Below are 115,343 nucleotides of genomic sequence, written 5' to 3' on the forward strand. Positions count from 1 at the left end.
GCGTCGGTGTCGAGCGTCGTGGAGATCCAGCGATTGACATGCTGTGCCGCTTGACGTTTCCAGTCCTGCGCGGCCGCCGCGACTGCCCGCAAGGCCGGCATCGCCCGCTGCCAGAGCTCCTCCTCGGCGGCGATGTCGCGGTACCCGATCAGCCCGGCCGACGACACCGGGTCGAAGTCGTGATGCTGATCGTTGACCTCGTACCGCGTGCTCCAGAAGACTCGCGCACCGCCGTCGACGATGTTGACGGTCAACGCGGCCAGCGGGCCGGTGATGGTCGGCGGTACGAAGACGCCGTCGGCGACCTCCATGTCCACGCTGCGGGCCAGGCGGGGCAAAATGTCCACCGCGAGTTCACGAGCCATATCGGCGGGGATGTGCACCTGCTCGTGATGGCCCAGTAGTTCGGCCATGGTGCGCCCGGGAACCGGATCGAAGGCACCCAGCCGTAGCACCGAATCGACAACCTGAAACATCCCGTGCGGAGCCGGCATCCCGATCAGCCCGACGCCGTCGGGGTCGCGTTCCTGCCCATCGACGACCAGGGACACCGACATCACCGCACCGCCGCCGCCCTCGGCGGCGAAGTCCAACCGGAGGCGGACGTTCTTGGCCAACTCGACCGCCCGGATACCTGACGCGGAGTCGGCCAGGATCGTGACGCCTGCATCCAGCACGTCGTCGAGCCTGGGCCACAGGGTGGCGGGCATTCCGTTGAGCATCATCGGATCGCCGCCTCGCGGCGCTGAGTAGCGCTCTATCTCCGACACCAGCGCCCGCACCGCCCGGTACTGGTCGCGATCGAACTCGCCCGCGTCGGCGTAGTCCACGAGTCGGCGCCACGTCAACGCCCGGGTGATCCAGGTGCCCCGTTTGCCGAGGGAAAGCGGGCGCACCATCAGCAACGTCCCTGGGCGGTACCGGGTGGGGGCACCGATGGAGAATTCCAGCGCGATCGGTTTGCCGCCCCCGGCGGGGACGGTGACCTCGTCGAGGACCTTGTCGAGCACGTAACGCCAACGCTCCACCGGCGGATCCGCCGTGCCTGAAGGCGCAGCCACGAGCACCAGGGCAACCGCATGTTTGCAGAACGACCCCACGGGGCATGAACACAACGCCCACTCGACGACGGCCCGACTTCCCGGCGACAGCCCGACCTCAAGGACGTAGAGCTCACCATGCGAACCCACACAGCGTCCGCGCAAAACTCGATCGTCGTCATCGAACTCGATGTCCCGGACGCGACCCTCGGCGGCATAGCATTCACCGCGCACGATCGACTGCGCGCCGAAATCGCGAATCAGCTCGTCACGGGCAATGCCGAAGCCGAATCCAGGCCTCATGTGAGCAGGATAAAGGCACCTCCCGACATCTCCGGGTCACACCCCCGACACACCGCGGCTGACGCGCCGCCGACAGATCCTGTGTAGGGTCGAACTGATGTGTGGAGCCGCCGGGGAGGTGCGTCTCGATGGCCGGACACCGGATATTTCCGCGGTGTCGGCCATGGCAGACGCGATGACGCCCAGGGGTCCGGACGCGGCCGGTGTGTGGTCGCAAGGCCGGGTCGCGCTGGGTCATCGTCGCCTGAAAATAATCGATCTGACCGAAGCCGGCGCCCAGCCGATGGTCGATCCCGAACTGGGGTTGACCGTTTGCTGGAACGGCTGCATCTACAACTACCAAGAGCTGCGCCGGGAGCTGTCCGGGCACGGCTACCGGTTCTTCTCGCACAGCGACACCGAGGTGTTGCTCAAGGCCTATCACCATTGGGGTGACCGGTTCGTCGAACACCTGATGGGGATGTTCGCGTTCGCGATCGTCGAGCGTGACACCGGCCGGGTGCTGCTGGGCCGCGACCGGCTGGGCATCAAGCCGCTCTACATCACCGAGGACAACCGCCGGATCCGGTTCGCCTCGTCACTACCGGCGCTGCTGGCCGGCGGCGGCGTCGACACCCGGATCGATCCGATCGCGCTCCACCACTACCTCACCTTCCATTCGGTGGTGCCGCCGCCGTTGACGATCCTGCAGGGCATCAAGAAGGTGCCGCCCGCGTCCGTCGTCGCGATCGAACCCGACGGCAGCCGCCACACCACGGTCTACTGGTCACCGGACTTCACCCGGCACGCCGACCGGGCCGACTGGTCGGAAAAGGATTGGGAGGACGCGGTACTCGAGTCGCTGCGGCGTGCTGTCGAGCGTCGACTGGTAGCCGATGTGCCCGTCGGTTGTCTGCTGTCCGGCGGCGTCGATTCCAGCCTCATCGTCGGACTGCTCGCCGAGGCCGGCCAACACGGGCTGTCCACCTTCTCGATCGGTTTCGAGTCGGTCGGCGGAGTGGCCGGCGACGAGTTCATGTACTCCGACATCATCGCCGAGCACTTCGAGACCGACCACCACCAGATCCGGATCGGCACCGACCGCATGCTGCCCGCCCTCGACGGTGCGATCGGCGCGATGAGCGAGCCGATGGTCAGCCATGACTGTGTGGCCTTCTACCTGCTCAGCCAGGAAGTGTCGCGGCACGTCAAGGTGGTGCAGTCCGGCCAGGGCGCCGACGAGGTGTTCGCCGGTTACCACTGGTACCCGCCGATGGCCGAGCCGGGCGCCGCCGACCTGAACGGTTCCGTGGCCAGCTACCGCGGCGCGTTCTTCGACCGCGACAGCACCGGAGTAGCCGCGCTGATCAGCGAAAGTTACCGCGCGGAGGGCGACCCCAGCGGGGCATTCGTCACCGATCATTTTGCAGCGGCAGGCGCGCAGGGCGGTGTCGATCGGGCCCTGCGTCTGGACACCACCGTGATGTTGGTCGACGACCCCGTCAAGCGGGTCGACAACATGACCATGGCGTGGGGGCTGGAAGGCCGGGTGCCGTTCCTCGATCACGAGCTCGTCGAGTTGGCCGCCACCTGCCCGCCCGGCCTCAAGACCGCGTACGGGGGCAAGGGTGTGCTCAAACAGGCTGCGCGCCGGGTGATCCCGGCAGCTGTCATCGACCGTCCCAAGGGATACTTCCCGGTCCCGGCGCTGACCCACCTCGAAGGGCCGTACCTGGATCTCGTCCGAGACGCGCTGTTTGCGCCAGAAGCCAAGGAGCGCGGCCTGTTTCGTCCCGAGGCCGTCGACCGCCTGTTGGCCGACCCGAACGGCAAGCTGACCCCGTTGCGCGGCAACGAGTTGTGGCAGATCGCGCTGCTCGAGCTGTGGCTGCAGCGCCACGGCGTGACGGGATCCGCGGCGTGACCGCCACCGAGCATGACGCGTCGGCCCCCTCGTCGGTGCCCGATCACACCGAGGCGATCACGCTCGGCCTGCACGACGCCTCACCGCAGCATCTCGTCGACGCCATGGCCAACGATGTGGTGCTAGAACTAGGTTGGGGCCGACTCATTTTCGGGCAAACCTTCGCCGACCCCGAGCAACTTGCCGAGGTACTGCAGCAGGAAGGTCCGGGCCGCCGCGACATCTGCATCTACGCCCGCGAATCGCACGTGCTGGTGGCCCGCTCCCCCGCCGAGTTGTTCATCGACCCGAGCCACACCTACCGGCTGCGGTTCACCGACGAATTGGACGACGCCGAACCGGTCGGGTTCTCCGTGCGCACGCTGCAGACACCGGCCGATGCCGACGCGATGAACCGTGTGTACGTCCGGTGCGGAATGGTCCCCGCCCCCGTCGACGTCATCTGGCACAACCACACCCTGACCCCGGCAGTGGTCTACCTCGTCGCGGTGCGCGACGACGACGGCACGGTGGTGGGAACGGTCACCGGCGTCGATCACAAGCGGTTGTTCGCCGACCCCGAGGACGGGTCAAGCCTATGGAGCCTGGCGGTGGATCCCGCGGCAGGCCTGCCCGGAGTCGGTGACGCGCTGACCCGGACCCTGGCCGGGATCTTCCGCGAGCGAGGCCGGGCCTACCTGGACCTTTCGGTGGCCCATGACAATTCCGCCGCGATCGCGCTGTACGAGAAGCTCGGTTTCCATCGGGTCCCGGTGCTCGCGGTCAAACGCAAGAACGCGATCAACGAGCCGTTGTTCACACATCCGCCGGAGACGGTCGACGATCTGAATCCGTATGCCCGCATCATCGCCGACGAGGCGATGCGCCGCGGCATCCGGGTCGAAGTGCTCGACGCCGGCGCCGGTGAGATGAAGTTGTCGCACGGTGGACGCAGCATCATCACCCGAGAGTCGCTCTCGGAGTTCACCTCTGCGGTGGCCATGGCGCGCTGCGACGACAAACGCCAGACCCGGCGGATCGTTTCCGACGCCGGCATCACGGTACCCAAGGGCCGGCTGGCCACCTTCGGCAACGAGGATCACGACTTCCTGTCCGAGGTCGGCGACGTGGTGGTAAAACCGACCCGCGGCGAGCAGGGCAAGGGCATCACCGTCGGGGTGGACGGCGATGAGGAGTTGGACGCGGCGCTACACCGGGCGCGCGAGCAGTACCCGGAGGTGCTGATCGAACAGCGCGCTGCCGGCGACGATCTTCGCCTGGTGGTGATCGACGGCAAGGTGGTGGCCGCAGCGATCCGCAAGCCCGCCGAGGTGATCGGCACCGGAAGGCACACGGTGCGCGAGCTCATCGAGACACAGTCCCGGCGTCGGGCCGCGGCCACCGGCGGGGAATCGCGCATCCCGATGGACGACGTCACCTTGGGAACAGTTGCCGACGCCGGCTGGTCGCTCGACGATGTGCTACCCGAGGGTGAACGCCTACGGGTCCGGCGGACGGCAAATCTGCATCAGGGCGGGACAATTCACGACGTCACCGCCGAGGTGAACCCCGAGCTGTGCCGGGTGGCGGTGGCCGCGGCCGGCGCGATCGGCATCCCGGTGACCGGGATCGACCTGCTGGTACCCGATGTGACGGGCCGCGAGTATGTCTTCATCGAGGCCAACGAACGTCCCGGGCTGGCCAATCACGAGCCACAGCCCACGGCGGCGGCCTTTGTGGATTTCCTGTTCCCGCAGCAGCCTGGTTTGCCACAAGCCTGGACGCCTTCGGAGGCGGCTGACTGAGCGCCCGCGCGAAGCCGGGCCGCCGCTTTTTCACAGTTGTTGTCACTCCAGCGTGACTCTCGAGGTCGGGCGTCACTCCAGCGTGACTCTGGGCGCTCGTCACCAACTACTGGTGCGCATCACGATCTCGGCTGCCAACTGCGCGGTCGAGTCGCCGGCATTGCGTCGGCCCGGCATCTCCACCAACCGAAAGTCGCCGTAGACATAGCGCTGGCTGGCCTTGGCCACGGCGCGGGCCGCGGGAGTGCTCACCAGCACGGTGGTGTTCATCTCCACTGGAGGGCATTCGTCGTCGCGGATCACGCCCGTGGCGTCGGCGACGCGTGGGTGCCCGCGATCCACCACCACCAGGCCGATGAACTTGTCCAACCGGGTAGCAGCCAGCTCCCAGGCGAGTTCTCCCCCGAGCCGGTCACCGACCAGCAGCGCCCATTTGATGTCGAGCGAATCGAGAATGCCGACCACGGACTTGGCAGTCAGTCGCGGATCAGGTCCGATGATCACTGTGCGCAGGGACGCGGTGTGCAACCGTCGACATATTTGTTCGTAGGCGGCCGGACCATGGTGGCCGGCGCTCAGCACCACCACGGTGGAACCCGTGTCGGGTCCCGAGACGTCGACGGGTGTGGTGAATCCGTCGATCGTCGCGACGGTGGTAAGCATTCGGACAAACTACCGTCCAGTAGCGACGTGCGGGCCGGAATCACCATTGTCCTGACGCCTGCGTCAGCGTGTGTCCAGACGCTGGGCCTGGGCGCCGAAAATGTCCAGAAATGTCTGCGGCAATGCACCTTTGGCGGTAACCGATGGATTCTGCGTCGGGAACGCGATGCCGAAAACCGCCCAGTTACCAACGTTTTCGAACGCGAAGAAGATGCTCTGCTCGCCACCACCCAGGCGCATGGTCTGTTGATAGGCCAGCGCCGATGCGCGCGGTGTGGCCAGCTTGGTGGTGGTCATCGGGATGCCCTGGTCCGACGGATCGAAGTAGGTCGAGAACTGCGCACAGCGCTGCGCGGTGGCCGCCAGGCGGTCCAGTGGCAACGGTGCGGTCATCACGGTCAGCACCACGCGCGCCCCGTCGTAGGCGACGATGTACTGCGCGGCGCTACCGGGACCCCGCTCGGCGGATTCGGCGATCACCCGCGTCAGCCCGTCACTGCATCCGGCCGGAGTGGACAGCATCGGTGGCGGCCCGCCCGATCCACCCGGACCGGCACCGTCCTCGGTCAACCGGTCGAACTGCACGCCGGGCGGGAAGTCGGCGGCTGTCAGCAACACCTTCTCCAGGATGGCGCCCGGCCAGGTGGGCGTCCCGGCGACCACGGATGAGCAGCCGGACACCGTCACCAGGGCGGCCAGCCCGACCAAAACTGCCACCGACCGATGGCGCCGACTCATCTGCCCAGGTTACCGGCGTGGGCCGACGAGCGCAGTGTTCATGGTGGGTCGCGGTGGGGGCCCATCCCGCACCAGGCCCATCACAGCGTCGATGTCGAGATGTGCGGCCAACAGGTCGGCCATGAGGTCCAACTGGGCGTCCCGCCGGCCCTGCACGTCGATGTCATCGGCAACCACGAACCCGTCGCGACCGGCTCCGGCGGCGATCTCGGTGAGCCAGGCACGGCGTACGTAGTCATTGTCGAGCAGGCCGTGCCAGTGAGTGCCGTAGACCATCCCGCAGCGCAGCCCGACGCCGAGCCAGTCATCGGCCGCCGTACGGGTCACCTGCCCATGATGAATCTCGTAGCCCCACAGGGGTTTTTCCCAGTGCCGCAGGGTCTTCTCTGGGGCGAATTCGATGTCGGCGTCGAGCAGACCAAGACCCTCGACGGAGATCGGTCCCGCCGCCCCGTGCTCAACGGCGTCATCGATGCGGCGACACAACATCTGGAACCCACCGCACACCCCGAGCACAGGCCGTCCCTGGGCGGCGTGATCGAGAATGGCCGCGGCCAGACCGCGTTGACGCAGCCACGCCAGGTCGCTGACGGTGGCCTTGCTGCCCGGGATCACCACGAGGTCGACGCCCGACAGGTCGGCGGCATCGGCCACCCAGCGCACCACCACGCCCGGTTCGCAGGCCAGGGCCTCGATGTCGGTCGAGTTGGAGATGCGCGGCAGCCTGACGGCGGCGACCGTGAGCGTCTGCGCCCCGCGAGGTGGTTGCGGTGTGCCCACCAGCCCGCCGGGCCGAACCGACACCGAATCCTCGGTGTCGAGCCAGATTCCGTCATCGAACGGGATCACGCCGTAGGTTGGGCGACCCGTCAGCTCGAGTAGCTGACGCAGTGCGGGCTCGAGGAGGGCCGGGTCGCCGCGGAACTTGTTGACGACGAATCCCGCGATGAGCGCCTGGTCCTCGGGGGCCAGCACGGCGACGGTGCCGTGCAGGTGGGCCAGCAGACCGCCGCGGTCGATATCGCCCACCACGATGACCGGCAGGTCTGCCGCGCGGGCCAGCCCCATGTTGGCCAGGTCGGTGGCGCGCAGGTTGATCTCGGCCGGTGACCCGGCCCCTTCACAGATCACCACGTCGAATTCGGATCTCAGCGAGGCCAATTCGTCGGCGACGACCGTGGCGAGCCGGTCCCGGTGGGTGAAGTAGTCGCCCGCGGCCACGGTTCCGGCCACCTGGCCGCGGACCACCAACTGCGAGGTGCGGTCCCCACCCGGCTTGAGCAGGATGGGATTGAATCGGGTGCTGGGCGCCAGCCCTGCGGCCCTGGCCTGCATGGCCTGAGCGCGGCCGATCTCGCCGCCGTCGACAGTCACGGCCGAGTTGTTCGACATGTTCTGCGCCTTGAACGGCGCCACGGACACACCCGTGCGGGCCAGCAACCGGCACAGACCCGCCACGACCATCGACTTGCCGGCATCGGAGGTCGTGCCGGCGACCAGCAGTGCCCCGCTCACGGTGCGTTGTTCACGGCTGGGTGAGGATCTCGGCGCCGTCCTCGGTGACAACCAGGGTGTGCTCGAACTGTGCGGTCCACTTGCCGTCCTTGGTCACCACGGTCCAGTCGTCGCCCCAGATCTCGTAGTCCAGCGACCCGAGGTTGATCATCGGTTCGATGGTGAAGGTCATGCCCGGTTCGAGCACGGTCTCGACGGCAGGCTGATCGTAGTGCAGCACCACCAGCCCGTTGTGGAACGTCGTGCCGATGCCGTGCCCGGTGAAGTCACGAACAACGTTGTAGCCGAACCTGTTTGCGTAGGCCTCGATCACCCGGCCGACAATCGAGAGGGCACGCCCGGGTTTGACCGCCTTGATGGCGCGCATGGTCGCTTCGTGGGTGCGCTCGACGAGCAGCCGATGTTCCTCGGAGACATCACCGGCCAGAAAGGTGGCATTGGTGTCGCCGTGTACGCCGTCGATGTAGGCGGTTACGTCGATGTTGACGATGTCACCGTCCTCGATCACGGTCGAGTCCGGGATGCCGTGGCAGATCACCTCGTTCAGCGAGGTGCAACAGGATTTGGGAAATGCCTTGTAGCCCAGAGTCGAGGGATAGGCACCGTGATCGATCATGTACTCGTGGGCGATGCGGTCCAGCTCATCGGTGGTGACGCCGGGCGCCACGGCCTTGCCGGCCTCGGCCAGGGCAGCCGCCGCGATCCGTCCCGCGACGCGCATCTTCTCGATCACCTCGGGGGTCTGCACCCAGGGCTCGCTCCCCTCCTGCACGGTCGACTTCCACGCGTACTCCGGTCGCGGGATCGACTTGGGGACCGGCAGGGTCGGTGACTGGACGCCGGGGCGCAAGGCGGTACGAACTGGCATGCGGACAGCTTAATCGTCAGCCCATCGGCGATGCCTGCCGCGGTGACACCGCAGGAGAGCACCCCTCTCGGCAACCGGTAATGGTGTTACCGTACGAGGATGATTGAGGCCCGGCGATGACCGAAACCGCTCATGTGCTGCAACTACTGGACTACCGCGAGGTGGAGTCGACCACCGACCGGCTGGTGCTGGAGATGGACAACCGGCCCGATCTCGCCAATGTCCGCGGCGCCCTGCAAGGCGGGCTGGTGGCCACCCTGATCGACATCGCGGCGGGCATGCTGGCCGGCAATGCCAGCGGTGTGGGCTATGACGTGACGACCGCCGACCTCAACATCCACTTCCTGGCCCCGATCATGGGCACCGCCCGCGCGGAGGCCAAGGTGGTGCGGGCCGGTAAACGGCTCATCGTGACATCTGTCGATGTCACCGACGTCGACCGCGACCGGCTCGCGGCCCGGGCGACGCTGACGTTCGCGGTGCTTGAGCCGCGTTGAGGAGCGCTGCAGATCAGGACCGGCGCAGCGTCAGCTTCCAGTTCCGGCGCGGCCCACGGATATCTACCGAACCGCACACCACCTTGCCGGTGAGGACGATGTGCGGGGTGCCGTCGGCGGGCGCGTCGCGGCGGTGATCGTCGGCGCTGCCCACGATCACCTCGACATCGTCGATCGAGGCGCTGGCGCCCTCGGGCAGCCTGATCTCCAGGGACCCGAATTTCATGTCCAGCTCGATGACCACCATCGGACCGGCAAACCGGGCCCGGGTCAGGTCCAGCTCGACCGAACCCATCCGACGCACCAATGCCAGCCGGGTCGGAACCGTCCATTCACCCTGGCGTTTCAGCGAACCGAGCACACCCCGCAACTCGACACGGTCGGCGGCGGTGGTGACGATCGCCCCTGGCCCGGGCAGGTCCCCCACCAATGCATCAAGGTCTGAATGCAGCCGGGCCAGCGACACCATTGCCGAACGCTCCTCGAACTCGGCGATATCAATCAGGCCGAGCGCAACCGCATTGTGCAACCTGCGCATGGTCCCGTTGCGGTCGGCATCGGAGACCCGCAGCTCCACGGATTGTTCATTGATCCCTGTCATGGCAGGTTCAACGGTACCGCCGTTCAGGCCAGGTAGGCCGGGGGTAGGCCGTCGAACATGGTCTTGCACATCCGCACCGCGTACTCCGAACTGCCGCCGCCCACGATCAGCGCCGCAAATGCCATGTCACCGCGGTAACCGGCGAACCAGGAGTGCGAGCCTCCGATGAACTCGGCCTCACCGGTCTTCCCGCGCACGTCGCCGAGCCCGTTGAGATCCTTGGCCGTGCCGTTGGTCACCACCAGCCGCATCATCGGGCGCAGTCCGTCCACCATCTTGGGGGTGATCGGGGCGCCCGCACCGTCGACCATGGTCTGGCGCCCCTCGATGAGTCGAGGCACCGGCGTCCGGCCCGCCGCGACTGTCGCGGCCGCCAGCGCCATTCCGAACGGGCTCACCAGCACCTTGCCCTGACCGAAACCGTCCTCGGTGCGCTCGGCCAGGTCCACCGTCGGGGGGACCGAGCCGGTCAGCGTGGTGATGCCGTCCACCTGGTAATCGGTGCCGATGCCGTAGCGTGCGGCAGCCTGGGTAAGGCCGCGCGGGGGCATCCGGCTGGCTAGCTCACCGAACGTGGTGTTGCACGAGTTGGCGAACGCTCGCGACATCGGCACCGCGCCCAGGTCGAATGCGTCGTAGTTGGTGACCGTCCGGTGCCCGATGTCCAGGGTGCCCGGGCAACCCAAAAGAGTGTTGGGCGTTGCCATGTCGCGCTCGATGGCCGCCCCGGCGGTGACCATCTTGAAGGTCGATCCGGGCGGGAACTGCCCCATGGTTGCGAGCGGTCCGACGGCGTCGGCGGCCGCGTTCTGAGCGACCGCCAGGATCTCGCCGGTGGACGGTTTGAGTGCGACGATCATCGCCTGCTTGCCCGTGGTGTTGACCGCGTTCTGTGCGGCGTCCTGCACGGCGCGGTCCAAGCTGATGGTGATCGACGGTGCCGGATCGCCTGCTACCTCGTTGAGTACTTCGACGTCGACACCGTTCTGGTTGACGCTGACGACCCGCCAGCCCGGCTGCCCGTCGAGCTGGTCGGCCACTGATTTCTTGACCTCGTTGACGATCGCGGGGGCGAAAGTTTCGTCGGTGGGCAGTATTTCGGGCTGTGGGGTGATGACGACGCCGGGCAGCCGGCCGATGGCGGGCGCGATCCGGTCGTTGTCGGCTTGGCGCAACGTGATCAGGCTCATCGGCTGCGCCGATGAGCTGGCCTGCTCGGCAAGTCGCTGGGGGTCACCCAGGGCAGGGTCGAAGCCGCGCAGTGCGTCGGCGACCGCCCGGGCCGTCGGCATCAGCGCGGAACCGGCTGCCCTGGCATCCAGCCCGTAGGCATAGATGTAGCCGGGCACCAGCACATCGGTACCGCCACGCTCGTTGACCGATGCACGTCGCGGTGCGTCGGCCCGCAACGCGAATGTCTGGTGTTCGCCCAGTTTCGGGTGCAGCCCGGTCGCACTCCAGCGCACTTCCCAGCGGCCCTCCTCGCGGATCAGGTTGAGCTGCCCGTCGTAGGTCCAGGTGCGGTTCTTCGGCAGGTGCCAGGTGTAGCGGTAGGCGACGCTGCCGGTGTCGCCGGTGTACTTCGAACCCAGGATTTGCGCGTCCAGCCCCGTGGCCTGCACACCGTTCCACGCTTCGCTGAGGGCGGTCTTGGCATCGTCGGGCCGGTCGGCCAGCTCCGCGGCGGCGGCGGTGTCACCGGTGGCCAGTGCCGCGAAGAACTGTTCGGCGGCGGACTCGGGACCGTCGGGCCGCGGGGTGCAGGCGCTGAGCGCCGTGGCCCCGAGGACCGCGGTGACCATCAACAAGCCTGCGGTCCGTGTGACTGATGATGTTTGAGTTGCCATTGAGGCTGATGTTAGAAACGTGGACGCCGGTTTCGTCGGAGGCGCACCGATACCGAACCGAGACTGTGGTGAGACCGACCGGTTGTCAGTCCAGCAAAACGGTGGCGAACGTGCCGACCTGATCGAACCCGATGCGCGCGTACGTTGCCCGGGCCACCGTGTTGTAGCTGTTCACGTACAGGCTCGCGATGCGGCCCGAGGCCACCACGGCGGCCGCCAGCGCCGCTGTCCCCGAGATGCCCAGCCCGTGGCCACGCCACTCGGGGTGCACCCACACCCCCTGGATCTGGCCGACCGTGGGCGACTGAGACCCGACCTCGGCCTTGAACACCACCTCGCCGCGCTCGAACCGGGCCCACGCCCGTCCCGCGGCGATCAGGCTGGCAATACGACGCCGGTAACCACTGCCGCCGTCGCCGAGGCGTGGATCGACACCCACCTCGCCGATGAACATGTCGATCGCCGCAACCAGGTAGGTGTCGAGTTCCTCCATGCGCACCGGGCGGACCGCCGGGTCGATCGGACACTCCGGCATCGAATTCAACGCCATCAGAGGCTGCTGCTCGCGGACGTCACGGGCGGTACCCCACACCGATTCCAACCGCCGCCACATCGGCAACACGAGTTCGGCACGGCCGACCACCGACGAGCAGCGCCGCGCGGAGCTCATCGCCTTGTCCGAGAATGCCTTGAGATCTTCGGCATCACCGCGCAGCGGGATCAGATTGGGCCCGGCGTAGCAGAGCGACTGGGTGACACCTCGTCGCGTCCACAGTTCCCCGCCGATCGCGCCGTGTTCGACACCGAACTCTGCGACGCGCGCGGCAACCATGCACGACCCCACCGGGTCCTCGTCGAATACCTGCAGACAGGGGGTGGCGTCACGCACCACGGAAACTCGACGCTCGTCGACGAGTCGAAACAGCGGCGGAGCCGACATTGGCGATTCCCTCTGCTCAACCCAAGGCTGGGTGACCCCGCTCACAGGGTCGCTATCAGCTTACGGTCACCACAGGCGAACCGCTGCCATCATCGGAACCCGCAGCTTCCGCCAGACGCATGGCCTCTTCGATCAGCGTCTCGACGATCTGCGCTTCGGGCACGGTCTTGATGACCTCACCCTTGACGAAGATCTGGCCTTTGCCGTTGCCCGAGGCAACCCCGAGATCGGCCTCACGCGCCTCACCCGGACCGTTGACCACACAGCCCATCACGGCCACCCGCAGCGGGACGTCAAGCCCATCGAGGCCCGCGCTCACCGCGTTGGCCAGCGTGTACACGTCGACCTGCGCCCGACCGCAGGACGGGCAGGACACGATCTCCAGACCACGCGGCCGCAGGTTCAGCGACTCCAGGATCTGGTTGCCGACCTTGACCTCTTCGGCCGGCGGCGCCGACAGGGACACCCGGATGGTGTCGCCGATGCCCTGCGACAGCAATGCGCCGAACGCCACCGCGGACTTGATCGTGCCCTGAAACGCCGGTCCGGCTTCGGTGACACCGAGGTGAAGCGGATAGTCGCACTGGGCGGCCAGCTGGCGGTAGGCCTCGACCATGATCACCGGATCGTTGTGCTTGACGCTGATCTTGATGTCGCCGTAGCCGTGCTCCTCGAACAGCGACGCCTCCCACAGCGCGGATTCGACCAGCGCCTCGGGAGTGGCCTTGCCGTACTTCTGCATCAACCGTGGATCCAGCGAGCCGGCGTTGACGCCGATCCGGATCGGGATGCCCGCGTCACCGGCGGCCTTGGCCACCTCTTTGACCCGGCCGTCGAACTCTTTGATGTTGCCGGGGTTGACGCGCACGGCTGCACAGCCTGCGTCGATCGCAGCAAAGATGTACTTGGGCTGGAAGTGGATGTCGGCGATCACCGGGATCTGGCTGTGCCGGGCGATCTCGGCGAGCGCATCGGCGTCCTCCTGCCGGGGGCAGGCGACCCGCACGATGTCGCAGCCCGACGCCGTCAGCTCGGCAATCTGCTGCAACGTCGAGTTGACGTCGTGCGTCTTGGTGGTGCACATGGACTGGACCGCGATCGGGTGCTCGCTGCCGATGCCGACGTTGCCCACCATGAGCTGACGGGTCTTGCGTCGCGGGGCCAACGTGGGCGCCGGGGGCGCGGGCATTCCCAAACCGATGGACGTCATTTGATGGGGTCTCCTAGTCGAAGATGCTGAGCGGGTTGACCAGGTCGGCGGTCACGGTCAACAACATGTAGCTGACCACCACCAGCAACACCACATAGGTGGCGGGCATGAGTTTGAGGTAGTTGACCGGGCCTGCGGCGACTTTGCCGCGGGCGGCCCGGAACATATTGCGGATCTTCTCGTACGTCGCGACGGCGATGTGGCCGCCGTCGAACGGTAGCAACGGCACCAGGTTGATAGCACCGAGCACAAAGTTCAACTGCGCCAGGAAGAACCAGAACGCCACCCACAGACCGGCCTCGACCGTCTCGCCACCGATGATGCTCGCGCCGACGACGCTGATCGGGGTTTCCTTGTCCCGCTCACCGCCGCCGATCGCCTCCACCAGCGCACCGATCTTGGTCGGGATCTTGGCCAGCGACTTACCGAGCTCGACGGCGAGGTCGCCGGTGAACGAGAACGTCGCGGGCACCGCGGTGATCGCGTTGTACTGCGTCGGCGGCTCACCCCTGGCCTCGCTGACGCCGATCGCGCCGACGGTGGTCGCCTCCGTGGCCTCCGCGCTGGTGAACCGCTTGGTCTGGGTCACGTCGACGACGGTCGTGATGGTCTCACCGCCGCGCTTGAGCTCGACGGTCACCGGACCGTTGAGTTTCCTGATCTCGGTGGCCATCTGCTTGAAATCCGTGACCGGAGTGTCGCCGATCTTGACGATCTCGTCGCCGGCCTGGATGCCGGCCAGCGCCGCCGGGCCGGGCCCGGTGCACTCACCCATCTTGTCGAGGCTCAGTTGTGCTGCCACACAACCAGTTTCACCGACCTTTGCGGTGATGGGCTGATTGATGTTGGGCAGGCCCCACATGATCGCAACCCCGTAGAGGAGCACGAACCCGAGGATGAAGTTCATCGCGGGCCCGGCGAACAACACCGCTACGCGCTTCCACACCTTCTGCTTGTACATCGCATACGGCTGGTCCTCGGGCGCGATCTCGTCCACCGATGTCATGCCGGCGATATCGCAGAAACCACCCAGCGGGATGGCCTTGACGCCGTACTCGGTCTCCCCCAACCGGTTGGGGCGCCGCGTCGACCACAGCGTCGGGCCGAACCCGACGAAATAGCGGCGCACCTTCATCCCGGTGGCGCGCGCCACCCACATGTGCCCGCATTCGTGCAGGGCCACCGATACCAGGATGGCCAGCGCGAACAACGCGATGCCGATAGCGAACATCATTTGGTGACGAGCCCTTTTCTCGTGGATTTCTCCTCAACGTTTTTGTCGATGGCCTGCCGTGCTCGTTCTCTGGCCCACCGCTGCGCGTCGAGTACTTCTTCCACGGTAGCGGGTTCGGCAGCCCACTGGTCAGCAGCGTGCAACACGTCACCGACGGTGTCGACGATCGCCGGGAACGGGATCCGACCCGAAAGGAACGCTTCCGCCGCTTCTTCGTTGGCCGCGTTGTAGACCGCGGTCAGGCAGCCGCCGCGGGTTCCGGCCTGCCGAGCCAGATTCACCGCGGGGAACACCTCGTTGTCCAGCGGCAGAAACTCCCAGGTCGCGGCGGTGGTGAAGTCACAGGCCAGGGCCGCGCCGGCCACCCGCTCCGGCCAGCCCAGCGCCAGCGCGATCGGCAGTTTCATGTCCGGCGGGCTGGCCTGAGCCAATGTCGAGCCGTCGGTGAAAGTGGCCATCGAGTGCACGATCGACTGCGGGTGGACCACGACCTCGATGCGGTCATAGTCGATGCCGAACAGGAGATGGGTTTCGATCAACTCCAGACCCTTGTTGATCAGGGTCGCCGAATTCAGCGTGTTCATCGGGCCCATCGACCAGGTCGGATGCTTGCCGGCCTGCTCGGGGGTGACCGATTCCAGGTCAGCAGCCGACCAGCCGAGGAACGGACCGCCCGACGCGGTGAGCACGATCTTGGCGACCTCGTCGGCGGTGCCGCCGCGCAGGCACTGGGCCATCGCGGAATGTTCGGAATCCACCGGGACGATCTGCCCGGGGGCGGCGGCCTTGAGCACCAGCGGCCCACCGGCCACCAGAGACTCCTTGTTGGCCAGGGCCAGGCGGGCACCGGTGGCCAGGGCGGCCAGCGTGGGCGCCAGCCCCAGCGCCCCGACCAGCGCGTTGAGCACCACATCGGCCTCGGTGTTCTCGACCAGCTGGGTGACCGCGTCGGGCCCGGCATAGGTGACGTCGCCGATCTTCTCGGCCGCGGCCGGGTCGGCCACTGCAATGTTGGTGACGCCGGTCGCTGCGCGCTGGGCCGCGAGCAGGTCGGGGTTACCGCCGCCGGCCGCCAACCCCACGACCTCGAACCGGTCCGGATTGGCCGCGATGACGTCGAGCGCCTGGGTGCCGATGGACCCGGTGCTTCCGAGGATCAGCACGCGCTGTCGCGCTGGGGAATCGCTCACCCGTCCATTGTGCCGCGCTGTGACCGGCGTCCCCTAATGCCTCCGCGCCGACGGGTCGGCGGTGGCCTCGATCTTGAGCACCAGGCCATCGCGGATGGTGAGCACCACGACGGCGAACAATCGGCCTCGGTCGTACGCCAGCAGCACAGGCTCGGCCGCACACACCACCGTCGCCCCCGGTCCGAGGTAGCGGAGCAGGTTTGTCGCGACGTCCCGGCGACCGTGGTTGACCTGACGCAGGGCCGGGTCGGTGAGGACCGTGCCGACACCCCAGACACTCGGGTCGAGTACCAAGGCCAACGCCTCCACGTCGCCGTTGGCGCACGCGGTGATGAACGCGTCGGTGACCTGCCGGTGCTCGTCGGCGCTGACCTCGCCCAGCGTCGGCGCGGCGCCGGCCACCTTCATCCGGGCCCGCCGCGCCAGCTGGCGGCACGTTCCGACCGGGCGTCCCACCGTGTCGGCGACGTCGTCGAACGGGATCCGGAAGATGTCGTGCAATACGAACGCGACGCGTTCCCCTGGACTGAGCCGGGTGAGCACCGCCAGGAGCGCCGAGCCGACCTGGTCGTCGAGCGTGACGCGGTCTGCCGGGTCGGAGCCGGCTGCCGCGGTGGTGTCCAACGCCGCCGAGCCGTCGGGGCGTTCGAATCGGGCCCGCGCGGACCGCAGGACGTCCAGCGACAGCCGACCGGCCACCACGGTCAGCCACGCCCGGACGTCGTCGAGGTGTTCCTGGTCGGTCCGGGCCAACCGAAGAAACGCCTCCTGTGCGACGTCCTCGGCATCGCCGATATCCCCCAGCATCCGGTAAGCGAGGTTGACCAGATATGGGTGATGGTCGCGCCACGCCGCCTCGAGATCGGCAGATCTGTTCATGTGGGTACGACGAATCCGGGGTCCGGAAAGTTACCGGATCTCCGATCCGACTTCCGTTGTAACTTTTTGGACGGCCGCCCCGTCCTTGATCGCATGAACACAATTCTCGTCACGGGCGCAACCGGCAATGTCGGCCGCCCGCTCGTCTCCGAACTCGTCCGCTCCGCGCGGGTGCGCGCTGTCACCCGCAACCCGGAAGCCGCCGGGTTCCCGCCCGGTGTCGAAGCGGTCCGATCTGCTGCCGACGGTATGGCAGGCGCATCGACGGTCTTCCTCAATTCCCGGGCGCTGGGGCAGGAACTGGCCGCCACAGTCGAACTGGCCCGCACCGCCGGGGTGCAACGGCTCGTTGCGTTGTCGGCGATCAACGCCGATGACGACGACTCCAAGCAACCGTCACGGGTGCGCGGTGACCGCAACCGCGAAGTCGAGCAGCTGGCGGTGGCCTCCGGCCTGGAATGGGTCAGCCTGCGCCCCACGGTATTCGCCTCCAACTTCGCCGGCATGTGGTCGGCGCAGATCCGGGCCGGTGATGTGGTGAGCGGACCGTACGCCGGCGCGTCCACGGCGGTGATCATCGACGCCGACATCGCGGCCGTCGCCGCAGTCGCGCTGCTCACCGACGAGCTTGTGGGACAGCGCATCCCGCTGACCGGGTCGCAAGCGCTGACCAACACCGAAATGGTGGCCACCATCGGGCGCGTACTGGACCGGCCCCTGCACTATCGCGAGGTACCCACCGACGTGGTGCGGCAGCGGTTCGTCGACCTGGGATTTCCGGCCGCGTTCGCCGATGCCTACATGGGCCTGTTGGCCGACACGGTCGAACGACCCGCACTGGTCACCCAGGAGGTGGACAAGATTCTCGGTCGGCCGGCCACGCCGTTCGCCGATTGGGTAGCCGACCACGGTGAAGTTTTCGCCAATAGCTGAGGAGGACAAGACATGTCAGAACACGCGACCGAGCCGCGCCCACCGCGCTGGCTCAAGCCGATGAACAAGTTCATGATGGCGGTGCAACGCCTCGGCGTCCCGACCGGGCCGGCGATGGTGCTGACCGTTCCCGGCCGCAAGACGGGCAAACCCCGCAGCACTCCGATGACACCCTTCGACCACGACGGCGGGCTCTACACAGTGGCGGGGTACCCCGGCTCCGACTGGGCGGCCAATGCCCGCGCCGCCCGTACCGGAACACTGACCCGGGGCCGACGCTCACGGACGGTCAAGATCGTCGTACTCACGCCGGACCAGTCGCGTCCGGTGCTACGAGCGTTCGCGGTCAAGGTTCCGGTCGGGGTCGGCTTCGCCAAGCGCAGCGGCCTGGTGGTCGACGGCACTCCCGATGAATTCGAGGCACTGGCAGGGCGTTTGACGGTGTTCCGGTTCGATCCGGCCTAGGAGCCGGCCGCCGACCCGACGGCACGGCGGATCGAGATGTCGCCGGAGCCGGTGCGGGCCTGCAACCTGAATGTCTCGTCGCCGTCGACCGGGCCGTCCGAGGATTGCAACCCGTTGTCGACGGTGCCGGAGTGGGTCTTGAGCTCGAGCCGTGCCGCGGTGCCCTCCGGGATGCCGACTTCGACCTCACCGCTGCCGGTTTGGGCGCTCAGCGCACCGCTGACCGCGGCAGCGACCGTGACAGAACCCGACGCGGTCTGATGCCTGACGTGACCTCGCATCGCCCCGACCGTGAGGCTGCCGCTGGCCGCTTGGAACTTGATGTCCCCGTCGACACGATCGATCGCCGCGTCACCGGACGCTGTGGCGATCCGTGCGTTACCCGCCAGATCGCCGACCGCGATACCTCCGGATGCGGTGTCCGCCTTGAAGTTTCCCGCGACGGACGCCGCCCGCATCGAGCCGCTGGCCGAGGCGAATCGGCAGTCCGAGTAAACGCCCTCCGCGGTGACATCGGCCGACGCCGAGGAAAGGTCGAGGCGGGAGCGCGCGGGCAGGGCGATGTCGACGCGGACCGCTCCCCCGCGTCCCAGTGACAGAACTTTTCTGCCCGCAGTCACCACGAGCGTGCCGTCGTGGAAGTCGATGCGCGCCTGCTCGGCCGCCCGCACGTCGGACGCCCGTTCGGGGTCGCGCGGCGTCACGTCGACGACCGTGTTGTCACGGTCGGTGGCCGCCAGGTGCACCGCACCGGCCACCACCTCGACGACGGCGGTGATGGGATCGGGTGTTTGGAACGTGGTCATCGGTTTCTCCTAGTCGGTCAGGTTCAGCGGACCCAGCCGCTGAAGGTCTTGCCTGCGGATCGGGTCTGGCGACCCGCCCCACCGAGTGCCGACGCGGCAGCACGCACGAGCCAGGCGTTCACCGACACACTGTCGCGGCGGGCAGCGCCCTCCACCCCGGTACGCAGGTTCTCGGGCAGGCGTAGCGACACACGCCAGGTACCGCCGTCGCCGTCGTCGGGAACGTCCACCACGGACGGCGCGGGAACGTCGACCTCGACGGGCTCGACCGTGAACTCGGGGTCACGGCCGTTGAGCCGGACATGGACCGATCCGGGGGCGAGTTCACGGGTGATCTGCTCGGCTGCCTCGGACAGCGCCTCCAGCAGAGCCAGACGCAGCGCGGATTCCAATGGCGCGGTAAGCCGCTGGGCCAATGCCTCGGCCTCGGGCCCTCCCGCCGCCGCGGCCACACCGAGTTCGTGCCGGACACCGTCGACATACGGTTGCAAATCCATGATGTCATGGTGACATCATTTTGATGTCATCACAAGCATCACTGTGATGCTGCTACTAACGCACCTTCGCGATCACCGATTCCGCGAACTGCTCGATGGGACCGCGGAAACGATCGGTGCCCGTAGCATCGTTGGGCATCGACAGCCACGGCGCACACATCACCGCGGTGATGCCGAGGTCCTCGGCCCGCTTGTAGAGATCCGGCGACGGCGGGTCGAGCAGCGCCAGGATGATGTCGAACGGCTCGTGCTCGCGCCCGTATTCTCGGCGCAGTTCGGCCAACCGGCTGGTGTAGTGGGTGGCCTGTTCGAGGGTGTACGCGTAGCCGATCCAGCCGTCGCAGGAGCGGGTCGCACGTCGTAGCGCCGCCTCGGATTCACCGCCACACAGGATCGGCACCGGTGCCGGCGGGTGCGGTTCGATCATCATCTCGGGAACCGAGTAGTAGCGCCCTTCGTAGGACACCCAGCCGCCGCGCCAGATCGCGCGCAGCGCCGGGATCATCTCGTCCAGCCGTTTCCCGCGAGTGTCGAAATCCTGGCCCATGAGCTCGAACTCCTCGCGCATCCAGCCGACCCCGACCCCGAGGGCGACCCGCCCACCGGAGATCACCGCGGCCGTCGCCACCTGCTTTGCCACTTCGAGCAGCGGACGCGCCGGCGCCACGTAGACGGCGTTGGAGAAACGCAGCCGACGGGTGAGCGCCGCCATTGCCCCGATCAGAACCCAGGAGTCCGGCCAAGCCGTCTCCGGCGCCCACGGCGGCTTACCTGTCGACGAATCCGGGTACGGCGAGGACAACTCCCGCGGATAGATCATGTGATCCGAGCAGACCATGCCGTGATAGCCGGCCTCGTCGAGCAACGGCGCCACCGCCAGCGCGTCGGTGGTGTCCATGAATGCCGTACCGCTCCAAAACTGCATCTGAAGACCTTCCGTGTATGTCCGGTGTGTTCACCGGCAGCATGTACACATGCCCACGCTGCTCTGGTTTCGGCGAGACCTGCGCTGTCACGACCATCCCGCCCTGCTGGAGGCCGCACAACACGACGGCGAAGTGATGGCCTGCTACGTGCTCGATCCGCGACTGGAGGCATCCTCGGGTTCCCGTCGCCTCCAGTACCTGTACCGGGCGTTGCGCGACCTGTCCGAGCGCCTCGGCGGAAATCTGCTGGTGACTCGAGGCCGACCCGAACAGCGGATTCCGGCGCTGGCCCGGGCCATCAGCGCCACTTCGGTGCACATCTCGCAGGACTACTCGCCGTTCGGTCGGCGTCGCGACGACACGGTCCAGGCGGCCCTCGGCGAGATCGCCCTGTGCGCAACGGGATCGGGCTACCTGGTGTCGCCCGGCCGGATAACGAAATCCGATGGTGCGCCGTACCAGGTGTTCACGCCGTTCTTCCGCGCCTGGCGCCATCACGGCTGGCGTCCTCCTGCGGATTCCGGGCCCGATTCGGCGCGCTGGATCGACCCTGCGAACATACCTGGCGACTTCGCCGAGCGTGTCGGAATTCCCTCTGCCACAGAGGAACTGATGGTCAATGCGGGCGAGCACGCGGCGATATCGCAGTGGCGGGATTTTGTGGCGCAGGGATTGGCGGACTACCCGACTCAACGCGACCGCCCGGATCTCGACACCACCAGCCGGATGGCGGCCCACCTCAAGTTCGGCACCATCCATCCCCGGAGCATGGTCGCCGACCTCGGCTCCGGCGACGAGGCCTACCTGCGGGAGCTGGCCTTCCGCGATTTCTATGCCGCAGTGCTGCATCACTGGCCCGACAGTGCGTGGCGAAACTGGAACCGCCACTTCGACGCGATCGAAGTGGACGACGACGCGGCGGCCCGGCGGGCGTACGAAGCGTGGAAGGACGGCCGGACGGGTTTTCCGATCGTCGATGCCGGAATGCGTCAGCTGGCCGAGACCGGGTTCATGCACAACCGGGTGCGCATGATCGTGGCCTCGTTCCTCGTCAAAGACCTGCACCTGCCGTGGCAATGGGGGGCGCGCTGGTTTCTCGACCAGCTGATCGACGGCGATCTGGCCAACAACCAACACGGGTGGCAGTGGGCGGCCGGCTGCGGCACCGATGCCGCGCCTTACTTCCGCGTCTTCAATCCGGGCCTGCAGGGCGCGAAGTTCGACCCCGACGGCGCCTACATCCGCCGCTGGATCCCCGAGTTGGCCGATGTCGTCAATGTGCACAAACTCGGTACCGATCGACCGGGGTCGTATCCGGAACCGATCGCCGACCATGCCGAGGAGCGGCTGGAGGCGCTGCGGAGGTACCGCCGCCTGGGTTGACCCCCCAGGGCTGGCGTACGACGCAGTGTCGTATGTCAGAATGTCCGCAAGCCAAGCCTGAAGCCAGTTCGATCCGGAGGAGCAACCGTGGCCAGCACCGAAGTGGAGCGCAACAACGGCGTCGACGTCGAGGAAGTGCCGTCCGCAGCGTGGGGCTGGTCGGATCTGAACATCAAGGTGATCCACCTCGGCGGCATCCTGTCCGCGATCTTCCTGCTGGTCATGATGCACGGCAACCACGTCGGAAAGGTCGAGGACTGGTTCCTCATCACGTTCGCGGCGTTCATCTTCCTGGCTGTGGGGCGCAACATCTGGATGCGTCGCCGCGGCTGGATCCGCTAGCCGCACACCGCGCCTGCCGGCCCTACAACCGGGCCGGCACATCGATCGAGGTATCCACCGGTCGCATCGGGCGAATCAGCCCTTCCTGGGCGAATGACGCCAGCAACTCGCCGTCTTCGGTGTGCACCTGACCGCGGACATACGACATCCCCTGTCCGGCTGCGGTGCTCTCATGGCTGTAGAGCAGCCAGCCGTCCCACTCCACTGTCTCGTGGAAACTGACTGACGCCGACATCACGGCTGTCGATATCGTCTCGTGTGCCTGGGCGGTGCCGACCCCCCGATGCGGTCGCATTGTGGTCGAGATGCCGAGTTGCCCGGTGAAATACGCCAGCAGAGCCTTGGCGAGATCATCACGTTCAGGGATCGGGTCACAACGCAGCCAGGCATAAAGCTCGGGAGGCCCCACCTCGTCGGGACTGTTGACGTCCACCACATCGACCAGACGCAACTCGTGACCGACCATGGCCGGCCCGGCCGGGTGGGCGTCGTCGGGCGTTTCGACGTCGGGCCGCAATGCGTGGTGACAGACCACGTCGGCCGTCGGCACATCGGCCAGGACCGTCACCGTCGCGCACCGCCGTGAATCCTGGTCGACGGCCACTACCGCTGTCGCGGTCGAACGACCCTCGTGCACCACGTTGACGGACAGTTCTACGGTGGAGTCGATCCCGATCGGTCGAGTGAATACCGCATGCGCCGATCGAATCGTCTTGTCCGGGAATCGCTTTGCCACCGCGACGATGGCCTGGCTCAGCGCTTGGGCACCCTTGGCCACCTGCCTGCCGTCGGTTCCGGCCGGTCCCGTGCCCCCGACGAACCGATCCGTCCCGACGGGCGTCACGTCGAACACCTCGAGCAGGCCGGCGACCGAGGCCTGTTCCGACATCAACAACCCGGAACCAGGTCGGCGTCGAGCAGGCCCGCAGACCGCTCGCACCGGAACAGCGTTTCCACCCCGTCTGCCGACCCCGGATCCGCGCCGGCCACGGCCAACGCGTGGGACTTGAAGGCCAGCGCCGCGGCGCTCGGCCGGTACTGCACGGGGTCCATGGCCCCGACGAGGCCACCGGGGCCATGCGCACCGACAAAGACCACGTCGGCCCTGGCGCTGGCGAGCCCGTGGTCGCCGGATTCGAGGCAGGAGGCGCCGATCACCGTCATCGCGACCGAGTCCGCGTCCGCCGGCTGCCACAGCCCGTTCGGGCCAACCGCTTTCAGCCCGAGGATGCGCAACGCACGCTCATCTCCGTCCTCACCGGAGGCCACGCTGACCCGCCAGCCCGCCATCGCCCGGTCGAACAACCACCCGCCGATGCCCGACACCACTTCGGTGACATCTCCTGCCAGCACGTTCAGCTCGTACTGCAGGGCCTTCTCCGAACGCAACCGCGGCCGGGCGAACGGGACCGCGAGCGTATCGGCGCCGCCGCGCACCTCGGACAATTGCGCGGACATTCCTGGCTGTGGCGACATAGGGCATCCAATCCGGGTCCAAGGGCTGATCGGTCGGCACTCTCGACGGGGGTGCTGCGGTAGGGCCCGCCTCACCCAACAGCGTGACATTCTCAAGAGAATCTGTAAAGCTTCTATTTTGAGGCAGCGATCGGCCACACGAATGGCCACCGCTGCGTCGAATAGACGCGCCCGCGTCCAGTAGGTCGGCCAAAATGGAGGTGCTGCAATGAGTCTCGTCGCAGGGCGGGGTCCGTTGAGTACACAACCGGCCGGTTGGTTCACTCCCCCACTCGCTGACGGCACGGTCTACGTCGAACCGCACCCGCGCCGTATCCAAGCTTTCCGCGGCGAAGTCGCCGTACTCGACACCGAACACGCCCTGATGGTGCACCGCGCGGGCCGCCCCCTCAGTTACGCATTCCGCGCCGACGAGGTCGGCGGCCTCCCGCACGAGCCGGTCGCCGAGGCACCGGGATACGTGGCGGTGCCCTGGGACGCCGTCGACACGTGGTTCGAAGAGGGCCGCAAGCTCGTGCACTACCCGCCGAACCCCTACCACCGGGTCGACTGCCGGACGACGCGGCGCGGCCTGCGGGTGACGGCCGCCGAGACCGTTCTGGTCGATACCGACGACACGGTGATCGTCTTCGAAACAGCCTTGGAACCACGGCTGTATGTCGACCCCGCCCTCGTCCGTACCGATCTTCTGCAGCCCAGCGCGACCACGTCGTACTGCAACTACAAGGGCACGGCCACCTACTGGTCGGCGGTCGTCGGCGACACCGTCGTCACCGACGTGGCCTGGAGCTACCCCGACACCCCACCGGAATCCCTGCCCATCCAGGGATTCCTCAGCTTCGACAGCACCCGCGTGGACATGCTTGCCGAACTCCCCTCGTCGGGGACGTCGGCATCCTGCGGCTGCGAACTGTGACCACCAGGAACACCGAGGAAGGCGAACAGCATTGGGCATCGTGACCACCAGTTCCGAAACGGCTTTCACGCAATCGGCGGAGGAGGTCTACGACTTCGTCACCAACCCGGCGAACTGGGTGAAGACCTACCCGGGCAGCGCACACATCGGCGGATTACCCGAACGGTTGCCGCTGCAGGTCGGCGACACCTGGACAGAGGCCGGACCCGACGGTACCCAGATCTACACCTGGCATCTGGCGATCGCCATGCGACCGCGCATGTGGGTGTTCAACTCGGTGGGCCGGCTCGGCCACGACAGTGACGGCAACGGCGGCATGGAAGGCCGTATCACCGTCCAGTATCAATTCACCCGCCCTGGCAATGACATCACGCTGTTCAGCCGCACAATGACCATCGAGGCCTATAAAGATGCCCCGCTGCCGGATGCGCTGTTCCGTGTGGTCAATCCGGCCAACATCGACAAGTACCACGCAGCGGTGGCGCGGGAGCTGGCGCTCGGCTGAGCCGCGAATCAAGCTAGCGCGGCCCCGCCCTCGAAATCGTCGGACAGCGCCGCCGCCAGCTGCAGTGTGCGTCGGCGGAAAGCGGGCCGCAACAGGTCGAAATGGATCTCGGTGCCCGCGGCGATGTGCTTGTCCCACGGCAACACGAACACGCGGCCCGGGGCCACATGCTTCTGGAACTGATGGACCAGATCACCGGTGTTCACGTTGGGTTTGCGGGGCCCGACGTGGTTGACCACCACGCAGGAGCGGTTCAGCAGATCCTGGTAGCCGTTGTGTCGCAGCCAGTCCATGGTCACTGCCGCCTGACGGGCACCGTCGATCGAGGCGCTGGCCACGATGACCGCGCTCGAAACCGTCGCCAGCACGCCGCGGCCCGCCGGCGCGAACATGTCGGCCGCGCAGTCGGCCAGCACCAGGTTGTAGTGCTTGGACACCGCAGTGGTTGCCGTGTTCCAGTCCTCGTCGTTGAAGGCCCGGGGGGCGCCGCTGTACTCGTCGCTCGACAGCACCTCGAGCTTCGACTCGTTCATGCTGGTGTAGGCCCGGACATCGTTGTAACGCGACAGGTCCTTGGCGGCCAGGAGGTCGCTCACCGTCGCTGCGGACTGCCGGCCGACCCGGTCGGCCAGGTTGCCGCTGGCCGGGTCGGCGTCGACGGCCAAGATTCGATCGCCCCGCACCGCGCTCAGGACCGACCCGAGCGCCACGGTGACGGCGGTCTTGCCCACGCCACCCTTCAAGCCGAAGACACCGATCTGATGGGACTCGCGCGCCGTGCGGCGCACCCTGGCGTAGAGATCGAGTTCGTACAGTTCGTCGCGGGAAAGCCCCGGGTTGAGGCGCGTGGTGGCGAAAACCAACCGCCGCCAGCCGCGTCGTGGCTGCATCTTGACCGAGGAGCGCACGCCGACGCGGGAGAGGTTGTCGATGGCGCGCGGCTCACCGGGTGCGGCCGCCGGGATCGGCTGTTCCAGGATCCAGCTCCCGGCCGAGGATGACCCGCTGATCGGGCGGCCCGGGACCGGCGGAAGTTTGGCGGTGATCTCCGCTTCGCTGGGAGAGGCGAATTTCGAGGTCAACACGATCGGAGGGGTCGATAACCTGACGTCGCCGTGCCGGGACCGGCCGCTTGGCAGCGCCGCGACCGGTCCGCCCAGGAGGGCGTCAAGTCCGCCGTATGCCAGAGGATCCCTGGCGTGTCTGGCATCCCCGGAGTACAAGAGCCGGTCGTCGTCGGCCGACATAGTTACCTCTCCATCGCTCTTCTGCTCCCGCCGTACCGGGTGGCCCCCTCGGGCGTGCCGCGGCGATCGTCGCACCGGCCGCACCGATTTGTCCGCGCGAAACCCGGATAGAACAGACCTGCATTATTGCCCACAACGTCGATCACAACCACCGCCGAGGTGACCAGCTACCGCATCATCCGTGCAGGGCACGGCGCAGCGCCGCACCCTGCAATGCGAAAAGTTGCTGGCTGACCTCCCACTCGGGAAGCAACGCATCGAATCCGTGGCACGTCCCGGGAAACAGGTGCAATTCGGTGGCAACGCCCTCGATCAGCAGGCGGCGCGCGTAGTCGAGCGCCTCGTCGCGCAACGGATCGAGCTCCGAACACGTGATCAGTGCCGGCGCCACACCGGTCAGGTTCGCAGCCCGGGCGGGCACCGCCACCTCCGGAATGTCCCGGCCACCCGCATAGTGCCGCCACATCGCTGCGCTCGCCGGGCCGTCGAAGCCCGGGGTGTCGGAGAACTCCTGCTTGGACCGGGTGGGACGGTCGTCGAGTACCGGCTGGTGTAGTGCCTGAAACACGATCGGCGGCGCCGAACCGGCCGCGGCGTGCTGCGCCAACAGTGCGGCCAGCGCACCGCCTGCGCTGCTGCCGGCCACCGCGATGCGGCCGGCGTCGATGTCGAGTTCGCCGGCCAGGGTGGCCGCCCAGTTGAGCACCACCATCGCGTCGTCGAACCCGGCCGGATACGGATGCTCGGGCGCCAACCGGTAGTCCATCGCGATGACCGTGCACCGGGCGCGGCGCGCCAATTCCACGCATTGAATCTGGTCGGTGTCGAGATTGCCCAGGACGAAGGCACCGGAATGGCAATAGACCACCGCAGGGGACGGCGAGGGCCCACCCCGATAAATGCGCACCGCAATGGTGCGCCGTCCGAGTGCGACGCGGGCCCCGACGACCTCGACCCCCGGGGTGTCCAGGACCTGCGCAGCGTCACGACGACGCTGATCCAGCGAGGTACGCACCACGCCCAGCTGATCGGTGGTCAGGTCGGTCCGGGCCTCGGCAAACCCGCGCAACGCGGGGTCGAGGCGTTCCAGCCAGGCCATGGCTCAGCCGTCCGTCCGATCGGCGGCCGCGGTGACCGGGGCCGGGTAATTGGTGGGCGGTTGAAAAGTGTAGTCCGCGGACCGAAACCGGCGGGTCATCGACCAGAAGACCCGGGCGCTGCGCGGCCACTGAGTGACCACCCGACCGCTGGGAGCCCGGAAATAACTGCTGCACCGGGTCAACCACACCGTGCCCTGCATCCACCTGTCGATGTCGGCGAGAAACGCGGCCATCGCGCTGGGCCGCACCGCCACGTATGACTTACGTTTGCGCCGAAGGTGTTTCAGTGCCCGGACCACGTAGCGGGCCTGCGCCTCCAGGATGAAGATGACGCTGTTGGAGCCGACGTTGGTATTGGGCCCGTAGAGCATGAAGAAGTTCGGGAAGCCGGGCACCGCCATTCCCAGGTAGGCGAATGCCCCGTCACTCCACGTGTCGTGCAGCGACACCCCACCTTCGCCGGTGACCTCGATCTGTCCGAGATAGTCGGCGGCCGCATAACCGGTGGCGCACACCACCACATCGACGTCGAGTTCCTGCCCGTCCTCGGTGACCAGCGACCGGGCGCGCAGCGCACGGGCCGGGCTCGACACCACCTCAACGTTGGGTTTCGTCAGGGTGGCGATGAAATCCGGGGAGAACACCAGCCTCTTGCACCCCAAGGGGTGGTCCGGGGTCAGCCGGGCCCGCAACTCGTCATCGGCCACAGTCGATTCGAGGTGGTTGAGCGCAACCGCCTTGAACTCCTGGGTCTTGTCGCTGCCGTTCTCGATGACCGCGATGTTGGACTCACTGCGCAGCCACAACCGGGTCCGGTAGACCTTCTTGGAAAACGGCACATGAGCAAAGAGCCAGCGTTCCCGCTCGGTGTACGGCCGGTCGGGTTTGGGCAGCACCCAGGTAGCCGAGCGCTGCACCGAGTACACCTTCTCGGCAACTTTCGCCAATTCTGGAACTACCTGGGAGGCAGTAGATCCGGTGCCGAGAACGGCCACCCTGGCGCCGTCGAGCGCGACGTTGTGATCCCAGTTCGCGGTGTGCATGACGGTACCGGTGAACGGCTCCTCAGCCGGCAGGTCCGGTAGCAGCGGCTGGGTGAACAGCCCGATCGCCGACACCACGATGTCGAAGCGGTGCTGCGCGCCCGTCCCCGTGGTCAATACCCAGTTGTTCGCGTCGGCATCCCACCGCGCCGCGGTGATCTCGGTGTTCAACTGCAGATGCGGGCTCAGCCGGTAGCGCTGGGCGCACCGCTCGAAGTACTCCAGGATCTCCGGTTGTCCGGCCCACAGCCGGCTCCAGTCGGCGTTGAGATCGAACGAGAACGAGTACAGGTGTGACTTCACATCGCAGGCCAGCCCCGGATAGGTGTTGATCCGCCAGGTCCCACCGACCCCGTCTTCGCGGTCGAAGATCGTGAAATCGCCGAAACCCGCCTTTTTCAGGAAGATTCCGAGCGCCAGCCCACCCGGGCCGGCGCCGATGATCCCCACTGAGAGTTTCGGTGGTCTGGGACTCGACACCTGGGTCATCCGATCTGCAGACATTGGCCGCCGTCGACAAGGAGCTCGGAACCGGTGATGAACGCCGCCTGACCGGACAGCAGAAACGCCACCGCATCGGCGATTTCGCTCGGCTTGCCCAGGCGGCCCAGGGTGGCCCGGTCGATCAGCCGGGCTTGGGTCGACTCGTCGAGCATCGGTGTCTCGATCGGTCCCGGGAACACCGCATTGACCCGGATCCCGTCGCGGCCGAGTTCGGCGGCCGCCAACTGGGTGAGCCCGCGCAGCGCCCACTTGGACGACCCGTAGGCGGCGTGGTGCGGGAAAGGGCGGACAGCGCCGGTGCTGCAGGTGTTCACCACGGCAGCGCCCTCGGCCTGCCGTAACGGCTCAAGGGCCGCCTGTAGTCCGAGGAACGGACCCAGACAGTTGACCCGCCAAGCGCTTTCGAACCCCGCCGGCGTCTCCTCGGAGATCGACGCCCGGTGCAGCACTCCGGCGTTGTTCACCAGCGCGTTGAGCCCACCGAACCGGTCGACGGTAGCCTGCACGGCGGCCTGCCACTGTTCAGCCGACGTCACGTCGAGCTCAACGCCCAGCACCTGGTCACCGAATTCGGCTGCGCTGGATTTTATTTCGTCGATCAGCAGATCGGCCGCGGTCACCCGGTAGCCATCGGCCACCAGCCTGCGCACGATGGCTGCGCCCTGGCCGCGCGCGGCACCGGTCACCAACGCGACCCGGGTGACGCTCGACGCTGCTCCTGCGTTCAGTTGTAGCCTCCTCGTTCGGTGCCGGTCGCAGCCTGCCCGGGTGTGGACGGACCACCGGCATTTCCTGTTGCTTCGGTGAGGTGCTCGACGGCACCGCGGCGTAGCGCCTGAGATTCCGAGGCCAGGGTGACCATCTGGAAACCCAAGTCGGCCGCGACCTTTCCGAGTTTTCCTGCCCCGGCATGGATTCCGCTGACCAGCCCGGCCGCGCGTGCGGCAGTCTGGGCCGCGACGATCGCCGCCCGCACGTCGGGGTGCGTCCAGGCGTCGGAGAGTTGAAATCCCATCGAGATGGCCAGGTCCGCCGGACCCACATAGATCCCGGTGAGGCCGGGCACCGCGCAGATCTCCTCAGCGGCGGCCAGGCCCCGTGCCGTCTCGATCATCACGAACACACTGACCCGGGCCTCCAGCTCGGCGGTGTCCTGTCCCAGGCCGGCCCGGAGCGGCCCGAAGCTGCGCACCCCGGCCGGCGCGTAACGGGTGGCCGCGACCGCCGCGGCAGCCTGCTCGGCCGATTCCACCATGGCGATGATCACCGCATCGGCGCCGGCATCGAGCACCCGGCCGATCGGTGCGGGGTCGGGCGACGGCAACCGCACCGCGGTGGCGATCGGCACATGTTCAAGCCGGCGCAGCAGCATGGCCACGTCGGCATCATCGAGATATCCGTGCTGCACGTCGAATCCGACATAGTGGTAGCCGGCCGCGGTGAACTCCTCGGGGCCGATGATCGTCGGCCCGACCACCCAGCCGCCCCAGACCTGGGCGTTGGCCGCCAGCGCATCCTGCAACCTGCTGGCGCTCATCGGGTGATCGCGATCTTGACGCGGTCGGGCACCGGACGGCACGCGAGTTCGAACGCCGCCTGCACATCGTCCGAACCGAAGGTGTCGGTCACGTAGCCGGGTAACAGGTCCGGATGCTCCCGGGCGAACTCGTCGGCCCGGCGCAGCACGCGCTGACGGTCCAGGGTGACACCGGATTTCAGGGTGAGGTTGTTGCGGAGCATGGTGCGCATGCTGATCGGATAGCTGTCGTCGTCGGGCACCCCGAAGTAGAACACCGTGCCCCCGAACGCAGCCGCTTCCAATGCGTGGTTCAGCGTGGCGACCTGATGTCCGACGGCCTCGATGACGACATCGGGCTTACCGGTCGGCGCCAGGTGTCTGACCCAACGATCGCTCGTGGCCCGGATGGGATGGTCAACTCCGAATCGGGTGCTCACCGAAGCACGGTCCACCGGATCGACACCGGTGACCTGTGCGGCACCGAAAACCTTTGCCACATAGGCGAACAACAATCCGATCGAACCCTGTCCGATGATCGCGACATGGCGGCCGTCCAGATCCGGTAGCTGCTCCAGCGCGTAGAGGACACATGCCAGCGGCTGCAGACCGACAGCCAGCTCCGGGGTCAGGGCCGGGTCGTAGGACACCAACCCGTGGCCGTCGGCGACCACGCGGCCCATCAGACCGTCGAAGCCCGACGCCCAACCCACCACCCGCTCCCCCGGTCGATGGTCCGGATGGCGACTGGCCAGCACCTCACCGACGATCTCGTGGACCGGGAAGCCGTTCATCTCCGCCGCACAGCAGCCGGTGTCCCCCGGTAACTTGCCCTGCGTGCCGCGGAATCCGGGGAGATCGCTGCCGCAGATCCCGGCGGCCAGAAAGTCCAGCAGCACCTGGCCGTCGGTCAACGACTCCGGTGATGGCTCTGAAAGATCCTGCCGTTCAAACGTATACGGGGCGACGAGCCGATATGACCACACGTCACACCTCCACGGGGATGTTGTTCCAGCCCCACTGGAAGCTCGAGGGCGGCCGGGATGCCGCAGCCTCGTCGATGTGATAGTCGGGCACGCGTCTGAGGAATTCCTGGATCATGATCGTGACCTCCAACCGCGCCACGTGGACGCCGAGGCAGAAATGCTGGCCATGGCCGAACGACAACAGCCGTTCGATGGGCCGGTTCCAGATGAAGTCGTCCGGATTGTCGTATTCCCGTTCGTCTCGGGCCGCCGAGGCCAACAGCGTGATGACGCGTTGACCGGGGTTGATGGTGGTGCCGTGGACGGTGTAGGGCCTCCGGACGGTGCGGGCGAACCACTGGGCGGGTGCACTGTGCCGGATGATCTCCTCCCGGGCGACCGGTACGTTCCCGTCGAGATCGGAACGGACCGCGGCCAATTGGTCGGGGTGCCGCAGCAGCTGCCAGAGTCCGGTCGCGGTGATCTTGGGCACGGTTTCGGTACCGCCGATGAAGACGCCGAGCATCTGCACGGCGGCTTCCATGTCTCCGAAGGCCGATCCGTCGGGCAACCGGAAATCGATCAGGGCATCGGCGATCGGGACGCTGCCGTCATGACCGTCCGCGCGGCGGCGCTCGATGATCGGAGTGAGGTACGACAGGTAGCCGGGGCGGGCGTTGCCGACCTCGACACCTTCCCCGGGTTGGGCGAGGCTGCCGGCGTTGACCGTCTCCAGCACTTCTGGCGCGAGATCGACTGGTAATCCGACGAATTCGCAGACCATCGCGGCGGCGACGATGCCGCCGTAATCCTGCGTCAGGTCGAACTTGCCGCGCGGTAACAACTCATCGAGGCGCTCGTTGGCCAGCATTCGGATCTTGTCGGCCAGCTTGGCCGCCGACCGCGGCCGGAACTGCGCTGACGTGCACCGCCGCACGTCTTCGTAGATCGGCGAATCGAAGTTGGCATGGAAGGGCATGGGGTGCAATGGCGGATCCTGCACGGCACTGTCGTTGCGATGCGCAAGGACGGTTGCGGCGGGCAGCGTCCCCTCGGACGCAACGAAAGTTCCGTCGTTGACCCCGAGCATGTTCCAGATGTCGTCGAACCGCGACAGCGCAAAGGTGTCCCACTTGTCGATGTAGTACACCGGGTACTCGTCGCGCAGGGTCCGGTAGTACGGCAGAGGGTTGGCCATCACGTCTGGATCGAACGGGTCGTAGGTGAAACCTTGCAGTACGGGCTGATTCATCACAGGCCTACTTCAGGGGCGACGGCGGCAGGGCCGAAAGTATGGAATCCTCCCAGCCGTCGCGAAGAGCGGGGGCCACACTCATCCAGGTAACGATCTCCGCGGGTGGGTCCCCCTTCCACGACGGGTAGTGGTTCTCGAAACAGTCCCAGTCGTCGTCGAGCGCCCAGTAGTGGATCACCTCATTGAACCGGAAGGTCGTGATGAACGAGCCCAGCCAGCGCTTGCCCGTGCTCTCCGACCACGGCACGTACAGCCGCTCCAGTTCCCGGATGTAGTCGTCCTGCTTGCCCGGCTTGGTCTCCATGATCTCCTGGATCACCAGGCCGGCACCGAATTTTGCCTCTTGGAGCTGCGCCAGTGTCCGGTTGTACTTGCCGGCGTACATGATTCGACCCTCACCGCGGGCCCCGACCTCGGACAGGTAGGCAGCCCACTGCAGTGCGGGCTTCTCGTGGCTGCCGCCGACCGCCTGCGCCTTGCCGATCCGGGCATAGTCGGCGAAGGCGTCGATCTCCCAGATGATCGTCACTTGTGGCCAGTGCCCGTTGTAGGGCGTGGTTTCCCACATCGAGAACAGGCGGGCGCCGAGTTCCTCCATCATCGGCTGATAGACCTCGCCGAAGACTCTGGTGAAATTCTCTTCGCGCGAGCGCTCATCGCCGGTGAACCGATCGGTCCGGCCCGACCCGAGGTCGATGGTCTCGTGCAGATACAGCAGCGTGTGGCCGTAGAACTTCTTCATCACGACGCTCCGGTGGTTGACAGTGACACCCTGCGAGCGTGACACTTGGGGCGTGTTTTGTAAAGGTGCGGGAACGTGACGGCGGGAACCGAACAAACGGGGACATCCGAACTGGCGCATGGTTTCTGTTTCGGCGAGGGGCCGCGCTGGTTCGAAGGCCTGCTGTGGTTCTCCGACATGCTGGGCGAAGCCGTGCACACGGTCACGCTGTCGGGCTCCATGACCACCCTGCCCGTACCCGGACACTCCCCGTCCGGGTTGGGTTTTCGGCCCGACGGCACCCTGCTGATCGTGTCCACCGAGCGCCGCCAGGTACTGCGCTACGACGGCGACACCGTCGTAACGCTGGCCGATCTCAGCGACCTGGTCCCCGCAGCCCTCGGTGACATGGTGGTCGACGAGCATGGGCGGGCCTATGTCGGATCCCAGGCCCGGACCGACGGGGTGATCGTGCGCATCGACCCCGATGACCGAGTGACCGTGGTGGCCGAGCAGCTCGACTTTCCGAACGGCATGGTGATCACCCCGGACGGCAGCACCATGATCGTCGCGGAGTCCACGGCGCGACGGCTGAGCGCGTTCACGATCCGCCCTGACGGCAGCCTCACCGACCGACGGGTGTTCGCCGACGGCCTCGACGGCCCTCCCGACGGTCTCGCGATCGACGCCGAGGGCGGGGTGTGGGCGGCATTGACCCTGGCCCACGAGTTCCAACGCATCGCTCCCGAAGGTTCTGCGATCACGCACCGGATCGACGCCGGGCAACGCACCGCCATCGCATGCGCCCTGGGCGGCACCGAGGGACGCACCCTGTTCCTGGTCACCACCACCGACGCGTATCCGGAGCGGCTCATCGGCACCAAGCTGTCGCGGGTCGAGGCGCTGATGGTCGAAACGCCCGCACCGGGCGATCACGACTCTCACCATCACCACTGACGACCACCAACACCCGAACGGTAGATATGTCTGACTCTTACTACGAGCTGATCGACGAGAACGACCCGATCGGTGAGAAGTTCGCTGCAACCGATATGGCGCGCGGAACCTGGTCGGCCGCCATCCAGCACGGCGCACCGGTGTCGGCGTTGTTGGTGCGGGCACTGGAACGCTGCGAACACCGCGCCGACACCCGGTTGAGCCGGGTGGCCATCGATCTGATGGGCGGGGTGCCGTCGGAGGGCGACCTGTGGGTGCGGGCACAGCTGGAGCGGCCGGGCAAGCAGATCGAACTGGTCAGCGCAGAAATGCTGGCGCCCGGGCCGGATGGCGCGCCGCGGGTGGTGGCGCGGGCCAGCGGGTGGCGGATGCTGCAGATGGACACCACCGCGATCGCGCACACCGGCGTCGAGCCGCTACCGCCGCTGGAGCAGGCCCGCAGCCGCGACATGGCCAAGAACTGGGAGGCCAACTACGTGCACAGCGTGGACTGGCGCTGGCTGACCGTGCCGCAGGCACCGGGCCCGGGTGAGTCCTGGCTCAAGCCGACGGTCGACGTGGTCAAGGGCGAGTCGATGACCCCGTTGCAGCGGTTGTTCGCGGTCGCCGACGACGCCAACGGCATCGGCTCCAAGATCGACATCCGCAAGTGGACGTTCCTCAACACCGACCTGGTGGTGCACATCCACCGGGTACCCGACGGAGAGTGGATCGGCATCCGCGCCGACACCAATTACGGACCCGACGGCATCGGTGCCACCGTGGGGACGCTGTTCGACCAGTCCGGCGCGGTCGGTGCCATCCAGCAGTCTGTGCTTGTGCGACCCCGCCCACCCAAGAAGTAGCGCGAGCAGACACTTAAGTACCCGTTAGCGGCCATTTTCGGGTACCTAAGCGTCTGCTCGCCGAAGAACGTCACGGGTCAGGTCGGCCACACTCGCGACACCCATCAGGGTCAGTGTCGAGCGGATCTCGGCGGCCAGGATGTCGAGCACCGCGCCCACCCCGGCGCCACCGGCCACGGCCAGCCCGTAGATATAGGGCCGGCCGATCATCACCGCGTCGGCGCCAAGGGCCAGGGCCGTGACGATGTCGGTGCCGGTCCGCACGCCACTGTCGAGCAAGACGGTGGCACGCTCGCCGACCGCGTCGGCGACATCGGGCAGCGCATCGACCGAGGCACGTGCACCATTCAGTTGGCGCCCACCATGATTGGACACCACCACTCCGGTCGCCCCCACCTCGTCGACCGCGCGGACCGCGTCCTCGGGTTCCAGCACGCCTTTGACGACGAACGGGCCGTCCCAGCGCTCGCCGAGCGCCGCCACATCACGCCAACTCAGGTCGGGCCGCATCCGCCGGTTCTGGATGCTGACGGATTCCACGGCGCCCTTGGCGCCCGCGGTGTGGGTGAGGCTGCGCATCGTCATTCGCTGGTGCCGCAACAACCCGTACCACCAGTTCGGGCGGATGGCCGCGTCGGCGATGCGCCGCGGGGTGAGGATCGGCGGATGCCCCATACCGGTGCGCCGCTCCCCGGTTCGATTGCCCTGCGCCGGAACGTCGACGGTCACCACCAGGGTCCGGTACCCGGCGTCACGGGCCCGGCTGAGCATGGAATCCGAGAAGGGGCCATCACCCCAGGGATACAGCTGGAACCAGTGGTCTGCCGAGGTACCGCCGGCGACCTCCTCGATGGAGTACGACGACGCCGTGGACAGGGCCAACCTGGTCCCGGCACGTTCGGCCGCCTGCGCGGCAGCGAGTTCGCCGGACCAGTGCGCCAGGCCGGTGAGCCCGGTGGGCGCCAGCACCACAGGCAGCTCGAGCTGTTGCCCGCCGATCGTCACACCGATGTCCGCGCCGGCGTGGCCGGCCAGCACCCGTTGGCGCAGAGACCACTTCGCGAACGCCTCACGATTGGCCCGCAATGTGCGCTCATCCTCGGCGCCCCCGTCCAGATACGCCCACACCATGGCGGGCAGGGCCCGGCGGGCAGCGGTCCGGTAGTCCTCGACGCTGACCAGCGGGACCGGGGTGCGCAGCCGGTACTGAAAAGCCGGGCTCATTTGATCGCGATGGGCGTGACCGGCGAACCGACTGCATTGCTGATGTGCAGCGGCGGCGCCACGAACAGGAAGCTCCACACCCCGTCACCTGCGCAGTCGGCGGCCAGGGCGTCGAGATCGAGAATCTCGGCCAGCGGCATACCCATGTCGCGGATCAGGATGCAGTGCAGCGGCAGGGTCTCCCCCGTCTCACTGGGGATCACCTCGATAGCCCAGTTGTCACTGCCCACCGCCGCGACACCGCGGTCACGTAGCCAGCGTGCGCAGTCGATGCCCAGGCCCGGCTCGGTGGACATCCAGTCATCGCGGCCGCGGGCCAGCAGTCGGCCCCGCCAACCGGTGCGCACCAGCAGGAAGTCGGCCTCTCCGACGGTCACGCCTTGTGTCTGTTCGGCGGCCTCCAGGTCGGCCGGCGTGATGGCGGTGCCGCCTTCGAGCCAGTCGGCCCCGTGCAACCGGGCGATGTCGAGCAGCACACCGCGCCCGGCGATCCGATCGGTGAAGGCGTCGACGGCGAGTTGACGGGCACCGGCCCGGGTGCGGACCTCGTCGGTGGAGTAGCCGTTGTAGAGCTTGTCGTCATAGGCGACGTGGGACAGCGCGTCCCACTGGGTGCCGGACTGCAGCGGCATGATGATCCAGTCGTCGGCGACCTGCAGCCCGTGCGGTTCCCAGTCTCTGGGCTGCATCGACATCAGGTGCACCGGGTTGATCCGGCCGCCGATTCCGCTCTGCGGCCCGTCCCCGCCCACCGGGATGCTCAGTTGAAACACCTTGCCCGAGCGGACTTCACCGGCGGCGGCCCGCACGTGATGCGGCTCGACGAGGTTGAGGGTCCCGATCTGGTCGTCGGGCCCCCATCGGCCCCAATTGGACAGTTCGCGGCCCAGATCCTTGAAACTCACGCTTTACAATATTGCACAAAATTGTCAACATGGCAGCTATGGTCGCGACCCATTTTCCGCTGCTGTCCTTCGACACCACCGACCCGGCGTTCGTCGCCGACCCATGGGCGCGCTACCGCGAGATCCGGGAGTTGGGCGGAGCGGTCTTCAACGAGCGGATCAACCGCTGGATGGTCGGCGAATTCGACCTGGTCAAGCAGATCCTCAGTGCTCCTTTACAGTTCGGCTCCGAACGCGGCCAGGTGGAGCACGCCGCGGTGTTCGGCGGGCCGACGATGGAGTTCTACGACGGCCCCCACCACGACCGGATCAGGTCGATCTGGTCCGGGGATTTCAAGCCCAGGACATTGGCCCGGCTGCGTCCGGTCATCACCGATATCGTGCGGGCCCGGCTGGAACCGGTCGCTGCCAGGCTGCGTGACGGGGAAACGGTCGAGGTCGTCTCGGAGCTCACCCGTGGGATCCCGACCGAGGTGATCGCGCACATGCTCGGGGTGGAACCGGAGATGGTCGGCCAATTCACCGCATGGAGCGACGCGATGGGCGCCTCCGCGGAGGGCTACAGCATGCCCGGCGAGCACGGTGCCGAGTTGATCGCGGCCGGCAAAAGCGCGACAGCCCAACTCAATACCTACATTCGCGAACAGCTGCCCAGCCGAACGTGCCCAGCCGACGACGAATGGGACCTGATCGGGACCATGGTCGACCACGAATACGCCTGCGAGCACATGACCGAACAGGAGATTGTCGCGAGCAACACCCAACTGGTGTTCGCCGGCAACGAGACCACCGCCAAGCTGCTCGCCCAGATCGTGGCGACCCTGGCCGCCCACCCGGATCAACGCCGACTCCTCCAGGCCGATCCCACCTTGGCGCTCGATGCAGTGGAAGAAGTACATCGCCTGGAAACTGTGTCGCACTCCATCTTCCGCGACGTGGTCGGCGAATCTGTCGCTGTCGGTGACATTGCCATGGCCGACGGTGAACGGATCACCCTGCTACTGGGCGCGGCCAACCGCGATCCAAGACGCTGGGAGCACCCCGACAACTTCGACATCACCCGGCGCAAGCTGTCCCACCTGGGATTCGCCTTCGGCCTGCACAGCTGCCTGGGCATGAACCTGGCTCGCCTCGAAGCCCAGATCTTCCTCGAGGAACTGATCGAGACGGTGGGCGACTGGCAGGTGGCCGGGCCGCTGGACTACGGCACCAACTACACCGTCCGCGGGCCCGGCCGGGTGCTGGTGTCGTTGGGCTGACACCTCACTCACCCAATGGCCAGTTATGACACGAATTCTGGGAAATCGTGTGACACAACTGGCCACTCGACCGGGAATCAGCCCAGCATCCGTAGGGCACCCGCCGGGCACTGAGTCACAGCCTGCTGCAACCGTTCCCGGTCGCTCTCCGGGTGATCGCCGCCGCGGATCTGCACCATGCCCTCGTCAGAAACCTCGAACACATCCTCGGCGATCGATTCGCAGATGCCGTGGCCGGTGCACCTGCCCAGATCGACTTCGAGTCGCATCTTCGCCTACCGGATGTGCGCGGGCACGCGCTTGATGCCGTGCACGAAGCTGCTGTAAAGCATCTCGGGCTCACCGAATTCGATCGTCTTGAGCCGGGTCAGCAACTCACTGAACAGGTGTCGCAACTCGGTCTTGGCCAACTGATTGCCCAGACAGAAGTGCGGACCACCGCCGCCGAACCCGACCTGCGGATTGGGTGAGCGGCTGAGGTCGAACTGCTGCGGGTCGGTGAAGACTGATTCGTCCCGGTTGGCGGAGCAGTAGAACATGCCCACCTTGTCGCCCGCGCTGATCCACTGACCCGCCAGCTCGACGTCCTCGGTGGCGACTCGGGCGAACTGCATCACCGGGGTCGCCCAGCGCACGAATTCCTCGGTGGCCATCCCGATCCGGTTGTCGAAATCCTCCATCAGCCAATCTCTTTGGTCCGGATTGGCGGCCAACGCCATCATCGCGTGGGTCGTGGTCTGCTTGGTGGTGTCATTGCCGGCCGAGGCCAGCAGGATCAGGAACGCCCCGATCTCCTCGTCGGTCAGCCGGTGGCCGTCCACCTCGGCATTGACGATGCTGGTCATCAGGTCGTCACCGGGATTGGCCCGCCGGAACTTGGCGAGCTCGACGCCGGTGTTCGAGATCAGCATGATCTCGTTGATGGTGGCCATGGCCCGCTCTTCGAGCGACGAGAACTCGTCATCGCTCATGCTGAACAGCTTCTCGGCCGCCTTGGCCAGCGCCGGCTGATCGGCGGTGGGCACACCGAGCATGTCGGAGATCGTCCGCATCGGCAGCTGCGCCGAGCAGGCCTCGACGAAGTCGACATCGCCGGCACCGATCAGGTCATCGACGACGGCGACGGCATTGCGATGAATCTGCTCTTCGATCTTGCGCACGTTGCGCGGGGTGAACGCCGAGCTGATCAGGCGGCGGTACGTGGTGTGCTCCGGCGGATCCATCATCAGGAAGAACGTGGCGAACTTCTGCACGTCGGCCGGCATCGGATCCAGCGCCACACCCTGGGTCGAGGTGAACAGCTCCGGGTGCTGACTGACGAACTGGATGTCCGCGCGGCGGGTGACGGCCCAGAAGCCGGGCTCTACGACATCGAACAGGGTCGACAGCGGCTGATGCCAACTCAATCCGTCAGCGGCGCGCAGTTGCGCGAACGTCTCATCACGCCGAGCGAACGGCTGGCTCCAGAAATCGTGTGAGGTGATGTCGAACGGGCTGTATTCGCGTGCCTGCGGCGAGCTGGCAACTGTCACGGTGGTTCCCTCCTGCACGGCGCCCGACGACGGTGTCGCGGCACGAATTAGCGTGACAGTTCGTCGATAGTTTGTAAAGCTGTGGGTATGGCGGAAATATCGTCTGTGGACGACGAGAGCAGTACCCGTGGACGCATCCTGGCCGCCACCGCCGAGGTGCTCGGGGCCAACGGGATGACAAAGCTCAGCCTGTCCGAGGTGGCCCTGCAAGCAGGGGTGTCCCGGCCGACGCTGTACCGCTGGTTCGCCTCCAAACAGGAACTGCTCGACGCATTCGTGGTGTGGGAGCGCAAGTACTACGAACAGGCGGTGGCCCAGGCCTCCGCCGGTCTGCCCGAGGACGCACACCTGGACGCCGCACTGCGAACCGTCGTCGAATATCAGCAGTCCTACCCGGGCTTGCGCATGGTCGATATCGAACCTGAACATGTCATCAACCGCCTCAGCCAGGTCATCCCGCTGATGCGGGAACGCCTACAGCGGCTCACCACCGGGTCGGACGCCGACATCGCCGCGGCCACTGCGGTGCGGGTGGCGGTCTGCCACTACCTGGTGCGCAGTGACGACGCCGACGATTTCCTCGCGCAACTGCGTCATGCCGCCGGGGTGAAGCCGCAGCGTTGACCTGGCAAAACCGTGCCCGAGGCTACGCTGGCGGCGGTGACGCACTCTGAAGATCACATCGCCGGACTCGACCTGACCGACCAGGCTGCGCTGGGCAGTGGTGCGAGCTTCTGGACCACCAAGACGATCGGCACCGTCCCGGCCATCATGCTGACCGACGGTCCGCACGGTGTTCGTCATCAAACCGGCAGTGCGACAGATCATCTGGGCATCTCCGGCAGTGAGCCGGCGACCTGCTTTCCGCCCGCGGTCGGGCTCAGCCAGACCTGGGATCCCGCGTTGGTGGAACGGATCGGCCAGGCGCTGGGCGACGAAAGCCGCGCACTGGGTGTACAGGTGCTACTCGGACCCGGAGTCAACATCAAGCGCGACCCACGCTGCGGGCGCAACTTCGAGTACTACTCGGAAGATCCGCTCTTGTCCGGGGCGCTCGGTGCGGCCTGGGTGCGCGGCGTGCAGAGCCGCGGCGTCGGCTCGTCGCTGAAACATTTCGCGGCCAACAACGCCGAGCACGATCGGATGCGCGCCAGCTCCGATGTCGACCTCCGTACGTTGCGTGAGATCTATCTGCGCAGCTTCGAGATCGTGGTGCGCCAGGCGGGCCCGTGGACGGTGATGTGCTCCTACAACCGGATCAACGGGGTGTACGCCGCCGAGAACGCCTGGCTGCTGACCACGGTGCTCCGCGACGAATGGGGTTTCGACGGCGTGGTGGTCAGTGACTGGGGCGCGGTGGCCGACCGGCCCACCGCCGTGGCAGCGGGCCTGGATCTGGAGATGCCGACGACCGGCGGGATCTCCGACGCCGAGGTGGTGCGCGCGGTCGACGCCGGCACGCTGGACGCGGCTGCTGTCACGCGGGCGGCGGCACGGGTAGCCGGTCTGGCCCATCGGGTCACCCAAACAGGCACCTCGGCAACATCATTCGATATCGACGCCCATCACGAGCTGGCCCGCGAGGCGGCCCGGCGAGCCATCGTGCTGTTGAAGAACGACGACGACCTGCTGCCATTGGCGCCGTCACCGCTGGCGGTCATCGGCGGGTTCGCCCAAGAACCCAGGTACCAGGGTGGTGGCAGTTCCCACGTGAACCCGACCCGGCTCGACATCCCACTGGACGAGATCGGAAGGCTTGCCGGCGATCACGCGGTCAGCTATTGCCCCGGAACCGATACGACGGCCGCCGCTGCGGCGGCCGAATCAGCCGAAACCGCAATCGTATTCCTCGGTCTCACCGCCGAAGAGGAGTCCGAGGGTTACGACCGTGAGCATATCGACCTGCCCGCCACCCAACTCGACCTGCTGCGTGCCGTGGTCGACGTCCAGCCGCGCACCGTGGTCGTGCTGTCGCATGGCGGCGTGGTCCGCCTCGACGCCGTCGCCGACCTGGCCCCGGCCGTCCTTGACGGGGCACTGCTCGGCCAGGCCGGCGGTGGCGCGTTGGCCGATGTGCTGTTCGGCATCGCCAATCCGTCGGGCCGGCTGGCCGAGACTGTGCCACTGCGGCTGCAGGATTGCCCCGCCTACCTCAATTTTCCGTCCGAATCCGGCCACACCGTCTACGGCGAGCGGATGTTCGTCGGCTATCGCTGGTATGACTCGCGCGAGATGCCGGTGACGTTCCCGTTCGGCCACGGCCTGTCCTACACCCGGTTCGGCTACTCGGATCTTGAGCTCACCACCACCGGTGCAGGTGTGGCGGTGCGCGTGACGGTCACCAACACCGGTGACCGACCGGGCCGGGAGGTGGTGCAGGCCTATGCCGGGTTGCCCGGATCCCGCGTCGGCCGACCGGCGCGGTGGTTGGCCGGATTCGCTTCGGCCACCGTCGAACCAGGTCACCGGCAGACCGTCGAAATCCCCATCGATCGAACCGATCTCGCGTACTGGAGCACGGATGCCGGACGCTGGGTAGTGGAGGCCGGCGAGTATGCGGTGTCGGTCGGCGCGTCGAGCCGGGATATCCGGCTGACCGCGACGGTGACGTTGGACGGCGACGAGCCGACCCGGCCGTTTACCCGTGAATCGACGCTGGGCGAGTTGCTCGCCGACCCTGTGGCAGCGCAGACGCTCCTGACGGTGCTCGGCAGCGCATCCCCGTTCGGCGCGACCGATTCCGCACTCGGCAGCAACCTGCTGCGGATGCTCGAATCGGTGCCGATCGGGCGGGTGGTCGGGTTCTCGGCGGGAAAGGTCACCCGCGAGCAGCTCGATGAACTGCTCGCGAGCGTCAACGCTCAGCGATCCTGACCGCCGCGCAGCTCGGCCAGGATCTCGTCGGTGTGCGCACCGAGCGCCGGGGCGACCATGCGCGGCTGCCATGGGGTGGCCGAGAAGTCAGCCGGGCTCGCCACCATCGGCACCGTGGAAATTCCGTCTGGCACTTCGACAATGCCTCCGGCGGCGTGGAACTGCTCATCGGCGATGACGTCGTCGAGGCTGTTGATCGGCGACCAGAAGAAGTCGGGCTCAGCGTCGAACAACGGGGCCCAGTGGTCCATCGGATGGCCGGCGAAGAGGGTGTCCAGCTCGGCGATCAGTTCGCGCGCATTGACGTATCGGTCGCGCGCGGTGGCGAACCGCGTGTCGCTCAACCAGTCCTCGCGGGCCACCACCCGGCACAGTGCGGGCCAGTGCCGGTCTCCCTGCAGCCCGACGATCCAGAAGCGTTTGCCGTCACCGGCGGTGTAGTTGTTCATACACGGGTTGGCCATCGCCTCACGCTGGCCGATGGCGATCTGCTCACCGCTCATCAGCACCGTGTTCAGATCGAAGCTGACGGTGTAAGCACCCTGCCGGTACAGCGAGGTGCTGACCAATTGACCAGCGCCCGTGCGGTTTCGGGCCAGTAGTGCGGCGCATACCGCGGCGGCCAGCGTCATTCCCGCGGAGTGGTCCCCCATGCCGCCGCGCTGAAACGGCGGGGTGTCTCCGGGACGGGTGAGCAGGTCGGCCAGTCCGGCCCGGGCCCAGAACGCGGCAACGTCATAGGCCGCCCGGTCCGCCTCCGGTCCGGTCAGGCCGTATCCGGTGACCAACCCGTACACCAAGCGTGGATTTCTGGCCGCGACCGTCTCGAAGTCGAGTTCCAGCCGACGTAGCGCCGCGGGACGCACATTCGTCAGGAAAACATCTGCGGTGGAAAGCAATTCCATGGCAGTTTCCCGTCCTTCGGTCGTGCCGAGGTCGAGGACGATGCTGCGTTTGGATCGGTTGTCCATCTCGAAGGGCGGATTGGCCGCCACGCCCAGATCTGGATCCAGGCCGAGCATCCGGCCGAAGGTTCTCGCCGGGTCACCCGACGGCGGTTCGATCTTGATGACGTCAGCGCCCCAGTCGGCAAGTATCGCGCCGGCTGCCGGCGCGGCAACCCAGACGCCCAACTCGATGACCCGAAACCCTTCCAACGGACCCGCCATCGTCAATCCTTCCCGAACCCGCTTTACAACCTCATGTAAATTTGTAAACTTGCTCAATGCTCACACCGGCCCGCCGCATCATCCCCGCAGTCGGCCTGGCCGCACACATCGGCCACGGCGTGCAACGTATCGCAACCGATGCGGCGATCGGGCGCATGCGTTCACTACCCCGCCACGTCGGCGGCCTCGACGCGGCGTACCTGTCCCGGCTCACCGGGCGCACGATCGAATCCGTGTCGGTGGTCGGCGGCGACGCAGGTACGTCGTCGCGCGCCCGGCTGGCCCTGTCGGGCGGTCCGGATGTTCCCGAATCGGTGTTCGTCAAGATGCCCGCTGAAACCGCGGCGACCCGGATGATGGGCGAGTTGGGCCGGCTGGGGCACACCGAGGTGCGGTTCTACCAACAGCTGGCCGACGGCCTGCCCGGGGTTCCCCGCTCCTACGGCGCTGCCTTCGATCCACTGACCGGGCGGTATGTGCTGGTGCTGGAAGACCTGGCGCTCAGCCCCTGCGAGTTCACCGACACCCTGCACCCGCTGGACCGGAACCGCGCCGCCGCGACAGTCGGGCTGCTGGCCCGCGTCCACGCCGCGTTCTGGGGGCGGTTGCCGGCACGCAGCGGCAGCGGACCGTTGGGCTGGCTGTACTCGGCATCTGGCGATGACACCTCACTGATGACCGGCTCACTACTCAAGCTGTCGACCAAACGCCTGGCCGAGAACACCGACATTCCGGTGGCCGACGGGCAGTTCATCGACGAGAACTACCGAGCGGCGGCACAGCTGCTCGACCGGCCACCGCACACCGTCATGCATGGTGACGCCCATCCGGGCAACCTGTTCTTCCGCAACGGCGAGGCGGGCCTGCTCGACTGGCAGGCCGTCCGCCGGGGCCATCCCGGCCGGGAGCTGGCGTACACCCTGGTCACCTGCATGACCACAGCCGACCGGCAGGCCGCCGAACGGGACCTGCTCGACGAATACCGACGCGCACTGGCCGCAGCCGGCGGCCCGATGCTGGATCACGACGAGTTGTGGGAGCGTTACCGCCTGGGCGCGATCTACGCCTACGCCGCGCCTGTCATCACCGCCGGGCTCGGCGGTATGCAGGATGAAGGCATCGCGCTGGAAGGGGCCAGACGGGGTGTGGCAGCCTTGGCGGACCTCGAGACTGTGGCGATACTCAAGAAGTTGCTCTGATGGTCCTACCATTTGTTGAACCACGATCAACCAAGGCCTGGACGTGAATGAACCTCTACCCGCGCAGCGGGACGCAAGCGTCGAAGACACCTCGACGCGCCATCGAATCCTGGTCGCGACCGCCGAGGTACTGGCCCGCAGCGGTCAGACGAAACTGAGCCTTTCCGAGGTAGCGCTGCAGGCCGGCGTTTCCCGGCCCACCCTGTACCGCTGGTTCGCCGACAAGCAGGAGCTACTCGACGCGTTCGGCACCCATGAACGCGAGATGTTCGACCACGGCATCAGCCACGCGACCGTGGGTCTGCGGGGCAGCGAAAAGCTCGATGCCGCACTGCGTTTCATCGTGGAATATCAGCAGTCGTATTCCGGGGTCCGCCTCGTCGACATCGAGCCCGAAGTCGTGATCGCACAATTGGCCAACGTCATCCCCCTGATGCGGGCACGGCTGCTCAAGCTGCTGTCGGGCGCCAATGCCCCGGTCAAGGCCGCTACCGCGATCCGAGTGGCGGTCTCGCATTACATCGTGCGAAGCGATGACGGCGACCAGTTCCTGGCGCAGTTGCGCCATGCCGTCGGCCTCAAACAGCCCGACACCAACTGAGGACCTCCTCGCCTCGCCGCTCCAACCCAGTTCTCTACGATCGCAGAGACTTGCCGATCGGTCAATCCTCTTTTTGAGGGGTGACACGACACGCAATTTTTGTAAAGCTATCGGCATGACTCAGGTGCAGAGCGAAACCGGCGTGCTCGCCGGTGACGAGCGGATGCTCATCGACGGCGAACTCCAATACACCGGCAGCGGCGCCAAGTTCGACGTCGTCCACCCCGCCAGCGAGCAGGTGGCCGGCCAGGCCACCGACGGCACGGTGGCCGACATCGACCGTGCCGTCGGTGCGGCCAGACGGGCGTTCGACGAAACCGACTGGAGCCGCGACGTCGAGTTCCGCTACCACTGCCTGATGCAGCTGCACGATGCGCTGGACGCCGAGAAGGAGCGGCTGCGCCGGGTATTGGTCACCGAGGTCGGCTGTCCGGTCACCGTCACCGGCTCCCAGATCGAGGACCCGATCGGCGAGGTCAAGCACTGGGCCGAGCACGGCAGGAATTTCGAGTACGTCGTCGACAACGGCGTCCACCAAACTCAGCTCGGACCGGCACGCCGCAAGATCGCCTATGAGCCGGTCGGTGTGGTCGGCGCCATCACCCCGTGGAACGTGCCGTTCTACCTCAACGTCGCCGAGACGGTTCCGGCCTTGATGGCAGGCAACACCGTGGTGCTCAAGCCCGCACAGCTCACGCCGTGGTCGGGTACCGAACTGGGCCGCATAGTCGCTGAGCACACCGACATCCCGGCCGGCGTCTTCAACGTCGTGGTCGCAGGCGCCAACGAGGTCGGGGCCGCGCTGTCGGCAGACCCGCGAGTCGACATGATCACCTTCACCGGATCGACCGCGACCGGGCGCGCCATCTTGGCCGCCGGCGCGCCGACGGTCAAGAAGACGATGCTCGAACTGGGCGGCAAGTCCGCGCACATCGTGCTCGACGATGCGGACTTCAACTCGGCACTGCCCATCGCGGCGATGATGGCCTGTGTCATGAGTGGGCAGTCCTGCATCCTGCCCAGCCGAATCCTGCTCCCCCGCAGCCGCTACGACGAGGGCATCGCACTGCTCAAGGGGGCGATGGAGAACTTCCCGGTCGGCGACCCGTGGACCCCGGGCATCATGCAGGGCCCGCAGATCAGCGCCACTCAGCGCGAAAAGGTACTCGGGCTCATCAAATCGGGCATCGATTCCGGCGCCCGTCTGGTCACCGGCGGTGGGATACCGGAGAACCTGCCCACGGGTTACTACGTCTCGCCCACGCTGCTGGCCGACGTCGACCCCGATTCGCAGGTCGCCCAGGAGGAGATCTTCGGGCCGGTGCTCACGGTCACTCCCTACGACTCCGACGACGACGCGGTGGCCATCGCCAACAACTCCATTTACGGCCTGTCCGGTGAGGTTTCGTCCGGTGACGTCGACCGGGCATTCGCCATCGCGCGTCGGATCCGGACCGGCAACGTCACCATCAACAGCCGCAGCCATTTCGGTATCAACAGCCCGTTCGGCGGTTCCAAGCAGAGCGGTCTGGGCCGGCGCAACGGCGAGGAAGGCTTCAAGGAGTACTTCGACTCCAAGACCATCGGCATGCCGGAGTGAGCGAAGCTTGCGAGCGAACCATGAACCCGGGTGATGTCCGCGCAGTTTCAGCCCTGCTGTACCGGTATGCCCGCGCCGTCGACTCCAAAGACTGGGAGCTATATCGGTCGGTGTTCACCGAGGACGCGGTCATCGACTACTCGTCGGCAGGCGCCGTCGTAGGCACCCGCGACGAGGTGGTCGATTGGTTCGCCGCCAATTTCGGCGTGATCCCGTGGAGCATGCACTACATCACCAACATCGAGATCCTCGACGGTGACGAGGACACCGCGAGCGTGCGGGCGATGTTCTACAACCCCATGCAGTTGCCGGGGATGGCCGAGATGAGCGCCTGCGGCGGGTACTACCACCACGAGTTGGTGCGCACGCCCGACGGCTGGCGCAGCCGCAACCTGCGTGAGGAGAACCTCTGGTTCACCAACGCACCGGGTCAAGCCTGACGACCACGTTGACATTGAACCTACGCAAACTCCTACTCGACCTTTTGCGGCCTCAGGTCAAAGTCAACGCCGCGACTCAACCCTCGGCGGCGAGCTGGCCGCAGGCGGCAGCGATCTCACGGCCCCGGGTATCGCGCACCGTGCAAGACACTCCCTTGGCCTGAACGCGTTTGACGAACTCCCGCTCGACCGGTTTGGGACTGGCGTCCCATTTACTGCCCGGCGTGGGGTTGAGCGGGATCAGGTTGACGTGCACCAGAGCGCCGAGCTTGCTGTGCAGCTTCTTACCCAAAAGATCTGCGCGCCAAGGCTGATCGTTGATGTCGCGGATCAGCGCGTATTCGATGGACACTCGCCGGCCGGTGACGTCGGCGTAGTAACGCGCGGCATCGAGGACCTCGTCGACGCTCCACCGGTTGTTGACCGGCACCAGGGTGTCGCGTAGTTCGTCGTCGGGGGTGTGCAGCGACACGGCGAGCGTGACGCCGAGGCGCTCGTCGGCGAGTTTGCGGATGGCCGGCGCCAGACCCACCGTCGACACGGTCACCGACCGGGCACTGATCCCGAAACCGTTCGGCGGCGGCGCGATGATGCGCTTGACTGCTGCCAGCACCCGGTTGTAGTTGGCCAGCGGCTCACCCATGCCCATGAAGACGATGTTGGACAACCGCCCGTCATGCTCCAGCCGCATGGCCGACGACGCCGCCCGGACCTGTTCGAGGATCTCGGCGGTGGACAGGTTGCGCTTCAGGCCGCCTTGCCCGGTCGCGCAGAACGGACAGGCCATGCCGCAGCCGGCCTGCGAGGATATACAGACCGTGTTGCGCTGCGGGTAGCGCATCAGCACCGATTCGAACGTCGTGCCGTCGCCCGCGCGCCACAGCGTCTTGCGGGTCTCCCCCGCGTCGCACTGGATCTGCTTGACCGGGTCGATCAGGGTCGGGAACAGCGCGTCGGCCACCTGGTCACGCACGGCGGCGGGCAGATCGGTCATCTGCTTCGGGTCGGCGATCAGCCGGCCGTAGTACTGGTTGGCCAGCTGTTTGGCCCGGAATTTCGGCAACCCCAGCTCGGCGACAGCCTCCGTACGGCCGTCCTCGTCGAGGTCGGCAAGGTGTTGCGGCGGCATGCCGCGGCGCGGGGCCTCGAAGACCAACGGCAACGGCTTACTTTCAGACATAACGACCCCATTATCCCGCACCGCTATTGCGCGTGAACACCGCCGAGTTGTAACGTGTCCCAAAACCAGAGTGAACACTCTGGTTTTGGTCCGACAGAGTCAGTTCAGTGCCGATCCAAGACGGCCTCCACCGCGGTCGTCAGGTGTTCGGCACTCACGGCAGAATCCAATGCAACCGAGGTAATTTCGTCATTTCCGAACACGGCCGGCAGGAACGCGTAGGAGTACACGATCCGGAACGCGGTATCGGCAGCGGCGGCACTGCACCCGAAACGCTCGGTAAGCACGCGGCCAAAGTCCCGCGCGAAGGAATGACTCCAGGCGACTCCGGCCGCCCTCATATCCGGATCGTCGCGGCCGAGACTGACGAACACGAAGAGCAGGGCCCGATTAGCCGCGATGGACTCGAGGAACATCGAGACGAAGCCGGTCACGAACCGTTGCCTGTCAGCGCTGGAATACCAAGGCGCCAAACGATACTCGCTCGATTCGCTCAGGCGCGTCAAGAATCTGTCATGGGCTTCGACCAGCAGCTGTCGGCGGTCGGCAAAACGATGGTAGATGGCCCCGTTGGACACTCCGGAACGCTCGCTGACCGCGACGATCGTCAAATTGTGCGATCCCGATTCGGTCAGGATTTCCAGCACGGCGTCGAGCACCCGGGAAGCCGTCATCTGACTGCGCCGCTGAACCGCAGGGCGCCTTCCGGGAACCTCGACAGCCTCACTCATCAAAGCCAACTGTAAGTGTGCGATGGAACAAGACAAGAAGGAGCCGTGCGACATGGTCGACGTTCAGAGGTTTTTATCCGATATCGCGCGCGTCGCACCCTTCGTGCCGCCCCAGGACCCGGTACCGGTCACCTTCAACTTCGATCAGGGAATTCCATCCGCGGAGACATTTCCGATCTCCACGCTTGATCACCTCCTCAGCGACGTTCTCAAGCGCGACGGCGCACGCGCCCTGGAATACGTATCGCTGGACGTCGACGGTCCCGGCGACCAGATCGTCTACGGCAACACCGGCTACAGCGAGCTGATCCTGGGCAGTCTGCACCTGCGCCGCGAGTTGGCGAGCTGGCTGGGTGAACGCAACGCGCGCACCGACCTGGGCCCGGACAACCTGATCATCACCTCCGGTTCGGTGCAGGCCATCGCGCTGGCCATCAATGCGCTGGTGAATCCCGGCGACGGGGTGCTGGTGGAGGCCGCGACATTTCCCTACGCGCTGCGGTACGCCAAGATGCGCGGCGCCGATATCCGGCCCGTGACGATCGACTCCGACGGCCTGGATCCCGACGCCCTGGAATCTCAACTCAAGGAAATGGCCGCTGCCGGGGTTGTCCCGAAGCTGCTGTATATCGTTGCCACCTTCCAGCTTCCGACCTGTGTATCGACATCCGAGCCGCGGCGCCGGCGCATCCTGGAGTTGGCGCAGGAGTACGACTTCCTGATCCTCGAGGACAACATCTACGGCGATCTGCGCTACCACGGTGAGCCGCTACCCACTCTGCTGTCCATGGACACCGAAGGCCGGGTGATGCAGTCCCATGGCTTCAGCAAAACGGTGGCACCCGCGTTGCGGATCGGATGGATGACCGGACCGCAGGACCTGATCGCCGGATTGGGTTCGGTACGGCAGGACCTGGGCCCGAGCCTGTGGACCTGCCGGGCACTGGCGCAGTTCGTCGCATCCGGGGGCTTCGACAAGCAGATCGACCGCGCCAACGACGTGTACCGGCGCAAGCTCGACGTCGCGGTGACCGCCGTGCGGGAACACTGCGGCCCCTGGGTGACGTTCTCGGTGCCCGAAGGCGGCTTCTACCTGTGGCTCAAGTTGTCCGATCAAGTCGACTGGCGGGAGGTCCGGCGCCGGTCCGCCGAGGGCGGCGTAGCCTTCCGTCCGGGCGAGCGATTCATGGTCGACAGTGCCGCTGCCGCCGGAGCAGGTTACCTGCGGCTGGCCTACAGCCACGTCGATGACGACGAAATGCAAAGGGGCATTGCGATTCTGGGCGAGGCCATTCGCGATTCGGTGATCAGTTGATCGCCGACGACCCCAAGCCCGTCGCCGAGGGCCTGACCTTCCCGGAGTGCCCGCGCTGGCATGACGGTGCCCTGTGGTTCTCCGACCAGCACGCCGGCACTGTTTTCCGCCTGGCGCCCGGACAGCCCCCCGAACCGATACTCGAGGTCGCCGGCCAGCCGTCGGGCCTCGGGTGGACACCCGACGGCGATCTGCTGGTGGTGTCCATGCTGGACCGGAAACTGCTGCGCTATGACGGTCAGACCACCGCAACGGTGGCTGATCTGTCGCCGTATCACCGCGGGCCGAGCAACGACATGCTTGTCGACGATGCCGGCCGGGCCTACGTCGGCGACATCGGCTTCGACTACTACGACGGGGGCTCCCCTACCCCGACGAAGCTCATCAGGGTGGACCCGGACGGCGAGGTTCAGGTGGTCTCCGGGGACGTCCTGGTGCCCAATGGGATGGCCCTGACCGAGGGTGGAACGCGGCTCATCGTCGCCGAGTCACTGGCCCGCCGGCTCACCAGCTTTCGCCGGGATCCCGATGGCACCCTGTCGGATCAGCAGGTGTTCGCCGACCTCGGCCGTCGGGTCCCCGATGGGATCTGCGCGGACCCGACCGGTGCGGTGTGGTTCGCCTCGCCCAATTCCAAGGCCGTTGTTCGCGTCGACCGAACCGGTACGGAAACTCACGTCATCGGCACGGGCAGTTGGTACCCGGTGGCCTGTGCGCTCGGCGGCCCGGACGGCCGCACGCTGTATATCTGCGCTTCGACCTCGGTGGCCCCCACCGACACCGACACCGCACGATCGGGCGCAATACTCGCAGTCGAACTCGATAAGGAGAAGCCGTGAAATTCATGTACGCCCTGTGGGGCTCGGACCTGGATCAGTCCCTGCGCGCACCGGAGTTGCGCGACGCGCTGCACACGGCCGGCGCGAGCCGTCTGCAGGTCAATGTCGATGACGCCGACGTCGCCCCCACACGTCTGCGCATCACGCACTTCGATACCCCCGTGAACGCAGTGGTCAGCATCTGGACCGAGACCGAGACCGAGCCGACCGCAATCTCGGAGCTGCTGACCGGCGCCGCCGACCGCTGCGTGGGTTGGGAGGTCGAGGAAACCGTGCGGTTGGTGCCACCGCCGGTCGCCGATGGCGAACGCACCCCGGCGCTGGCCCAGCTCGGATTCCTGCGAATCCCCGCGGAGCTCACCCCCGAGGAGTGGCTGCACCTCTGGCAGGGACAACACACCACGGTGGCCATCGAAACCCAGGCGACCTTCGGCTACGTGCAGAACCGGGTGCTGCGGTCGGTTCTCGGTGACAGCAGGGTCGACGCTCTGGTCGAGGAGCTGTTCCCGATGGCGGCCATGACCGATCCGCACGCCTTCTACGGCAGCGGCGGCGACGACGCCGAGTTGCGGCGACGCCTCGGATTGATGGTCGAGAGTGTGACCAGGTTCGGGGCACACACGAACCTGGACTCGGTCCCCACCAGCCGGTACGTCTACGAACTGGCGTCTCAACCGTCCCGGTAGGCGAGATCGGCCAAGCATTGTGACGCAGCGAATACGGCCTAAGCCAGGAGCGTCAAGACGATCCAGCCGACGACGGCCGACGGCAGCATCGCGTCGATCCGGTCCATGATCCCGCCGTGGCCCGGTAGCAGCGTTCCCATGTCCTTGATCCCGAGGTCGCGTTTGACCTGCGATTCGACCAGGTCGCCGAGCACGCCGGTGATTACGAGCAACAGGCCGAGCGGCACGCCCACCCACGCCGGCTTGTCCAGCAGAAACGCGACCGAGACCACGGCCGCGGCGACGCCGAACACCAGCGAACCGCCGAGGCCCTCCCAGGACTTCTTGGGGCTGATCGCCGGCGCCAGCAGGTGCTTGCCGAACAGGACGCCCGCGACATAACCACCGATGTCGGCGAAGACGACCGTCACGATGATTGTGAACACCCGGGCCCCGCCGTGGTCGGCGAAGATCAGGAGCGCGGTGAAGGCCGCGAACAACGGCACCCACGTGGCCAGCAAGACGGTGGCGGCGATATCGCGCAGGTAGTTGACGGGTTGCTGGTCCAGGCCCTGCCCGATCAGGCGCCACACCATGCAGACGACGATGGTGCCGCCGTAGGCACCCAGGAGGCCCGCGGCCCCGAACGGCCAGGTCAGCCAGATCATCGCCTGCCCGCCGAGCAGCAGCGGCACGGTGGGCAGCGCATAGCCGTCTTCGCGCATCCGCCGGATCACCTCGTGGGTGGCGATGGCGATCGCGACGGCCAGCAGCGGCAGCCACCAGAGGGGCGCAAAGAGCAGGGTGCCTATCGCGAGGGCGCCCAGGACCGCGCCGACGGCGATCGCGGCCGGCAGGTCGCGGCCGGCGCGCGAGGTTTTCTGTGGTGGCTCAGTCTGTGCCACGGGACTCTGGTGCTGGAGGTCGCCTAGACCTCCAGCAACTCGCCTTCCTTGTGCTTGACCAACTCGTCGATCTGGGCGGTGTACGTGTGGGTGGATTTTTCGAGATCCTTCTCTGCGCGCCCGACTTCGTCCTCGCCGGCCTCGCCGTCCTTCTTGATCCGGCTGAGCTCTTCCATCGCCTTTCGACGGATGTTGCGCACGGACACCTTGGCGTCCTCGCCCTTGGATTTCGCCTGTTTGACCAGCTCGCGGCGGCGCTCCTCGGTGAGCTGCGGGATCGAGATCCGGATGATGTTGCCGTCGTTCGTCGGGTTCACCCCGAGGTCGGAGTTGCGGATCGCATCCTCGATCGGTCGAAGCTGCGCTGCCTCGTAAGGCTTGATGACGACGAGGCGCGCCTCGGGAACATTGATGCTCGCCATCTGCGTGATCGGTGTCATCGACCCGTAGTACTCGATGTTGATCCGGGAGAACATGCCCGGATTGGCGCGACCGGTCCGGATCGTGGACATATCGTCACGGGCCACAGTCACGGCCTTTTCCATCTTCTCTTCGGCATCGAAGAGAGTTTCGTCGATCACTTCGGGTTCTCCATCGATCGTGCTCCTCGCGGGCGCGGCAGGTTTCAGGTGGTGGTGACCAGCGTTCCGATCTTCTCACCCGCCACCGCACGGGCGATATTGCCTTCGGTGAGCAGGTTGAACACCAGCATCGGCATCCGGTTGTCCATGCACAAACTGAAGGCTGTGGCATCGGCGACCTGCAGGCCTCGGTCGATGACCTCGCGATGGCTGACCTCGGCGAGCAGCTGGGCGTTCGGGTCCTCGCGCGGGTCGGCCGTGTAGACGCCGTCGACCGCCTTGGCCATCAAAACGACCTCGGCCCCGATTTCCAGGGCACGCTGTGCGGCGGTGGTGTCGGTGGAGAAGTACGGCAGGCCCATGCCTGCACCGAAGATGACGACACGACCCTTTTCCAGGTGCCGCACTGCCCTCAGCGGGAGGTACGGCTCGGCGACCTGACCCATGGTGATGGCGGTCTGCACGCGCGTATCGATGCCTTCCTTCTGCAGAAAGTCCTGCAGCGCAAGGCTGTTCATCACGGTACCGAGCATGCCCATGTAGTCGCTGCGGGTGCGTTCCATCCCACGCTGCTGCAACTGGGCGCCGCGGAAGAAGTTGCCGCCGCCGATCACGACCGCGACCTGGACTCCACTGCGCACCACGGCGGCGATCTGGCGGGCCACCTGGTGCACGACGTCGGGGTCGAGGCCGACCTGGCCGCCGCCGAACATCTCTCCGCCGAGCTTCAGCAGAACCCTTGTATAGAAGGGACGAATGGGTGCTGCGCCCTCGCCGGCGCCATTCGGATCCGCCATCGGTCTCCTCGGCACTCCTCGCATGTAGAGAGCCACCCGGGTTACCCCTGGACGGCCTCTCCATCCTGCCTTATGGCGGGCACCACACCTAGTTTGGGTGAGTTCCCGATGACCGAGTGTCGCCGGCGGGGCGGATCGGCCGGCGGCTATCCGAGGTGCGCCTGGAGCAGCCAGGCCGCCACCGACTTACGGTCGGCGCCCTCGTCGCGGAGGTCCCTTCCGGCGAAATCTGCGAAGGTGGCGGAGTCCGCCGGGACGTGGGCATGGATGCGGGCCGGTCGCACGTCGTCGATCACCCAGTACTTGCCGACGACCTCGCGCAATTCTGCCTCGCTGACCGGGTTGGCCGGTCCGTCCTCGCCCATCGTGGCCTTGTCGAACACCAGCACGAAGTACGAGGCGCCGGGAGCGGCGGCCCGAACGATCGACTGCTGGTAGCCCTCGCGAAGCTCGACCGGCATCGAGTGGAACAGCGTGCTGTAGACGATGGTGCCGAAGCGTCCGTCGTAGCCGGTGAACGCGCTGATGTCGGCCACCTCGAAGCTGGCATTCGTCAGCCCCCGTTCGGCGGCCTCGGCCCGGGCCAGTTCGATGGCAGTGGCCGACTGGTCGAGACCGACTGTGGTGAATCCCCGCTCGGCCAGGTCGAGCGCGGTGGCCGCCTCACCGCAGCCGGCGTCGAGCACGTCGCCGTGGAACTTGCCCTCGGCAATCAGGGCTGCGATCTCGGGCTGCGGTTCGCCGATGCTCCACGGCGGGCGCGCCCCGGCGAATTCCTGAGCCTCACCGCGGTAAGCGGATTCGAACATTGCGTCTGACATTTCGCTTGGTGTGGTCATACGTCCGGTATATCAACCTGCTTGATATGTGTCAATATGCTTGATATGAACTCCGATATGGGCGGCATCCTGGAGGAACAGCCACTCGGATATCTGATGTATCGCGTGGTCGCGGTGCTGCAACCACGGGTCGCCGCACAGCTGCAACCGCTGGGCCTCAAACTGCCCGAGTTCGTCTGCCTCCGCATCCTGTCGATGGCCCCGGGCCAGTCCAACGCTGAACTCGCCCGCCACACGAACGTGTCACCACAGGCGATGAACAACGTAGTGCGCGGCCTTCAAGACCGCGGCGCGGTGCGCAGGCCGGCCACCGTCGACTCCGGACGGGCGCTGCCCGCCGAGTTGACCGCCGAGGGCGCCGAATTGCTCGGACGTGCCGAAGCGGCGGTGCTCGCCGCCGAGGACGAGGTGCTCGACCGCCTCGATACCGAGCAGCGACGCGCCCTCAAGCGACTCCTGGCGCACGCGATCACCTGAGCCGCCCCCACTTCTGGCGCGCCGAGCGCCGGCACAGTCGGTAGTGTCGCCTCCGGATGAAGATCGTTCTGGCTCCGGACTCCTTCAAGGAGTCGATGACCGCGTCGCAAGCGGTGGCGGCGATGCGCGACGGCGTCCGGTCGGCCATACCCGACGCCCAGTGCATCGGAGTACCGATGGCCGACGGCGGTGAAGGCACAGTCGACGCCGTCATCGACGCCCTCGGCGGTGACCGCGTCACCGAGATGGTGCAGGATCCGCTCGGGCGGCCCGTCCGCGCCGGCTACGGCTACGTCTCCGACCACCGCCTGGCGGTCATCGAGATGGCCGCCGCCTCCGGCCTCGAGCTGGTGCAGCCGCCTGAACGGAATATATTGCGCGCCAGCACCTTCGGCGTCGGACAACTGATCGCCTCGGCCGTGGACCACGGCGCGAGGAAGCTGCTGATCGGCATCGGCGGTTCGGCAACCAATGACGGCGGAGCCGGCATGCTCAGCGCCCTGGGTGTCGTCTTCGCCGACGCCGAGGGCACCACGCTCCCGCCCGGCGGCGCCGCGCTGGCCCGGCTGCGGCACATCGACATCTCCGGCCTGGACCCCAGACTGGCCGATGTTCATGTCCGGATCGCCTCCGACGTCACCGCTCCCCTGCTCGGAACCAATGGCGCCAGCGCAGTTTTCGGTCCGCAGAAAGGGGCCACCCGGTCGGACGTCGCAACCCTTGAATCCGCGTTGACCCGCCTGGTCGAGGTGACCGGGAAGACGCTCGGCGGCGCCCGACCCGATCGCCCGGGCGCCGGGGCCGCCGGCGGCCTGGGCTTCGGGCTGATGGAATTCCTGGCCGCCGAATGTGACCCGGGAGTCGAGGTGATCGCCCAGACCGTAGGACTGGAACAGGCGTTGACCGGAGCCGACTGGGTGTTCACCGGGGAGGGCAGTGTCGACGCCCAGACGATGTTGGGCAAGACGCCGTTCGGCGTCGCCCGACTGGCTGCGCGCACCGGCGCCAAGGTGGTGATCTTCGGCGGCCGCGTCGCCCCCGACGCCGATGTCCTGCTGGCCAACGGCGTCGACAAGTTGGTGGCCATCACCGCACCGGGCACTCCGCTGGATCAGGCCTTGCGTGACGGCCCGACCGCGTTGGCGCGCGCCGCCGCCGAAATCTGCCGCACCCTCTAGCGCGAGCAGGGAAAATCAGAGGATGGCGGCTGCCACGATCAGCCCGAACGCCACATAGGCGGCGATCACGACCAGCACCTCGGGGGTGAATCGCTCGGACGCCAGCACCCGGCCCATGTCGATCCCCTTGATCGCGCCGATCAGCCGGACCGAGAAGGCCTGGGCGGCAATGCCGAGCAACCCGAACACCAAGGTGCTGAGCAGCCCCTGAACCAGGTCACCCAGTGAGCTGTAGATGGCCAGCACGATGATGAGTGCCATCGACACGATGCCCGCGGCCGCCACCGCGGCGGCGTTGGGACGCCCGGCCTGCACCAGGGCCCGCAGGGGTCCCGGCGTGGTCCAGTCGATGACGAAGAAACCCAGAACCATCAGCGCCACACCGACAATCGTGTACAGCACGATCGCCGACACCCCGTGGCCGAGGATCGACCAGTAATCGGAGCTGAGAGCAACCAGGGTGGTTGTCATAGGGGTATTCCTTCCAGATCACAGCGGGATGCGGTGTGGCACAAAGGCAGCGCCGTTGTCGGTGACGAGACCGGAGGTCTCGCGGATTCCGAGTCCGGCGGATTCGTCGCCGACGATCCATGCGCCCAGTGCGGGACGCATATCGTCGAATTGCGGTAGCGGATCGAGCAACTGGTACACGTAGCCCTCTTCGCCGTACACACCGCCGGTCTCGGTCTCGAACCCGGCGCCGACGATGGTGATGTTGGCGCCCTCACGGCCGAGTTTCGGTTTGCGCACGTAGTCGGTCAGCTCGTGCGGGTCATCGATGTACGTGGGCAACAGGTTCGGATGCCCGGGATACATCTCCCACAGCACCGCCAGGATGGCCTTGTTGCTCAGAAGCGTCTTCCACAGCGGTTCCACCCACATCGTGGCGGGCAGTTGCTCGACCGCACGGCGACCGAAATCGTCGTCGAGCATCCACTCCCACGGGTAGAGCTTGAAGACCGACGACATGGGGGTTTCCTCCAGGTCGACGAACCTGTCGAGGTCCCGGTCGAATCCGATGTCCTCGATCGCCAGCCCCACGGTGCGCAGACCGGCCTCGGCCGCGCACTCCTGCAGGTAGGCCACGGTCACGTGATCCTCACCGCTGAGCTCGGCTCCCGACCAGGTGAAGTATGTCTCCACCCCTGGAAGACGGTCCCGGATTTCAGCCCAGCGACCAACCAGCTTCTCGTGCAACGAGTTCCACTGATCGTCTTCTGGGTACACATCGGTTTTCCAGTGCCACTGCAGGATCGCGGCTTCGAGCAGCGTGGTCGGGGTGTCGGCGTTGTACTCCAGCAGTACCGGCGGCCGCCGGCCGTCGTAACGGAGGTCGAACCGACCGTACAGATGCGGATCGCTTCGCCGCCAAGACTTCTCGATGTGCTCCCAGCTCCACTCGGGAAGCCCGAAGTCGCGGTAGCGCTCGGTCAGGACGACATTCTCGACGGCCTCCAGGCACATCGAGTGCAACACCTCGACGGAAGCCTCGATCGACAACACCTCGTCCATGTCGAAGACGTAGTGCACCGATTCGTCCCAGTACGGGCGGTCGGCACCGGTCGCGTCACGCGCCGGAGTCCCGAAGCACATTCCCTGGTCGGCGACGATCTGCTCCCAGCCGGCTCGCGGGGAACTGCGTTGACGACGCATTCAGCTTCCCGAACTTTTGCCGTAGCTCGACGACGAGCCGAATCCGCCGCGGGAGATGGATGTGCCCGATTTCGTCTTGGCGGTGGTGCCCTTGGGCATCTCCAGCGTTCCGCCGCGGGCAACGGTGCCGACGCCGCCGCTGTTGCCGCCGTAGTAGTAGCGGTACGGCGAGCCGAGATAGATGAAAGTGCCGCCGGAGCCACTGTGACCGCTGGAACAGTATGAGTCGGGCACTACCTCGTTGCTGCCGTCCTTGACGCAGCTCGCCGCGATTTCCTCTTTGTGCAGCAGGTGGTAACCCAGGGCGACCACTCCGACCACGCCGACCACGGCCACCGATCCCATCAGGATCTTGCCGTTCCTGGCCTTACGGTCCCGGGCCTTCTCCTCCTGCAGGGCCGCGAACTGCGCCGCCGCCTCGCGGGCCTTCTGGGCCTTGTCGCGCTGGCGCGCCTCGGCCACGGTGGGCGGCCGAGGTGTGGCGGTGGCCGGATCCTGCCAACGTATCGATCCCCGACCGTCGTCGCCCGACTGGTCGTCTGGTCCAGACGTCATTCACACCCCCGCAACAGTGACACCTGCCGGTCATCATAGGAGCACACCGTCACCGGCGGGCCCGGACCTGGCCAAAACGCGGACGGGCAGGCGCGCCGGTGTCCGCTACTGCCACCGCGGTCACCAAAGAACGCCTATTTCACCGTTTTTCGCGCCTGCTTCGGCGGGGCGGCCGCCCCGACCTGCGTCTGAATGCGCGGCCAGGGCCTGGCCTCTTCCAGCTCGTAGGCCAGCTCCAGCAGCAGAGCTTCGCGGCCACGGGTCGCCGAGAGCATCATGCCCACCGGCAGGCCGGCCTTCGTCTGGGCCAGCGGCAGTGAGATGGCCGGATCCCCGGTGGCGTTCTGCAGAGGTGTGAAGGCCACCCACCCGAGCAGCCGGTCGATGATCTGCTCGTAGTCCGCGGTCGGGTCGAGCCGGCCGATCTCCAGAGTGGGTTCGGCCAGCGTCGGCATGAGCACCGCGTCATAGCTGTTGGACAGCCGCTCGGTGACCCGTTTTGACCGGGCCAGCCGGGTGATCGCGGCCGGGAGCCGATGCAGGTTGCGGGAGGCGAGCCGCTCCAGCCCGAGGGTGAGGTTGTCGAGCTTGTCTCGGTCGAAACTGGGGCCGAAAGACCGCTTTCCGCCGCGTACCAACGCATACGACAGGAACGCCCAGTACAGCAGGAAGTCGTCCTTGAACCGGGCCTGGACCGGGTTGCCGATCACGGTGATCTGGTGGCCGAGTTCCTCGAGCAGCGTGGCGGTCTTGTGGGTCAGCTCGGTCATCTCGGGACCGGCGTCGTGCACAACGGACTGGGTACACACCGCGATCCGCAGGCGCTGCTTGCCCGGGCGGCTGACGTCGCCGATCGGTGGCAGCTTGGGGTTGCGGTAGACGCGCTCCATCTCCCGGAACAACGCCGCGGTGTCACGCACCGATCGGGTGAGCACCCCGTCGGACACGATCCGCAGCGGCATCATCCGCATGTCCTTGTCCTGTGGCAGGCGGCCCCGGGTGGGCTTGAGACCGACCAATCCGTTGCAGGCGGCGGGGATCCGGATCGAGCCGCCTCCGTCGTTCGCATGGGCGATGGGCACCACTCCCGATGCGACGAAGGCACCGGAACCCGATGAGGAGGCGCCCGCGGTGTAGTCGGGGTTCCACGGATTGCGCACCGGCCCCAGCCGCGGATGCTCGCACGAGGCGCTGAAGCCGAACTCCGAGAGTCGGGTCTTGCCCAGCGGCACGAGACCCGTGGCGAGGTACGCGCGGGCGAAGTCGCCGTGAGCCGTTTCGGGGCGGGGTTCCCATGCGTCGGTGCCGCGCATGGTCGGCATGCCCTCGACCGCGGCGTTGTCCTTGACGAAGGTCGGAACACCGTCGAAGTACCCGCCGTAGGAGCTGGGCGCGGCACCGCGGGCATGGGCCCGGTCGAATGCCGCGAACGCCAATCCGTTGAGGGTGGGATTGACCGCCTCGACCCGCGCCACCGCGGCCTCGATCAGGTCGGCCGCCGAGACCCGGCCGGCACGCAATTCCTCCACCAGGCCGACGGCGTCGTGCTCACCGAGGGCGTCGTCACTGAAAGCGGAGATTCGACTCATACACAGACGGTACCAACTGGTACCGCTCGCACGCCGTGCTACGCCGGCACCAAAAAGGTAGCCGCCAATTTCTGACAGGTTGTCAATACCCTGTCTCCCGGCTAGCCAATGTCCTGGGCCGATCGGGTTGTCGCCCCAATTCCCTACACGTTTGGAGCACTTCCGAGATCATGGGCGCAAATGACGATGCCGCCACGCCTGCACGCCGCGGTCTGACTGCCTACCAGCGAGATATCTGGCTGGTCACACAGCATTTTCCAGGTGTTCCGTGTTACGTCGTCGGTCTGCAGGCCCGGCTGGTCGGGGATATCGACGTCGACGTCCTCACCGACTGCTACGCCCGGGCGTGGCAACGGCACGACGCGATCCGACTGCGGTTCGGGGCCGTCGAGGGAGCGCCGTACCAGGAGTTCGCCGACGACATGCCACCGATCGAGCAGGTGGACCTCACCGGTGAGCCGGATCCCGCGGCCGCGGCGGACCGGATGGTGCAGGACGCCGTCGGCACCGCGATCGATCCCACCGAGCGGGTGCCGCTGCGGGTCACCCTGCTGCGCGAGGCCGAGCGGGTCTACCGGGTCCTGGTGTTCTCCCATCACGTGGCGATCGACGCCACCGGGGTGTTCAATCTGGCCGCACACGTGCTGGCCGACTACAGCACCGTGATGGCCACCGGCGAACCCGCGCCATTGCCCGCCACGTCGTTTCGTGAGGCGGCCGACCGCGCCGACGAGTACCTGCAGTCCGAGCAGTGGCGGGCCGACCGCGACTATCTGACCGACCAGGTACGCGACGCCACCCCGGCCCTGTTCGACCGGGCGCAGGCCGCCAGCGGCCCGGTCCCGCTGCAGCGGCACCGTGCCCACCTGCCCCGGTCATTCGTCGACCGGCTCCGCGAGCTCGACGTGCCGTTCTTCCCCTATCTGGCGACCATGGTCGGCACCTACGTGAGCCGGGTGCTGGGCACCGACGACGTGATGGTCGGCATTCCGCTGTCCAACCGCAACACCCCGGCCGAAATGATGACCGTGGGTGGGCATTTCGCCAATACCCTGCCCTTGCGGATCGACCGGCGCGCGGGGACCGGGCTGGCCGAGCTGGTGGGCGACGTTCGCCGCGGGGTCCGTGAGATCAAGTCGCGCCAGAGGTTTCCGCTCGGCGACCTGATGAACGAGTTGCGCCGAGCAAGCCGCGACACCGGCCCGCTGTTCGACGTCACAGTCACCTACGTGCGACTGCCCGAGGTGCGTGCGCTCTCCGACATCGTCGAGAGCGTTGAGGGGCTCCCACACGGTTTCGACACCTTCACGCTGGCCGTGCACGTCCATGAGCTCGACGACGACGGCCCGCTCGAGCTCATCTTCGACTACGCAACCGACGTGTTCGACGGCGATTACCCCATCGAGTCGGTAGAGCGTCACTTCACCGCATTGCTGCACGCCGGCCTGGAATCCCTGGAAGCGGATCCTGCCGCGCTGCCGATGCAGTCGGCCACCGAGCTGACCGCGCTCACCGAGCAGAGTTGCGGTCCCGTTGTTCCCTACGACGACGCCTCCAGCGTGATCGAGCGGATCGTGACTCAGGCCGCTGCCACACCCGACGCTCTCGCGGTGCTGGCCACCGATGAACCGCCACTGACCTATTCCCAACTGAACCGACGCATATCGGCAACGGCAGCCGAACTGCGGGCCTGCGGCGTGCAGCTCGGGGATCGCGTCGCAGTGCTGTCAGAACGCGGCTCCGACCTGGTTGTCGCGGTCATGGCGGCGATGCACGCCGGAGCCGCCTATGTGCCCGTCGACCCGCACCACCCGGCCGACCGGATCGCCCATGTGCTGGCTGACGCGGGTGTTGCCGCGGTGCTCACGGGCGAGGCGTCAGAGACGTTGGAGACCGTGATCGGCGATCTCCCGGTGATCACGGTGGGCAGCGGGCAGCCCACTCCCCCGTCCGTGGCGACCCCGCCGGCCCCGTCCGGACACGACCTGGCCTACGTCATCTACACCTCGGGATCCACGGGTACCCCCAAAGGGGTTGCGGTGGAACATCACTCGGTGATCAACCGGCTGGATTGGATGCAGCGGCGCTATCCGATCGGTCCCGGTGACGTCATTCTGCAGAAAACCCCGGTCACGTTCGACGTTTCGGTGTGGGAGTTGTTCTGGTGGGCCCGTCAGGGTGCCGCAGTGGCGTTGCTTCCGCCCGGGGGCGAGAAGGATCCCCGCGAGATCCTGGGCGCCATCGCCGAATCCCGGGTGACGGTGACGCATTTCGTGCCGTCGATGCTGACACCGTTCCTGGACCTGCTCGAACAGTCACCGGAGGCGGTCGACCAGGCCGCCTCGCTTCGCCTGGTGTTCTGCAGCGGAGAAGCGTTGCGACCACAGCAGGTGAACCGGTTCAACCGGTTGTTCGCGCACCGCGGCACGCCGGCGCCGGCGTTGGTGAATCTCTACGGCCCCACCGAGGCCTGCGTCGACGTGTCGTTCTACGACTGTCCGAACGACCCGGATCAGTCGGTGTCCCGCATTCCCATCGGCCGGCCCATCGACAACACGCGACTCTATGTGCTGGGCCGCTCCGACCAGCCTCAACCGGTCGGGGCACCCGGTGAGCTGTGCATTGCCGGCGCCGGATTGGCCCGCGGTTACCTGAATCGGCCGCAGTTGCAGGCAGACCGATTCGTCGCCGACCCGTTCCACCCCGGCGAACGGATGTACCGCACAGGTGATCTGGCGCGGTGGTGCGCGGACGGTCAGCTGGAATATCTGGGCCGGATCGACCGCCAGGTCAAGATCCGCGGCAACCGCGTCGAGCCCGGTGAAATCGAGAATGCCCTGACGGGCATCCCCGGGATACTCGACGCAGCAGTCGTCGCCGAGGAATCCGAGAGCCGCGGCACCCAGCTGATCGCGTTCGTCGTGGCCGGCGCCGAGGTCGATACCGGTACTTTGCGCAGCCAGCTCGCCCAGCGGGTGCCGGACTACCTGATCCCGGCACAGTTCTGTGGCGTCGAGGCCATCCCGGTGACATCGAGTGGGAAGGCAGACCGCACAGCACTGCTGGCCGCCGCACGACGGCAGACGTCGGCCGAATACACCGAGCCGCGCACCGACATCGAGGCAACGCTGGCCGTGATTTGGCAGCAGGTTCTCGACATCAGAGCGGTATCGGTCCACGACAACTTCTTCGACCTCGGCGGGGATTCGATTCTTTCGTTGCGGGTCCGAGCACTGGCCGAGGCCAAGGGCCTGCTGCTGGATGCCCGCGACATCGCGCATCACCCGACGGTCGCCGAACTCGCCTGCCAGGTGGTCGCAGGCGCGGATACGACGCCGCCAGTCGCACCGTTCGAGCTCGTTTCGGCGGTCGACCGGGCCCATGTCGGTGACGCCGAGGATGCCTACCCGCTCACCAGGCTGCAACTCGGAATGTTGTTCCACAGCACCGAGCAACACGATTCGCAGGCCTACCATGACGTGTTCCGCTACCAGCTGCGGATGCCGTGGCAGGAGTCGGCCTGGCGGAATGCGTTGGAGCGGTTGGTGGCTCGCCATCCCGCGCTCCGGACTTCCTTTCATCTGGCCGGTTTCACCGAGCCGCTACAGCTGGTAAATCGGCACGTCGTCGCTGACTGCGATGTCGTCGACCTGCGCGACCTCGAGAGCCCGTACGCGCATGCCGTGATCGAAATCCACCTCGCCGATCGACGGGCATGGCACTACGAGCTGGGCCGGCCCGGCCTCTACCACTTCGGTGTGTTTCTCCTGCCCGATCGCATCGACGTGGTGTTCTCGTTCCACCATGCGATCCTCGACGGCTGGAGTGTGTCGGCGATCCTGGCCGAGCTCCTGCAGGACTACCGGCATGCCGGGGGCGCAGCTGTCGAACCGGTGGCCCCGGCAACGTTGCCGTCCTTCGCGGAATACGTTCGCGCAGAACAGATCGCACGCGACAACCCCGAACACCGCGAATACTGGACCCGGCTGCTCGCCGGCGCCCCGGCGATCAGGATCCCTGGCGACCGCCACCATGTCGAGGCCGGGGAAGCGGACGGGATCGCCTCGGCGGCGGCAACCCGCCTTCGGCACACCGTCGAGATCGGAGAATCGCTGTGCGCGCAGGTGATCGCCGCCGCGGGCGATGCTCACGTGCCGGTCAAGGCCGTGTATCTGGCCGCGCATCTGTTCACCGTCGGCCGGTTCGCCGGACAGCAGGACGTGACGTCAGGTGTGGTGACGCACGGTCGGCCACAACGTGCCAACGCCGAACGCACCGCGGGCCTGTTCCTCAACACCGTGCCCGTCCGGGTGAACTCCGCCGCGGCCAGTTGGCGGGCTCTGGTGCTCGAGGTATTCGACCGGGATCGCGCGAACGCCGCGCACGCGCACTACCCGGTCGCCGACATCCAGCGGCACGCGGATCTTGCGCTCGATGTGGCGTTCAACTATGTGCACTTCCACCGGGCCGGTGACCTGCTCGCCGCCCTCGACGTCGAACTGTTGAGCGTCGATGCCGACGAGGCCACCAACTTTGCCTTGCTGGTCAACGTTCTGCGTGACCCACGCGACGGCGCCGTCACGGTGCGACTCGACGGCGATCCGGCAATGTATACGCCCGAACAGCTCGACGTGCTCGGCCGCAGTTTCGTGCGGGCTCTGCAACTCATCTGCAGCCGGCCCGATGAGCCTGTCGGCATTGCCGCCGATGCCCGGCTCGCCGACGCAACCGGAACCGTGGGCGGCACGGTCGTAGAACGGTTCGCCGTAAGCGCGTCCCTGTTCCGCGATGACGTGGCACTCGAATTCGGCTCGCGCACTGTCACATACGGCGAACTCGACACCATGTCGGCGCAGCTGGCCGCCGGGTTGGTGCTCCGCGGTGTGCGCCGGGGCGAACGGGTGGCGGTGTCCGCGCAGCGCGGTCCCGAGCTGATCGCCGCGGTGCTCGGCGTCGCTCGGGCGGGCGCAGCGTGCGTACCCGTCGACCCCACGTACCCGGCCGCACGACGCGACGCCATGCTGGCGGTGGCGCAGCCCGCTGCGGTACTCGACGACACTCTGATCGCCGAATTGCTCACCGGCCCCGACGCCGCGCTGCCGACCGTCGATCCCGACCAACCGGCATACGTGCTGTTCACGTCGGGGTCGACCGGTGTACCCAAGGGCGTGGTGATGGGGCACCGGGCGCTCGCCAACCTGATCGACTGGCAGCTCTCGGTGCCCAGCGGCCGTTGCACCGACACCGGACGTGCGCCGGCAACGCTGCAGTTCGCACCGCTGTCGTTTGACGTGTCGTTCCAGGAGATCTATTCGACGCTGTGCGGCGGAGGCCGATTGCTGCTGATCTCCGATGCCGACCGGCGGGACCTGCCCACGTTGGTGGACACGCTCGACGCGACGGCAACCGAGCGGATCATCCTGCCGTACGTGGCGTTGCAGCCGCTGGCCGAAGCGGCGGTGGCACGCGGTAGGACTCCCCGAGCCTTGCGCATCATCGTGTCCTCCGGCGAGCAGTTACGTGTCACCGACGAGATCCGAGCGCTGTGCGCCGCCCTCGCCCGCAACACCGACGGCGTCATTCTCGAAAATCAATACGGTCCCACCGAAACCCATGTGGTGACCTGTCACCGCATGACCGGCAATCCGCATCGGTTCCCGGCGCTGCCACCCGTGGGGATGCCGATCGACAATGTCGTGATCGCCGTGCTGGATGCCCAGGGCGAGGCCGCCCCCGACGGCGTGCCGGGTGAGATCTGGGTGGGCGGCGCAGCACTCGCCGACGGCTACCACGGTCGCGCCGATCTGACCGATGAAGTGTTCGTCCACGTCGAATCACTTGGTGGCCTTCGGATGTACCGCACCGGGGACCTGGGTCGCAGACTGCCCGGTGGCCAGCTCGTCGTCGAGGGCCGTCGTGGCACTGCGGTCAAGGTGCGCGGACACCGCATCGAACCACTGGACGTGGAGCTGGCGCTGGGTCACGCGGCGGCCCGACGCGGCGTCGCCGAGGTAGCCGTTGTGGCCCGCCCCGGCGGGGAATCCTGCGCGAGAACACAACTGGTGGCCTTCCTGGTCGGTCCCCTCGACGATGCCCTGGCGGCCGGTATCGCAGCGGAGCTTCGTGATGCCGTGCCCGAATACATGGTCCCGTCCCGGTTCGAATGGCTCGACGAAATGCCACATACGCCAAGCGGCAAACGGGCCGATATGGTGCTGGGCACCATGGCTCTCGCCACACCTGCCCGCGACCATGTCGAGCCGCGGGACAACCACGAACGAGTGATAGCCGAGCTGATGGCCGACGCGCTCGGAGTTGCCCGGATCGGTGCGTTCGACGAATTCTTCGCCCTCGGTGGCGATTCCATATCGGCGGTACGGCTCATCGTCGGAATCGAGAGGCGATTCGGGACCACTGTGCCGATGTCGGCGTTCGGCGCCCGGCCGACGGTCGCCGAGCTCGCAGCCCGGGTGCGCGATCGGCAGGTCGTCGACTTCGACCCGGTCGTCGCGCTCAAGCCGACCGGCAGTCGTCCGCCGTTGTTCCTGGTACACCCGATCGGCGGATCGGTGCTGTGTTACGCCGACCTCGCCGCGCATCTCCCCGGAGATCAACCGCTGTACGCCTTGCAGGCAGCCGGTTTGGAACCCGGCACCACGGCCGTCGGCTCGCTGCAGCAGCTGGCCGCCGACTATGTCCAGGCGATTCGCCGGATCCAGCCCGAGGGCCCGTACCACATCGGCGGCTGGTCACTGGGCGGTCTGATCGCCTTCGAGATGGCCCACCGGCTGACCGAGGACGGAGCTGAAGTCGGCTCCCTCGTGCTGCTGGACACCATGGCGTTGGATACCGACTCGGCCACCGATCTCAGCCCGAAACAGCTCTACTCCTATTTCCTGTGGGAGTTGTTGTGGGGTGCACTGGGCACCGGCACCCCCACCGAGCCGGTTCCCGACGTCGACTCCGATGACGCGGCACTCGATTACATCCTCGACATCGCGATCGGCCACGGGGTCCTACCCCGGACCGGTTCGCGTGAGTTGGTGCGCCGATTGCTCACCGTATTCCGGTCCTGCTGGGAAGCCGGCGCGCAGTACCGGCCCGCGGTATGGCACGGGCCGATGACGTTGCTGCGCGCCGCCGAGCCGCTGCCGGAGGTGCTGGCCAATGCCCACGACGCGGCCGGTTCCTGCTACGGCCACGCGGATAACGGCTGGGGCCGATGGGTGGCCGGCGAGCTCGCCGTCGTCGACGTCGCGGGCGATCACCTCAGCATGGTCACCGAACCACACGTCGCAACGCTGGCCACCAAGCTGGTCGAACACCTTTGCGCCCAACACGACTACCTCGGAGCCAACCAATGAGCACGCATCCCAATCCCCCGTCGGCGATCGTCGTCGGGGCCGGAGTCGGAGGATTGACCGCTGCCGCGGCGCTGCGCCGCACCGGCGCCGACGTGACGCTGTGCGAACGTGCCCCGCAACTGCGGGCCGCCGGTTTCGGGCTGGCCGTGCAAAGCAATGCGATGCTCGCACTGCGCACGCTCGATCTGGGTATCGAAGAAGACCTGTTGCGGATCGGCGGCCGGGTCGCCACCTTCAGCTTCCGCGATACCGCAGGCAAGATACTGCGACGCGTCGACGTGACGCCGCTGGATTCGGCGCTGGGCGCACCGTCGGTGGTGTTGACCCGCAAGGATCTCCACGATGTCCTGCTCACCGCCGCGGGCCACGATCTCCGCGTCGAAACCGGCGCAGCAGCAGAGCATTTCGTTGACACCGGAGCCGGTGTCGCGCTGCAGTTGTCCGACGGGCGGCACCTCGAAGCCGACGTCCTCATCGGCGCCGACGGCATCAACTCGACGATCCGGGCACAACTGCACGGCGCGCAGCAGCCCCGTCCGGGCGGATTCGTCTGCTGGCTTGCGCTGGCACCCTTCTATCCGGCCTGGCTGCGCGAGGGTGAGTCGGTGCACTACTGGGGAGACGGCCGCCGCTTCGGGCTGCACGACTGCGGCCAGGGCACCATCTACTGGTGGGCGACCGAGTCGACAGATGCCGACCTTGCCGCCAACTGGCCCCACGGCAAGGACGATCTTCTTGCCCGCTTCGCCGGCTGGACACCACAGATCACCGACATCATCACGGCCACAGACGAATCCGACATCATCACGGTGCCTGCCTTGGACCGTCCACCACTGACGGGCTGGGGTACCGGCTCGGTGACACTGCTCGGCGACGCGGCTCATCCGATGCTGCCGAGCCTCGGTCAGGGCGCCAACTCGGCGATCGAGGACGCCATCGTGCTGGCACATGCACTGGCGGTCAGCGACGATCCGGTGGCCGGTCTGCGTACCTATGAACGCAGGCGCCTGCCGCGCACCACCGAACTGGTCACCGGTTCGCAATCGCTGGGACGGATCGAGCAGAGCAGCAATCCCGCCGTTGTCGCTGCCCGCGCCCAGTTCATTCAGCGTGCCGGCGACCAGCGGGTTCTGGACATGATCTCCAAGCCGATGACGTGGCCGGGATTCGGTGACCGCGGCCCCGGGGCCGCGTTGCCACGTCGGCTCTCGACGCTGGAACGCTGGCACTGGGCGGCAGACCGGATATCGCCGCTGCATATCTGTGCCCGAGTTCGCCTCGACGGGCCCGTCGACACCGCCGGTCTGCAGGCCGCGCTCAACGTGGTCGGCCGTCGTCACCCGCTCGTACAGTCGACGGTGCGTCCGGCGCGGGGCGGTCCGTCCTTCGTGCCTGTACCGCGACGTCCGATCCCACTGCGGCTGGCTGACAACGGATCCTGGGCCACCGAGATGGACCGCGAACTGGCCGAACCGTTCGACGACGCCGGGCCGCTGTTGCGGGCCACGCTGGTGACCGTGGAGCCAGAGGTGTCCGATCTGATCCTGACGTCGACCTACACCCTGTGCGACGGAATCGCGATCGCGGCGTTATGCCGACAGGTGCTGGCCGCTGCCGGCGACGAGGCCGGCGAACCGGCAGCGGACACAGCCGAGTGGCATCCCGAGATTCCCGCGCCTCCCGGCCCGGAAGAGTTGATGCCCAACGGTTTCCGTGGGGTGCGGGGAAAAATTCGGGCACTGGGGCGGCTCGCCGCCGACGCGATTTCGGAGCGCGGTGCCCCCGCGCTCCAGCGGCTGCCTGCACAGCGACATGTACCGGCCGCCGAGCGGCGCACCCGCTTCGCGCACCGCGTCATCACCGGCGCCGCTGCGCAGGATCTGCTCACCGCATGCCGCGACCACGGCGTGTCGCCGCAGGCGGCCGTCGCGGCAGCCCTGGCAACTGCGGCGACCGTCGAAACCGGTTCTACTCAGGCACGATTCGCGGTCAGCGTGTCCGTGCCGTTCCGCGAACACCTCGCCGTGCAACCCGACGCCGACGCCACCGGCAGCTATCAGGCAATGGTGGCCGCCCCGGTGGACTGCGCCCCCGACCGGTCCCTGTGGCAGGCCGCGGCCGGCTTCGACATGCGGATGCGCGATGCCGTCGACAAACGCCACCACCTGGCCAACCTGGGGTCGCTGGGAGCGATGTCGATGGGCGCGACGCGATTCGCAGACCGGGTGGCAGCCGTGCTCGACGAACGTGGCCCGGGCAACCTGTGTGTGAGCCTGATCGACACCGCGGACTTCCCCGAACGACTCGGCGGCTGGAACCTGTCCGGAATTCAGGTGATATCCGGGACGTCGATCAGCGGATACCTCATGCTGTATGTGACAGTCGGCCGCGACGAACTGGCCCTCAACCTCGGCTACGTCGAGGGCATCGTCTCACCCGACCGCTCCGCGTCGCTCCTGGACAACGCCGCGGCCGCCCTGCGCGGTGCCATTCCGGCCCGGGTATAGAAGCCCGCGACACCGACGAGCCGCCGTCACTGGGTCCGGGCCACACTCTGCAGCGCGGCCAGATGCTCGTCGACGGTCCGTAGCCCGGCCCCCATCGTGTTCACGGTGACATGCGTCGCGCCGGCGTCGGCCCAGGCAGCGATGTCGGCCGCAGTCTGGTCCGGATCACCGGCCCAGCTCACGCGGCCCTCCATCCCGATCGTGGACGGATCGCGCTCGGCGGCCACGGCCGCGCGCTCAACCCGCGCACGTGCCTCCTCGAGCTCCGGACCGGGCCCGACCATCGGGAACCAGCCATCGCCCAGCCGCCCGGCGCGCTCCAGGGCCCGCGCGGAGGCCGCTCCGAACCACACCGGGATCGGGCGCTGCACCGGCAGCGGCGCCAGGCCGGCACCGGTCACCTGGTGGAACCGGCCCTCGAAGGTCACCGACGATTCGGTCCACAGCCGACGCATCAGCTCGACCTGCTCCTCCGACCGCTTGCCGCGGTTCCCGAAATCCTCGCCCAGCGCCTCGTACTCGACCGCATTCCAGCCCAGTCCCACGCCCAGGCGCAGCCGCCCGCCGGTGAGCAGGTCGACTTCGGCCGCCTGCTTGGCCACCAACACGGCTTGGCGTTGCGGCAGGATGATCACCCCGGTCACCAGTTCCAGCTCTGTGACGGCGGCCAGATAGCCGAACATCACCAGCGGCTCGTGAAATGTGGTGTACAGGTCGTACGGGCCCGACCAGTCCCGGTGAACCGCCGGATCGGCGCCGACGACGTGGTCGTAGGCCAGGATGTGAGTGAAGCCCAGCTCTTCGACGCGCTGGCCGTAGGCACGCAGGGCTCCGGGATCACCGCCGAGTTCCGTCTGCGGAAAAACCACACCGACGCGCATGCTCACCTCCTAGACCATTGGTACCTGCCACACTCCCACACCGGCAAAGCCCGTCGCCCCAGCGCAAGCAACTACCCTGCACCGACCGGGTCACGAATGAACAAAACCCCGCGCTTTCCGGGATCGCCGGAATGAGCGCGGGGTTTTGCGACGGGCGGCTGACGGCCGAGCCGTCAATCGGGTGTGATGTGCCGCCCGAGTCTTCTCTGCTGCTAGGCCTGACCGACCTCGAACCGCACAAAGCGGGTCACGGTGACCCCGGCCTCGTCCAGCAGGGCCTTCACGGTCTTCTTGTTGTCGGACACCGACGGCTGATCCAGCAGCACGACATCCTTGTAGTAGCCCGTGACGCGACCTTCGACGATCTTGGGCAGCGCAGCTTCGGGCTTGCCCTCTTCCTTCGCGGTCTCCTCGGCGATACGACGCTCGTTGGCGACGATGTCCTCGGGCACGTCCTCACGGGTGAGGTACTTGGCCTTCAGCGCGGCGATCTGCAGGGCGACCGAGTGCGCGGCCTCCTTGCCCTTGTCCGCGTCGGCGGCCTGGTACTCGACCAGCACGCCGACGGCCGGCGGGAGGTCCGCCGCACGCTTGTGCAGGTAGGTCTCGACCGTGCCGTCGAAGTAGGCGACCCGACGCAGCTCGAGCTTCTCGCCGATCTTGGCGGACAGGTCCGCGATGGCCTGCTCGACCGTCGAGTCCCCGGCCTTGGCAGCCTTGAGTGCCTCGACGTCGCCGGCCTTCGCCGCGGCGGCCGCCGCGACGACCTGGTCGGCCAACTCCTGGAATTCGGCGTTCTTGGCAACGAAGTCGGTCTCGGAGTTCAGCTCGATCAGCGCACCGTCCTTGGCCGCGACCAGACCCTCGGCAGTGGCGCGCTCAGCGCGCTTGCCGATGTCCTTGGCGCCCTTGATGCGAAGCAGCTCGACAGCCTTGTCGAAGTCGCCACCGGCCTCGACAAGAGCGTTCTTCGAGTCGAGCATGCCGGCGCCGGTCAGGTCCCGAAGGCGCTTGACGTCAGCAGCGGTGTAGTTAGCCATTTAAAGACTTCTCCTGGAATTACGAAGCGTCAGTGGATGTTTCGGGTGCAGCGGCAGCAGCAGCGGCAGGGGCTTCCGCCTCGGCAGGAGCTTCGGCCGCGGCCTCAGCGGTACCGGCGGTCGCGCCGGCCAGCAGCTCCTGCTCCCACTCGGCGAGCGGCTCGACACCCTCGGTGGCCTGCTTCTCGCCGGCGCCGGCGCCGGCACGAGCCTTCAGGCCCTCGGCCACCGCGGAGGCGATGACCTTGGTCAGCAGCGCAGCCGAGCGGATGGCGTCGTCGTTGCCCGGGATCGGGTAGTTGACCTGATCGGGGTCGCAGTTGGTGTCCAGGATCGCGATGACCGGGATACCCAGCTTGATGGCCTCGTTGACGGCCAGGTGCTCCTTGTTGGTGTCGACGACCCAGATTGCCGACGGCACCTTGGCCATGTCGCGGATACCACCGAGGCTGCGCTCAAGCTTGTTCTTCTCACGCGTGAGCATGAGGATTTCCTTCTTGGTGCGACCCTCGAAGCCACCGGTCTGCTCCATGGCCTCGAGCTCCTTCATACGCTGAAGGCGCTTGTGCACGGTGGAGAAGTTGGTGAGCATGCCGCCCAGCCAGCGCTGGTTCACGTAGGGCATGCCGACGCGGGTGGCCTCTGCGGCGATGGATTCCTGCGCCTGCTTCTTGGTGCCGACGAACAGAACGCTGCCACCGTGGGCGACGGTTTCCTTGACGAACTCGTACGCCTTGTCGATGTAGGTCAGCGTCTGCTGCAAGTCGATGATGTAGATGCCGTTGCGGTCGGTGAAGATGAACCGCTTCATCTTGGGGTTCCAGCGTCGGGTCTGGTGCCCGAAGTGAGCGCCGCTGTCCAGCAGCTGCCTCATGGTCACAACAGCCATGATTCGTTCCTTTATGTGTCGGTTGCCGCCCGGCGTCGGGTGATGCCAGGCCCTGGTGTCTGACCGGCTGCCGAACCCGAACCGGGAAATCCCAGGTCAGGACCGTCGGCATCCGTGTACGACCCCGTTGAGGCGATCGATATGCGCAGACACGCGAAGTCAGCCCGCGAGCGAGCTGCGGGTAGAAGTTTACACGCTGGACAGACGTTCCTTTACCACGCGGCAAACGGGCCCCGTTCATCCACAGCCCCGGATTTTGGGTCTTCCGTTCAACCAGGTCGTGGCGCTGGAGTAAGACCATGAGGTTTGCCGCGGCGACAATGATGCTAGGTCTGGCGGCGGTGGTTCCGCCCGCCCACGCCGAGGGCTCGCGGTTGCAGTGGCCGGTGACTCCGCGACCGGCAGTGACCAGGGGTTTTGATGCTCCCTCCCCCAATTGGCACCGGGGCCACCGTGGCGTCGATCTGGCTGCCGTGCCGGACCGGCCGATCTATGCCGCAGGTCCGGGCACCGTGGTGTTCGCCGGCGTGCTGGCCGGGCGTCCCGTGGTCTCACTCGCCCACCCGGGAGGGTTGCGCACCAGTTACGAACCCGTGCGGGCCGCGGTACGGGCCGGACAGACCGTTGCGGCCGGTCAGTTACTCGGCACGGTGCTGGCCGGCCACCCGGGTTGTCCGGCGACGGCCTGCCTGCACTGGGGAGCGATGTGGGGTGCGGCCGCCCGGGCGGACTACGTCGACCCGCTGGGACTGTTGGCGCAGACCCCGATCCGGCTCAAGCCGCTGGGTTGATATCTCGCAGGAATCCGCGGATCGCATCGAATACGACGTCCGGCTGGTCGCGCTGAACCCAATGCCCGGCACCGGCAACGACTTTCAGGCGGGCGCCCGGGATCAGATCCGCCGCCACGCGTGCGTGTACGACGGGCACCCCGGTGTCACGGTCCCCATGGACAATCAGGGCCGGGCGCGGAAACGACGCCAACCGCGGCGTGTAATCGGTGCGCTGACGGTTCCACAACACCTGATCACGCTGCCACTGCTCGAAGGCGCGGAACCCGTCGCGCTGCTGCGCGGCAACCATGATCTCGTCCATCAGCTCGTCGGTGAGCTCAGTTTGGTTCCGGATGAGCGACTGCATGCTCTTTGTCATCACCTCCCGGTTGGTTCCGACCCACCGCGTCACCGCTCCCAGCAGGCCGGTTCTCAGCGTTGCCCACGTCAGGAGTTGCCGTGCGCCGGACAGCGGCCCGTCCGACAACCGGCGCATGAGGCCGTAACTACTCAGCAGCATGGCGCCGGTGACCCGATCCGGGCGCGCCAGCACGTGGCCGATCGTCATCCCCCCTCCCAGCGACAGCCCGCCGATCGCGTAGCTCTCAAGGCCGACCGCGTCGACGAACTCGCCGACGTAGGCGACCAGGCGCTCCTGCGTCGCGGGCACTGGCGCGGGTGGGCTGTGTCCATAACCGGGATGATCGGGGGCCACGACCCGGTAACCGGCCGCCGCCAGGCGCGGACCGATACCGCCCCACGACAGAGATGCGCTGTCCACGCCACCGCCGTGCAGAAGCACCATGGTGTGGTCGGGACTGTCAGCGGACCAGGTCAGATAGGAGACCGGTCCCGACGGCAGCTGGACGATTTGTCGGGTCGGCTCGACAGTCGGCTCCGGCACTATCTCCCTCTTCAGGCTCGCGGATGGGCTTGATCGTGGACGGCGCGTAGTCGCTCCACGGTGACGTGGGTGTACAGCTGCGTGGTAGCCAACGAGGTGTGGCCCAGCAACTCCTGCACGATCCGCAGATCGGCACCGCCTTCGAGCAGGTGGGTGGCCGCACTGTGGCGCAGCCCGTGCGGGCCGATGTCGGGGGCACCGTCGACAGCGGAGACGGTCTGGTGCACGACGGTGCGGGCCTGCCGCGGATCGAGTCGTTTGCCACGGGCCCCGAGCAACAGCGCCGGGCCGGAATCGGCATTGGCCAGGGCGGGGCGCCCTTCGGTGAGCCACGCCGTCAGCGCGATGCGCGCCGGTTCGCCGAACGGGACGGTGCGCTGCTTGTTGCCCTTGCCCAGAACCCGCAGCACCCGGCGGGACGTGTCGATGTCGTCGATGTCCAGCCCGCACAACTCGCTGACCCGGATACCGGTGGCATACAGCATCTCGACGATCAACCGGTCCCGCAGCGCCAGCGGATCGCCTTCGCGCGCAGCAGAATTCATCGCCTCCATGGCGTCGATCGCCTGATCCCGACGGAGCACCGCGGGCAGGGTGCGGTGCGCTTTGGGTACCTGCAGCCGAGCCGCGGCGTCCTCAGGGAGCAATCCCCGCCTTCTCGCCCAGGTAGAGAAGGTCTTGACCGTCGAGGTACGCCGCGCCAGCGTGGTCCGGGCCGTTCCAGCCGCAGCCTGAGTGGCCAGCCAGGACCGCAGCCTCGGCAGTGTGACGGTCTCCAGACCCCCGCCGGTGAAGTCGAACAACGCCACCAGGTCACCCCGGTACGCGCGGCGGGTGTGCGCAGACCTGTCGCACTGCAGCGCCAGGTATTCGTCGAACTCGGCGAGCACATCCTGGACTGCGGGCACCGTGCCACGGTGGCAGATGTGCGCCCGCCCCGCACCCGACGCGCCGAACCGCTACCGTCGCGTGACCATCACGGCTTCATCTCGTAGCGGCCGGCCAGCCCCCGGGCTCGAGTCACCACGCGGTCAAACCGGGCGGCGTCGGTGACTGGTTGCCGGACGATGTCGAGGGCCCGCTGCCGTTGCACAGGGGTCGCATCCGGGTGGCAGTGCAGCTTGGTCGCATTCGTGGACATGTCGGCCACAAGGACCTCGAAAAGCTGGTCAATCAGATCGGCAAGGCTGTCGGTTCCATCGTTTTCGATCTCGGCCTGCTCCAGGATCAGCTGGGCATACGGGATGAGGGTGAACATCTCGCCGACGGCGAGCAGGAAGTCGACGTTGCGCTGCTGTTCGGCGTTCGGTGTCGCCACCGCCAGCAGCGTCTGCAAGGCCCGCGCCTGGGCCAGGAACACGGCGGCATTCGGCGTCGTCCCACATCGGCGCAGCACAGCCTGCCAGTCCCCGAACCTGATTTTCGCCAGCCCACTGCTCGGACCCTGCCGGAACAGGAAGTCGTCATTGGCACCGTCGCGCCGGGTCGGCACCTCGGGCACGTCGGCCAGCAGCGGCTTGAGTTGTGGAATGCGCTGCGCCAACGGCGATTCCGCAAGGGCACCACCGGCAGCTCGCAGACCTACGGCGAGTGCACTCAACACCGGCGCCGGCGCCCTACCGACCGGCAACATCGACATCGCCGCCAGTCCGGCATCGGCGGCACCGAACATGTAGTTCTGCATGAACTTCAGTGACAGCGCCATGTTGACGTGCACCGTGCCTTCGAGGCGTGGCAGCCCCGTGACACCGAGCAGCGCCATGGTGAAGTACATGTCGGATTCGAATGCGCGCGCGGCGATGGTGTCGGACAGCAGCGTGACGATTTTCTCACCCTCGCGGGTGACGTTCATCTTCTCGATCGCGTTGAACAGCAGGTAACGCCGGTCGTTCAGGCTCGCGCTCCGCATGTAGTCGATGGCGCGCTCGCTGTAGAGCTTCATGCCGACCAGGCGGGCGTACCCGTCGGCGAGCATGCGGCGGATCTGCGGGAACTCGGTGACCCGCTGGCCGAACAGCACGCGGTTCTCGGCGTGGGTGACGGCCTCGTACATGGCGTGCTCGCAGGCCCCGACGGCGCCGAATCCGAGGTTGAACTTGCCGATGTTGACTGTGTTGATAGCGGCGTTGAAGGCGGCTTTTCCCTCGTGCAGGATGTCGTCGGCGGCGACCGGGTAATCCTCCAGATCGAAGGCCGCGACGTACATCTGGCTGTCGACGACGTTCTTGTGCAGGTGGTAGTTCGGATGCTGGCTGTCGGCCGCGAAAAATACGTACCCCGGCTCCTGCTCCGGGCGGCGCCGGTCGAGATCGGAACTGTCGATGATCGGCTTGTCGGAGCGGCGACCGAACACCGACACCATCCCGGCCAGGTTTCCGTTGCCGATGTAGTACTTGCCGCCGTTGGCGGTATACGACCCTTCGGCGGCGCTCTCGGCGCCGGGTGTCAGCACCATGTCAGTCGAATAGACGTCGGCGCCGTGCGCCTGCTCGGACAGGCCGAAGGCGAAGATATCCCCCGAATCAAGCAGGGCCGCAGCCTTTTTGCGCGCGGCGGCGTTCTGCGACTGCCAGATCGGACCCAGGCCGAGGATGGTGACCTGCCAGACGTACCAGTACTGCATGCCATAGAAGCCGAGGATCTGGCTGTACATGGCGTTGCGTGCGGTGTCCCAACGCTTGTCGGGATCCCCGCCGGCCTCCGACGCGGGTGTCAGGAAGGTGGCGAAGATGCCATCACGTTTGACCAGGTCGAGAAAATCGCTGTACCAGACGCGATCGCGGTCCTGCTGCTTGAGCCACCGCTTGCCGTGGGACTCGAAGAAGTCGATGGTGGCCCTGAAGATCTCCCGGGTTCGGGCGTCGAACTGGGTGAAGTCGGTCCGGTTCGGGTCGAACAGGACGTCGGATCGTGTCGTCATGCCAAGCTCCCAAGGTAGGGCTGAGATTCGATGAGGCCTTCATCGCTGGGCGGCTGCCCCTGACCGAATACCCGCTCGTGCTGGCGGGCACGCAATTCGAGGTGGGCGTCGGCGGGTTTGACGTAGCCGTAGCGGCGGCGGCCCTCTGCCGGGCTGAGCACCTCGTTGGACCGGGGTGCCACACCCATAATGTAGGGGCCCGCGATCGGCACCACGGCCGGCGCAATGATCTTGGACACCAACAGCTTCAGGCGAGGGATCCGGTTGACGATCCCGAAGCCGAGCTGGAGCACGGGACGCACCGCCAGGTCGACCACGCGAGGCTGGTCGAAGCCGCTGAGCCGCCGCATCCAGCGCGGCATGGTGGCGATGGTGCCCGCACGCAGGAACCAGTTGAGGATTTCGACGGCCGGGGTCGCGATACGCGGCGCGGGCGGCAGGACCACCTTGGCGTTGAGCAGGTGGTCCATCATGGAGCGGGCGGCTTCGCTGACGGCGAGGTGCGGCCGCATCCGTTCGAAGTACTCGTTGATGCCCTCGCGGGTGCGCGGAACATCGGCCGGGTCGCAGGTCTGAAACTCGGCGGCGGTCGCGCAGTCCCGCCAGTAGCGGGCCTCATCCTCAGCAGAGAGCTTGCCGCCGCCATATAGCTCGTAGGCCTTGAGCACCGAATGCCAGCCGGTCAGCAGGATCCACAGTTGCGACCTCGGGTCGTTGGCGTCGTAGGAGTTGCCGCTCAGCGGTTCAGTGCCAATGGCTTTGGAGTGCACCTTCACCAGGACGTCGGCTGCCTTGAGCACCGACTCGGTATCGGCGAACGCGACCATCGCGAAGTAGCGGACCGTCCGGTCGTAGCGGGTCCGGGGGCGGTCGTAGTTGGCGCCGGTGGCATCCACCGCGGCGATCAGGGCGGGGTCGAGCTCTTCGACCACCACAGCGCGTTGCAACCCGATGATCGGGGTGGTCGCGTGGCCCCAGACCTTCCAGGTCACCGAATCCGGCCCGAAGAACCCGTAGTCAGCCATCGGCTGGAGATCGGACATGTGAGAACTCCTCTTTGAAGGGTCAGGCCGCGCGGAAAGCACGGTAGGTGGCCGATCCGATGAATGCGCCCAATGTGTCTGGGGTCCAATTGTTTCCGTCGTCGTGCAACAAGGTCCGAACCGCGCCTTCACAGGCGGACACGAATTGTTCGACCAGCACCGGCAGCTTCTTGTCGGCGTCGACGGTGCCCCATCGCTCCAATGTGGGTGCCAGCCGTCTCGTCGCCTTGCCGACCATCACCGCGCGGCCGTTGCCGAAGTGCTTGGCCACAGCCGGATCAGGGTCGGCGCCCATCACGAGCCGCCAGGAATCGGGCCGGCCGGCCACTGCGTGCAGCAACGCCCGGAAGCCCTCGACGAACACCGATTCGTCGGCGTCCGGGCGACCGTAGGGCAAGGCGTCGATCGCCCCTTGGACCAGCAACCCCAGTTCGCGTTCCAGCAGCGCCCTCAGCAATTCGACCCGGTCGGGGAAACACGAATACACCACCGGGCGGGTGACCTTGAGTCGCTGTGCCACCGCGCCGATCGTGACGGCCGCGACCCCGTCGGTCACCGCGATCGCCAGAGCCGCATCCAGCACCTGCGGACGCCGTCGCTCGGGCCCCAGATGGGCAGCCCGCTCGCGGACAGTTTCTACACTCACGAAGGAAAATGCTACACGCATGAATATTCATACGCCATAGGCCGTGAGCTGCCCTGATGCCCTCCCAATGTCACGCTGGAGTGGCGCTCCGGCTCGAGCGCCACTCCAGCGTGACAACAGGTGCGCGATATCGACCCCGCAGGTCGAGCGCGTGAAAGGTTGGGCGGTCAGTCCACCCGGCGCAGCGCGTCGGGGGTGAGGTCGGCCAGCGTCGGGTACCCGTCGACACCCATGATCAGGTCGGCCTCGGCGAGCAACGACCGCAGCACGTGCACGATGCCGTCGACCCCGCCCAGTGCCAGCCCGTAGGCGTAGGGCCGCCCCACCCCGACCGCGGTGGCGCCCAGCGCGAGCGCCTTGACGATGTCGGCCCCGTGGCGGATTCCCGAGTCGAACAACACCGGCAACCCGTCGGCCGCCTCGACCACACCGGGCAGGCAGTCGATCGCGGGCAGTCCGCCATTGGCTTGGCGGCCACCATGATTGGAGCAGTAGATACCGTCGACACCACCGTCCTTGGCGCGCCGCACATCCTCGGGGTGACAGATGCCCTTGAGGATCAGCGGCAAAGTGGTCAGCGACCGCAGCCACGGCAAGTCGTCCCAGGTCAGCGGATTGCCGAACAGGCTGACCCAGCGCAGCACGGTGGCCTGCGGGTTCTCCTCGGGCGGTTGCGGCAGCCCGGCCCGAAATACCGGGTCGCTGGTGTAGTTGGACAGGCACTTGCCGCGCAGTTGCGGGAAGTTGGAGGTGGCCAAGTCCCGTGGGCGCCACCCCGGGACCCAGGTGTCCAGGGTGACGACGATGCCCTTGTAGCCGGCCGCCTCGGCGCGCTGCACCAGACTGGCCGCCAGGTCTCTGTCGGTGGGTGTGTACAGCTGGAAAAAGCCCGGGGTATCCCCGAACTCGGCCGCCACATCTTCCAGCGGATCCTCGGTCAGGGTGGACAAAACCATCGGCACCCCGGTGCGCGCTGCCGCGCGGGCACCGGCCAGATCGCCGTGACCGTCCTGCCCGCAGATGCCCAGCACCCCGATCGGCGCCATGAACACCGGCGTAGGAAGCTTCAGCCCGAACAGATCGACGGACAGATCACGCTCGCGGTGGGCGTTGAGCATCCGCGGCATCAACCCCCAGCGGTCGAACGCGGTGCGGTTGACCTGCTGGGTGCGTTCGTCGCCGGCCCCGCCGGCCACATACGACCAGATGGAAGCCGGCATCGCCGCCTGGGCCTTGGCCTCCAGTGCCGCGTAGTCCATCGGCATGGTCGGCAGCACGCCGGCGAGCCCCTGCAGGTAGATCTCGAGTTGATAGTCGCCATAGGCCATGACGGCTACCTTGCCATCCGGGCTCAGCCTGCGGCGCCGGCCTCAGCTTTTGCCAGCTCGGCCTTCCACTGCCGGAAGGTCTCCTCGGTGCGCCCGCGGCGCCAGTACCCCGAGATCGATGCGGCCCATTTCGCCGCCACACCGCGCTCCTTGCGGATGTAGGGGCGCAGGTTATGCATGACGGCCTGTGCCTCGCCGTGGATGAACACCTGAACCTGCCCCGGCAGCCAGGCCGCCTCTTTGACCGCGGCGATCAGCGGGGCGTTGTCGCCGGCGTGCTCGTCGCCGACCAGGTCGGCGCGCCCACCCCGGTGGATCCAGCTGACCTCGACACCGTCGGGAGCCGCGAGCTCGATCTCATCCCCGGCGCCGGCCACCTCGATGAATACCTTGCCGATCGCGTTGTCGGGCAACGCTTCCAGGGCAGCACCGATCGCCGGCAGAGCCGACTCGTCACCGGCGAGCAGGTGCCAGTCGGCGGCCGGGTCGGGGGCATAGGCCCCGTTCGGTCCCATCAGGTAGGCGGGTTGGCCCGGCACCGCCGCCGCAGCCCAGGGTGCGGCCACTCCCTGCTCGCCGTGCACCACGAAGTCGATGGTGACCTCGCCTCGGTCCCTGTCGACCTTGCGCACGGTGTAGGTGCGTACGGTCGGCCGTTGTTCGGCGGGCAGCTCCTGAAAGCTGTCCAGCGTCAAGGGTTTCGGCAGTGCCGACACGTCGACGCGGGGATCGACGATGACGACTTTGGCATAGGCATCGCTGAAGTCGCTGGGTGAGAAGGTGTCGAAGCCGGTGCCCTCGCCCGAGCCACCGAGTACCAGCCTGACGATATGGTCGGTCAGCTGCTCGCGGTGCACCACCTGGAATGTGTGCACTGGTCGTCCTGCCATGGCGCCTCCAAAGATCATCTGCCGCTGGATTGTTAGCCGACCTCACCGACTATACGGAGGCGCGCCCCGCTCAGGGGTTCTACCTGTGCCGCCGCAGCCGCCAGCACCCCTCCTCCCCGACCGCCAACCCGGCGAGCTCCAACATCGTCAACGGTCCGAGCACCTGCTGCGGCGCAAGCCCCGCGGCGATGGCGATCTCGTCGACGGTGACCGAACCGCGCGCAGGCAGGGCATCGTGGACCCGCTGCTCGGCGGGCGTGAGCCCATCCAGCGGCCCGACGGGGTGTTGCGGTTCTGCGGCCAGCTCACCGATGCATCCGGCCAGTTCGACCAGCTCCTCGGCCCGGGTGACCAGTTCCGCGCCGCCGCGCAGCAGCGCATGACACCCCGCCGAAGCCGCCGAGGTCACCGGCCCCGGCACCGCGGCCACCTGGCGGCCCAGCGCGCCGGCCCAGGCCGCGGTGTTGGCCGCACCGCTGCGCAAACCTGCCTCGACCACGACGGTGGCGCCGGACAGCGCGGCCACCAGTCGATTGCGGGTGAGAAACCGCAGCCGGCCCGGCGCCACACCGGGTGGGTACTCGCTCAGCAGCAGGCACTGTTCCCGGATCCGGCGGAACAATGCAGCGTGCCCAGCCGGGTACGGATGGTTGATACCACCGGCCACGATGGCGACCGTGATGCCTTCGCAGGCCAGCGCGGCCCGATGGGCAGCCCCGTCGATGCCGTACGCCCCGCCGGAGACCACTGCCATGTCCCGATCGACCAAGCCGGCGGCCAGGTCCGCAGCCACGTGTTCCCCGTATGCAGTGGCGGCGCGGGTGCCGACGATCGCTGCGGCCCGTCCGGTTGCCTCGTCCAGTCGGATCGGTCCGACGGCCCACAGCACCAGCGGTGCACGACCATTGGGGCGTTTCTTGTGGTCCACACCGTGGAAGCTCTGGAATGCCAGCCCCGGCCACTCATCATCCGCCGGGGTGATCAACCGGCCACCCAACTGGTCGAGAACCTTCAGATCGTCTGCAGCGCAGTCATGTTCCCGACGGCCCTCGACCCAGCGGGCCAACTCGGGCTTGATACTGCCGGCTTTCACCTTGGCGGCCGCTTCGACCGGTCCGACCTGTTCGACCAACGCGGTCAACTCCGGGCACGGCGGCTCGGCCACCCGCGACAGATACGCCCAGGCGCGCCTCACCTCGTCGGTCATGACACGCCCCCGGCCTGACGGAAACCTAAAGCGGTGGCGACATCCTCATGGGCAGGCATCGTCCGTCCGGCGAGATCCGCCAGCGTCCAGGCGACCCTCAAACACCGGTCGGTACCCCGCATGCTGATCACGCCACGGTCGAGTGCGGACCGCAACGGCTCCGTCGTGGCCCTGGGCAATCGGAATTCTCGCCGCAGGAGCGAACCGCCGACCTCGGCATTGGTGCCGATGCCATACGGTGCCCACCGTTCCCGGGCGGCCGAGCGGGCCGCGGCGACGCGTTCCCGCACCACGGTGCTGGACTCGCCGGCCTGTGGCGTGAACGCGCCCGCGGTGACCGGATACAACTCGACCCGAAGGTCCACCCGGTCCACCAGCGGGCCGGACAGCTTGCCTCGGTAGCGAAGCTTGGCCTGAGCCGAACAGACACAGTCGACTGGTTTCGGCGGCGCACACGGGCAGGGATTTGCCGCGAGCACCAGCTGGAATCTGGCCGGATAACACGCCACACCGTCACGGCGGGCCAACCGAATCTCACCGTCCTCCAGCGGGGTTCGCAACGCCTCCAGGGCACTTGAGCCCATCTCGGCGAACTCGTCGAGAAACAGCACGCCCCGGTGGGCCCGACTCACCGCACCCGGGCGTGCCAGGCCGGATCCGCCACCGACCAGTGCCGCCACGCTCGACGTGTGGTGTGGAGCGACGAACGGCGCGCGGGTGATCAGTGGGGTGTCCCCCGCCAACAACCCGGCCACCGAGTGGATCGCGGTCACCTCCAGGGATTCCTCATCCGACAGCGGCGGTAGCAGCCCGGGAAGCCGTTGGGCCAGCATGGTTTTACCGATCCCCGGGGGTCCGGTGAGCAATAGATGATGAGCTCCGGCGGCAGCGACCTCGACGGCGTAGCGGGCTTGACCCTGCCCGACCACATCGGCAAGGTCGGCGGCGGGTTCGGCCACCCGACTTGCCGCGCTGACCCGGCCGGCCAGTTCGGACTTGCCGTTGAACCAGGCCTTCAACTGCCGCAGGGAATGCACGCCGCACACCTCGATTCCCTCGACCAGGCAGGCCTCGGCGAGGTTGTCGATGGGCACCACCACCGTCGGCCACCCCTCACGTTTGGCCGCGAGCACCGCGGGCAGGACCCCGGCGACCGGGCGGACCCGCCCGTCCAGCGCCAGTTCACCGAGCAGCACCGTCTTCTCCAACCGCGGCCATGACTTCGTGGTGTGCGCCGAGAGCACCGATGAGGCGAGGGCCAGGTCGTAGACCGACCCCACCTTGCGCAGCGTGGCCGGCGACAAGGCCAGCGTCAGCCGCGACATCGGCCAGTCGTCGCCGCAGTTGGTGATCGCCGCACGGACCCGATCCCGCGATTCCTGCAGGGCGGTGTCAGGCAACCCCACCAGATGCACCCCGGGCAGCCCAGAGGCGATATCAGCTTCGATCTCCACGATGACGCCGTCCAAACCCCGCACAGCCACCGAATAGGCTCTCCCCAAACCCATTTCAACCCACCCCCTTGAGGTGCGAAAGCTCCGGTTCTCGACGACGCCCGATGCGCACTCCGATCACATCGATCCGCAATGCGGCATACCGGACGTCCTGCTCAGCCAGCCACAACGCCGCCAGGCGCCGGATACGGCGCACCTTCTGCACCGTGACCGCCTCGGCAATGCCGCCAAACCCGTCCCCGGTGCGGGTCTTCACCTCTACGAACACCACAGTGTTCGTCGCCACCTCCTCGGCGATCACGTCCAATTCGCCGTAGCGGCAGCGCCAGTTACGCGCCAACGTCCGCAACCCCTGTGCCGCCAGATAGTCGACGGCCAACTGTTCACCCAGTGCGCCGATCTCGGCCCGCGTCATCGAACTCATGAGCACACCGTGCGGACACGCACCGACAGAACCCCGTCAATCCGGCTGAGTTATCCCCAGCGTCGATTTCATCCACAGGACCGAGCGCAGACAACTACAGGCCATGCGCACCAGGTCCGCAGTCATCAATATTTCAAACACCATGCGTCAAGGTGGTTTTCGCTGCTATCGCTACTGTCATCCGAATGACGTAATCTTCGCCATGCGGCACACAGCAAACCTCTGCGAGCATATTCTCTTCCCGTAGGGTTACCACTCGGCAACCTGCCGCGGCGAGTCCGTTCAGTGAACGCAGGTATCGACATGAACGTCACTAAATTAATCATCGGCATCGCGACAATGACGACGGCACTGGCACTCTCACCGCCCGCGTGGGCCGGCCCAGACCCGCACATCCCTGACGGCAACGCAGGGTGGTGCCCGGGCGGCGATTACCGCGAGAAACTCTCTGGCGGCGGCAGATACTGCCTTGGCGAACCGTTCTCAAACGGCGCGTTTTACGCGCAACGTTGGGGCCACAGCCCGAGTCCTTTCGGCCCAGGCTATTGGATGGACGGAGTGTCGTGCAGCGTGATGGTTGAGGGAACGGTCCAAGGTGGTATCCCCTATGGCGGTATCCCAGATTGCAACGGTGGGCCACGGGTTCTGCACTGACCCGGGCATTGCTTCCGTAGCGCCGCTCAACCCCAACGGCCTGTGCAATCGCCTCAGCCAGATCGCCGCCGTCGGCATCCCGTACGGCGTGGAACTGCCGCTGGAAAACCGCGAGTGAGGAACCGCCCGCGGCGGCACCTTCCACAGCTCCGCGATTCCCGCCGTCTAGGTGTCGCACCCGCTCTCCCGGTAATGTACTTAGGTGATGCTCAGCTAACGCCGAAGGGATTCACTCGATGCGCACACGTTGGAGCCGCCGGGCTGCTGTTGTCCTGTCTGCCGTTGCCGTAGCCGCCGGTCTGGTCGGGTGCTCCGGTTCGGGGTCCGACGAGCTGCTGGTCTACAACGCCCAGCACGAATCGCTCACCAAGGAATGGATCGACGCGTTCACCAACGAGACCGGTATCAAGGTCACCTATCGGCAGGGCGGTGACACCGAGCTCGGCAACCAACTGGTGGCCGAGGGCAACGCCTCCCCCGCCGATGTCTTCCTCACCGAGAACTCCCCGGCGATGGCCGCCGTCGAGCGGGCCGGGCTGTTCGCCGACATCGAGCAGCAGACCCTCGATCAGGTTCCGGCGCAGTACCGGCCGTCATCGGGCAAGTGGACCGGGGTGGCGGCACGGTCGACGGTTTTCGTCTACAACAAGGCCAAGCTGCCGGCTGACCAGCTGCCCCACTCGATCATGGATCTGCAGCAGCCGCAGTGGAAAGGCCGTTGGGGTGCACCGCCGGCCAAGGCGGACTTCCAGGCGATCGTCGCAGCCATGCTGGAACTGGCCGGCGAGCCGGCCACCGCGCAATGGCTGGCCGGTTTGAAGACCAATGCCGTTGTGCTCCAGGACAACATCGCCACCCTGCGCGCCGTCAACGCCGGCGAGGTCGACGGCGGAATCATCTACCACTACTACTGGTTCCGCGATCAATCCAAGACCAAGGAGATCAGCGGCAACACCGCACTGCACTACTTCAAGAACGAAGATCCCGGGGCGTTCGTCAGCGTGTCCGGCGGCGGTGTCCTGAAATCGAGCAAGAAGCAGGATCAGGCCCAGCAGTTCGTCCGGTTCATCACCGGCAAGTCCGGCCAGGAAGTACTGGAGAAGGGCACCTCGTTCGAATACCCGGTCGCCAGCGGGGTCGCCGCCAACCCGGCCCTGCCACCGCTGGACACGTTGCAGGCGCCCATGGTCAACCCGTCCAATCTCGATGCCGCCAAGGTCACCGACCTGATGACAAAGGCTGGCTTGCTGTAATTGGTCGCGACAGAAGTACCACCGGCTCAGCCGGTCCCGCAGCGTTCGGCAGCCGCCAGACCAGGACCGGTGCTGAGCACCGCGGTGGTCCTGCTGCTGGCCGCCACCTTCATCCCGCTGGGCTACGTCGGCTGGTCGGTGATCACCACCGGCCCGAGCCGGGTGATCGAACTGGTGGTGCGACCCCGCGTCGGAGAGCTACTGCTCAATACCGTGGGCCTGGTCCTGATCACGGTGCCGGTGTGTGTGGTGCTCGGGGTGGGTGCGGCCTGGCTGGTTGAGCGCACCGACCTACCGGGGCGGACGTGGTGGCGGCCGGTGTTCGTTGCGCCGCTGGCGGTACCCGCATTCGTCAACAGCTACGCCTGGGTCAGCGTCGTGCCGTCGCTGCACGGGTTCTCGGCGGGCGTGCTGATTGCAACGCTGTCCTACTTTCCGTTCGTCTATGTGCCCGCGGCGGCCACGTTGCGCCGTATCGATCCCGCGTTGGAGGAATCGGCCCAGGCGCTGGGATCGGGGTCGTCGGGGGTGTTCTTCCGGGTGGTGCTGCCGCAGCTGCGGCTGGCGATCCTGGGCGGCGGCCTGCTGATCGGTGTGCACCTGCTGGCCGAATACGGCGCGTTCGCGATGATCCGCTTCTCGACCTTCACCACCGCGATCTTCGAACAGTTCCAGGCCACGTTCGACGGGGCCGCCGGAGCCACGCTCGCCGCCGTCCTCGTGCTGTTGTGCCTGCTGCTGTTGGTCACCGAGGCCGCGGCCCGCGGTAATGCCCGCTTCGCCCGGGTGGGCTCGGGCGCTCAGCGGGCCACCACCCCAATGCACCTGGGCCGCACGATGGTGCCGGCCACGGCGGGGCTCCTGGTACTGGCGGCCCTGGCATTGGGAGTGCCGTTGTGGACGCTGACACGGTGGTTGTGGATCGGCGGCGCGCAGGTCTGGGAACCTGCGGAGATCGGTACCGCGTTGGTCCAGACCGCCGCGCTGGCCGGCGCGGCCGCGGTTCTGACCACCGTGCTGGCCTTCCCGTTCGCCTGGGTGGCGGTCCGGTACAGCGGCCTGCTGGCCCGCTCGATCGAAGGCGCCAACTTCATCACCAGCTCGATGCCCGGCATCGTCACCGCGCTGGCCCTGGTCACCGTGGCGATCCGCTACGCTCCCCCGCTGTATCAGACTGCGGCCCTGGTGATCTGTGCCTATGTGCTGCTGTTCCTGCCACGCGCGCTGGTCAGCCTGCGCTCGGGCCTGGCGCAGGTGCCGCCGTCGGTGGAAGAGGCCTCACGCTCATTGGGCGCTTCTCCGACACGCACGTTCGTGCGCATCACCCTGCGGCTGACCGCCCCGGCCGCGGCCGCCGGCGCCGCACTGGTATTCGTCGCGGTGGCAACGGAATTGACCGCGACGCTGTTGCTCGCCCCCACCGGCACGCGCACCCTGGCGATGCGGTTCTGGTCGCTGAGCGGCGAGTTGGACTACGCCGCAGCCGCCCCCTACGCGCTGATGCTGATCGCGCTGTCCGTCCCGGTGACCCTGATGCTGTTGCGTCAGTCGACGAAGGTAGCCGCCCTGTGACCGACGCTGCCCTGCAGGTACACGGACTTCGCAAGTCCTTCAACGGCACCCCCGTGCTCGACGGAATCGACCTGACCCTGGCACCGGGAACCATCACCGCCGTCGTCGGCTCCTCCGGATGCGGCAAGACCACGCTGCTGCGGGTGATCGCCGGCTTCGAATCGCCTGACGCCGGCACCGTGACCATCGGCGGACGCGAGATGGCAAGCCCCACAAACACTGTCGCCCCACACCGGCGCGATGTCGGCTACGTGGCGCAGGACGGCGCACTCTTCCCACACCTGACGGTGGCCGAGAACGTCGCCTACGGCCTGCGCGAGCGCGGTACCGCGGCCCGGGCCAGGGTCAGCGAGCTGCTGGACACGGTGTCCCTGGATGCCTCGTTCGCGCAGCGCCGGCCGCATGAGCTCTCCGGCGGCCAGCAACAGCGCGTCGCACTGGCCCGGTCTCTGGCCCGCCGGCCGGTGGTCATGCTGCTCGACGAGCCGTTCAGCGCCCTGGATACCGGGCTGCGCGCGGCCACCCGCAAGTCCGTGGCCCGGGCGTTGTCCGATACCGGGGTCACCACCCTGATCGTGACGCACGACCAGGAGGAGGCGCTCTCGATCTCCGATCAGGTCGCGGTGATGCGTGAGGGCAGGTTCACCCAGGTCGGAACACCCGAGCACGTATACCGCCAACCGGCCGACCGGTTCACCGCCGAGTTCCTCGGGGATTGCATCACGCTGCCCGGCACCGTCACCTCGGGATGGGCCGACAGCGCGCTGGGACGGATACCGGTCCAGGCGGGTGCCGGCGACGGTCCCTGCACACTCATCCTGCGGCCTGAACAGCTTGTCGCCACGGCGATTTCGGACAGTGCCGGTGATGACGCGGCGGCCACCGTGGGGACCGTGATCGCCACCGAGTTCCTCGGGCATGACGTGCTGCTCACCATCGAGCCGCCGGCCGCCGGTGAGCCCATCGTCGTGCGTCAGCACAGCCTCAACCCGCCGGCACGCGACACCAAGGTCCGGATCGACGTGCGGGGCGCCGGGACGGCATTGCCTTGAACCACCTCGTCGAGGCGCTGCGGGCCCACGGTGACCGGATCGCGGTGGTCACCGAAACCCAACAGGTCAGCTACTCGACTCTCGCCGATCTCGTGTCGCACGCCGCGACGGCGCTGGGCCCCGGACGTCGACTCGTTCTTCTCGAGGCGAGCAACGACCTGCACACCCTGGTGCACTACCTGGGCGCGCTCGCGGGCGGCCATGTCGCCCTGCCGGTTCCGGCGGGCGGCGATCACCGCACGATCCTGCAGACGTACTCCCCCGATACCGTCGTCGATGCTGCGGGTATCCGCCACCGGCGCACCGACAGCACGCACCGGTTGCACGACGACCTTGCGCTGCTGATGTCCACCTCGGGCAGCACCGGTTCGCCGAAGCTGGTGCGCCTGTCCTTCACCAACCTGATCAGCAACGCCACCGCGATTGCCGAATACCTTGGGATCACTGAAACCGACCGGGCGGCAACCACCTTGCCACTGTCGTACTGCTACGGACTGTCGGTGGTCAACAGCCACCTGCTGCGCGGCGCGGGCCTGCTCCTCACGGAACGCTCGGTGGTCGACGACGAATTCTGGGAGATGTTCACCCGGTTCCGGGCCACCAGCTTCGCCGGTGTGCCGCATACCTTCGAACTGCTGGACCGCACCGGCTTCGACGCCATGGATCTGCCCCACCTGCGGTACGTCACCCAGGCGGGTGGGCGGATGGCACCCGATCGGGTGCGCCGCTTCGCCGGGCTCGGGCAGCGCCGGGGCTGGCAACTGTTCGTGATGTACGGCGCCACCGAGGCGACCGCCCGGATGGCCTACCTGCCACCGGAATTCGCCCTGTCCCACCCCGAATCCATCGGCCGGCCGATCCCCGGTGGCCGCCTGTCCATTCGCCCCGGCGGTGGGTGGCCCGACGGCACCGGTGAGCTGGTCTACCACGGCGCCAACGTGATGCTCGGGTATGCACAGCGTCCCGAGGATCTGTCGCTGGGTGCCGCGGTGGCGGAATTGCGCACCGGCGACATCGCGCGGTGTACACCCGACGGCCTGTACGAGATCATCGGCCGCAGCACCCGATTCGTGAAGCTGTTCGGCTTGCGCATCGACCTGGACCGCCTGCAAGCCGCCCTCGCCGAACGCGGGGTGACCGTGCTGTGCACCGAGGACGGCGAAACCCTCGCGGTGGCAGCCCTGGACACAGGCAGAACGACCGCCGGCGACGTGCGGCAGTTGATCGCCACCGTGGCCGGCGTGCCGGTCGGTGTGGTGCGGGTGGCGATCGTCCGCGAACTACCCCGGCTGGTCTCGGGCAAGCCCGACTATGCGGCGCTACCCACGCTCGCCGCCGACGTCACCGTCGCCGATACCGCCGGCCTCCGGGGACTGTTCGCCGAAGTTCTGCATGTCCCTGCCGAATCCATCGACCGCGAGGCGAGCTTCGTCGATCTCGGCGGCAACTCGCTGTCCTATGTCGCGATGTCGGTTCGGTTGGAACGCACCCTGGGTGGACTGCCGAAGGATTGGCATCGGATGCCCCTGGTTGAACTCGAGTGCCTTCTCGGGCGCGGCCGCACACCTCGGCCGCGACGGTGGGCGACGGTGGAGACCAGCGTGGCGCTGCGTGCCGCGGCCATCGTGCTCATCGTCGGCTCGCACGCGGAACTGTTCGCATTGTGGGGCGGCGCGCACATCCTGCTCGGGGTGGCCGGGTACAACTTCGGCCGGTTCTGCCTGACGCCGGTGCCGTGGTCGACGCGGTTACACCACCTACGCAACACGATCGCCTGGATCGCGGTGCCCTCGATCACGTGGGTCGCGGTCGCACTGGTCCTCACCGACGACTACCACGCATCGAACCTATTGCTGGCCAACAAGTTTCTCGGGCCGCACGACAGCATGACCGCCGGACGGTTGTGGTTCGTCGAAGTGCTGTTCTGGATTTTGGTGGCGCTGACCGCGGTGTGCGCGTTGCCGGGTGCCGACCGGTGGGAACGACGCCGCCCCTTCGCGTTCGCCGCGGCTTTCCTGGCATTCGGGCTGGTATTGCGTTACGACCTGCCCGGTTTCGGGCTGGGTCGCGAGGCCTGGTTCACGGTGCTGGCGTTCTGGTTCTTCGCGGCGGGGTGGGCGGCGGCCAAGGCCACCGCCACCTGGCAGCGGATCATCGTCACCGCCGTTCTGATGGTCGGAGTGCACGGCTACTTCGGCAACACCGGCCGGGAAACCTTGGTAATGGCAGGGTTTGCGTTGTTGATCTGGCTGCCTACCGTGCGTTGTCCCGCGGTGGTGGCAGCCGGTTGCGGAGTGCTCGCCGAGGCGTCGCTGTACACCTACCTCACGCACTACCAGATCTACCCGCTGTTCGGTGACCACCGGGCGCTCGGTGTGCTGGCCGCACTGGCCTTCGGCGTGGCGCTCACCTATCTCGCCAACGTGACGCGGACCCAGCTGGCTCGGCGAGGAAGATCACGCCGGATCGCGGTCGGCGACCAGCCCCTCCTGCACCAGGGTCGCGGCGATACCGCCGTCTGCACCGATCAGGCTCGACGTGATGAGGCCCCGGCCGCGCGCAGCGGCCGGTGAACGCGACTCCAGCAGATTCCACTCCCCGGCCTGTACCGGCCGGTGAAACCAGATCGACGAGTCGGTGGTGCCACTGCGGTGACTGCGCGAGCGCATGCTGTGCCCGTGCACGGCCAGCGCCGGGTCGATCCCGTACAGGTCGGTGATGTACACCGCGATCAGCGTGTGCACCAACGGATCGTCCGGCAGTTCGGTGGTGACCCGCCACCACATCCGGCGCACGAACTCCTCGCCCGAGCCGTCGTCGGCGATACGGATGTCGAACTCGTCGAGCGGAAGTGACGGCGCCGGGCCGGGTGGGCCGGTGCACGGAAGCACCTCGGGATCGTGCGGCATCGCACCCAGCCCGTGCTCGGGCCCGGCGAGTCCCGTCGCGAACGACACCGTGGCCGTCGTCAGCATGCGGCCGTGCTCGTATGTTTCGACCCGCCGGGCAGAGGCCGTGCGCCCGTCGTACACGCGCTGCACGCGGTGCTCGGCGGCTTCCCCCGCGTCGCCGCCCCGCAGAAACTGAAGATGCATGTTGGTCGGTGACCGGTCATCACCGACGGTGCGGCAGGCGGCGGCCAGGCTCTGCGCGGCCAGCAGACCGCCATAGGCCCGCTTGCCGGTCGGACCGCTGGCCTGCCCGGCGAAGACGTCACCGCCCGCGTGCGCGCGCACGTCCAACAGCTTCAGCAGGGTACTCACCGAGCACCGGTCCCCGTTGCGACGGTTCCTGATTCGATCAGGGCCGCGATCTCGTCGGCACCGAGCCCGAGGTGGTCAGCCAGCACCGCGATGGTGTCGTCGCCGAGTGCGGGCGCGGGCACCGCAGGCGGATACTGCCCGCCGACCGATACCGGCAGACCCGGCGCCAGGTACGTGCCGATACGCGGTTGTTCCAGCGGAGTGAACAGCGGGTTGGCCACGACCCGGTCGTTGACGGCGACCTCGGCGAAGCTGCGGTATCGCTCCCACAGCACCGAGGTGCCCGACAGCGCCGCGCTGACCTCCTCGGCGGTGTGCTCGCTGAACCACAGGGTAAACAATCCGGTCAGGGCGTCGCGGTGGGTGTAGCGCTGCCCTTCGTCGGTGAAGTCGGCTCCGAACGCCTCAGCAAGGGCGGCAACGGCTTTGGTGGTTCCGGTGACTTCGGTGAGGTCACGGAAATGGCGGCCGGTGAGAGCGACGAGCATGAACCCGACGCCGTCGCTGCTGGTGAAGTTCTGCCCGTAGGTGCCGTACAGCGTATTGCCGAGGCGTTCCCGGCCGGTGCCGTTGATCATCACCTCGGTCAGGAATCCGAGATTGCCCGCGGTGGCGAGGGCGACGTTCTCCAGTGGAATGCTGATCCGTGCGCCCTCGCCGCTGGAATCGCGGTGGCGCAGTGCGGCACTGACCGCCAGTGCCACATACAGTCCACAGCTGACATCCCAGGCCGGCAGTACGTGGTTGACCGGGGTGGCCAACTGCGCGGGCCCGGTCACCATGGGGAAGCCCAACCCGGCGTTGACCGTGTAATCGACGCCGGTGCCGCCGTCGGCGCGCCCCGACACCTCGACATGGATCAGGTCGGGACGCAATCCGGACAGCACCTCGTACGAATGCCATTGACGTCCAGCGACATTCGTGATGAGAACGCCGGCCTCGGCGACCAGGCGTTGCACCAGCTGCTGCCCCTCGGGTGAGCGCACATCAGCGGCCACCGAGCGCTTGCCCTTGTTCAGACCGGCCCAGTAGATGCTGTCGCCGCCATCGGTCAGCGGCCAGCGGTGGTAGTCGGCGGCACCCCCGATCGGGTCGACGCGCACCACCTCGGCACCCAACTGGGACAGGGTCATGCCGGCCAGGGGCACAGCTACGAAACTGGAGATCTCGACGATCCGCACCCCGGCCAGCGGGCGGGTCGGGTCCGGCGTTACGGATTCAGCCATGGAAGTCAAGCTATCAAGCCCGTTCACCGACCAGTTTCACCGCGGCTGCCTCGATGGTGTCCTCGGACAACAGCACCTGCAGGGCGGCATCACCGAGCGGGATGAAACTGTCGGCACTGGCCACCCGCTGCACCCGACCGGTGTAGCCGTGATCGGTGAGTTCGGCCAGCACACCCTCCCCCACACCGCCGCTGCGGCGGGTCTCGTCGACGATGAGCACCCGCCCGGTCGCGTCGGCCTCGCGCAGCATGTCCTCGACCGGCAGCGGCGACAACCAGCGCAGATCCACCACCCGGGTGCCGATCCCGGCCTGCTCCAGACGACGGGCCACCCGCAGGCTCAGCCACAGACCGTTGCCGAAGGTCAGGATCGTCAGGTCGTTGCCGTCACCGTAGGTGCGGGCCCGACCGATCTGCACGGGCTGCCCCGGGTAGCGCGCCAGCCATCGCTGATCGCCGTCGGTGTAGAGGTCCCTGGTGTGGTACAACGCGATCGGTTCGAGGAAAACACACACGGCGCCAGCGTCTTTGGCTGCGGCGACACAGGTGTGCAGCATGGCCGCGGCATCGTCGGGCCGGGCCGGGGAGGCGATCACCACCCCGGGTATGTCGCGGATCGCCGCGATCGAGTTGTCGTTGTGGAAGTGACCGCCGAACCCCTTCTGGTACCCGTAGCCCGCGATCCGCACCACCATCGGGTTGCGGTACTGGCGGTTGGAGAAGAACGGCAGCGTGGCGCCCTCGCCGCGGATCTGATCGGCGGCGTTGTGCAGATACGCCAGGTATTGAATCTCCGGGATCGACACCAGTCCCGAAACGCCCGCTCCCAACGCCAGTCCCAGGATGGTCTGTTCGTCGAGCAGGGTGTCGAAAACCCGCGCGGGTCCGGCGGCGGCCTGCAGGCCGCGGGTCACCCCGTAGACCCCGCCTTTGCGGGCGATGTCCTCACCGAAGACGATCACCTCCGGGTGGTCCTGCAGGACGTTCTGCAGCGCCGCGTTGATGGCCAGGGCCAGGGTCAACGGCTCGCCACCAGGCTCGCCCGGGGCGGCGACGGAGACCGCCCTGCCTTCGTCGAGCGTGTCGCGCAGTGGCTGCATGACAGCTGTCGCGCTGTCCAACTGCGGATAGTCGCTGACCTGGCGGGCCAGTTCCATCACCTCGGCGCGCTTGGCCTCATAGCGTTGCACCACCTCGGCCGGCGTCAGAATACCATGGGCCACAAGGAGTTTCGCGGTGTTCACGACCGGATCCCGCTCGTAGTCTGCGAGGATGTCGGCGGGCCGCCGGTAGGCCGGCTCGTAGTCGCTGCCGGCATGACCCATGAGGCGCACCGTCCGCAGATGCAGAAGGGCGGGCTTCCGTTCGCGACGAACCCAATCGGCTGCGGTCCGCGCGGTATCGAAGGCGTCGACGAGGTCGCAGCCGTCGGCGGCGAAGTACCGGAGCCCCTCCCGATCGCCGTAGGCGCGGGCAATCCACCCGTGCGGCGTCGGAGTGCTGATCCCGATGCCGTTGTCCTCACAGACGAAGAGCAGCGGCATCGGCAGACCCTGGTAGGCGGCGTGCAGGGCCGCGTTGACGGCGCCGACGGTCGTCGAGTGATTGGCCGAGGCGTCGCCGAAGCTGCACACCGTGACCGCATCCTCCGGCCACGGGCAGGCCACCCCAAGCTTGCGGGTGCGGGCGATCGAGAAGGCCACCCCGACTGACCGTGGCAGATGTGACGCGATGGTGGAGGTCTGCGGAATGATGTTCAGGTCGTGGCGGCCGAACACCTTGTGCCGTCCGCCGGAGATCGGTTCGGCGGTGGCCGCCACCAGTCCGAGCAGTACGTCACGCAGCGGATCGGAGCCGTCGACCTGCGCAGCGCGGGCCAGGTAGAAGCCGCCCGACCGGTAGTGCAGCAGCGCCGGATCGGTCGGGCGCAGCGTTGCCGCCACCGCGGCGTTGCCCTCATGGCCCGACGATCCGATGGTGTAGTAGCCCTTGCCCTCTGAGCGCAGCCAGCGCGCGGCGAGATCAAGGTGACGGCTGCCGATTTGGGCGTCGAAGAGCGCCAAGGGATTCGGAATACCGAGCGCGGTCGCCGCGCTCTGCCCAGTCAGGGCCGATACCGTCGCAGTGAAGTGCTCATCGATGGCCTCGGTCCCCGAAACTCCGGCCATCTCAGATCAATTCGATGGCTTCGGCGATGGACGGCAGTATGCGGCTGGGCCGGAACGGGTAACGCTCGATATCCTCGACCGACGTCGAACCGGTGAGCACCAGGATGGTGTCCAATCCCGCCTCGATCCCGGCCACCACATCGGTGTCCATCCGGTCGCCCACCATGACAGTGTTCTCCGAGTGCGCCTCGATCCGATTGAGTGCGCTGCGGAACATCATCGGATTGGGTTTGCCGACGAAGTAGGGGTCACGCCCGGTGGCCTTGGTGATCATCGCGGCCACCGACCCGGTCGCGGGCAGCGGCCCCTCTGCCGACGGGCCGCTGACGTCAGGGTTGGTGGCGATGAACCGGGCACCGCCGAGGATCAGCCGGACGGCTTTGGTGATCGCCTCAAACGAATAGGTCCGGGTCTCCCCCAGCACCACGTAGTCCGGCGCGATGTCGGTCAGGGTGTAACCGGCCTCGTGCAGCGCGGTGGTCAGCCCGGCCTCACCGATCACATAGGCCGACCCACCCGGCAGCTGATCGTCCAGGAATGCCGCCGTCGCCAGGGCCGACGTCCAGATCGACGCTTCTGGCACGATCAGCCCCGAACGCGCCAGGCGGGCGGCCAGGTCGCGCGGTGTGAAGATCGAGTTGTTGGTCAGCACCAGGAATGGCCGTTTCTTGTCGGCCAGAGTCTGCAGGAATTCGGCGGCGCCCGGCAGCGCATGTTCCTCGCGCACCAGGACGCCGTCCATGTCGGTTAGCCAGCACTGGGCAGGTGAACGCACTCGTCCAGTGTCCCAATTCGCGCTACGGATCAGGGCTCAACCGGGCAATAGCGGTGTAAAACGCACACCGAGACTGCACTCAGGGACAGATTTTCCGCTCGAAGTCAAGTGGTTAGTGCAACGCGGTTAGGCAGCTTGATCGAGGAGAGTGGCCAAACGTTGGGCTGGGGTGTCGAAGTCCAGGGTGGGTCGGGGTCGGGTGTTGAGTTTGTCTTGGACTCCTTTGAGGTCGGCTTTGGTGTAGCCGGACAGGTCGGTGCCCTTTTCGAACCAGAACCGCAGCAGCCGGTTGGTGTTCTCGTTACTGCCCCGCTGCCAGGGTGAATGAGGATCGCAGAAGTAGACCGGCGCTTGCAGTGCCAGGCTGATGTCGTGCCAGCGGGCCATCTCGCTGCCGCGATCCCAGGTGATCGTGCGACGTAGGTGAGCAGGCAGCTCGTTCATCGCCTCGATCATCGCGGTGGCCACCGAATCGGCGGTGTGATCGTGCGGTAGGTGCAGCAAGATGGTGAATCGGGTGCTGCGCTCGACCAGGGTCCCGATTGCGCTGCCACCTGCGGCGCCCAGGATCAGGTCACCTTCCCAATGCCCGGGCACGGCACGGTCATCCACCACGGCGGGCCGCTGGCTGATGGTGATCACATCGCTGAACTTCCCGCGTCGCTCGGTACTGCCCCGGGGCTTGCGAGCGGCGCGTTTAGTCGACAAGCACTTGTTCAGATCGGCGCGTAGCTGGCCGCGGCCTTGCACGTAGAGGCACTTGTAGATGGTTTCGTGGCTCACCCGTGTCAGCCTGTCATCGGGATGGTCACGAGCCAACATCTCGGCGATCAGTTTCGGGCTCCACCCGTCATCCATCCAGGTTTCGATGGCGGCGCACACCCGGGTGTCGTTGAGCTTGAACTCTTTGGGCCGCTTGGCTTTCTGACTAGCTCTGGCATGAGCCAACCCTGCGTGATAGTCCCCGGCCGCAGTGCGATTGCGCCGGATCTCGCGTGAGATGACGCTGGGATCGCGATCGAGCTGGCGGGCAATCTCAGCCTGTGGGTGTCGTTGATCGAGCCCCCGCATGATCAGGACGCGTTCGTCGTAGCTCAGCCGGTGACCACGTCCGCCGGCACGGGTGAGGTCACCAGGTTCGGCCAACCCGAGATCACCTTTGCCAATTCGCAGCCTCATACCGCCAGCCTTACGCCACCACGCCCGCCCGACATTGCGTGACACACCGAGTTGACGTTCGGCCTCCAGCACCGACATCCCGGCACACACCAGATCAAAAAACTGCCGCTTCAACCACCACGGCGCCCGATAACCAGTCGGCATTGCAACCCCCACATTGACGGATGTTGCATTGACCGTATGAATCTGCCCCGCGATTCTTGTCCCTGAGCACAGTCTCGGAGAAGGTGGCCGGAAAGATCAGTTGGTGTACTGATCGGCGACGTCGAACGCCTTGTCCAGGATCGCCAGACCCTCGCGCGCTTCCTCCTCCGTGACGTTGCACGGCGGCACCACATGGATGCGGTTGTAGTTGGCGAACGGCAGCAGGCCGTTGGCCTTGCAGGCACTGACCACGGCGCCCATCGCCGGGCTGGTGCCACCGTAGGGTGCCAACGGTTCGCGGGTCTGCTGATCGGCGACCAGCTCGACGGCCCAGAACACACCCGCACCGCGGACCTCGCCGATGCTGCGGTGCTTGGCCGCCAACTCCGCCAGGCCGGGCGCGATCACCTCGGACCCGATCTTGGCCGCGTTCTCGACCATGCCTTCGTCGGCCATCGCGTTGATGGTCGCGACGGCGGCCGCGGTGGCCAGCGGGTGCCCGGAGTAGGTCAGCCCGCCCGGGTAGGGCCGATGCGCGAACGTCTCATAGATGGCCGGGCTGATCGCCACACCACCGAGCGGCACATATCCGGAGTTGACGCCCTTGGCGAAGGTGAGCAGGTCCGGCACCACGTCGAAGTGGTCGATGGAGAACCACTTTCCGCTGCGCCCGAATCCGGCCATGACCTCGTCGGCGATGAACACGATGCCGTAGCGGTCGCAGATCTCCCGCACCCCGGTCATGTATCCGGGCGGGGGCACCATGATGCCGGCAGTACCCGGAATCGACTCCAGGATGATCGCAGCGATGGTGGCCGGGCCCTCCATCTGGATCAGCTTGTCGAGGTACTCCAGCGCGCGCTGGGATTCCTGTTCCTCGGTCTCGGCGTGGAACGACGAGCGATACAGAAACGGTCCGTTGAAGTGCACGGTGCCGGCGTTTCCGTAGTCGTTGGACCAGCGCCGCGGGTCACCGGTCAGGTTGACCGCGGTGTCGGTGCCACCGTGGTAGGAGCGGTACCGCGACAGCACCTTGTAGCGGCCGGTGTGCAGGCGGGCCATCCGGACCGCATGCTCCACCGCGTCGGCACCGGCGTTGGTGAAGAACACCTTGTTCAGGTCACCGGGGGTGCGCTCGGCGACCAGCCGGGCCGCCTCCGAGCGAGCCGCGTTGGCGTACTGCGGGGCCACCGTGCACAGCTTGGCGGCCTGCTCGGCAATGGCGGCCACGACCTTGGGGTGCTGGTGACCGATATTGGTATTGACCAGCTGGGAGGAGAAGTCCAGGAGGCGGTTGCCGTCGCCGTCCCACACGTACGAGCCCTGCGCGGCGGTGATCGTCATCGGCGAGATTTCCTCCTGCGCCGACCAGGAATGGAACACGTGTGCGCGGTCGAGTTCATAGGCCCGCGCGGCCTCGGCCTTCGCCGCCTCGACGGTCAATCCGTTGGGCAGCGCGGCGGACTCTTCAACAACAGTCATGGGTGCGATTCTCTCACTTGTTCTCGGGGAACCCGAGGTTGATGCCCCCATGGCTGGGGTCCAGCCAGCGGGTGGTGATGGCCTTGGTCCTGGTGAAGAAGTGCACGCCTTCGGCGCCGTGCGCATGGCTGTCACCGAACAGCGACGCCTTCCAACCGCCAAAACTGAAGTAGGACATCGGAACGGGAATCGGCACGTTGATGCCGACCATGCCGACCTCGACCTCGTTCTGGAAACGCCGCGCCGCGCCACCGTCATTGGTGAAGATCGCGGTGCCGTTGCCGTAGGGATTGTTGTTGATCAACGCAAGAGCATCGTCGTAGGTCTCGACCCGCAGCACCGACAGCACCGGACCGAAGATCTCATCGGTGTAGACACTCATCTCCGGCGTGACGTTGTCGAGCAGCGTCGGGCCCAGCCAGAAACCGCCGGGGTCCCGTTGGCCGGCCCCGTCCAGCACGGTGCGACCGTCGAGCACGACCTTGGCGCCGTCGACCTCGCCGGCGTCGATGTAGGAAGCCACCTTGTCGCGGTGGGCCTTGGTGACCAGCGGCCCCATGTCCGAATCCTGGGTTCCGTCACCGGTTTTGATGGTGGTGGCGCGCTCGGCGATCTTGGCGACCAGATCGTCGGCGATGGGGCCGACGGCCACCGCGGCCGAAATCGCCATGCAACGCTCACCCGCAGAACCGAAACCGGCGTTGACCATCGCATCGGCGGCCAGATCCAGGTCGGCATCGGGCAGGATCACGGCGTGGTTCTTGGCCCCGCCCAGCGCCTGCACCCGCTTGCCCGCCGCAGTGCCGGTGGCGTAGACGTACTGCGCGATCGGGGTGGAGCCGACGAAGGAGATCGCCTTGATCTTCGGGTTGGTCAACAGCTCGTCGACCGCGGTCTTGTCACCCTGCAGCACGTTGAACACACCGTCGGGCAGGCCCGCCTCGGCCCACAACCGGGCCATCCACAGCGAGGCGCTCGGATCCTTCTCCGACGGTTTGAGCACCACGGTGTTGCCCGCGGCGATGGCGATCGGGAAGAACCACATCGGCACCATGGCCGGGAAGTTGAACGGCGAGATGACGCCGACGGGGCCCAGCGGCTGCAGCACGGAGTGCACATCCACGTTCGTGGAGGCGTTCTCGGTGAACCCGCCCTTGAGCAGATTCGGGATGCCGCAAGCGAACTCGACGACCTCCAGGCCCCGGCTCACCTCACCGAGGGCATCGGAGAGCACCTTGCCGTGCTCAGCGGTGATGAGCGCGGCCAGCTCCTCCTTGCGGGCGTTGAGCAACTCCCGGTACGCGAACAGCACCGAAGTGCGCTTGGCCAGCGATGTGTCACGCCAAGCCGGGAACGCCGCCACGGCGGCGTCGATCACCGCACGAGCATCATCCACGCTGGCCAGCGCAACCTCACCGGTCACCGCACCAGTGGCCGGGTTGGTCACCGGGGCCGTGGCGGTCGACGTCCCGGCGAAGATCTTGCCGTCGCGCCAGTGCTGGATGACATTGCTCATGGGGGTCCGAACCTTCCTGCGGCATGGGGTGTGGCTACCACTCTGAGCCAGGATCAATACCGTTGGAGCCATCAGTCTGTAAAGCAGAACGCCTACTTCAATACACTTTGTCAATGATCCCGACCGTGCGTGACGTCATCGAGCTCCCGGTGGTGCAGGCCGGCGAGCCCGCGGTGCTCAGCGCGCAACAACTGGATCGGCCGGTGCGCTGGGTTCACGTCAGCGACATGCCCGACCTCGCTGGCCTGCTGCAGGGCGGCGAGCTGGTGCTCACCACCGGTGCTGCCCTGCGCGAGGCACCGCGTGACTACCTCGACCGGATGCAGCGAGCCGGCGTCGTCGGCGTGGTGGTGGAACTGGGCACCCGCATCGAGTCCCTTCCCGAGAGGGTCGGCGAGATCGCCCAAACCCTCGGTCTCGCGCTCGTGGTGCTGCATCGGGAGACCAAGTTCGTCGAGGTCACCGAGGCGGTGCACCGGCTCATCGTGGCCGACCAGTATGAGGAACTCGAGTTCGCCCACCGCACCCACAAGACCTTCACCGAGTTGAGCATGAAGCGCCCGTCGATGGCGGACATCGTGCGCGCAGCGGCCGAGATGATCGACGAATCGGTGGTACTCGAGGACTTGTCCCGCCAGGTGCTGGCGATCTCGCCCCGCAATGAACCGGCCACTGCCGTACTCGCCGACTGGCAACGCCGATCCCGCGCGATGACCGAACCGTGGACCACCACCGCCGTGGGCCCGCGCACCGAGGAATGGGGCCGGCTCATCGTCCCGCACTCCCCGACCGCCCCGGCCAAGACCACGATGGTCCTGGAACGCGCCGCTCAGGCACTCGCCCTGCACCGCATGGCCGAACGCGGCCGGTCCGGCCTAGAGCAGCAGGCCCAGAGCGGACTGATCGACGACGTGCTGGGCGGTCGGACCGCCGACGACCGCGAGGCCGATGCCCGGGCCCTGTCCCTCGGCCTGCGGGCCGCCACGACCTATCTTCCGGCCACCGTCCGGGTAGGTGCGCCGCCCGACCGACTCGACCCCGTCGGCATGCAGCGACGAAACATCCGCATCCTGGATGCGGTCACCCACAGCGTGAAATCCCAAGGGCACAGCGCGATCTGCTCGATCCGGCGGGACGGCGAAATCGGGTTGGTCCTGGCATTGAACCCCCGGCGCGGAGTCAACGCCGACGCCGCGCTGAGCCGCCTGGCGGAGGGCTGGCGTGACGCGATCGCCCGCGGCGGTGACGCCGACAAGGTCGTCGTCGCAGTCGGCGGTAACGCTGGCGGGTTCGCCGATGCGGTGCATGGACTTCGCGAATCCGCTCACGTCGCCGAGGTCGCGGCGTCGATGCCGGACCTTCCGCGTCCGTTCGTGCGGGCCTCCGACGTCCGCCTGCGCGGGTTGATCACCCTGCTGCTCGACGATCCGCGAGTCCAGATGTTCGCCGAAACCGAACTCAAGACCCTGCTGATCCACGACGCGGCCCACGGCAGCGACGACGTGGAAGTGCTGCGTGGCTACCTGGAACTCGCAGGCAACAAGTCCGCGCTGGCCAAACGCCTGCACATGAGCCGCCCGGCCCTCTACAGCCGGCTGGCCTCGATCGAACGCCGGCTCGGGGTCAACCTCGACGACGGCGAATCGATGACCTCTCTGCACGTGGCGCTGCTGGTGCTCGACGCGCAACACCGCGCAACCCCGGAGACGCCACGCTGAGCCCCATACTTGTTTGATGGCTGATCGCAACGTGCTGGGCGGCGCACTTCAGGAGTGCGGCACCGAACCGCTCACGGGCTTCTACCGCGACGGATGCTGCTCGACCGGGGAGGCGGACCAGGGGTGGCACACCATCTGCGCCGTGGTCACCGCAGAGTTCCTCGAACACCAGCAGTCGATCGGCAACGATCTGTCGACGCCGGCACCACAGTTCCGGTTCCCGGGCCTGATGCCCGGAGACCGGTGGTGTGTCACCGCCGTCAACTGGTTGCGGGCGCACCACGACGGCAAAGCCGCCCCCGTGGTCCTGGCCGCCACCCATGAACGCACGCTGAACCTGGTGCCCCTCGACGTGCTTCAGCAATATGCCGTCGATGTGCCCGACGACCTGGGCAGCCTCTGACGCTCCGTAGGCTCGGGACGTGAGCGTCGCACCGGATACCGCAGTCGAACTGGACAACCGCTTCGCCCGCGCCCTTCCCGAGATGGCCGTCGCGTGGCAGGCCGAACCCGCCCCCGCACTGCGATTGCTCGTGCTCAACGAGGCGTTGGCGGCCGAACTCGGCCTTGACGCCTCCTGGCTGCGCAGCCCCGACGGCCTCGGTCTCTTGTCGGGCACCGTCGTTCCCGACGGCGCCACGCCGGTGGCGCAGGCCTATGCCGGGCACCAATTCGGCGGCTACGTCCCGCGTCTCGGCGACGGACGCGCACTGCTGCTCGGCGAACTCGTCGGGCCCGGCGACCGTCTGCGCGATCTACACCTCAAAGGATCTGGCCGCACCCCATTCGCCCGGGGCGGTGACGGCCTCGCCGTCGTCGGACCCATGCTGCGCGAGTACATCGTGAGCGAGGCGATGCACGCCATGGGCATTCCCACCACCCGCTCACTGGCCGTGGTGGCCACCGGACGTGCAGTCCGGCGCGAGACATCACTGCCCGGGGCGGTGCTGGCCAGGATCGCCGGCAGTCACCTGCGGGTCGGCAGCTTCCAATACGCGAGCGCGCAGGCCCAGACCGCCGGCGACATCACGCTGCTGCGCCGGCTCGCCGACCACGCCATCGCACGACACCATCCCGACGCGGCGAATGCGGAGAACCCGTACCTGGCGTTGTACGAGGGCGTCGTCGCGGCGCAGGCGTCGCTGCTGGCGCAATGGATGCTCGTCGGGTTCATCCACGGCGTGATGAACACCGACAACATGACCATCTCCGGTGAGACCATCGACTACGGGCCGTGCGCCTTCATGGAAACCTTCGATCCCGCAACGGTATTCAGCTCGATCGATCACGGCGGTCGCTACGCCTACGGCAATCAGCCCACGGTGGCTGCGTGGAACCTGGCCCGCTTCGCCGAAACCCTGCTACCCCTACTCGCCGACGAGGGCGACCACGCCGTCGAGCTGGCCACCCGGGCACTGCACGAGTTCGGCCCCCAATTCGACGCCGCATGGTCGGCCGGGATGCGCGCCAAGCTCGGGCTGCCCACCGAGGTCGATGATGAGGCGGCCCGTGCCCTGATGGATGACCTACTTGTGCTGTTGCAGCAGAACCGAACTGACTACACGTCATTCTTTCGCGACCTCAGCCGTGCCGCGCGCGGAGAAAACCGGATCGCCGCCGGATTCGACGAGTGGCTGGAGCGGTGGCAAGCCTTCGGCCCTGACGCCGCTGCGATGGACCGGGTGAATCCCGTCTACATCCCCCGCAATCATCTCGTCGAGGAGGCGTTGGCCGCGGCGACCGCCGATGATCTGCAGCCCCTCCAGGAACTCATGAGCGCCCTCGCGGAACCCTACGATGAGCGCCCCGGGCTCGAGCGGTATGCCGCACCGGCGCCCGACGACTTCGGTGCCTACCGCACGTTCTGCGGAACCTGACGACTAGCCGCTACCGTGGGTCGGGTGACGACGATCACCATGAACACACCGACCGGCCCGATCGACGCTCTACTCAGCCTCCCCGGTGGCGAAGGACCGCGGCCAGGGGTGGTGATCATCCACGACGCGATCGGCTACGCACCCGACAACGAGGCGATCTCCGAACGCGTCGCGGCGGCCGGCTATCTCGCGCTCACGCCGAATCTCTACGCACGCGGAGGTCGGGCCAGGTGCATCACCCGGGTGATGCGGGAACTGCTGACACAGCGCGGCCGGGCACTGGACGACATCCTGGCCGCACGCGATCACCTGCGTGCGCACCCGCAGTGCACCGGGACGGTCGGCATCGCAGGTTTCTGTATGGGCGGACAGTTTGCGCTTGTACTTGGCCCCAAAGGGTTTGGCGCGTCAGCACCGTTCTACGGCACTCCGCTGCCGCGTCGGCTCGACCAGACCCTGGACGCCTCATGCCCGGTCGTGGCGAGCTTCGGCCGCCGCGATCCGCTAGGTATCGGTGCCGCCGGCCGGTTGCAGCGCGTCGTCGACGACAAGTTCATCCCGTCCGACATCAAGGTCTACTCCGAGGCCGGGCACAGCTTCGCCAATCAACTTCCGGGCCAGTCGTTTCTGCGCATCACCGGCTTCGGCTACAACGAGGCGGCCACCGCCGATGCCTGGTCGCGGGTGTTCGCGTTCTTCGACGAGCACCTGGCGGCTAAAGCCAACTGAGTCCGGCCACCACCAGCGCCTGCGTACCGGTGTCCAGGGTCGGCTGCAGTACCGGGGCGAACCGCGGTGAATGGTTCACCGGGATGTCCGCTCCCACGCGATCGGCGGCCACTGCCGCGCGGAAAACCTGCTCGTCGAGCCCACCGATACCCCAGTAGGTGTACGGCGCACCCAGAGCGACAGGGATGTCACTGAAGTCCTCACTGCCCGCGCCGGCCGGCATCGTCTGCACCCGGTCGCCGAAGTACCCGTGGAAAGCGGCCTCGACCCGGGCCGTCACCGCATCGTCGTTGACGGTCGGTGGAAAGTGGTCGTACAACTCGAATTCCGGCTCCCGTGGCGAATCGGATGCCTGGCATTCGGCGATGACGATGCGCCGGATCGCCGCGAGCATCGCAGCCCGCACCGAGTCATCGAAGGTGCGCAGATTGAGTTCGAGTACCGCGTGGTCGCCGATAACGTTGCTCTTGGCCCCGGCCTGGATGCTGCCCACGGTCAGCACGACCGTCTCACTCGGCGCCACCTCACGCGACACGATCGTCTGCAAGCGGATGACGATCATCGACGCCAACACCACCGGGTCCACTGTGACCTGCGGCATCGACCCGTGCCCGCCCCGGCCGAAGACCGTGACCCGCAGGCTGTCGGCCGCAGACATCACCGCACCGCTGCGGATACTCACCTGCCCGCCGGGCGTGGGAAACACGTGCTGGGCCAACGCCACATCGACCTTGCCGACGATATCGACCAGACCGTCGTCGGCCATGCCGCGGGCTCCGTCGCCGACCTCCTCGGCCGGCTGGAAAACCGCAATCACGGTGCCGCGCCAGTGATCCGTCGCCTGGGCGAACAATTCGACCGCCCCCAACAGACACGTCACGTGCACATCGTGGCCGCAGGCGTGCATCACGCCGGGCGTGGCGCTCGCATACGGCAGACCCGTCGCTTCGGCCACCGGCAGGGCGTCCATATCCGCGCGCAACAGGACCCGGGGACCGTCGCCGTTACCCAAGACCGCGACCACACCGGTTCCACCGACACCTTCATGGACGGTCAGACCGGACTCCCGCAGACGCGCGGCGACCACACCGGCAGTGCGCTTTTCCTGATGCGAAAGTTCGGGATTCTCGTGCAGGTCCCGGTAGAGCGGCTCCTGCCATGTGCGGACCTCGGGCAGGCGCATCAGCACCGCGTCGGCGCGACGGCGAATATCGTCCCCGGTACTGATCGTCGCCACCGCTCGCCCCCTACCCGCTGTTACTCCGGCAACCGCAATTCAGGCTTTTCGACCTCTTCGATGTTCACGTCCTTGAACGTGATGACGCGCACCTGCTTGACGAACCGGGCCGGACGGTACATGTCCCACACCCAGGCATCGGCGAGCCTCAACTCGAAATAGACCTCGCCCTCGGAGTTACGCGGTATCAGCTCGACACTGTTGGCCAGGTAGAACCGACGCTCGGTCTCGACGACGTAGCTGAACTGCCCGACGATGTCCTTGTATTCGCGGTAAAGCGAGAGCTCCATCTCGGTTTCATACTTCTCGAGATCCTCGGCGCTCATCTGGTGTGCTGTCCTTCTCGTAGTGCTGATGCCTTGTCGATCATCTTTGCGTACGCCACTTCAGCATGCCGCATTGGTGCCACCTCCCGCCGCACGTCTGTCATCTCTGCGGCCCGCCGCACGTTCACATACGAGTAGCGGTGCTCCGCACACGGACCCAACTCCGTCAACGCCGCGGAGTGCGCTGCCGTGCTGTACCCCTTGTGCTCGGCGAACCCGTAGCCAGGATGCTGTTGTTCCATCTCGACCATCAACCGATCCCGGCTGACCTTGGCCAGCACGCTGGCCGCTGCGATACAGGCGGCCGCGGCGTCTCCCCCGATCACCGGCAAGGAAGGCACCGCCAAGCCCGGAACCCGGAAGCCGTCGGACAAGACGTATCCGGGACGCAGCGACAGCCCCGCCACCGCACGCCGCATGCCCTCGATATTGGCCACGTGCACACCGAGGCGGTCCACCTCCTCGGACGGAATGAACACCACGTGGTAAGCCAGCGCATAACGGCGAATCAGGGGAAACAGCCGCTCCCGCTCCCGCTCGACCAGCTTCTTGGAATCGTCGAGGGAGGCCAGGCTGTCCATCCGGTTGGGGCCCAGCACGCAGGCCGCCACCACCAGAGGTCCCGCACACGCGCCGCGCCCCACCTCGTCCACGCCGGCAACCGGGCCCAGACCGTTGCGATACAGCGCTGATTCCAGGGTGCGTAGTCCGGATGACCTCCGGATCACCGTGCGAGGCGGCCACGACGTCTTCACCGCTGGAGGCACAGGGCAGCTCCTAGGAGTCGGTCTGCGGGTTCACGCCGTTGATACCGCCCCATCGGGACGGCGGCCAGGCGATGAACCGTGCCTTTCCGATCACATTCTCCACCGGAACCGTGCCGGCCACCGGATCACCGGTGCACAACAGGCCATTTTGCACGTCGGTGGGCAGATTGCTGCAGTGGTACCGCGAGTCGGCCGAATGGGTCCGGTTGTCGCCCATCACCCACACCCGGTCCGGCGGGACGGTGACCGGACCGAACTCAGGGCCGAGACACGGATAGACGCCTGGGTCGGCCATCATGGTGGCCGGGTCCAGATACGGCTCGTTGAGCTGTTTACCGTCGACTGTCAGACCGGTGTCGGCACGGCATTGCACCGTTTGACCGCCCACTGCGATGACGCGCTTGACGAGGTCGTTCTCATCCGGTGGGACAAAACCCACGAATGAAAGCGCATTCTGCACCCAGCGGATCGCGGTGTTGTCCGAACGGATCGACTTGTAGCCGACGTTCCACGACGGCGGGCCCTTGAACACCACGACATCGCCGGGTTCCGGTTGGGAGAACCGGAAGGTCACCTTGTCGACCATGATCCGGTCACCCACGCAACCGGGGCAACCGTGCAACGTCGGCTCCATCGATTCCGACGGAATCAGATACGGACGCGCAATGAACGTCAGCGTCACGTAATAGAGCACCAATGCGATGGTCGCCAAAACGGCGATTTCGCGGGCCGTGGAATGCTTGCGCTCGGGCTTCGCGTCCTGCGATTCGTCCTCGGACGCGTCGCGAGACTGCTCTGACTCAGAGTCGAGGCCCGAACCGGAATCGAAGCTACCCTCCGAACGCGTGTCGGCAGGCTCGGCGGGTCCGGTCACAGGCACCACAGTAGCGGGCGTCGTGACCGGTCCCGCGACGAGAGCTTCGTCAGGAGGAGCAGCGCGCTCAGCGCTTTTCCTTGATCTTCGCCTTCTTGCCACGAAGCTCGCGCAGGTAGTAGAGCTTGGCACGACGCACGTCGCCACGGGTCACGACATCGAGGTGATCGATGTTGGGCGAATGCACCGGGAAGGTGCGCTCGACGCCGACGCCGTAGCTCTCCTTCCGCACGGTGAAGGTCTCGCGGATGCCACCGCCCTGGCGACGAATGACGACGCCCTTGAAGACCTGGATGCGCTCCTTGGAGCCCTCGATCACCTTCACGTGCACGTTGACGGTGTCGCCGGGGCTGAAGGTCGGGATGTCGTCGCGCAGCGACGCCTGATCGACGAAGTCCAGCGTGTTCATCGGTGACACTTCCTTGTTGTTGGCTGCTCCGGGCAGTCGCGTAAAGATCGCGCAGCCGAAGCTATTTTTCGGGTATATCGGGTTGCATCTCGCAGCGGACGCGGACAAGCCGGCCCAGTCCTGCGCAGACAACTGCTCAATTGTGCCAGACGGGTCCCCATACCGTGAAATCCGGCGGGTCGGTCCACCCGTTTGCCCCGACTTCTGCACCATACTGCGAGCACTACTAACTACGCGGGCCACGAGGCGAACGGTTAGGCTTCACCGACCGATGCCCCGGCCCTGCAGAGCCCATCGGGTTTCGTTGACGGTTCAAGGAGGACCATGCGAGGGCGGCCGTCAAAACTGACGATGGCGAGCGCGGCCGGCATGACCGCCGTGGTCGCGATGGCGGCGGTAACGGTCGGCTGCGAAGCCCGGGTGTACGGAACTCCCCCGGTTGCACCTGGTGCACCGCAACTGACCGTGGTCGTCCCCCAGGGCAGCTTGGCTCCCCTGCCCGAGGCCTCGCCCGGAGAACCCGCCGCCAGCTTCATGGGCCTCGGGGACCGCACGCAACAGGCGACCGAGGACGCTGCCGACGCCGGCGCCGAGATCACCGTGCTGGTCCTCGACCGCAACACCGGCCAGCTGGTCTCCAACGGAAACGGGACGACCATCGCCATCGCGTCGGTGGTCAAGTTGTTCATCGCCGACGATCTGCTGCTGCAGGAGGCCAGGGGCCAGACGGTCCTCAGCCCCGAGGACCGCGAGAACCTGGACGTGATGCTGCGGTCCTCCGACGACAGCGCCGCCGAGGTCTTCTGGTACCGCAGCGGCGGTAGCGCCATCGTCGACCGGGTGACTGCCCGCTACGGCCTGGGCTCGACGCGGCCACCCAGCGACGGGCGCTGGTGGAACACCATCAGCACCGCGGCCGACCTGGTGCGCTACTACGACATGATGATGAACGGCAGCGGCGGTCTGCCCGCTGAACAGGCCAACGTCATCCTGTCCAACCTGGCCCAGTCCACTCCGGACGCCATCGACGGCACGCAACCGGGCGGCACTTACCCTCAACGATTCGGCATCCCCGAAGGCCTCTACCGCGAGCCGGTCGCGATCAAGCAGGGCTGGATGTGCTGCATCGGCTCGGATTGGATGCACCTGTCGACCGGCGTGATCGGCTCCGACCGACGTTTCATCATGGTGATCGGTTCGCTGCAGCCCACCAACGCTGCGACCGCACGGGACACCATCACCGACGCCGTCAAGACGATGTTCCCCGGCGGCCGGATCTAGGACTCGTCGAGCAGGTCGGGCCTGCGCTCGCGGGTGCGCTGCACCGACTGTTCGTGGCGCCACGCCGCGAGCTTGGCGTGATCCCCGGACAGCAGCACGTCGGGTACATCCAGCCCACGCCAACTCTGCGGCCGGGTGTAGCTGGGCCCCTCCAGCAGGCCGTCGGAATGCGAATCTTGTTGGTGCGATGCGGGATTACCCAATACATCGGGCATCAACCGGACCACGGCCTCGATCATGACCAACGCGGCCGACTCGCCGCCGTTGAGGACGTAGTCGCCGATGGAAACCTCTTCGACCCGCATCCGGCGGGCCGCATCGTCGGCCACCCGCTGGTCGATCCCCTCGTACCGGCCGCACGCGAACACCAGGTGCGACTCCGCACTCCAGCGCTCGGCCACCGCCTGGGTGAACGGGCGCCCCGCCGGCGTCGGCACGACCAGAAGTGTTTCCTCAGAACATATTTCGTCGAGCGCCTCACCCCACACCGGCGCTTTCATGACCATCCCCGGACCACCGCCGTACGGTGAGTCGTCCACCGACCGGTGCACATCATGGGTCCAGTTCCGCAGGTCATGTACGGCAACAGAGAGTATTCCGGCGTCAATCGCCTTGCCCGGCAACGCCTGCCGGATCGGATCGAGATAGGCCGGGAAGATCGTGACGACATCAATGTGCACGGTTGCGCACCTTCTAGACCAGGTCCAGGTTCAGCAGACCGTCCGGCGGATCGATGACGACGGTTCCAGTCTCCCGGGACACCGACGTGACGATGGCGCCGACGAACGGGACAAGTATTTCGCGGTCATCGGCATCGGCCTTGATCGCCAACAGTTCTCCGGCCGCGGTGTGCAGTACCTCGCGGACGGCACCCACCGCGGTGCCGTCGACAGTGACTACCCGCAGGCCTTCGAGCTCGTGGTCGTAGAACTCGTCGGGATCGTCGATCGCGGGCAGGTCGGCGGTGTCGACGATGAACACCGTGCCACGCAGTGCGTCGGCCGCATTGCGGTCGGCGACACCGGCCAGGCGGATCAGCAGTCGACCAGCGTGATCACGCACGGATTCGATCGAGAACATGCGCTCGGCACCCCCTCTGGCGCGGCCCCGAAGGGCCACGCCAGGGGTGAATCGGGCATCGGGGTCGTCGGTCCTGACCTCGACCACAACCTCACCGGAAATGCCGTGAGCTTTGACAACCCGCCCGACAACCAGGTCCATTGATCCGACGCTACTGGTCGGTGTCCACCACGTCGACGCGGATCCCGCGCCCACCGATGCCGGCGACCAAGGTGCGCAGCGCGGTGGCGGTGCGACCGCTGCGGCCGATGACCTTGCCCAGGTCGTCGGGGTGCACGTGCACCTCGACGGTCCGGCCGCGGCGGCTGGTGACCATGTCGACGCGGACGTCGTCGGGATTGTCCACGATGCCGCGGACCAGGTGCTCGACGGCGTCGACCACGACAGAACTCACTGGGATACTCAGCTCTCGCTTGCGGCGTCGCCGGCAGCGGCCTCAGCCGCGGGCGCCTCAGCCTCGGTGGCCGCCTCGGCGGCTTCGTCCTTCTTGGGAGCCTTCTTCTTCTTGGGCGTGACGGCCGCAGCACCGGTGCCGCTCTCGGCCTCGGCCAGCGCCGCGTTGAACAGCTCCAGCTTGGACGGCTTGGGCTCCTTGACCTTCAGCGTGCCCTCGGCACCCGGCAGGCCCTTGAACTTCTGCCAGTCACCGGTGATCTTCAGCAGGGCCAGCACCGGCTCGGTGGGCTGGGCGCCGACACCCAGCCAGTACTGCGCGCGCTCCGAATCGATCTCGATCAGGCTCGGCTCTTCCTTGGGGTGGTAGCGACCGATGACCTCGATGGCGCGGCCTTCGCGGCGGGTGCGCGCGTCGGCGACAGAGATGCGGTACTGGGGGTTGCGGATCTTGCCAAGCCGGGTGAGCTTGATCTTGACAGCCATGTTTAAGCACTTCTCCTCGATGTCACGCTGCAATTCAGCGATGCGGGCGGAATTGCCCGATCCGGTTTTGCCTTACGTGTGTGACCGCCGCGCAGCGCATTGAACGAGTCGCCCGGCAGACAGCGTCCAATTGTGCCAGACCAGGCAGTACGGACCAAAATCGCGGGACGGAGGCGGCTCAGACGATCTTGTCGAAGCACTTGGTCTCGACGCGGCGGCTCATCCGCCAGCCCTCGGCGGTCCGGATGAACTCGTCCTCGTACCACAGGCCACAGAACAACACCTGCTGCTCCAGCCCGGGCAGCACCATGGGATTGAAGCAGATCGTGCGCGACGACGCCTTGTCCCCCTCGATGCGGACGTCGAAGTTGCCGAGCATGTGGGCGTAGGCCGGAAAGTTCGGCAGCACTTCGGCCAGCCACGCCTTGACCTCCGGGTACTGGCCGTCGATACCGCCCATCGCCCGGTAGTCGATGTAGGCGTCGGCGGTGAACACCGCATCGAGGTCATCGAATAGTCGACGGTCTATCGCCGTGGAGTAGTCGATCAACAATTGCTGGATCTCCAGACGGTCCGAAATCTCGGCCAGGCTCAACATGTCTCGATTCAACACGATGGGCAGGTTGTCGGGGGTGGGGGTTACGTTGCACTCGCACGCGAGTATCGCGTTCGGTTATCGCCGAGGCCACCGCAAGTGAAGGGGCGTGGTTGATCGAGATGGAGATCGTGCCTGATCACGTGCCTGTGTCGGTGAAGGCCATCAAGGGCCGCTTATCTCGTGTTGCGCGTGAGGAGTTCTCCTGGTTGAAGTCGCAGTTGCCGTCGTTGTGGACGAACTCGTACTTCGCCGCCACGGTGGGCGGTACTCCGTTGTCGGTCGTCAAACGCTATGTCGAGTCGCAGAAGGACCGCTGAGTCATGATGACGGGGCGGCGGTTTCGAGTCGAATTCACCGAGGACCAAGCCGAGTATGCCGAGCAGGTTGGGGCGGCTTGCCGGGCGGTGTGGAATACCGGCCTGGAGCAGCGCCGCGAGTATCGCCGGCATGGCAGGTGGATGAACTACGGCGCCCAGGCCCACGAACTTGCCGAAGCGAAATCCGAGCATCCGTGGCTCAAAGACGTTCCGGGGCACTGCCTGCAGCAGACGTTGATGGACCTGGACAAGGCGTGCCGCGCATATGGGACGTTTCGGGTGCGGTGGCGCGCGGGCCGCAGATGGTCGCCGTCGTTCCGGTTCCCCGAGGGCAACAAGATGGTGGCAGAGAAGCTCAATCGTCAGCACGCGCGGATCAAGTTGCCCAAGCTGGGCTGGGTGAAGTTCCGGGCTTCGCGCAGTCTGGACGCTGAAACCATCCGCTCGGTCACCCTTACCCGCAACAGCAGACACTGGTTCATCTCCGTGTTGGTCGACGACGGCTGGCAGGCCCCCGAGACCCACCGTGCGCCGGGCACGGCCGTCGGGGTAGACCGTGGCGTGGCCACGGCGATCGCGACCAGTACCGGCGAGCTTATCGACCGCCCGTTCACGACCGCCGGTGAGCGGCGGCGGGTGGTGACGTTGCAACGCAGGTTGTCGCGGTGCGCTAAGCGGTCGGCTAACCGGGACAAGATCCGGGCCGAACTGGCGGCGGTCCGGGCCCGGGAGCGGCACCGGCGTCTGGATTTTTGTGCTCAAACCGCCCACCAACTCACGACGGCGAACGCGGTGGTGGTGGTCGAAAACTTGAATACCAAGAATATGACCCGCTCGGCGAAAGGAACGCTGCAAGACCACGGACGCAATGTGGCTGCGAAATCCGCGCTCAACCGTGCCATCCTCGCCAAAGGATGGCATCAGTTCTCGTTGGCACTGTCCTCGTCGGCCCGTTACACCGGGACCACGGTGGTGCC

Annotated in this window: 107 protein-coding genes and 1 pseudogene (2 of these 108 cut by a window edge); 38 read left to right on the forward strand and 70 right to left on the reverse strand. The window is 67.0% G+C overall.

Going from position 1 to position 115,343, the window contains the following annotated elements; translation table 11 throughout:
• Positions 1-1,343 carry the start of a DEAD/DEAH box helicase gene (locus JOF57_RS14790; protein WP_209917622.1) on the reverse strand. 1,984 nt of this gene lie to the left of the window's left edge, so only the first 1,343 of its 3,327 coding nucleotides appear in the window; it begins with the start codon at positions 1,341-1,343; its stop codon lies beyond the left edge, outside the window.
• A gap of 97 nt (positions 1,344-1,440) precedes the next feature.
• Here JOF57_RS14790 and JOF57_RS14795 point away from each other — a divergent pair, with 97 nt between their 5' ends.
• Together JOF57_RS14795 and ngg are read left to right on the forward strand one after the other, a co-directional pair.
• Entirely contained in the window at positions 1,441-3,246 is a 1,806-nt protein-coding gene (locus JOF57_RS14795) for an N-acetylglutaminylglutamine amidotransferase (RefSeq protein WP_209917623.1), read from the forward strand.
• A complete protein-coding gene (gene ngg / locus JOF57_RS14800) occupies positions 3,243-5,030 on the forward strand; it encodes an N-acetylglutaminylglutamine synthetase (RefSeq protein ID WP_209917624.1) in 1,788 nt (595 codons plus the stop codon). Before JOF57_RS14795 ends, ngg begins: the two co-directional genes overlap by 4 nt.
• A gap of 99 nt (positions 5,031-5,129) precedes the next feature.
• Here ngg and JOF57_RS14805 read toward each other — a convergent pair whose 3' ends face one another.
• The 4 genes from JOF57_RS14805 to map all read right to left on the reverse strand — a co-directional run bounded on the left by JOF57_RS14805 (position 5,130) and on the right by map (position 8,814).
• Positions 5,130-5,693, reverse strand: coding sequence for an alpha/beta fold hydrolase (locus tag JOF57_RS14805; protein WP_209917625.1), 564 nt, complete (start codon positions 5,691-5,693; stop codon positions 5,130-5,132).
• Positions 5,694-5,756: 63 nt separating this feature from the next.
• Positions 5,757-6,431 (reverse strand): hypothetical protein, encoded by a 675-nt coding sequence (locus tag JOF57_RS14810; RefSeq protein WP_209917626.1) that lies wholly within the window; start codon positions 6,429-6,431, stop codon positions 5,757-5,759.
• Between the two features lie 9 nt (positions 6,432-6,440).
• Positions 6,441-7,946: a cobyric acid synthase gene (locus tag JOF57_RS14815; protein ID WP_209917627.1), complete on the reverse strand. Its 1,506-nt coding sequence runs from the start codon at positions 7,944-7,946 to the stop codon at positions 6,441-6,443.
• Between the two features lie 10 nt (positions 7,947-7,956).
• On the reverse strand, positions 7,957-8,814 hold the full coding sequence (gene map / locus JOF57_RS14820) for a type I methionyl aminopeptidase (RefSeq protein WP_209917628.1): 858 nt from the start codon (positions 8,812-8,814) through the stop codon (positions 7,957-7,959).
• A 116-nt stretch (positions 8,815-8,930) separates the two neighbouring features.
• Between map and JOF57_RS14825 the strand changes: the two genes are divergently transcribed.
• Positions 8,931-9,311, forward strand: a complete 381-nt coding sequence (locus JOF57_RS14825) for a PaaI family thioesterase (protein WP_209917630.1) — start codon at positions 8,931-8,933, stop codon at positions 9,309-9,311.
• A 13-nt stretch (positions 9,312-9,324) separates the two neighbouring features.
• Here the strand turns inward: JOF57_RS14825 and JOF57_RS14830 are convergent, their stop codons facing one another.
• From JOF57_RS14830 to sigI, 7 genes are all read right to left on the reverse strand, one after another.
• Positions 9,325-9,912 carry a DUF1707 SHOCT-like domain-containing protein gene (locus tag JOF57_RS14830; protein WP_209917632.1) on the reverse strand — a complete coding sequence of 196 codons (588 nt, stop codon included), beginning with the start codon at positions 9,910-9,912 and terminating at the stop codon, positions 9,325-9,327.
• A gap of 23 nt (positions 9,913-9,935) precedes the next feature.
• On the reverse strand, positions 9,936-11,759 hold the full coding sequence (locus JOF57_RS14835; protein ID WP_209917634.1) for a penicillin-binding transpeptidase domain-containing protein: 1,824 nt from the start codon (positions 11,757-11,759) through the stop codon (positions 9,936-9,938).
• Between the two features lie 85 nt (positions 11,760-11,844).
• The gene (locus JOF57_RS14840) at positions 11,845-12,699 is read right to left on the reverse strand and encodes a GNAT family N-acetyltransferase (RefSeq protein ID WP_209917636.1); all 855 of its coding nucleotides are present in this window, start codon (positions 12,697-12,699) and stop codon (positions 11,845-11,847) included.
• A gap of 55 nt (positions 12,700-12,754) precedes the next feature.
• Complete coding sequence (gene ispG, locus JOF57_RS14845) at positions 12,755-13,909, reverse strand: flavodoxin-dependent (E)-4-hydroxy-3-methylbut-2-enyl-diphosphate synthase (protein WP_209917638.1); 1,155 nt, start codon at positions 13,907-13,909, stop codon at positions 12,755-12,757.
• 13 nt (positions 13,910-13,922) lie between these two features.
• The gene (locus JOF57_RS14850; RefSeq protein WP_209917640.1) at positions 13,923-15,143 is read right to left on the reverse strand and encodes a M50 family metallopeptidase; all 1,221 of its coding nucleotides are present in this window, start codon (positions 15,141-15,143) and stop codon (positions 13,923-13,925) included.
• Positions 15,140-16,333 carry a 1-deoxy-D-xylulose-5-phosphate reductoisomerase gene (gene dxr, locus JOF57_RS14855; RefSeq protein ID WP_209917642.1) on the reverse strand — a complete coding sequence of 398 codons (1,194 nt, stop codon included), beginning with the start codon at positions 16,331-16,333 and terminating at the stop codon, positions 15,140-15,142. Before dxr ends, JOF57_RS14850 begins: the two co-directional genes overlap by 4 nt.
• Before the next feature lie 33 nt (positions 16,334-16,366).
• Positions 16,367-17,212: an RNA polymerase sigma factor SigI gene (sigI, locus tag JOF57_RS14860; protein WP_209917644.1), complete on the reverse strand. Its 846-nt coding sequence runs from the start codon at positions 17,210-17,212 to the stop codon at positions 16,367-16,369.
• 93 nt (positions 17,213-17,305) lie between these two features.
• On the opposite strand from sigI, the gene JOF57_RS14865 reads away from it, so the two are divergent.
• Together JOF57_RS14865 and JOF57_RS14870 are read left to right on the forward strand one after the other, a co-directional pair.
• Positions 17,306-18,145: an NmrA family NAD(P)-binding protein gene (locus JOF57_RS14865; protein WP_209917646.1), complete on the forward strand. Its 840-nt coding sequence runs from the start codon at positions 17,306-17,308 to the stop codon at positions 18,143-18,145.
• Between the two features lie 12 nt (positions 18,146-18,157).
• Positions 18,158-18,610 (forward strand): nitroreductase family deazaflavin-dependent oxidoreductase, encoded by a 453-nt coding sequence (locus tag JOF57_RS14870; protein WP_209917648.1) that lies wholly within the window; start codon positions 18,158-18,160, stop codon positions 18,608-18,610.
• On the opposite strand, the gene JOF57_RS14875 is transcribed toward JOF57_RS14870, so the two are convergent.
• Genes JOF57_RS14875 through JOF57_RS14885 form a run of 3 tightly spaced genes read right to left on the reverse strand, consistent with a single transcriptional unit; the run spans position 18,607 to position 20,838 of the window.
• Entirely contained in the window at positions 18,607-19,416 is an 810-nt protein-coding gene (locus JOF57_RS14875; RefSeq protein WP_209917650.1) for a DUF4097 family beta strand repeat-containing protein, read from the reverse strand. The two genes, JOF57_RS14870 and JOF57_RS14875, sit on opposite strands and share 4 nt — an antisense overlap.
• Positions 19,417-19,439: 23 nt before the next feature.
• Positions 19,440-19,913 carry a histidine kinase gene (locus tag JOF57_RS14880; protein WP_209917652.1) on the reverse strand — a complete coding sequence of 158 codons (474 nt, stop codon included), beginning with the start codon at positions 19,911-19,913 and terminating at the stop codon, positions 19,440-19,442.
• 55 nt (positions 19,914-19,968) lie between these two features.
• A complete protein-coding gene (locus JOF57_RS14885; protein WP_209917654.1) occupies positions 19,969-20,838 on the reverse strand; it encodes a TIGR03619 family F420-dependent LLM class oxidoreductase in 870 nt (289 codons plus the stop codon).
• 49 nt (positions 20,839-20,887) lie between these two features.
• On the opposite strand from JOF57_RS14885, the gene JOF57_RS14890 reads away from it, so the two are divergent.
• Complete coding sequence (locus tag JOF57_RS14890; RefSeq protein ID WP_209917656.1) at positions 20,888-22,222, forward strand: cryptochrome/photolyase family protein; 1,335 nt, start codon at positions 20,888-20,890, stop codon at positions 22,220-22,222.
• Between the two features lie 87 nt (positions 22,223-22,309).
• The gene (locus JOF57_RS14895) at positions 22,310-22,564 is read left to right on the forward strand and encodes a DUF2631 domain-containing protein (RefSeq protein ID WP_209917659.1); all 255 of its coding nucleotides are present in this window, start codon (positions 22,310-22,312) and stop codon (positions 22,562-22,564) included.
• 22 nt (positions 22,565-22,586) lie between these two features.
• Here JOF57_RS14895 and JOF57_RS14900 read toward each other — a convergent pair whose 3' ends face one another.
• Both JOF57_RS14900 and JOF57_RS14905 read right to left on the reverse strand, forming a co-directional pair.
• Complete coding sequence (locus JOF57_RS14900) at positions 22,587-23,453, reverse strand: acyl-CoA thioesterase (RefSeq protein WP_209917661.1); 867 nt, start codon at positions 23,451-23,453, stop codon at positions 22,587-22,589.
• A complete protein-coding gene (locus JOF57_RS14905; protein ID WP_209917662.1) occupies positions 23,453-24,040 on the reverse strand; it encodes a hypothetical protein in 588 nt (195 codons plus the stop codon). The genes JOF57_RS14900 and JOF57_RS14905 overlap by 1 nt, the downstream gene beginning before the upstream one ends.
• 208 nt (positions 24,041-24,248) lie before the next feature.
• On the opposite strand from JOF57_RS14905, the gene JOF57_RS14910 reads away from it, so the two are divergent.
• Both JOF57_RS14910 and JOF57_RS14915 read left to right on the forward strand, forming a co-directional pair.
• The gene (locus JOF57_RS14910) at positions 24,249-24,956 is read left to right on the forward strand and encodes a DUF427 domain-containing protein (RefSeq protein WP_209917664.1); all 708 of its coding nucleotides are present in this window, start codon (positions 24,249-24,251) and stop codon (positions 24,954-24,956) included.
• A 31-nt stretch (positions 24,957-24,987) separates the two neighbouring features.
• On the forward strand, positions 24,988-25,461 hold the full coding sequence (locus JOF57_RS14915) for an SRPBCC family protein (protein WP_209917666.1): 474 nt from the start codon (positions 24,988-24,990) through the stop codon (positions 25,459-25,461).
• A gap of 8 nt (positions 25,462-25,469) precedes the next feature.
• Here JOF57_RS14915 and JOF57_RS14920 read toward each other — a convergent pair whose 3' ends face one another.
• From JOF57_RS14920 to JOF57_RS14955, 8 genes are all read right to left on the reverse strand, one after another.
• Positions 25,470-26,708 carry a MinD/ParA family ATP-binding protein gene (locus tag JOF57_RS14920; protein WP_209917667.1) on the reverse strand — a complete coding sequence of 413 codons (1,239 nt, stop codon included), beginning with the start codon at positions 26,706-26,708 and terminating at the stop codon, positions 25,470-25,472.
• A gap of 175 nt (positions 26,709-26,883) precedes the next feature.
• Complete coding sequence (locus JOF57_RS14925; RefSeq protein ID WP_209917670.1) at positions 26,884-27,807, reverse strand: alpha/beta hydrolase; 924 nt, start codon at positions 27,805-27,807, stop codon at positions 26,884-26,886.
• 3 nt (positions 27,808-27,810) lie between these two features.
• Positions 27,811-29,355 carry a flavin-containing monooxygenase gene (locus JOF57_RS14930; RefSeq protein WP_209917672.1) on the reverse strand — a complete coding sequence of 515 codons (1,545 nt, stop codon included), beginning with the start codon at positions 29,353-29,355 and terminating at the stop codon, positions 27,811-27,813.
• Positions 29,337-30,041 carry an SDR family NAD(P)-dependent oxidoreductase gene (locus JOF57_RS14935; protein ID WP_307870023.1) on the reverse strand — a complete coding sequence of 235 codons (705 nt, stop codon included), beginning with the start codon at positions 30,039-30,041 and terminating at the stop codon, positions 29,337-29,339. The genes JOF57_RS14930 and JOF57_RS14935 overlap by 19 nt, the downstream gene beginning before the upstream one ends.
• Before the next feature lie 38 nt (positions 30,042-30,079).
• Positions 30,080-30,892: an HpcH/HpaI aldolase family protein gene (locus JOF57_RS14940; protein ID WP_209917673.1), complete on the reverse strand. Its 813-nt coding sequence runs from the start codon at positions 30,890-30,892 to the stop codon at positions 30,080-30,082.
• Positions 30,889-31,857, reverse strand: coding sequence for a zinc-binding dehydrogenase (locus JOF57_RS14945; RefSeq protein WP_209917674.1), 969 nt, complete (start codon positions 31,855-31,857; stop codon positions 30,889-30,891). The genes JOF57_RS14940 and JOF57_RS14945 overlap by 4 nt, the downstream gene beginning before the upstream one ends.
• Before the next feature lies 1 nt (position 31,858).
• Positions 31,859-33,088: a cytochrome P450 gene (locus JOF57_RS14950; RefSeq protein ID WP_209917675.1), complete on the reverse strand. Its 1,230-nt coding sequence runs from the start codon at positions 33,086-33,088 to the stop codon at positions 31,859-31,861.
• A 7-nt stretch (positions 33,089-33,095) separates the two neighbouring features.
• Positions 33,096-33,833: an NIPSNAP family protein gene (locus JOF57_RS14955; RefSeq protein ID WP_209917676.1), complete on the reverse strand. Its 738-nt coding sequence runs from the start codon at positions 33,831-33,833 to the stop codon at positions 33,096-33,098.
• A 75-nt stretch (positions 33,834-33,908) separates the two neighbouring features.
• Here JOF57_RS14955 and JOF57_RS14960 point away from each other — a divergent pair, with 75 nt between their 5' ends.
• Both JOF57_RS14960 and JOF57_RS14965 read left to right on the forward strand, forming a co-directional pair.
• Positions 33,909-34,769 carry an SMP-30/gluconolactonase/LRE family protein gene (locus tag JOF57_RS14960; protein WP_209917677.1) on the forward strand — a complete coding sequence of 287 codons (861 nt, stop codon included), beginning with the start codon at positions 33,909-33,911 and terminating at the stop codon, positions 34,767-34,769.
• A 26-nt stretch (positions 34,770-34,795) separates the two neighbouring features.
• Positions 34,796-35,614 (forward strand): thioesterase family protein, encoded by an 819-nt coding sequence (locus JOF57_RS14965; protein ID WP_209917679.1) that lies wholly within the window; start codon positions 34,796-34,798, stop codon positions 35,612-35,614.
• A 45-nt stretch (positions 35,615-35,659) separates the two neighbouring features.
• On the opposite strand, the gene JOF57_RS14970 is transcribed toward JOF57_RS14965, so the two are convergent.
• Complete coding sequence (locus tag JOF57_RS14970; RefSeq protein WP_209917681.1) at positions 35,660-36,838, reverse strand: alpha-hydroxy acid oxidase; 1,179 nt, start codon at positions 36,836-36,838, stop codon at positions 35,660-35,662.
• Positions 36,835-37,743, reverse strand: a complete 909-nt coding sequence (locus tag JOF57_RS14975) for a cyclase family protein (protein WP_209917682.1) — start codon at positions 37,741-37,743, stop codon at positions 36,835-36,837. The genes JOF57_RS14970 and JOF57_RS14975 overlap by 4 nt, the downstream gene beginning before the upstream one ends.
• A gap of 29 nt (positions 37,744-37,772) precedes the next feature.
• Between JOF57_RS14975 and JOF57_RS14980 the strand changes: the two genes are divergently transcribed.
• Entirely contained in the window at positions 37,773-39,002 is a 1,230-nt protein-coding gene (locus tag JOF57_RS14980; RefSeq protein ID WP_209917691.1) for a cytochrome P450, read from the forward strand.
• Between the two features lie 77 nt (positions 39,003-39,079).
• On the opposite strand, the gene JOF57_RS14985 is transcribed toward JOF57_RS14980, so the two are convergent.
• Complete coding sequence (locus tag JOF57_RS14985) at positions 39,080-39,271, reverse strand: ferredoxin (RefSeq protein ID WP_209917692.1); 192 nt, start codon at positions 39,269-39,271, stop codon at positions 39,080-39,082.
• A 6-nt stretch (positions 39,272-39,277) separates the two neighbouring features.
• A complete protein-coding gene (locus JOF57_RS14990; protein ID WP_209917695.1) occupies positions 39,278-40,534 on the reverse strand; it encodes a cytochrome P450 in 1,257 nt (418 codons plus the stop codon).
• Between the two features lie 87 nt (positions 40,535-40,621).
• On the opposite strand from JOF57_RS14990, the gene JOF57_RS14995 reads away from it, so the two are divergent.
• Positions 40,622-41,158 (forward strand): TetR/AcrR family transcriptional regulator, encoded by a 537-nt coding sequence (locus JOF57_RS14995; protein WP_209917697.1) that lies wholly within the window; start codon positions 40,622-40,624, stop codon positions 41,156-41,158.
• A gap of 36 nt (positions 41,159-41,194) precedes the next feature.
• A complete protein-coding gene (locus JOF57_RS15000; RefSeq protein WP_307870024.1) occupies positions 41,195-43,408 on the forward strand; it encodes a glycoside hydrolase family 3 C-terminal domain-containing protein in 2,214 nt (737 codons plus the stop codon).
• Here the strand turns inward: JOF57_RS15000 and JOF57_RS15005 are convergent.
• Positions 43,396-44,577, reverse strand: coding sequence for a CaiB/BaiF CoA transferase family protein (locus JOF57_RS15005; RefSeq protein WP_209917699.1), 1,182 nt, complete (start codon positions 44,575-44,577; stop codon positions 43,396-43,398). The genes JOF57_RS15000 and JOF57_RS15005 overlap by 13 nt on opposite strands.
• Before the next feature lie 56 nt (positions 44,578-44,633).
• On the opposite strand from JOF57_RS15005, the gene JOF57_RS15010 reads away from it, so the two are divergent.
• From JOF57_RS15010 to JOF57_RS15025, 4 genes are all read left to right on the forward strand, one after another.
• Positions 44,634-45,776, forward strand: a complete 1,143-nt coding sequence (locus tag JOF57_RS15010; protein ID WP_209917702.1) for a phosphotransferase — start codon at positions 44,634-44,636, stop codon at positions 45,774-45,776.
• Between the two features lie 43 nt (positions 45,777-45,819).
• Positions 45,820-46,377, forward strand: a complete 558-nt coding sequence (locus tag JOF57_RS15015) for a TetR/AcrR family transcriptional regulator (RefSeq protein ID WP_209917704.1) — start codon at positions 45,820-45,822, stop codon at positions 46,375-46,377.
• 115 nt (positions 46,378-46,492) lie between these two features.
• A complete protein-coding gene (locus tag JOF57_RS15020) occupies positions 46,493-47,977 on the forward strand; it encodes an aldehyde dehydrogenase family protein (protein ID WP_209917706.1) in 1,485 nt (494 codons plus the stop codon).
• 20 nt (positions 47,978-47,997) lie between these two features.
• Positions 47,998-48,417: a nuclear transport factor 2 family protein gene (locus JOF57_RS15025; RefSeq protein WP_209917707.1), complete on the forward strand. Its 420-nt coding sequence runs from the start codon at positions 47,998-48,000 to the stop codon at positions 48,415-48,417.
• 76 nt (positions 48,418-48,493) lie between these two features.
• On the opposite strand, the gene rlmN is transcribed toward JOF57_RS15025, so the two are convergent.
• On the reverse strand, positions 48,494-49,597 hold the full coding sequence (gene rlmN, locus JOF57_RS15030) for a dual-specificity RNA methyltransferase RlmN (RefSeq protein ID WP_209917709.1): 1,104 nt from the start codon (positions 49,595-49,597) through the stop codon (positions 48,494-48,496).
• A gap of 104 nt (positions 49,598-49,701) precedes the next feature.
• Positions 49,702-50,271 (reverse strand): TetR/AcrR family transcriptional regulator, encoded by a 570-nt coding sequence (locus tag JOF57_RS15035; RefSeq protein ID WP_209917711.1) that lies wholly within the window; start codon positions 50,269-50,271, stop codon positions 49,702-49,704.
• A 109-nt stretch (positions 50,272-50,380) separates the two neighbouring features.
• On the opposite strand from JOF57_RS15035, the gene JOF57_RS15040 reads away from it, so the two are divergent.
• Genes JOF57_RS15040 through JOF57_RS15050 form a run of 3 tightly spaced genes read left to right on the forward strand, consistent with a single transcriptional unit; the run spans position 50,381 to position 53,168 of the window.
• Positions 50,381-51,643, forward strand: coding sequence for an aminotransferase-like domain-containing protein (locus JOF57_RS15040; RefSeq protein WP_209917713.1), 1,263 nt, complete (start codon positions 50,381-50,383; stop codon positions 51,641-51,643).
• Entirely contained in the window at positions 51,640-52,482 is an 843-nt protein-coding gene (locus tag JOF57_RS15045) for an SMP-30/gluconolactonase/LRE family protein (RefSeq protein WP_209917715.1), read from the forward strand. The genes JOF57_RS15040 and JOF57_RS15045 overlap by 4 nt, the downstream gene beginning before the upstream one ends.
• 5 nt (positions 52,483-52,487) lie before the next feature.
• Positions 52,488-53,168, forward strand: a complete 681-nt coding sequence (locus tag JOF57_RS15050) for a hypothetical protein (RefSeq protein WP_209923375.1) — start codon at positions 52,488-52,490, stop codon at positions 53,166-53,168.
• A 38-nt stretch (positions 53,169-53,206) separates the two neighbouring features.
• Here the strand turns inward: JOF57_RS15050 and JOF57_RS15055 are convergent, their stop codons facing one another.
• The 4 genes from JOF57_RS15055 to JOF57_RS15070 all read right to left on the reverse strand — a co-directional run bounded on the left by JOF57_RS15055 (position 53,207) and on the right by JOF57_RS15070 (position 56,269).
• Positions 53,207-54,052 (reverse strand): phosphatidate cytidylyltransferase, encoded by an 846-nt coding sequence (locus JOF57_RS15055; protein WP_209917717.1) that lies wholly within the window; start codon positions 54,050-54,052, stop codon positions 53,207-53,209.
• Between the two features lie 23 nt (positions 54,053-54,075).
• Positions 54,076-54,633: a ribosome recycling factor gene (gene frr / locus JOF57_RS15060; protein WP_209917719.1), complete on the reverse strand. Its 558-nt coding sequence runs from the start codon at positions 54,631-54,633 to the stop codon at positions 54,076-54,078.
• Between the two features lie 44 nt (positions 54,634-54,677).
• Entirely contained in the window at positions 54,678-55,430 is a 753-nt protein-coding gene (pyrH, locus tag JOF57_RS15065; protein ID WP_209917721.1) for a UMP kinase, read from the reverse strand.
• Between the two features lie 146 nt (positions 55,431-55,576).
• Entirely contained in the window at positions 55,577-56,269 is a 693-nt protein-coding gene (locus tag JOF57_RS15070) for a class I SAM-dependent methyltransferase (protein WP_209917724.1), read from the reverse strand.
• Positions 56,270-56,314: 45 nt separating this feature from the next.
• On the opposite strand from JOF57_RS15070, the gene JOF57_RS15075 reads away from it, so the two are divergent.
• Together JOF57_RS15075 and JOF57_RS15080 are read left to right on the forward strand one after the other, a co-directional pair.
• Entirely contained in the window at positions 56,315-56,746 is a 432-nt protein-coding gene (locus tag JOF57_RS15075) for a MarR family winged helix-turn-helix transcriptional regulator (RefSeq protein ID WP_209917726.1), read from the forward strand.
• A gap of 56 nt (positions 56,747-56,802) precedes the next feature.
• A complete protein-coding gene (locus tag JOF57_RS15080; protein WP_209917728.1) occupies positions 56,803-57,924 on the forward strand; it encodes a glycerate kinase in 1,122 nt (373 codons plus the stop codon).
• Positions 57,925-57,939: 15 nt separating this feature from the next.
• Here the strand turns inward: JOF57_RS15080 and JOF57_RS15085 are convergent, their stop codons facing one another.
• From JOF57_RS15085 to JOF57_RS15100, 4 genes are all read right to left on the reverse strand, one after another.
• Positions 57,940-58,395 (reverse strand): DUF350 domain-containing protein, encoded by a 456-nt coding sequence (locus JOF57_RS15085; RefSeq protein ID WP_209917729.1) that lies wholly within the window; start codon positions 58,393-58,395, stop codon positions 57,940-57,942.
• An 18-nt stretch (positions 58,396-58,413) separates the two neighbouring features.
• Positions 58,414-59,577 (reverse strand): glutathionylspermidine synthase family protein, encoded by a 1,164-nt coding sequence (locus JOF57_RS15090; RefSeq protein WP_209917731.1) that lies wholly within the window; start codon positions 59,575-59,577, stop codon positions 58,414-58,416.
• Positions 59,578-60,132, reverse strand: coding sequence for a hypothetical protein (locus JOF57_RS15095; RefSeq protein ID WP_209917733.1), 555 nt, complete (start codon positions 60,130-60,132; stop codon positions 59,578-59,580).
• A gap of 134 nt (positions 60,133-60,266) precedes the next feature.
• Positions 60,267-61,721, reverse strand: a complete 1,455-nt coding sequence (locus JOF57_RS15100) for an amidase (protein ID WP_209917735.1) — start codon at positions 61,719-61,721, stop codon at positions 60,267-60,269.
• A gap of 170 nt (positions 61,722-61,891) precedes the next feature.
• Here JOF57_RS15100 and JOF57_RS15105 point away from each other — a divergent pair, with 170 nt between their 5' ends.
• Complete coding sequence (locus JOF57_RS15105) at positions 61,892-69,085, forward strand: non-ribosomal peptide synthetase (protein ID WP_209917737.1); 7,194 nt, start codon at positions 61,892-61,894, stop codon at positions 69,083-69,085.
• Positions 69,082-71,592, forward strand: a complete 2,511-nt coding sequence (locus JOF57_RS15110; protein WP_209917740.1) for an FAD-dependent monooxygenase — start codon at positions 69,082-69,084, stop codon at positions 71,590-71,592. The genes JOF57_RS15105 and JOF57_RS15110 overlap by 4 nt, the downstream gene beginning before the upstream one ends.
• A 26-nt stretch (positions 71,593-71,618) precedes the next feature.
• On the opposite strand, the gene JOF57_RS15115 is transcribed toward JOF57_RS15110, so the two are convergent.
• From JOF57_RS15115 to rpsB, 3 genes are all read right to left on the reverse strand, one after another.
• Positions 71,619-72,473: an LLM class F420-dependent oxidoreductase gene (locus tag JOF57_RS15115; protein ID WP_209917742.1), complete on the reverse strand. Its 855-nt coding sequence runs from the start codon at positions 72,471-72,473 to the stop codon at positions 71,619-71,621.
• A 212-nt stretch (positions 72,474-72,685) separates the two neighbouring features.
• Complete coding sequence (gene tsf / locus JOF57_RS15120; RefSeq protein WP_209917745.1) at positions 72,686-73,513, reverse strand: translation elongation factor Ts; 828 nt, start codon at positions 73,511-73,513, stop codon at positions 72,686-72,688.
• A 19-nt stretch (positions 73,514-73,532) separates the two neighbouring features.
• Complete coding sequence (gene rpsB, locus JOF57_RS15125; protein WP_234938144.1) at positions 73,533-74,402, reverse strand: 30S ribosomal protein S2; 870 nt, start codon at positions 74,400-74,402, stop codon at positions 73,533-73,535.
• Positions 74,403-74,701: 299 nt separating this feature from the next.
• Here rpsB and JOF57_RS15130 point away from each other — a divergent pair, with 299 nt between their 5' ends.
• Positions 74,702-75,193 (forward strand): M23 family metallopeptidase, encoded by a 492-nt coding sequence (locus JOF57_RS15130; RefSeq protein ID WP_209917747.1) that lies wholly within the window; start codon positions 74,702-74,704, stop codon positions 75,191-75,193.
• Here the strand turns inward: JOF57_RS15130 and JOF57_RS15135 are convergent.
• From JOF57_RS15135 to JOF57_RS15180, 10 genes are all read right to left on the reverse strand, one after another.
• Positions 75,177-76,079, reverse strand: coding sequence for an alpha/beta fold hydrolase (locus JOF57_RS15135; protein ID WP_307870025.1), 903 nt, complete (start codon positions 76,077-76,079; stop codon positions 75,177-75,179). The genes JOF57_RS15130 and JOF57_RS15135 overlap by 17 nt on opposite strands.
• An 11-nt stretch (positions 76,080-76,090) precedes the next feature.
• Complete coding sequence (locus JOF57_RS15140; protein WP_307870026.1) at positions 76,091-76,987, reverse strand: tyrosine recombinase XerC; 897 nt, start codon at positions 76,985-76,987, stop codon at positions 76,091-76,093.
• Positions 76,988-77,055: 68 nt separating this feature from the next.
• Positions 77,056-78,999: an acyl-CoA dehydrogenase family protein gene (locus JOF57_RS15145; protein WP_209917749.1), complete on the reverse strand. Its 1,944-nt coding sequence runs from the start codon at positions 78,997-78,999 to the stop codon at positions 77,056-77,058.
• Complete coding sequence (locus JOF57_RS15150; RefSeq protein WP_209917751.1) at positions 78,996-80,042, reverse strand: oxygenase MpaB family protein; 1,047 nt, start codon at positions 80,040-80,042, stop codon at positions 78,996-78,998. The genes JOF57_RS15145 and JOF57_RS15150 overlap by 4 nt, the downstream gene beginning before the upstream one ends.
• 22 nt (positions 80,043-80,064) lie before the next feature.
• Positions 80,065-80,688, reverse strand: coding sequence for a TetR/AcrR family transcriptional regulator (locus JOF57_RS15155; protein WP_307870027.1), 624 nt, complete (start codon positions 80,686-80,688; stop codon positions 80,065-80,067).
• 167 nt (positions 80,689-80,855) lie between these two features.
• The gene (locus JOF57_RS15160; RefSeq protein WP_209917755.1) at positions 80,856-82,016 is read right to left on the reverse strand and encodes an alpha-hydroxy-acid oxidizing protein; all 1,161 of its coding nucleotides are present in this window, start codon (positions 82,014-82,016) and stop codon (positions 80,856-80,858) included.
• 23 nt (positions 82,017-82,039) lie between these two features.
• A complete protein-coding gene (locus JOF57_RS15165; protein ID WP_209917756.1) occupies positions 82,040-82,906 on the reverse strand; it encodes a siderophore-interacting protein in 867 nt (288 codons plus the stop codon).
• Between the two features lie 79 nt (positions 82,907-82,985).
• Positions 82,986-84,113 carry a DNA-processing protein DprA gene (dprA, locus tag JOF57_RS15170; RefSeq protein WP_209917759.1) on the reverse strand — a complete coding sequence of 376 codons (1,128 nt, stop codon included), beginning with the start codon at positions 84,111-84,113 and terminating at the stop codon, positions 82,986-82,988.
• Positions 84,110-85,621, reverse strand: a complete 1,512-nt coding sequence (locus JOF57_RS15175) for a YifB family Mg chelatase-like AAA ATPase (RefSeq protein WP_209917761.1) — start codon at positions 85,619-85,621, stop codon at positions 84,110-84,112. Before JOF57_RS15175 ends, dprA begins: the two co-directional genes overlap by 4 nt.
• A 1-nt stretch (position 85,622) precedes the next feature.
• Positions 85,623-85,991, reverse strand: coding sequence for a YraN family protein (locus tag JOF57_RS15180; protein WP_209917763.1), 369 nt, complete (start codon positions 85,989-85,991; stop codon positions 85,623-85,625).
• Positions 85,992-86,598: 607 nt separating this feature from the next.
• Between JOF57_RS15180 and JOF57_RS15185 the strand changes: the two genes are divergently transcribed.
• The 5 genes from JOF57_RS15185 to JOF57_RS15205 all read left to right on the forward strand — a co-directional run bounded on the left by JOF57_RS15185 (position 86,599) and on the right by JOF57_RS15205 (position 93,095).
• Entirely contained in the window at positions 86,599-86,763 is a 165-nt protein-coding gene (locus tag JOF57_RS15185) for a hypothetical protein (RefSeq protein WP_209917765.1), read from the forward strand.
• 118 nt (positions 86,764-86,881) lie between these two features.
• Complete coding sequence (locus tag JOF57_RS15190) at positions 86,882-87,898, forward strand: iron ABC transporter substrate-binding protein (RefSeq protein WP_209917767.1); 1,017 nt, start codon at positions 86,882-86,884, stop codon at positions 87,896-87,898.
• Positions 87,899-87,967: 69 nt separating this feature from the next.
• Positions 87,968-89,470, forward strand: coding sequence for an ABC transporter permease (locus JOF57_RS15195; protein ID WP_307870028.1), 1,503 nt, complete (start codon positions 87,968-87,970; stop codon positions 89,468-89,470).
• A complete protein-coding gene (locus JOF57_RS15200; RefSeq protein ID WP_209917772.1) occupies positions 89,467-90,522 on the forward strand; it encodes an ABC transporter ATP-binding protein in 1,056 nt (351 codons plus the stop codon). Before JOF57_RS15195 ends, JOF57_RS15200 begins: the two co-directional genes overlap by 4 nt.
• Complete coding sequence (locus tag JOF57_RS15205; RefSeq protein ID WP_209917774.1) at positions 90,519-93,095, forward strand: non-ribosomal peptide synthetase; 2,577 nt, start codon at positions 90,519-90,521, stop codon at positions 93,093-93,095. Before JOF57_RS15200 ends, JOF57_RS15205 begins: the two co-directional genes overlap by 4 nt.
• On the opposite strand, the gene JOF57_RS15210 is transcribed toward JOF57_RS15205, so the two are convergent.
• The 7 genes from JOF57_RS15210 to JOF57_RS15240 form a co-directional block, all read right to left on the reverse strand.
• The gene (locus tag JOF57_RS15210) at positions 92,979-93,785 is read right to left on the reverse strand and encodes an acyl-CoA thioesterase (RefSeq protein WP_209917776.1); all 807 of its coding nucleotides are present in this window, start codon (positions 93,783-93,785) and stop codon (positions 92,979-92,981) included. The two genes, JOF57_RS15205 and JOF57_RS15210, sit on opposite strands and share 117 nt — an antisense overlap.
• Entirely contained in the window at positions 93,782-95,011 is a 1,230-nt protein-coding gene (locus JOF57_RS15215; protein ID WP_209917778.1) for a CoA transferase, read from the reverse strand. The genes JOF57_RS15210 and JOF57_RS15215 overlap by 4 nt, the downstream gene beginning before the upstream one ends.
• Before the next feature lie 13 nt (positions 95,012-95,024).
• Positions 95,025-97,178 carry a thiamine pyrophosphate-dependent enzyme gene (locus tag JOF57_RS15220; RefSeq protein WP_209917779.1) on the reverse strand — a complete coding sequence of 718 codons (2,154 nt, stop codon included), beginning with the start codon at positions 97,176-97,178 and terminating at the stop codon, positions 95,025-95,027.
• 1 nt (position 97,179) lies between these two features.
• On the reverse strand, positions 97,180-97,953 hold the full coding sequence (locus tag JOF57_RS15225) for an HAD-IIA family hydrolase (RefSeq protein ID WP_209917781.1): 774 nt from the start codon (positions 97,951-97,953) through the stop codon (positions 97,180-97,182).
• A 126-nt stretch (positions 97,954-98,079) separates the two neighbouring features.
• Positions 98,080-99,276 carry an IS30 family transposase gene (locus tag JOF57_RS15230; RefSeq protein WP_209914822.1) on the reverse strand — a complete coding sequence of 399 codons (1,197 nt, stop codon included), beginning with the start codon at positions 99,274-99,276 and terminating at the stop codon, positions 98,080-98,082.
• Between the two features lie 96 nt (positions 99,277-99,372).
• Entirely contained in the window at positions 99,373-100,758 is a 1,386-nt protein-coding gene (locus JOF57_RS15235; RefSeq protein WP_209917783.1) for an aspartate aminotransferase family protein, read from the reverse strand.
• Positions 100,759-100,771: 13 nt separating this feature from the next.
• A complete protein-coding gene (locus JOF57_RS15240; RefSeq protein WP_209917785.1) occupies positions 100,772-102,274 on the reverse strand; it encodes a CoA-acylating methylmalonate-semialdehyde dehydrogenase in 1,503 nt (500 codons plus the stop codon).
• Positions 102,275-102,387: 113 nt separating this feature from the next.
• On the opposite strand from JOF57_RS15240, the gene JOF57_RS15245 reads away from it, so the two are divergent.
• Genes JOF57_RS15245 through JOF57_RS15260 form a run of 4 tightly spaced genes read left to right on the forward strand, consistent with a single transcriptional unit; the run spans position 102,388 to position 106,598 of the window.
• The gene (locus JOF57_RS15245; protein WP_209917787.1) at positions 102,388-103,992 is read left to right on the forward strand and encodes a PucR family transcriptional regulator; all 1,605 of its coding nucleotides are present in this window, start codon (positions 102,388-102,390) and stop codon (positions 103,990-103,992) included.
• 16 nt (positions 103,993-104,008) lie between these two features.
• Positions 104,009-104,395 (forward strand): DUF2237 family protein, encoded by a 387-nt coding sequence (locus JOF57_RS15250; protein ID WP_209917789.1) that lies wholly within the window; start codon positions 104,009-104,011, stop codon positions 104,393-104,395.
• A gap of 19 nt (positions 104,396-104,414) precedes the next feature.
• The gene (locus tag JOF57_RS15255) at positions 104,415-105,869 is read left to right on the forward strand and encodes a protein adenylyltransferase SelO (RefSeq protein WP_209917790.1); all 1,455 of its coding nucleotides are present in this window, start codon (positions 104,415-104,417) and stop codon (positions 105,867-105,869) included.
• 39 nt (positions 105,870-105,908) lie between these two features.
• Positions 105,909-106,598 (forward strand): dienelactone hydrolase family protein, encoded by a 690-nt coding sequence (locus tag JOF57_RS15260; RefSeq protein ID WP_234938516.1) that lies wholly within the window; start codon positions 105,909-105,911, stop codon positions 106,596-106,598.
• Here the strand turns inward: JOF57_RS15260 and JOF57_RS15265 are convergent.
• From JOF57_RS15265 to rplS, 5 genes are all read right to left on the reverse strand, one after another.
• Positions 106,585-107,787, reverse strand: a complete 1,203-nt coding sequence (locus tag JOF57_RS15265) for an amidohydrolase (RefSeq protein ID WP_209923380.1) — start codon at positions 107,785-107,787, stop codon at positions 106,585-106,587. The genes JOF57_RS15260 and JOF57_RS15265 overlap by 14 nt on opposite strands.
• Positions 107,788-107,855: 68 nt before the next feature.
• Positions 107,856-108,161, reverse strand: a complete 306-nt coding sequence (locus tag JOF57_RS15270) for a DUF2469 domain-containing protein (RefSeq protein WP_003881082.1) — start codon at positions 108,159-108,161, stop codon at positions 107,856-107,858.
• Complete coding sequence (locus JOF57_RS15275) at positions 108,158-108,916, reverse strand: ribonuclease HII (RefSeq protein ID WP_209923383.1); 759 nt, start codon at positions 108,914-108,916, stop codon at positions 108,158-108,160. The genes JOF57_RS15270 and JOF57_RS15275 overlap by 4 nt, the downstream gene beginning before the upstream one ends.
• Positions 108,917-108,938: 22 nt before the next feature.
• Positions 108,939-109,802: a signal peptidase I gene (gene lepB, locus JOF57_RS15280; protein ID WP_209917794.1), complete on the reverse strand. Its 864-nt coding sequence runs from the start codon at positions 109,800-109,802 to the stop codon at positions 108,939-108,941.
• Positions 109,803-109,869: 67 nt separating this feature from the next.
• Positions 109,870-110,211: a 50S ribosomal protein L19 gene (gene rplS / locus JOF57_RS15285; protein WP_029111328.1), complete on the reverse strand. Its 342-nt coding sequence runs from the start codon at positions 110,209-110,211 to the stop codon at positions 109,870-109,872.
• Between the two features lie 324 nt (positions 110,212-110,535).
• On the opposite strand from rplS, the gene JOF57_RS15290 reads away from it, so the two are divergent.
• Complete coding sequence (locus JOF57_RS15290) at positions 110,536-111,492, forward strand: serine hydrolase (protein WP_209917796.1); 957 nt, start codon at positions 110,536-110,538, stop codon at positions 111,490-111,492.
• Here JOF57_RS15290 and trmD read toward each other — a convergent pair.
• The 5 genes from trmD to JOF57_RS15315 all read right to left on the reverse strand — a co-directional run bounded on the left by trmD (position 111,489) and on the right by JOF57_RS15315 (position 114,049).
• On the reverse strand, positions 111,489-112,172 hold the full coding sequence (trmD, locus tag JOF57_RS15295) for a tRNA (guanosine(37)-N1)-methyltransferase TrmD (RefSeq protein ID WP_209917798.1): 684 nt from the start codon (positions 112,170-112,172) through the stop codon (positions 111,489-111,491). The two genes, JOF57_RS15290 and trmD, sit on opposite strands and share 4 nt — an antisense overlap.
• 13 nt (positions 112,173-112,185) lie before the next feature.
• Positions 112,186-112,713: a ribosome maturation factor RimM gene (rimM, locus tag JOF57_RS15300; protein WP_209917800.1), complete on the reverse strand. Its 528-nt coding sequence runs from the start codon at positions 112,711-112,713 to the stop codon at positions 112,186-112,188.
• Between the two features lie 10 nt (positions 112,714-112,723).
• The gene (locus JOF57_RS15305) at positions 112,724-112,966 is read right to left on the reverse strand and encodes an RNA-binding protein (RefSeq protein WP_166904110.1); all 243 of its coding nucleotides are present in this window, start codon (positions 112,964-112,966) and stop codon (positions 112,724-112,726) included.
• A gap of 8 nt (positions 112,967-112,974) precedes the next feature.
• Complete coding sequence (rpsP, locus tag JOF57_RS15310; protein ID WP_209917802.1) at positions 112,975-113,451, reverse strand: 30S ribosomal protein S16; 477 nt, start codon at positions 113,449-113,451, stop codon at positions 112,975-112,977.
• A gap of 178 nt (positions 113,452-113,629) precedes the next feature.
• The gene (locus tag JOF57_RS15315; protein WP_209923385.1) at positions 113,630-114,049 is read right to left on the reverse strand and encodes a nuclear transport factor 2 family protein; all 420 of its coding nucleotides are present in this window, start codon (positions 114,047-114,049) and stop codon (positions 113,630-113,632) included.
• 68 nt (positions 114,050-114,117) lie between these two features.
• On the opposite strand from JOF57_RS15315, the pseudogene JOF57_RS15320 reads away from it, so the two are divergent.
• Together JOF57_RS15320 and JOF57_RS15325 are read left to right on the forward strand one after the other, a co-directional pair.
• Positions 114,118-114,366: pseudogene (locus tag JOF57_RS15320) on the forward strand (IS200/IS605 family transposase); the annotation flags it as partial.
• Between the two features lie 3 nt (positions 114,367-114,369).
• A protein-coding gene (locus JOF57_RS15325; RefSeq protein ID WP_209917804.1) for an RNA-guided endonuclease InsQ/TnpB family protein crosses the window boundary here: on the forward strand, positions 114,370-115,343 show its 5' portion. It continues 277 nt past the right edge of the window; the window shows 974 of its 1,251 coding nt (coding positions 1-974); its start codon is at positions 114,370-114,372; its stop codon lies off the right edge, out of view.

It is taken from the genome of Mycolicibacterium lutetiense (assembly GCF_017876775.1).
In the GTDB taxonomy this organism is placed as follows: Bacteria; Actinomycetota; Actinomycetes; order Mycobacteriales; family Mycobacteriaceae; genus Mycobacterium; species Mycobacterium lutetiense.

Bases quoted from the DNA above. Each gene is read 5' to 3' on its own strand.
- JOF57_RS14795 (WP_209917623.1), top strand. From the start codon at position 1,441: ATGTGTGGAGCCGCCGGGGAGGTGCGTCTCGATGGCCGGACACCGGAT.
- JOF57_RS14805 (WP_209917625.1), bottom strand. From the start codon at position 5,693: ATGCTTACCACCGTCGCGACGATCGACGGATTCACCACACCCGTCGAC.
- JOF57_RS14810 (WP_209917626.1), bottom strand. From the start codon at position 6,431: ATGAGTCGGCGCCATCGGTCGGTGGCAGTTTTGGTCGGGCTGGCCGCC.
- map (WP_209917628.1), bottom strand. From the start codon at position 8,814: ATGCCAGTTCGTACCGCCTTGCGCCCCGGCGTCCAGTCACCGACCCTG.
- JOF57_RS14825 (WP_209917630.1), top strand. From the start codon at position 8,931: ATGACCGAAACCGCTCATGTGCTGCAACTACTGGACTACCGCGAGGTG.
- JOF57_RS14830 (WP_209917632.1), bottom strand. From the start codon at position 9,912: ATGACAGGGATCAATGAACAATCCGTGGAGCTGCGGGTCTCCGATGCC.
- JOF57_RS14835 (WP_209917634.1), bottom strand. From the start codon at position 11,759: ATGGCAACTCAAACATCATCAGTCACACGGACCGCAGGCTTGTTGATG.
- JOF57_RS14840 (WP_209917636.1), bottom strand. From the start codon at position 12,699: ATGTCGGCTCCGCCGCTGTTTCGACTCGTCGACGAGCGTCGAGTTTCC.
- ispG (WP_209917638.1), bottom strand. From the start codon at position 13,909: ATGACGTCCATCGGTTTGGGAATGCCCGCGCCCCCGGCGCCCACGTTG.
- JOF57_RS14850 (WP_209917640.1), bottom strand. From the start codon at position 15,143: ATGATGTTCGCTATCGGCATCGCGTTGTTCGCGCTGGCCATCCTGGTA.
- sigI (WP_209917644.1), bottom strand. From the start codon at position 17,212: ATGAACAGATCTGCCGATCTCGAGGCGGCGTGGCGCGACCATCACCCA.
- JOF57_RS14865 (WP_209917646.1), top strand. From the start codon at position 17,306: ATGAACACAATTCTCGTCACGGGCGCAACCGGCAATGTCGGCCGCCCG.
- JOF57_RS14870 (WP_209917648.1), top strand. From the start codon at position 18,158: ATGTCAGAACACGCGACCGAGCCGCGCCCACCGCGCTGGCTCAAGCCG.
- JOF57_RS14875 (WP_209917650.1), bottom strand. From the start codon at position 19,416: ATGACCACGTTCCAAACACCCGATCCCATCACCGCCGTCGTCGAGGTG.
- JOF57_RS14880 (WP_209917652.1), bottom strand. From the start codon at position 19,913: ATGGATTTGCAACCGTATGTCGACGGTGTCCGGCACGAACTCGGTGTG.
- JOF57_RS14885 (WP_209917654.1), bottom strand. From the start codon at position 20,838: ATGCAGTTTTGGAGCGGTACGGCATTCATGGACACCACCGACGCGCTG.
- JOF57_RS14890 (WP_209917656.1), top strand. From the start codon at position 20,888: ATGCCCACGCTGCTCTGGTTTCGGCGAGACCTGCGCTGTCACGACCAT.
- JOF57_RS14900 (WP_209917661.1), bottom strand. From the start codon at position 23,453: ATGTCGGAACAGGCCTCGGTCGCCGGCCTGCTCGAGGTGTTCGACGTG.
- JOF57_RS14905 (WP_209917662.1), bottom strand. From the start codon at position 24,040: ATGTCGCCACAGCCAGGAATGTCCGCGCAATTGTCCGAGGTGCGCGGC.
- JOF57_RS14910 (WP_209917664.1), top strand. From the start codon at position 24,249: ATGAGTCTCGTCGCAGGGCGGGGTCCGTTGAGTACACAACCGGCCGGT.
- JOF57_RS14920 (WP_209917667.1), bottom strand. From the start codon at position 26,708: ATGTCGGCCGACGACGACCGGCTCTTGTACTCCGGGGATGCCAGACAC.
- JOF57_RS14925 (WP_209917670.1), bottom strand. From the start codon at position 27,807: ATGGCCTGGCTGGAACGCCTCGACCCCGCGTTGCGCGGGTTTGCCGAG.
- JOF57_RS14930 (WP_209917672.1), bottom strand. From the start codon at position 29,355: ATGTCTGCAGATCGGATGACCCAGGTGTCGAGTCCCAGACCACCGAAA.
- JOF57_RS14940 (WP_209917673.1), bottom strand. From the start codon at position 30,892: ATGAGCGCCAGCAGGTTGCAGGATGCGCTGGCGGCCAACGCCCAGGTC.
- JOF57_RS14950 (WP_209917675.1), bottom strand. From the start codon at position 33,088: ATGAATCAGCCCGTACTGCAAGGTTTCACCTACGACCCGTTCGATCCA.
- JOF57_RS14955 (WP_209917676.1), bottom strand. From the start codon at position 33,833: ATGAAGAAGTTCTACGGCCACACGCTGCTGTATCTGCACGAGACCATC.
- JOF57_RS14965 (WP_209917679.1), top strand. From the start codon at position 34,796: ATGTCTGACTCTTACTACGAGCTGATCGACGAGAACGACCCGATCGGT.
- JOF57_RS14970 (WP_209917681.1), bottom strand. From the start codon at position 36,838: ATGAGCCCGGCTTTTCAGTACCGGCTGCGCACCCCGGTCCCGCTGGTC.
- JOF57_RS14980 (WP_209917691.1), top strand. From the start codon at position 37,773: ATGGCAGCTATGGTCGCGACCCATTTTCCGCTGCTGTCCTTCGACACC.
- JOF57_RS14985 (WP_209917692.1), bottom strand. From the start codon at position 39,271: ATGCGACTCGAAGTCGATCTGGGCAGGTGCACCGGCCACGGCATCTGC.
- JOF57_RS14995 (WP_209917697.1), top strand. From the start codon at position 40,622: ATGGCGGAAATATCGTCTGTGGACGACGAGAGCAGTACCCGTGGACGC.
- JOF57_RS15005 (WP_209917699.1), bottom strand. From the start codon at position 44,577: ATGGCGGGTCCGTTGGAAGGGTTTCGGGTCATCGAGTTGGGCGTCTGG.
- JOF57_RS15010 (WP_209917702.1), top strand. From the start codon at position 44,634: ATGCTCACACCGGCCCGCCGCATCATCCCCGCAGTCGGCCTGGCCGCA.
- JOF57_RS15020 (WP_209917706.1), top strand. From the start codon at position 46,493: ATGACTCAGGTGCAGAGCGAAACCGGCGTGCTCGCCGGTGACGAGCGG.
- JOF57_RS15025 (WP_209917707.1), top strand. From the start codon at position 47,998: ATGAACCCGGGTGATGTCCGCGCAGTTTCAGCCCTGCTGTACCGGTAT.
- rlmN (WP_209917709.1), bottom strand. From the start codon at position 49,597: ATGTCTGAAAGTAAGCCGTTGCCGTTGGTCTTCGAGGCCCCGCGCCGC.
- JOF57_RS15035 (WP_209917711.1), bottom strand. From the start codon at position 50,271: ATGACGGCTTCCCGGGTGCTCGACGCCGTGCTGGAAATCCTGACCGAA.
- JOF57_RS15040 (WP_209917713.1), top strand. From the start codon at position 50,381: ATGGTCGACGTTCAGAGGTTTTTATCCGATATCGCGCGCGTCGCACCC.
- JOF57_RS15050 (WP_209923375.1), top strand. From the start codon at position 52,488: ATGTACGCCCTGTGGGGCTCGGACCTGGATCAGTCCCTGCGCGCACCG.
- pyrH (WP_209917721.1), bottom strand. From the start codon at position 55,430: ATGGCGGATCCGAATGGCGCCGGCGAGGGCGCAGCACCCATTCGTCCC.
- JOF57_RS15070 (WP_209917724.1), bottom strand. From the start codon at position 56,269: ATGACCACACCAAGCGAAATGTCAGACGCAATGTTCGAATCCGCTTAC.
- JOF57_RS15075 (WP_209917726.1), top strand. From the start codon at position 56,315: ATGAACTCCGATATGGGCGGCATCCTGGAGGAACAGCCACTCGGATAT.
- JOF57_RS15080 (WP_209917728.1), top strand. From the start codon at position 56,803: ATGAAGATCGTTCTGGCTCCGGACTCCTTCAAGGAGTCGATGACCGCG.
- JOF57_RS15085 (WP_209917729.1), bottom strand. From the start codon at position 58,395: ATGACAACCACCCTGGTTGCTCTCAGCTCCGATTACTGGTCGATCCTC.
- JOF57_RS15090 (WP_209917731.1), bottom strand. From the start codon at position 59,577: ATGCGTCGTCAACGCAGTTCCCCGCGAGCCGGCTGGGAGCAGATCGTC.
- JOF57_RS15095 (WP_209917733.1), bottom strand. From the start codon at position 60,132: ATGACGTCTGGACCAGACGACCAGTCGGGCGACGACGGTCGGGGATCG.
- JOF57_RS15100 (WP_209917735.1), bottom strand. From the start codon at position 61,721: ATGAGTCGAATCTCCGCTTTCAGTGACGACGCCCTCGGTGAGCACGAC.
- JOF57_RS15105 (WP_209917737.1), top strand. From the start codon at position 61,892: ATGGGCGCAAATGACGATGCCGCCACGCCTGCACGCCGCGGTCTGACT.
- JOF57_RS15110 (WP_209917740.1), top strand. From the start codon at position 69,082: ATGAGCACGCATCCCAATCCCCCGTCGGCGATCGTCGTCGGGGCCGGA.
- JOF57_RS15115 (WP_209917742.1), bottom strand. From the start codon at position 72,473: ATGCGCGTCGGTGTGGTTTTTCCGCAGACGGAACTCGGCGGTGATCCC.
- tsf (WP_209917745.1), bottom strand. From the start codon at position 73,513: ATGGCTAACTACACCGCTGCTGACGTCAAGCGCCTTCGGGACCTGACC.
- rpsB (WP_234938144.1), bottom strand. From the start codon at position 74,402: ATGGCTGTTGTGACCATGAGGCAGCTGCTGGACAGCGGCGCTCACTTC.
- JOF57_RS15130 (WP_209917747.1), top strand. From the start codon at position 74,702: ATGAGGTTTGCCGCGGCGACAATGATGCTAGGTCTGGCGGCGGTGGTT.
- JOF57_RS15145 (WP_209917749.1), bottom strand. From the start codon at position 78,999: ATGACGACACGATCCGACGTCCTGTTCGACCCGAACCGGACCGACTTC.
- JOF57_RS15150 (WP_209917751.1), bottom strand. From the start codon at position 80,042: ATGTCCGATCTCCAGCCGATGGCTGACTACGGGTTCTTCGGGCCGGAT.
- JOF57_RS15160 (WP_209917755.1), bottom strand. From the start codon at position 82,016: ATGGCCTATGGCGACTATCAACTCGAGATCTACCTGCAGGGGCTCGCC.
- JOF57_RS15165 (WP_209917756.1), bottom strand. From the start codon at position 82,906: ATGGCAGGACGACCAGTGCACACATTCCAGGTGGTGCACCGCGAGCAG.
- dprA (WP_209917759.1), bottom strand. From the start codon at position 84,113: ATGACCGACGAGGTGAGGCGCGCCTGGGCGTATCTGTCGCGGGTGGCC.
- JOF57_RS15175 (WP_209917761.1), bottom strand. From the start codon at position 85,621: ATGGGTTTGGGGAGAGCCTATTCGGTGGCTGTGCGGGGTTTGGACGGC.
- JOF57_RS15180 (WP_209917763.1), bottom strand. From the start codon at position 85,991: ATGAGTTCGATGACGCGGGCCGAGATCGGCGCACTGGGTGAACAGTTG.
- JOF57_RS15185 (WP_209917765.1), top strand. From the start codon at position 86,599: ATGGCGGTATCCCAGATTGCAACGGTGGGCCACGGGTTCTGCACTGAC.
- JOF57_RS15190 (WP_209917767.1), top strand. From the start codon at position 86,882: ATGCGCACACGTTGGAGCCGCCGGGCTGCTGTTGTCCTGTCTGCCGTT.
- JOF57_RS15215 (WP_209917778.1), bottom strand. From the start codon at position 95,011: ATGGCTGAATCCGTAACGCCGGACCCGACCCGCCCGCTGGCCGGGGTG.
- JOF57_RS15220 (WP_209917779.1), bottom strand. From the start codon at position 97,178: ATGGCCGGAGTTTCGGGGACCGAGGCCATCGATGAGCACTTCACTGCG.
- JOF57_RS15230 (WP_209914822.1), bottom strand. From the start codon at position 99,276: ATGCCGACTGGTTATCGGGCGCCGTGGTGGTTGAAGCGGCAGTTTTTT.
- JOF57_RS15235 (WP_209917783.1), bottom strand. From the start codon at position 100,758: ATGACTGTTGTTGAAGAGTCCGCCGCGCTGCCCAACGGATTGACCGTC.
- JOF57_RS15240 (WP_209917785.1), bottom strand. From the start codon at position 102,274: ATGAGCAATGTCATCCAGCACTGGCGCGACGGCAAGATCTTCGCCGGG.
- JOF57_RS15245 (WP_209917787.1), top strand. From the start codon at position 102,388: ATGATCCCGACCGTGCGTGACGTCATCGAGCTCCCGGTGGTGCAGGCC.
- JOF57_RS15250 (WP_209917789.1), top strand. From the start codon at position 104,009: ATGGCTGATCGCAACGTGCTGGGCGGCGCACTTCAGGAGTGCGGCACC.
- JOF57_RS15260 (WP_234938516.1), top strand. From the start codon at position 105,909: ATGAACACACCGACCGGCCCGATCGACGCTCTACTCAGCCTCCCCGGT.
- JOF57_RS15270 (WP_003881082.1), bottom strand. From the start codon at position 108,161: ATGAGCGCCGAGGATCTCGAGAAGTATGAAACCGAGATGGAGCTCTCG.
- rplS (WP_029111328.1), bottom strand. From the start codon at position 110,211: ATGAACACGCTGGACTTCGTCGATCAGGCGTCGCTGCGCGACGACATC.
- JOF57_RS15290 (WP_209917796.1), top strand. From the start codon at position 110,536: ATGCGAGGGCGGCCGTCAAAACTGACGATGGCGAGCGCGGCCGGCATG.
- rimM (WP_209917800.1), bottom strand. From the start codon at position 112,713: ATGGACCTGGTTGTCGGGCGGGTTGTCAAAGCTCACGGCATTTCCGGT.
- rpsP (WP_209917802.1), bottom strand. From the start codon at position 113,451: ATGGCTGTCAAGATCAAGCTCACCCGGCTTGGCAAGATCCGCAACCCC.
- JOF57_RS15315 (WP_209923385.1), bottom strand. From the start codon at position 114,049: ATGTTGAGCCTGGCCGAGATTTCGGACCGTCTGGAGATCCAGCAATTG.